Consider the following 115,343-nt stretch of genomic DNA (forward strand, 5'->3'; position numbering starts at 1 on the left):
AAATATTCAGGTCGTTTGGGACATCTGTCATTTTGGTTTTCCGGATGACCTCACTCCGCTCCATCCGATGTTTGCAAGAAGATTCAGCCGCTTATGCTGTGAATTTGTCATCAGATACCGAATAATGGTTACAGAACCGCTGGTCAGCATGTAACCAACAACGAACTTGATGTTACATCATTTTTTATTTGCTGAAGAAAAACATTTTGAGCAATTTCAGGTTCACGATATTCTTTCAGGAGCAATGTGTCCGGAACTTAGAGGATAGAGGAAAACCCGAATATCTGGATATTATCGGAGTCAATTACTATTACAATAACCAATGGATCAATGAAACCCATGAATTTTTACCTTGGGCAGAAGAGCCCCCTCATCCGTTGTTTCGTATCCAATTATTGACCGGCCGGATTGGGATGATTTAAATGACTGGCATCACAGTTGAATTTGGGATATTTTTGATCCGGTTTCGTTACATCGTGAAGCAGATCAGGAAAGTATACATGCAATTAATGACTTTAACAAACGGCTGAATAGAATTTTAATAGCTGATTAATCCCATCAATTTTTCGTTTAAAAGTAAAAGCCTTCATTTTCAGAAGGCTTTATTTATTATTTTAAATTCATTTATTCCTGATCTATTTTTTTAAGATCAGATAGAGCAGGACCATTTAATAACCCGCCATCAATACTGAAACGAGAACCATGACATGGGCAATCCCAGGTAACTTCAGAGGGATTCCAAACTACATTACAACCGGTATGCGGGCAAACCGGACTGAGCAGATGGAGCTCTGATTTTAGATCACGATAGGCAGCAATCGTCTCGCCATCGTGCTTGATGATTTTTCCTTCTCCTGCACCTATCATATCAAGATCTTTGATTTTTTCGGCTAAAAATTTATCTTTTACAAAATGAGTTGATGCATTAAAGATTTCTGATAATACATTTCGGGCACTAGCCATAGGCTTTATTCGTCCGGGGTCAAGCAGATTGGATAAGGGCGTTGTTTTCCCTTCCATTAATTCCGGAATTATAAGTGATGCCATAGATCCGAAAGTCATGCCGTTACCATTGTAACCCGTTGAGATGTAAATATTTCTTTCTCCTGGCATATGCCCAATATACGCTAATCCGTCAGCAGGTACATAATATTGAGAGGACCATTTTGCTGTGATATTTCTGTATTTAAAATTTTTATCGACATAGGATAAAAGATCTGTAAAATGTTTTTCGGTATCATCTTCATCACCTGTCATATGATCAAAACCTCCAACGACGATATAGTAATCATCATTGGATTTATGATATCTTACGTAATGATAAGGGTCATATAAATCTGCTGCCTGAGCCATTTGAGCTACAGGATTTTCTAATTTTGCTGTCAAAGCATAACTCCTGTAAGGTGCCAATAGTACACTGAAACGGTTGTTGCCCGGTGGAATATGGGTTGCCCAAACTAAATTATCTGCAGAGTAATAATCATCATCATTAACAAAGATTTTTACTTTTCCGTCATTGTTTTCGAAATCAGTGACTAGTGTATCAGTCACTAATGCTCCGCCTTCCTTTTCAAATTCCTTAATAAGCTTATTAATATATCGTAATGGATGAAATTGTGCTTGACCTTTTATTTCGACAGCATTTTCAAATGGTAGTGTGAAAGGAACGCTATGAACTTTTATAGTGTCAATTCCCACCTGCTGATGTGCTTCGAATATTTTTTCAAGTGCGGAATTTTGTTTTTCCTCGGCACTGAAAACAAAAGAACTGCACTCATTGTATTCGCAGGAAATATGGTATTTAAGTATGTTGGATTTGATATATTTTATAGTTTCTTTCGCTGCACTGGCAAGAGTTTTTGCACCGTATTCTCCAAAGTCGGAGATGATTTGGTCGTAAGAAGAGTCAAAAAAATTATTGATATGCGCCGTCGTTCCCCCCGTCGTTCCAAATCCGACGTTGGCCTTTTCTATGATTAGACATTTTTGCCCTCTATTTTGCAGTTCCTTAGCCAGCGTTATTCCTGTAAGCCCTGCCCCTACAATTATGGTATCATAATGTTGGGAATTATTTGCTTTTGCAGTTTGCTGCTGATTTACGTTAGTTGTAGATTGCCAAAAACTGATTGTGTTTCCGTCTCGATTCATAATAATTATTTTATGATTTGTTGGTGAATGTTACGATATTTCATATGGAAGTTTCTTTTGCTCCAACTGAAGCTTAAGTAAAAGTCATCCTTTCTCATTGATCATGTTGATGATTTCATTTTTAATCATCTTGAATTGGGAAATCATCCGATCATACTCAGCTTTGGTTTCAGAATATATTTCTCATACATTTCAAAAGCCTACGATTCGGTCATGTGTAATCTGAAGCAAATCATAAAGTACTGATACTATTTTATCATTTTCCATATTAATTTTTTACATACTGAAATTTTAGCTCTCAGTTCTTTTATAAAAATATACAGATTTTAATTCTGGTGCTATGACCTAAGTCATAATCTCCCTTCTCATACAGTAATAACTTTGAAATGATCCAAAAAAAAATATTATGAAATTACTAATCACAACGGCAATCACTTTAGCATTTACATTGATCAGTTGTAATAAAGAAGCTTCCACTAAAAATTCCAACAGTTCGGATTCTTCATCTGCAAATGATAATAACAATATGCCTACCAACAATTCCTCTGGAATGCCCACTGACAGTTTGAATACGGAATCACAAAATGCAGCGTTACAGAACAAACCGTCTCAGAATTCCTCTCAAAATGTGGAAAACGATTCTTCTAATGTTGGGGCTTATAAGAAATAAAGGCACTTCAAGGTAATATTTCGACTACATTGAACGGATGATTTTATTAGAAACCGAAAACGTATTCAAATAAATATTGCTGGTGTAAAGTAAGATTTACCTAAACTTAAGCAAATAATATGACTGATAATAATACTAAGTATGCAGTGGTTACTGGAGCTACGAGTGGAATAGGATTTGAGCTAGCAAAACTTTTAGCAAGTGATGGCTATAATTTAGCAATTGTAGGACGAAATCAGGAAACACTTAATAAAACAGCTGCTGAACTGAATATATACGGAATCAAAATTGCAACTTTCAATAAAAATTTATTTTATCAAGATGATATTTATTCGTTGTATGCTGAACTAAAAGTGAGCAATATTAGTCCTTGTATTCTGATCAATGCTGCCGGACAAGGTCTCTACGGAAGGTTTGACCAGACTGATCTTAAACGTGAAATTGATATCGTCAATTTAAATATAACCGCTGTTATGATATTAACAAAATTGTTTATAAAAGACAGGAAAGATAAAGGTCATGGGAAGATCTTGAATTTAGCATCAATTGCCAGTACTGCACCTGGTTCGTGGCATTCAGTTTATCATGCAACAAAATCTTTTATCTTATCATGGTCTGAAGCCATCCGCGAAGAATTGAAGGATTCCGATACTACGATTACCGCGTTACTTCCGGGGCCTACCTCAACAGATTTTTTCAATAAAGCATTGATGAATGACAGTAAGATTATGGAAGATTGGGAAAACTTTTCTTCGGCAGAAGAAGTAGCAAAAGATGGCTATATCGCCATGATGAATGGTGATGATAAAATTATTTCAGGCATCAGAAATAAATTGACAGTTACTATGAGTAATATTACTACAGATAGTATGGCTGCACATCGGATGGGCGAAATGCAAAAGCCAAAATCAAAAGAGGAATAAAATGAAGTCTTATTCTTTTTTATACAGAAATGGATTGAGCATTGTCTTGTTATTATTCATGTTTGTTTGTTGGGGCGGTCAGATCTTAACAGGGTGGCATACTCTTAACTCTGAATTAACAGAAAATGGAAAATCTGTTATCACTTTTACTCGATATCTGTCAAGTGGTCATTTTATTCAGGCAACCTTTGAAAACTGGGAAAGTGAGTTTTTGCAGATGATGTTGTATGTACTGCTTACAGTATCATTACGTCAAAAAGGATCCAGTGAATCCAAATCTTTAGAAGGCAAAGAGGCTGTTGATCGCTATCCGATGGCTCATAAGAATGCTCCATGGCCTGTGAGAAAGGGAGGTTTTATTTTAATCATCTACAAAAATTCTTTATCCATTGCTTTCGGTATTCTTTTTTTTACAAGCTTTATACTACATTTTTACGGAAGCTTAAAGGAATATAATAGCGAACAGCTGATGAAAAACAAACCCATAACCGATTGGTTATCTTACTCGCAAAACTCAAGATTTTGGTTTGAATCATTACAGAATTGGCAGAGTGAATTTTTGGCTGTAGCATCATTGGTGATCTTATCAATATGGCTCAGGCAAAAAGGATCACCGGAATCAAAACCGGTTGACATGCCGCATCATGAAAATCCATAGATAATAGAATATACAAAGGTCACTAACCTTTAACAATTTAAACCAATTACAAATTATTATGAAAAATGAACATTTAAATGAAAAAATTGATCAGCTTCAAAATGTCATCACTGACAATTCAGAGGAAGCGTTAACCACTAACCAAGGTTTAAAAATCAACAATAACCAAGATTCTTTAAAAGCAGGTGAGCGCGGCCCGTCTCTTCTGGAAGATTTTATCCTCAGAGAAAAAATAACCCATTTTGATCATGAAAGAATTCCGGAAAGAGTCGTTCATGCGAGGGGTTCTGGAGCGCATGGAGTTTTTAAGCTGAATAAAAGCCTTGCAGAATATACAAAGGCAAAATTTTTAAACAATGTTGATGAGGAAACACCTGTTTTCGTTAGATTTTCTACTGTAGCAGGAAGTAGAGGGAGTACTGACTTAGCGAGGGATGTAAGAGGTTTTTCTGTAAAGTTTTATACTCAAGAAGGAATTTATGATTTGGTAGCCAATAATATTCCTGTCTTTTTCATTCAGGATGCTATCAAATTTCCTGATCTTGTACATGCGGTAAAACCGGAACCTGATAATGAAATTCCACAGGCTTCGTCGGCTCACAATACTTTTTGGGATTTTATCTCATTAATGCCTGAAAGTACGCACATGATCATGTGGTTAATGAGCGACCGTGCCATCCCGAGAAGCTACCGTATGATGGAAGGGTTTGGAGTGCATTCGTTTAAGTTTGTCAACGAAGAAGGAAAGGTACATTTTGTAAAAATTCATTTAAAACCAAAACTGGGAGTGCATTCTGTGGCGTGGCCGGAAGCTCAGAAAATTTCAGGAAACGATCCTGATTTTCACAGACGTGACCTTTGGGAAGCGATTGAAAACGGAGCATTCCCAGAGTGGGATTTTGGTGTACAGCTTGTTCCCGAAGAAAATGAGCATGATTTTGATTTTGATCTACTGGATCCTACAAAACTTATTCCCGAAGAACTCGTTCCGGTTCAGTTGGTTGGGACTCTAACGTTAAACAGAAACCCTGATAACTTTTTTGCTGAAACTGAGCAGGTAGCCTTTCATCCAGGTCACATCGTTCCGGGAATCGACTTCAGTAATGATCCTCTTTTACAGGGAAGATTATTCTCTTATACCGATACTCAACTGACAAGACTGGGATCACCAAATTTCCATGAAATCCCAATCAACAGATCAATCACCACTATTCATAATAATCAGCGTGACGGTCATATGCGACAGCAGATTGCTACAGGTAAAGTGAGTTACGAGCCTAATTCTATGGGTGGCGGATGTCCTTTTCAGGCGATGATGAAAGATGGTGGTTTTGCTTCTCAGGAAGAAAGAGTTGAAGGCCATAAAGTAAGGGCAAGAAGCCAAAGTTTTGTAGATCATTATTCTCAGGCAAAATTATTCTACAACAGTCAGTCGGCATTTGAAAAGACCCATCTGCAGAATGCATTGGTATTTGAACTTTCAAAAGTAACGATTCGGGAAATCAGAGAAAGAATGGTGGGGCAACTTGCTTTTGTTGACAAAGATCTGGCGAATGAAGTAGCGTCCCGCTTAGGAGTTGAAGTGAAGATTCTGGATCAGCCCAATCAGAGTATTCCTGCGGATGCAGATCCTGCAAGCCTTCAGAGTGCAGAAATTGAGCCTACAACTAAGACTTCAAAAGCATTAAGTATGGCAGATACAGTAAAGGATACTATTGAAAGTCGTGTCATAGGTTTTATGATGACTGATGGTTTTGATACTGCTTCTACAGATCGTTTGATCGAAAAATTAGAAGGACAAGGTGCAGTAGTTCAGTATATCGCAGACTCTGTAGCACCGGTAAAATCAGCAGACGGACAGGCTTATATCCCGGATCATGCTTTGTCTACAACATCTAGTGTTTGTTTTGACGCATTGTACATCTGTGGTGGAGCAAAATCGGCAGAAGGATTTACCAGACCCGGAAATAAAAATGTGACAGTAGATTTCATTAATGAAGCATTCCGTCATTGTAAAGCGATCTATTTTGGTCCTGAAACCGACAAACTGAAAAATCTTACGGATGTGGCTTTAGTAAAACATGATGATCCGGGAGTGATTTCGGCTGACGATTCAGATGCTGATGATTTATTTGTAGATGCTATTGCCAATCACAGAGTTTGGGAATTCGAAAAAGAAAGAAACGGAATGGAAGCTTAAGCTTTTATAAATTTAATTTAACCAAACCAAAAATAAAAAATATGAAAGCAGCAGTTTTTCACGCTCTGGGTAAATCACCTGTGACATAGTAGATGATCCAATAATCAAGGATCCGAACGATATTATTTTAAAAGTAACTTCAACTGCAATTTGCGGAAGCGATTTGCACATTTATAGTGGTGGAATTCCGCAGGCTCGTCCAATGGTGATGGGACATGAATTTATGGGAATTATTGAAGAAGTTGGAGCCAATATTACCCATCTTAGAGTGAGTGATAGAGTTGTGGTACCTTTCCCGATTGCATGTGGTGGCTGTTATTTCTGTAAGCATAATTTACCTTCGGGTTGTAAACATTCTAATCCTCAAAACTACGGTCCAGAAGGGGGAATTCTGACTGAAAAAGGAGGTGGAATGTTTGGCTACACAGGTTTGTATAGTGGTTATGATGGCGGACAGGCAAAATATGTTCGTGTACCGTATGCCAATTTTGGTCCCAGAAAAGTTTCTGATTCTTTGACTGACGAACAGGTTTTATTTTTAACTGATATATTCCCGACTGGTTATACCGGCGTAATGTGGGCAGACCTTAAAGGGGGTGAAACTGTAGCTATATTTGGAGCAGGTCCCGTAGGTTCGATGGCAGCAAAGAGTGCTATTTTACATAATGCCAAAAAAGTGATCGTTATTGATACGCTGCAATACCGATTAGATCAGCTCGCAAAATTGACAGGTTGTGAAACGATACTGTGGAAAGATGCAGAAAAAACTGTAGAGCAAATTCGTGATATGACCGATGGTCGCAGTGCAGATGTTTGTATTGATGCCGTAGGGTTTGAGCCAGACAGAGATTTTATTGATAAAGCAAAAGCCGTAATCAATTTTGAAAAAGGTTCGGTAAAAGTGTTAGAAGCATGTATGAGCGGAGCCAAAAGAGGCGGATATGTTTCCATATTGGGAGTGTACCCAATGGATTATGATAATTTCAAAGTGGGACAATTATTCGATAAAGGATTAACAATCAAGGCAGGTCAGGCTCCTGTTCATCCAATCATTGATAAATTGTTGAATTATGTAGAAACAGGACAGGTTAAGCTGGATAATATTATTACCCATCGTTTAGCATTAGATGAAGTTGCAAAAGGATATGAAATATTCCACAAAAAAGAAGACAGCTGTGTAAAAGTGGTGTTGGATCCATGGAAATAATAGTTTAAATCAGATGATTAGATTTTAATAAGGTTTATATTCTTATTTGTCAATTGACCTCTCGTGAGAGAGGTTAATTTTTTAAAAAAACCAGTTGTTTAGTGATATTAATAACATGATTTTTAAAATATCAGCGAATTCTACTTTAAGGATACTTCTATTTGATTAAAAATAATACTATGACTTGGATGATAATGGTTTAATAGATTTCAAATACATCTACCGCTATAAGCACTTCAAGCGTTGCGATCACGATTGTTTTAAAAGCACATAATTCTTACTATTTCTATAAGAACTTATCCTAGTGCTGTAAGTCTGTCAGCTCGATTACTTTTTCAAGTTTTAAAAGAGGTTGAATTGCTTTGAACATAGGTGAAAATATTCCTCATCATTTCTTTAAAGTCGTGATTAAATATGTATTTACTAAAAAACATAAAATGAAGAAGTAATAGAACCATTGGAAGATAATACTGGTACAAAAAAGTCTAGATCTCAGAAATGAAATTTTGAAAACTATCTTTTCATTTAATAGTATAAACATATTTATTCAATAAAAATATGTGGTTATAATCTCTCTACTATTATAAAACAATATATAAAAGCAATATCCGTAACATTATAAAATATTTTTTCAGAGATAAATGAATATTAAAAAAAATTATGAAAAATAAAATGAAATTTAATTTAACGAAAATATTATTTTTAATTAATAACAAATTTTCGATTCTCACTGGTGATGAGGTTGAATTATTTCTAAATGATAACAAATCGCTGGAAATTAGAAGTGATGACATTACATATTATTTTAATGTGGCAAAACTTCAAAAGATCATGTATAGAAATAATTTTGATACATTAAATATAGGTGATAACGAAGATGCTGCAAACGAAATATTGAGTAAACATATTGTACAACGATTAATGATTTTATCAGGTAAAAGGGTTTATTCCCAGATAAAATCAACTGATTTGAGCTGACCAAACAATGCCCATAAAAATTAAATAGGTAGTATCTCATTAACCAGGTAAGTTAAAAAGTGGAGTTGCTAACTTTGTTAGAACACAAATTCTTATACTTTCTTAAAAGTAGAGAATAGCTTTATACTTTCAGTGAGGTATTGAGATTCTAAAAATTCTGAAAAATAAGCAATACTGATATCAAACAGATGATTGGATATAGAATGCTTGTTAAATACCCCACATTAAGTAGATTGAATATTCATATATTTGATACATTATGTAGGCTAGACCAGTTTATGGAGGAATTTTTAAGAATTGTAAAATTGTGAAAAGATGGACAGTGATAAAATAAACAGCGAAGACAACAATATCGATGAACAATATCTGATGTCTATCATGGCAGGAAATACAAAGAAGGAACCGCAGAGCGAGGTACGCGATTCTGAAAAGGAAAAGCCGATCACGAAACCAAAACTGAAGAACCGAAAAAGTCTTGAAAACACCTATGCTGAGCAGTTTCTGACTCATCATACGATGACCAAGCGTGGTGATAAAAGTATCTATATTCGTCCTGAATATCACGAACGACTTTCCCGGATCATCCAGATCATTGCCGAAGATCAGATCCCTTTATATGCTTATCTCGATAATATTTTGGCGTATCATTTCGAGATGTTTGAAGAAGAGATCACCGATGATTTCAACAGCAAATACCGTCCAATCTTTTAATCTATCATCTTATGGAACAATTAATCATCATAGGGCTATTATTAGTTATCATCCTACTACTTTGGGATAGGAAATTTACAAATCAGCATCCAAAGGAAAAAAGTATTGAAGCTCATCTAGCTGTGCCCTCTATTATGGGAGAAACAAAGAAAGAAGAAAGAAAACCAATGCCATCTGATGCCGATCAAGGCCAAGTCGAATCGATCGTACAAAAAGCAAATAATTTTGATTCAGAAACCAAGGAGGAGGCATTTGAAAATACGGCTTCAAAGAAAGAACTTGACGAGATACTGGTCAAAAATAATGATTGGGAAGACGAGGAAGAAGACTGGCAGTACCATGATGATTCTAAAATGGAAAGCGGGTTTGCCACAGGGGTTACCTTTCAGGAATTGAGTACTGCAGGACAGCTGCTTCAGCAAGATTTGCTGGAGCCTGACTTAGAACAGCAAGCGGTTCACATCATTCAGAAAATTCAGGGAACCGAGCTTTTTGATCTTTTAGAAAATTCGTTGGGTGATGCATCAAAGCGAGTTGCTGATTTACTGAGCCAGAGTATTTATAATGAAGTTGAGGGAATTTCTTTTAAGTGTAAAGATGATGCAGTTGGTTTCGATATTGGGGAGTTTGTTTAGGCAAATTCCCCTTTAATATTTGTACGAAATATGAGAAGGCCTGGTCAATTTACAAATGTACTGGAAAGAGAGTGAATTTTTTCTCAAAATTGTGCTAGTTCATTGCCTGACAGAATGCAAAGCTGGAGGTCTGAAGATAAAAAACCTACGTAAAAATGTGCTACAACGTACTACTTTTGTATCCATTCCTTATCATTTTAATTCCGAAATTTGTGCTGTAAATAAATAATATTGTCAACAATGAAACATTATAATGATATCAGTATTTTCAGCAAAGATGTTGGGGTAGACATTCCTGAACATCCGCTGTTTGGAATCACATTTGGGCACGATGATAACGAAAATATTGAGGATATTGTTTTCACAGCGGATTTTTATATCATTTCTTTTACGAAGTTTATTTCGGGCAACATCACGTATGGAAAGCAAGAATTTGACCACCAGCGGGGCAGGCTGATTTTCTTCAAACCAAATCATACCGTTACCTTTAAGAATGTAAAATTGGAGGATGATTGCTTTTTGATCACGATCAAGGAAGATTTTCTATCAGGCACAGCATTATTCAAAGAGATAAAAAATTACAGTTATTTTGATTATGAGACCAACGAAGCATTATATCTCTCACCCAGTGAAGAAGAAACAATCTGGAATCTGGTGCGTACAATGCATAAGGAAACTTGTAATAATACAGATGATTACAGCAAACCGATTCTCCTGTCTCATCTGGGAACTTTACTTACCTATTCGCAGCGTTTTTACAAAAGGCAGTTTATCAACCGCATTGAAACTACCGGCGCATATGCCAGCAGGTTCCAACAACTGCTGGATGCTTATTACAGCGAAAAAAAAGTTCATGAATCAGGACTTCCGACCGTTTCTTATATGGCGGACAAATTTAATGTATCTTCTCGTTATCTGAGTGATCTTCTAAAACAGGAAACAGGAAAAACTGCCCTTGAACTGATACATATCCACTTAATAAAAGAAGCTAAAAATCTTTTGACAGAAGGCAGGATGAATATTTCGGAAATCTCTTATTCGTTAGGATTTGAAAATCCCAATTATTTTGCAAGATTATTTAAGAAGGAGGTAGGGATTCCTCCGAATGTTTTCAGAGACAATCACTTAAATTAAAATTTTTATGAAATGATTTTTACCTGCAGGTCACTGGGGTTAGCTACGCTTTTGAAGTAAGATTGATGCAGCATACAAACTATCAACAAAATTAAAATATATAAATCAAATTATAATGAAGACAGAAACAAAACAATTATTTAAAACTTTTACATTTAAAAACGGGGTCGAAACGAAAAACAGGATTGCAATGGCGCCAATGACAACTTGGGCAAGCAATGATGATTATACCGTAGCGGATGATGAGATCAGGCATTATGAGGCTCGCAGCGGAAATGTAGGCATGGTAATTACAGGGTGTACCAGGGTAATGGCAAATGGAATCGGCTTCCCAAATGAGTATGCCTCGTATGATGATTCTTTTCTACCAGGTCTGCAAAAACTGGCTGCTGCAAGCAAGCGTGGAGGAAATCCCTCAATACTCCAAATCTATCATGCGGGAAACAAGGCTGTCCTGGATTTAATTCCCGGTGGAATCCCAGTGAGTGCAAGTGATGTGGCATTAGCACCATCAGCATTTTATCCTGGAGGAACAGTATCGCGTGAATTGACGCACGATGAAATTCTTGAAATGATCAAAGCATTCGGAGCGACGACAAGACGAGCTATAGAAGCGGGATTTGACGGAATAGAGTTGCATGGTGCGCACGGATTCCTGTTGCAGAATTTCTTTTCGCCATTCTACAACCAGCGAACCGACCATTGGGGTGGGTCTGAAGAAAAACGGATGAATTTTGCCTTAGCGGTCATCAAAGAGATTAAAGACGTTATTAAAACATATGCAAACAGGCCATTTCTGCTTGGATTTAGAATATCTGCTGAGGAGCCTGAAAGTTACAGGGTAAGAGATACATTCCCTTTTATTGACAAATTGATTGAATCGGGTATCGATTATCTTCATGTTTCATTGTTCAGTCTACTTCACCAAAAGCCAATGGATGAAGAAAACGGAGACGTTACTATTTTAGAGTTGATAATCAATCATGTAGATCAAAGAATTCCAGTAATCGCTGCCGGAGGTATCAAGCAAGCCAGTGATGCAGTTGAAGCAATTGATAAGGGATTATCATTGGTTGCTGTCGGACATGGTATTATCATCAATCCCGATTGGGTAGATCTTGTGTCTAAAGATGAAAAAACAAATGAAGTTCTAAGTATGTCCAAAGCAGATGAACTCGCAGTTCCTGAAAAATTGCAGGCATTCATAAAGGTTGCTACAGGATTTTTCCAAGTTACTGACTGATCAATTCAATATTTAATGATAAGATAACATCCACCATTGAGTGGATGTTTTTTTTAATCACAAGTTGATGGTAAATTCTATTTGAGAATATGGCATAACTTCAAGCTGATAAATAACGGATCACTTGTCCTTGTCTCTCCTATTTTTTAGAAGAATTAAGAAGGCATCTAAATTATTTTTATGATTAGGCATAAACAAAAAGTTCCTTAGTTTGATCATCTAAAACTATTTAATTTGTGCAAAGCTAAAAGACGTCGATTGCGCAGGCGATTACGCATAAATGTATGTGTTTTCAAGTAGTTGCAGGCACTTCCCAAATTCCCCAGCTTCACCTTGTATTGATTGCCCATAAAAAGGAAATCACTGCCTGTCCCAGAATGAAGTTTTTCTTCTTCTGCATCAGATCACTTAGAAGTGTTGAGACTTTTACAGATTTTACAAAATTGTTTCATTCTCCAAAGGTAATTATCCGAAAAACCTTTGATCTTAGGCTCATCGGCTTTATCAATTGTGACAACGTTTTGACCTAAGATAGTCCTATTCAACTAACGTGCATTGTTAGTTAAAAGCCAAAATATTCCCTTTACCGCCATTCTCTTAAAATGATTCCAAGACTCTGACATCTTTGTCCCATAGTTCCGCAAAGTGCGGCACACCATAACAAATTAATGTGTTTCAATTATGAGAAAACAAAGAAAAAAACTACTGCTATCAGGTCTAAGCTTTTTAGCAGTTACAGGTGCCTTTGCCCAGGGTAACGGTACCGCAGGGATCAATGAGGCCACACAAATGGTGACCTCCTATTTTGAACCGGCTACCCAGCTGATTTATGCGATCGGGGCAGTTGTCGGACTGATCGGTGGGGTCAAGGTATACAACAAGTTCAGCAGTGGTGATCCCGATACGAGCAAGACCGCTGCCAGCTGGTTTGGAGCTTGTATCTTCTTAATTGTAGCTGCAACGATCCTCCGTTCATTCTTCCTTTAAAATGATGATTATGAATACCTATCATATCAACAAAGGCATCGGAAGAACGGTAGAGTTCAAAGGATTAAAAGCACAGTATCTGTTCATTTTTGCAGGGGGATTATTGGGGATACTCGTATGTGTGATGGTCATGTACATGGCTGGCGTCAACACCTATCTCTGCCTTACGATTGGCGGAGGAAGCAGTGCGATTCTCATCTGGCAGACATTCTCACTCAACGGAAAATACGGCGAACACGGGCTGATGAAATTGGGTGCTCAAAAAAAGCATCCCAAATACATCATCAGTCGCAAATGCATCTACCGCTACCTGAGAAGCAACCGTCAAAAAGCTTCAGCATGAGAAATACCTCCAAAGCCGCAACCTTGGAGAGTAAATTTCCACTGCTTGCGATAGAGAACGACTGTATCATTTCAAAAGATGCTGATGTAACAGTTTGTTTCAAGGTCAGGCTACCTGAACTCTTTACGGTGGCATCGGCGGAATATGAAGCGATCCATTCAACCTGGTTTAAGGCCATCAAGACCATGCCTGATTTTACGGTCGTCCACAAACAGGACTGGTTTATCAAAGAAAACTACAATCCGGATCTGTCTAGAGAAGACCAAAGTTTTCTGTCAAAATCCTTTGAGCGCCATTTCAATGAGAGGCCTTTCTTAAACCACTACTGCTATCTCTTCGTTACGAAAACCAGTAGAGAGAGAATGCGGATGCAGAGCAACTTCTCATCCCTATGCAAAGGCAAACTGATCCCAAAAGAGATCAAAGACAAAGAAGTGATCAGCCGCTTTTTGGAAGCCGTCGATCAGTTTGAAAGGATCATGAATGACAGCGGCTATGTCCATCTGGAAAGACTGGCCGAAGATGAGATTTCAGGAACCGAAAACCAGTCAGGAATATTGGAGCAATACCTGACCCTGTCAAGAGATATCAATCCTTCATTGCAGGATATCAAGCTCGGATCAGAAGAAATGCGTATCGGAAACCATAGGATCAGCCTGCATACCTTATCTGATACCGATGATCTGCCCGGTACTGTCTCATCACACAGCCGGTATGAAAAACTGAGTACCGACCGCAGTGACTGCCTGTTATCATTTGCCTCGCCGGTAGGACTTCTGTTGAGCTGCAATCACATTTACAATCAGTATCTGTTTATTGATAACAGCGATGAGAACCTGACCAAATTTGAAAAGTCAGCCAGAAATATGCACTCATTGGCAAGATACAGCAGAGCGAACCAGATCAACAAGGAATGGATCGAGAAATACCTCAATGAAGCGCATTCTTACGGTCTGCAATCCATCCGTGCCCATTTCAATGTGATGTCTTGGTCGGATAATCCTTCAGAATTGAAACAACTGAAAAATGACACAGGAAGTGCATTGGCACTGATGGAATGCAAACCACGCCACAATACGACGGACACAGCAACCTTATATTGGGCAGGGATCCCGGGCAATGCAGGTGACTTTCCTAGTGAAGAAAGCTTCTACACCTTCATCGAACCAGCCTTGTGCTTTTTTACCGAAGAAACCAACTATCAGGATTCTCCATCGCCGTTTGGGATCAAGATGGCTGACCGGCTGACCGGAAAACCCATTCATCTGGATATCTCCGATCTGCCGATGAAGCAGGGGATCATTACCAATCGGAACAAATTTATTTTGGGACCTTCAGGAAGCGGTAAATCTTTTTTCACTAACCACATGGTGAGACAGTACTATGAGCAGGGTGCGCACGTACTGCTAGTCGATACCGGAAATTCCTATCAGGGACTGTGTGAACTTATCAAAGGTAAAACAAAAGGAGAGGACGGGGTATACTTTACGTACACTGAAGAAAATCCTATTGCTTTCAATCCATTCTATACCGATGATGGTGTCTTTGATATTGAAAAAAGAGAGAGTATCAAAACCTTGATCCTCACTTTATGGAAAAGGGATGATGAACCACCAAGCCGTTCAGAGGAAGTGGCCTTGTCCAATGCCGTGAGCGGCTATATTGAACAGATCATACATAGTGGTAAATTTCCCTCATTCAACGGATTCTATGATTATGTGAAAGCTGACTATCAGAAAGTCCTGGAACAAAAGAAGGTTAGGGAAAAGGACTTTGACATCGCCAACTTTCTCAATGTGCTGGAGCCTTATTACAAAGGAGGGGAATACGATTACCTGTTGAATTCAGAAAAGCAGCTTGACCTGTTGTCCAAACGTTTCATTGTGTTTGAGATCGATGCGATCAAAGACCATAAGATCCTGTTCCCGATCGTGACCATTATCATTATGGAGGTCTTCATCAATAAGATGCGAAGACTGAAGGGAATCAGAAAACTCATATTGATTGAAGAAGCGTGGAAGGCGATCGCCAAAGAAGGGATGGCTGAGTACATCAAATATCTTTTCAAGACAGTCAGGAAATTCTTCGGAGAAGCGATCGTGGTAACCCAGGAAGTGGATGACATCATCCAGTCTCCGATCGTCAAGGAGAGTATTATCAACAATTCAGACTGTAAGATCCTTTTGGACCAGCGCAAGTATATGAACAAGTTCGATGACATCCAGGCGATGCTTGGACTGACTGACAAAGAAAAATCTCAGGTACTCTCTATCAATATGAACAATGATCCGAGAAGATTGTACAAGGAAGTCTGGATCGGACTGGGCGGAACGCACTCTGCGGTCTATGCCACTGAAGTATCCACCGAGGAATATCTGGCTTACACGACAGAGGAAACTGAAAAAATGGAGGTGATGAATCTGGCCTCTGAACTTGACGGTAACGTTGAACATGCCATCAAGAGGATTTCTCTCAAGAGAATCAAATCAAACAAAGAAAATTAATTAATCCAATCATTTAAAATTTAAAAACAATGAAAAATCTGATCATTAAAACAGCAATGGTAGCAATTTTCGCTACTGCAACCTATGCCAAAGCACAATTCGTAGTAACCGACCCTGCCAACCTGGCGTCAGGCATTTTGAACTCTGCCAATGAGATCGTGCAGACCTCATCAACGGTTTCCAACGTTATCAAGAACTTCAACGAGGTCAAGAAGGTCTATGAACAGGGAAAGGAGTATTATGACAAGTTGAAGGCTGTCAACAACCTGGTCAAAGATGCACGCAAGGTACAGCAGACCGTTCTGCTTGTCGGCGATGTTTCAGAGATCTACGTCAATAATTTTGGCAAGATGCTCAACGACCCCAACTTCAATGCCCAAGAACTGACGGCAATTGCCAACGGTTATTCAGCCTTGCTGAACGAAAGTACGGAGCTACTAAAAGAGCTGAAAAAGATCATCACAGCCAATGGGCTTTCGCTCAATGATAAGGAAAGAATGGACGTTATCGAACGTGTATATAAGGAGGTCAAAGAATATCATAATCTGGTGCGCTACTACACGAACAAGAATATTTCTGTAAGCTACTTAAGATCAAAAAAACAGAACAATACCCAAAGAGTGTTGGATCTATATGGTACTGCAAACCAAAAATACTGGTAAGATGGAACCTACTAATCTACACGAAGTACTTCGTTCGGTCTTTGATGAGATGATGCCATTGTGTGCCGATATGGCTGCCGTGGCAAAGGGTGTAGCCGGATTGGGCGCATTGTTCTATGTCGCCATCAAGGTCTGGCAGTCACTGAGCCGTGCCGAACCGATCGATCTGTTTCCTATGCTCAGACCCTTTGCCATTGGTATCTGCATAATGTTCTTTTCAACATTGGTACTGGGAAGTATCAATGGTGTTTTAAGTCCGATCGTTCAGGGAAGTCATTCGATGCTGGAAGATCAGGTGCTGGACATGAATGACCTGCAACAGAAAAAAGACCTTCTGGAACGGGAAGCGATGCTCAGAAATCCTGAGATGGCCTATCTGATCTCGGATGAGGAATTTGATAAAAAGTTGGAAGAGCTTGGATGGTCTCCGTCAGACCTGGTGACCATGTCCGGGATGTATATTGAAAGGGAGATGTTCGATATCAAGAAGCAGATCAGGGATGGATTCCGTGAGTTTCTGGAGATCCTTTTCCAGTCAGCAGCTTTGGTCATTGATACGATCAGAACGTTCTTTCTCATTGTACTTTCGATATTGGGTCCTATAGCTTTTGCCATCTCTGTATGGGATGGTTTCCAGACCACACTGACCCAATGGCTGACGAGATATATCAGTGTTTATTTGTGGTTGCCGGTTGCAGATATTTTCAGTTCAATCCTTGCAAAAATACAGTCGCTCATCCTGGAGCGGGATATTGAGATGCTGGCCGATCCGAACTTCATTCCTGATACTTCAAACACGGTTTACATCATCTATATGATCATCGGGATCATCGGATATTTTACGGTTCCAACCGTTACCGGATGGGTCATTCAGGCAGGAGGTGCCGGTAACTTTATGCGCAATGTCAACCAGACCGCCACAAAATCAGGAAATATTGCTGGAGCAGCAGCAGGAAGTGCAACAGGTAATATCTCAGGCAGATTATTAAAATAAAAATACGATCCAATGGAATTTAAAACTTTAAGAAATATAGAGAGCAGTTTCAAGCAGATCCGCTTATTCACATTTGTTTTTGCGGCGCTCTGCTTTGCCGTGGTGGGCGTTGTCGTTTTGAAGTCCTACCAATTCGCAGAGCAGCAACGTCAGAAGATCTATGTGCTCGACAACGGTAAATCGCTGATGGTGGCTCTGTCTCAGGATATGTCGATCAACAGGCCTGTCGAGGCCAGGGAGCATGTAAGGCGTTTTCACGAGCTGTTCTTTACAGTAGCGCCGGATAAAAATGCCATTGAAAGCAATGTTAAAAGAGCTTTCAATCTGGCAGACCAGTCTGCATTCGATTACTACAAAGACCTGCAGGAGAAAGGATATTACAACCGGATTATCTCAGGGAATATCCAGCAGAGGATAGAGGTTGACAGTGTTGTGGCAGATTTCAATAACTATCCTTACGCCGTAAAGACCTTTGCAAGGCAGTTCATTATTCGATCCAGCAATCTGACTATACGAAGTCTGATCACCAATTGTTCATTAGTGAATTCGGTGAGGTCAGACAGCAATCCCCAGGGATTTACGATTGAAAAATTCAATGTCCTTGAAAATAAAGATGTTGAAACTGTTGAACGTTAAAATTCAGAACAATGAAAAAAATTAGAGATAAAATAGAGCAGCATATTTTGCTTGCAGACAGAAAATGGAAAGTACTCCCAGCGAAACGCCAGAGGTTTTTCACCAAGCTGTTTTTTGCCGGTTATGCCACAATTACCTTACTGGTTCTTATTAGCATTTTTATTTCAACCGGAAATAAAACCAATACGATGTCGATCAGTCATATTACGACCATTTCAGATCATACTGCTATGAAAAGATCAGCAAAGGATAACAAAGTTGGTTCAACCATTAAAAAGCAGACCGATGAAAGATTCAAATAAAATCAAGATCACTGAAAGTGATTCACCCCACTTGGAGCCGGAATCACAAGGCCTTCAAAATTTACAGTGGGAGAGAATAAAGAAACCACTGATTTATTTACTGATGGCCGCTGTATGTGCCGGTTGCTTCTACCTCATCTTTAAGCCAAAGGACGACAAAGTTACTGCGGAATCAGGTTTTAATGCGGGTATACCACAGGCAAAGGACGATCAGTTGCAATCTGATAAACAGAAGGCCTACGAACAGCAGCTGCTAGAGCAAAAAAATGAAGAGAAGAGAAATGCGGTGACCACCTTATCAGATTACTGGACTGACCAAAACAACCTAAACCAAAATTCTGATCAGACGTCATTGACTGCTAATCCGAATAGTTTGTCACAATCTAATCCGAGTGCAGTTAACAGCTATCGCAATGCGCAGCAGACATTAGGTTCCTTCTACAGCAGGGATGATCAGGAAGTGAATAATCTCAGGAAAGAAATATCCAGATTAAAGAATGAAGCTTTGCAGAACAATGCTGTTCCTGCAGGTCTTGGGGTCAATGACCAGTTGGAGCTGATGGAAAGATCCTACCAACTGGCTGCTAAATACCTTCCCCAAAGTAATAAGCAGGAAGAATCTGTATCAAGAGAAGAGGATGTGAAGCAGCCTTCTGGTAATAAAGTACTGCTCACCGCAGTAAGACCAGCTCACTTAAATGTAGTCTCTTATTTAAACAGGGAGCCGTCAGATAGTTCATTTTTAGCGGGTCTGAATGATCGCAGGATGTTCGGAATCCAGGATGATGTGAAAAATACCGCACGGTCGAAAAATGCCACCAATGCGGTAGTTCATCAGACTGCGACCATGACGAATGAAAGTGCATTAACCATCAGACTTTCTGAAAATATGATCCTAGGACATACAGAAATTCCCGCCGGAACATTACTTAAAGCGATAGGCAAATTTCAGGGTGGGAGACTGCAATTGAAAATTTCGTCGATAGAATATCAGGGCAGCATTTATCCTGTAGAGATCAATATTCATGACAATGATGGTCAGCTCGGCTTATATATTCCGTACTCACCGGAACAAAATGCTATGACCGACATTGTGGGAAGCATGGGGCGAACTTCAGAGACCAACATTATGATGACGCAGTCGACAGGTCAGCAGATCGCGGCGGATTTAAGCAGAGGCGTGGTGCAGGGCCTGTCAGGTTATTTCCAGAAGCGGGTCAGACAACAAAAAGTAAAGGTAAAAGCTGGCCATCAGGTTCTGTTGGTGCCAAAAAAATAAGCAATTAAAAAACAATAAAATGAATAAAATAAAAAGCCATTATCTTTTGATGATCGTATTTCTCCTTTTGACAGAAAGGGCACTGGCGCAGGATTCCATATCAGTATATCTACCATTGGAAGAGGCAAGGTTGGAACCCTATAAAATGCAGGTCGCGTACAATAAAACCTCGCACCTGCTTTTTCCTTCGCCAATCCGCTATGTCGACCTGGGGAGTGACCTGCTGGTCGCGAATAAGTCGGAAGCTGTTGGAAATGTTCTCAGGATCAAATCAGCAGTCAGGGATTTTGAAGAAGAAACCAATTTTTCGGTGATCACCGAAGACGGAAAGTTCTACAGTTTCGATGTGTTTTACAGCTCATATCCTGATGCACTCAGCTATGACCTTTTTAAGATGCAAAGAAGCCAAGAGCATCAGTATGCTACGGATGTACTTTTTGAAGATCTTAACGGAAGTTCTTCCTCCCTGACAGCGCTCATCATGGAAAACCTGTACGGAAAGAGCAGAAGAACCATCAAGCACATTGCTTCCAGAAGCTATGGGGTTCAGTTTTCAGTCCGGGCATTGCATGTGAATGAAAGCAAATTCTATTTCACATTAGAGGTTAAGAACAGCAGTAATATAGCATTTGATATTGACCTCATCAATTTTAGGATTGTAGATAAAAAGAATCTGAAGAGAACGGTTGTTCAGGACAAGCTTTTAAAAGCGCTTCGCATCCATTTTCCGGTGAGGACAGCTGCTCACGATTCTGAAATATCCGGGGTTTATCTAATGGATCAGTTTACGCTGTTAAAAGACCAGGTCTTGGAGATCGAAGTTCTGGAAAAGAATGGAGGAAGACACCAGAAAGTGCAGCTTGACAATGCAGATCTGATCCAGGCAAGGCTGATCAGCAGTTTAAGCATAAAAACGAAATAAGATGAAAAAGATATTTTTAACCATTGTCTTAATGGCAATACCAGTTACGAAAACATTTGCCCAGCAAATGATCCCTGGGCAAAAGGGTTTTGAGCTGACCTATTCTGTATTTCCGGAATCTTCCGAAAAACAAAATTATGCTTTGGGAGCAGGTGTTATCTCTTACGCCAGAAATGGTAATTATTTCTTTGGACTTGCTGAATACAGCAGAAAGTATTACGAGTATGACCATTATGATATTCCGATAGATACTTTCTTGTTCAATGGAGGTTATAGTCTCCGTGTGTGGGGTGATCTGATGCGGAATGTCAATATCAATTTTGGTCTCGCTGGTGTGATAGGCTATGAGCAGGTCAATAAAGGTACTGAAATGCTTTACGACGGGTCGATCCTCAATTCCACCGGGAACTTTATTTACGGTGCAGGTGGTAAATTGTCTATAGAAAGTTATCTCACAGAACATTTGGTCTTCCTTGTCAATGGTCAGATACGCTATTTGCGGAATAGCCAACTCGATCAGTTTCAAACTTTGTTCGGTTTCGGATTGCGCTTTAATTTTTAAAAACCTTATACAATGAAAAATGTAATCGACAAAAATATCTTGCAACTATGTAAGTATGCACTGGCCATTATCTTAATCAGTTTTGTATTTGACTCTTGTCAGGACAGTGATCTGGAAATTCAGCAAAATTTTCCTTTTGAAGTCCAGATAATGCCTGTTCCTGGAAAGATAGCTAAAAATGAAACGATAGAGATCCGTATTGATCTCTTGACCCCATCAGATTTCAATGGAACCCAATACAATATTCGATATTTTCAATACGAGGGAAATGGTCAACTACAATACTTCAATGACCCTCCTTACTTACCCAATGATCAATATCATCTGCCTCAAAAGCAATTCAGGCTATACTACACATCCCAAGCCTCTGAATCCCATCAGTTCAGTATCTGGATCAAAGACAGTTTCGGAAATGAAAGAAGGGTAGATTTTGAATTTGACAATGTATCTTAAAATTTGTCTTTGATGTCTAGCGGCTTGGTTTAAACCAAGCCGTTTTTTATTAGGACATTCAAAGCAAAATCACGTCAATACTGGACGAGATAAAGTCTCATCCCAGTTATAAAGGAGATTGCAAATAAAAAATGAATTATTTGGGATCTAAAATAAAACTTTCAAGTTTCATCTACAATGTCATTTCAAATTCTGTAGAACAAAAACTGGTTGATTGTAGCTTTTGCGATCTGTTTGCAGGAACAGGCGTAATAGGAAACTATTTCCATGACAAAGTTAAAAGTATCATTTACAACGATAGGGAATATTACAGCTTTGTTATTAACAGTGCATTTTACAGTAAAGTATCAGATGAGAAATACCGCACAGTCCTATCTGAACTAAATCAGTTAGAAGGTTCTGATGGCTTTATCTTCCAGCAATATTCGGAATTAGGAGCAGCAGGACGACTCTATTTCTCAGCCGAAAACGGTAAAAAAATAGATGACATAAGGATGGATATTGAACGACGATTTAGAAGTTCTGAGATAGATCAGGATTTTTATATCCTTTTATGGCTACCTTGTTAAAAGCGGTTGATAAAATTGCTAACACCGCCTCGGTGTATTGCGCTTACCTAAAGACATTAAAAATATCCGCCACTAAAAATTTACAGTTGCTTCCTGTCAAAAAAACGTCACTATCACATCTTGACTATCAAATATTTAATCAGGACAGCAATAAATTAATTACCCAGTTGAAAGGTGATATCTTGTATTTGGATCCTCCTTACAATGGCAGAGAATATGGTTCGTATTACCACTTGTTGAATACAATAGCTTTATATGAAAATGATTTTGAACCTAAAGGAAAGGCTGGCTTAAGACCGTATAAAACATCAAAATTCTGTTTAAAATCAGAGGCTGAAAATGTAATGTTTGATCTTTTACAAAAATGCGATTTTCAGCATGTTTTCTTAAGCTACAATAATAAAGGATTTCTATCGCATCATACCATTGCGGAGATGATGCAAAGTATGGGGACTTACAGATATTCCAAATTAGACTACCAGCGATTTAAAAGTCAAAGCGGCAGCAGTAAACCAAGAACTACAGAATATCTTCATCATTTAACTAAATTTTAAAAATCTAGCGTACTGGCAATTGGTTTTATTGAAGAAATAAATTATTAGATATTGATCTGAATTAATTTCTCCAGTTCTTCACGATGGTCTTCACCCCACTGTGCAGTAAATTTGATAGCCGGAATTAATGATTTACCTAATTCAGTTAACTCATATTCAACTTTTAATGGCCGTTCGTTATAAATGGTTTTAGTTAAAATTCCGTGATCGACCAATTGTTTCAATTGTGTGTCCAAAACTCGTCTGGATGCTTTTGGCATTTTGCGTTGCAGCTCTCCGGGACGTTTTATGCCAGAATAAATACACCATATCAGGCTGATCTTCCATTTTCCATTGATGATCTCCATAAAAAGGTGCAGCCCGCAATCCAGTAAAACGGGTATCTTTTTCTTATACATTATCCATTATTATGATTCAAATGTAAGTAATAAAAAAATAATTCTGATACGGGTAAATTCAGCCGTACTTGCACGTTTTAGCTGCTACCTTTAATTTTGTAGACCAATATCAGTCATATGAAATATAATTTATTTGGAACAAAAACAGGGTTGTACGCCAGCGAAATTATCCTTGGTGCTGCTAGTTTTGGAACCCGTAGCGGTTATGGAGCACAGCCTACAAATGCTAAAGAAATATTAACTGCTTATGCAGATGCCGGCGGTAATTTTATAGATACATCTGATGCTTATCAATTAGGTGAATCAGAAGAGATTATAGGAGAATTTTTAAAGGGTCAACGCAGCAACTTTATTATTTGTACAAAATATACAAGAAGTAATGAACTTAATCCTTCTAAAGCTAATTTTGGTAATCATCGCAAGTCAATGCGACAGGCAGTAGAAGCTAGTCTCAAAAGATTGAAAACCGATTATATTGATATCTATATGCCGCATTACGATGATGGTATCACACCGATTGATGAAGTTGCAAGAGGTCTGGAAGATCTTGTAACCAGTGGCAAAGTGCTTTATACAGGATTGACAAATTTTCCTGCCTGGAAGGCATCGGCTATTGCATCTTCAGTAAAATTATCGGCAATACAGATCGAGTATAATTTGCTGAAACGTACTGCCGACAGAGAGTTCACTGCAATGGCTGAACATTTTGGTTTAGGTACGATGATGTATTCTCCATTAGCAGGAGGACAACTTACAGGTAAATACCGAAAAGGTGAGAAAGGAAGAATAAATCTTAATTCGAATGAAGATTATCAGGAAAATGAAACTACAGAAAAAATTATTAATAAACTTTTCGTGATTGCCAGTGAGCTTGAAGTTACTCCAGGACAAGTTGCTTTTGCCTGGGTTTTATCAAAAGGTGGATTTCCATTGGTTGGAGCTCGTACTATTGAACATTTTAACGATGCTTTAAAATCAACTGAAATAAAATTGTCTAATGATCATGTAAATGAGTTGAATATGCTCAGTGCGGTTCCTTTAGGCTATCCTCACGACCTTCTTAAGAATGTTAGAGGATTTTAATTTTTAAAAAAATCATTATCTTGGACTGTTCAAGCAGCCTGTATGTACTTAGAAAATGGTTAGTATAATCTTGTAGTGACAGCAAGCGCAACAAACAATTGACTTAATTAATAATTTAATAAACACTGAATCTACAAAAGCTCACAACTTTTATGATGCAGTGTATTTGTTAGGACTATCATAAGAGTTGATCCATACTTTTTGCGAAAAGACGTTTCCGACCAACGGAAGGAATTGTCTTTTCGCCCGATTTTGAAAATACACGACAATTTAAATATTGCCGTGTATTTTGCTATTAATATAAATTCATTTATAAATGACCTTCGTCGGCAAATGATAAATGATCGGTTGATGTCAGAATACAGTGATCCAGTAATTTAATGTTTAGGAATTCGGATGCACTTTTAATGCTCTGCGTAATTTTCAGATCATCGGCAGAAGGTTTCAAATTTCCGGAAGGATGATTATGTGCCAATATCACAGCTGATGCGTTACAAAGTAGTGCCGCCTGCATAATGATACGGACATCGACCACCGTAGAAGAAATTCCCGATTCAGAAATTTTTCTTATCCCTAAAACCTTGTGAGACTGATTGAGGTACAGGGCAAAAAAAGATTCTCTGTAGTCCATTTCATCACGGTCAAAGTGCTGGCGGAATACATCCACTGCGTCCCGCGAACTACTAACTAATTTTTCAGGATTTCCTTTTCTGGAATAACTTAATTTTATCTCGTTGACAATATTGAATTTCATAGGTGTTGCTCTTGTACGGCAGAGACTTGAATTTCCCGTACTTAACTTTTAAAATTTGTAGTTAATTCATGATTAAAGTTTCTGCGCCAGATCGGGCAAAATTTTCACACAGATCAAAAGCCTTTTGAGCCTTTAAGTGTGCAGTTCCTCCCAAAACGATGGACTGTAGTTTGGCTTCATTATCCTTATAATTTCTGACATTCTGAAAATATCCTGTAACAGCATTGTAAACGCCAAACAAAGTTCCTTTGGTTGTATCCATTTGCTGGCTTTCGCTGATCATTGCGTAGGCAAATGCATCATCAACGGTGTTTTTAAAAACTGTTGAAACGTCATCGAAATTTCCTTTCTGCAAATGGTTTAAAGTTTCTTTGTTGGGGCAGAGTGCCAACAGTATCAGTCTTTTCATCTCATCATTACCGACCTTTATTTTTGCCCAATGATTAAACGTGCTTTCCAATTCATTACTCAATTTATTCGCTAATCCCATGACCTTGTGTGCATCGTCCAAACGCTGTTTTGCTCCTGCGGTATGTCTGATCCACACCACATTGCTCATATTTTTTTAATGAAGCGTTTAAAGTGTTTTGACAGACAATGCGAACAGGGGTAAATGCGGCGGTGATGCTTCCGCTCCCATCATGGGAGGTGGTTAGGAAAATATATTTTTCTGTAATGTCGTCACCGTTTCCAACACGGATATAATCGGGTAATTTAGCCGTGATAAAAATCCGCTCACCATTTCCCAAAGCTCCTGCAGTCTCGTATAAGATTCCTTTTCCACCGCCTACAATAGAATCAAAAAATGAAAAGGCTTCACGGTTTTGTACGATATGGTACTCTTTTCCGACTACGCCTAAAACGGTGTTATTATCGGTGCGGATATTGGCAAAGTAGTTGGGAACTTCCAACTCTGAATCGATCATTTCTATCCCATTTCTCTTTTCGATAATGCCTGCACCTTTTGTAAATAGGGGAGACTTTTCGACCTCGTAGTCTAGTCCTGCAAATTTGATGGCTTCTTCACTTGTCGGGTAATCCTGTACGATCTGTCCCAAGTTATGCCATGCTTTTTCCTTTACGCTGAAAAATGAATATTTTCCTGTTCTGTTGTTAAAATTTAAATTATGTGCCATGATGTTGATATTTGATTGTTAGAAAATGGTATTTGATGATTTTAAAATGGTAGGTCATCATCCTTGTCACTGTCGTTGGATTTAGAATTAGAAATTTCCTTCTTATCTGTTTTGTTCGACTCAGTAGAGATGTTTTCGGTTCTTTTACCATTGCCGTGAACCCTGATCTGTGACGTATGGAAATTTAAACCTGCATGAGGTTGTCCGTCTTTCCCCAGCCATGCAGAGGTATAGGCTCTTCCGCTTAATTCTACCAATAAAAAGTCTGCAACTTTTGGAGAGATCCAATAGGCGCATTCAAAATAGGTGGTCTGTTCGAGTCGTTCGCCCTGTTTGTTGCGATAATTGTCATTCGTAGCAATTGAAAAATTAACTACCTGTTTTTCATTTGGCAAGTTGCGCACTTCCGCCTCCCTTGTCAGTCTTCCGATAATGTTCATAACCGTAGGTTTTTAAAGATTGTACATTTTGATTTGTTCTCAATCTTTTCTCCGACCCATCCCCTAAAAGCCTTTCAGGCTTCGCTGAATATTTTTCAAAAGAAAAACCGGAAAAAAGAAAGCAGATAATCTTAGCTGGCAAAGGGAAAAGCCAAAAGGAAACGGAATAATTGGAGGGTACCTTCAGGGAGGAAACCGTTTATGCCGTAGTCTTTTGGCTGGGTGAAGAAATGGATGACCGCTATACCTTAGCTGCCTTTTTAGTGGTTTTTTATGAAAAAATTAATGAATTCATTAAATCCAAATTGAATTTGATTTACAATTAAATGCATAGGTTATTTTCTTGAGATCTATTTTTGATTCTCCAGAGCAGATGGCTGCCAAATGGAGCCATCCAATTTGTTATACGTCAAAATTATAATTCAGAGATTATCTTAGTGGTTTGTACTAAAGAAATAATGTTAAATTTGTAATTATGCATTCATTATCATCCAATCTTTACAGCTCTGTCAAGCATTTAATTGAAAATGCAAAAAGTAAGATCGTCCGAAATATTAATATGACGATGATAATGACCTATTTTCAAATAGGTGAAATTATTGTTGAGGATGAACAAAGCGGAAGAGATAGAGCCGAATATTCAAAAGAGACGCTTAAAAATCTCAGTAAACAGCTTAGAGAAGAATTCGGAAGAGGATACTCGGTTGACAATCTTCAGTGGATGAGGAAATTTTATTTAATGTTCCAAAAGAGAATTTCTGATGAAATAAGCGAAGATTCCGGAAAATACGAAACACCGTCTCGTATTTCTTTGGAGAATTCAAATTATGAAACACCGTCTCGTAATTCTGTATTTACATTGTCATGGTCTCATTACATTCAGTTGATGAAAATTGAAAACGAAAATGAGAGAAATTTTTACGAAATAGAGGCCACTCAAAACAATTGGAGCGTCAGAGAACTTACCAGACAGTACAACTCAGCGATCTACGAAAGACTGGCTCTCAGCAAAGATAAGGAGGGGATAAAACAACTGACACAAAAAGGTCAAATCGTGGAAAAGCCGACCGACCTGCTCAAGAGTCATTATGTTCTGGAGTTCCTGGATTTGAAGCAGGATCACCGCTACTCTGAAAGTGATCTGGAAACAGAGATCATTAATAAGCTTGAGCATTTTATGTTGGAATTGGGCAAAGGTTTCTTATTTGAGGGAAGGCAGCGCAGGTTCACTTTTGAAGGTGATAGTTTTTTTGTTGATCTGGTTTTTTATAACCGATTGCTAAAATGCTTTGTGTTGTTTGATCTGAAGATCGGTAAATTAACCCATCAGGATATTGGACAAATGCAAATGTATGTCAACTATTACGACAGGAAAGTGAAGATAGAAGGAGAAAATCCGACGATTGGAATCATTCTCTGTAAGGAAGAAAACAAAACTGTGATTGAATTTACACTTCCAGAAAACAACAATACCATTTTTGCTAAAGAGTATAAGGCTATTCTTCCAAGTAAAGAAGAACTAAAAAAACAAATCGGATAACCATCACAAAAATCATAGTAGAAGTGTTATCAAAAATGCTTTTTATCCTTCAGGAAAAAAACAATTGAATTTGGAAGAATTATTACACCCAACTAGATTTTACTACGCAAAAAAATTAAATGATAAAAATAACTTCTATAACATTGTAAGTTCCGCAATTTTCTTTAAATCCTCTACAAAAGTGTTCGATAATTCCACCTCTGGGGTCAGTGTAGTATCAAAGGTACATACCATCATGATTACACATAATAGTACGTGCTTTTTAAGCTTCTTTCTCATTAGTCCCATGAGATCACACTAAAAAAACAGAATCTACTAGTATTCCGATCATCCAAAAATTGCTTCTGTCCTTAATTGCATATAATTACGGGATAACAAATTTTAAATTTTAGTCTATATATACATTTAGCGCCAATAGATGACCGTTGAAGCAACTTATAAAAAATAATTATTCTGCTTTTTAAATTACAATTATTGAGAACAAGTCCTCAATTCAAGTTTTATGAAGAAAGGTAAAGTAAAGAAGCAAGCAACAGCAAGACCGAAAATCGATCAATACATCCCATCTATTGAATTAAAAAAGATCCCGCCTGAAAAGGCTTTGGCAATATTGAAAAAAGCGGGCTATGAAATCGACAAGAATCAGTCAGAAGAGATCATGGAGTTTCTATATATTATTGTGAAATTAACGCTCAAAGAATATTTTTCATCTTACTGATTATTTGTATATTAGTACCATATTAGAATGATGAATTTCTACCAACGCAACCTTCTCCATGTTGCAAGCATTAAACAACTTTTTAACGAAATCGTCATTACAATGATTATAGCAGATCTATACATAAGAGTTTCCACTGATGAGCAGGCCGAAAAAGGCTATTCCCAAAGAGATCAGGATGAGAGATTGCGCAGATATTGTACAAATAATAATATTTCTATCAATAAAGTGATATACGAAGACCACTCAGCTAAAAGCTTTGAACGTCCCGAATGGAAAAAGTACCTTATAGAGATAAAGAAGAGAAATCATAAAAGTACACTTGTCCTGTTTACAAAATGGGATCGGTTTAGCCGTAATACTGGAGATGCTTACCAGATGATCAGTCTTCTCCATAAAAACCACATTATTCCCCAGGCGATCGAACAGCCTTTGGATATGTCTGTTCCAGAAAACAAGCTTATGCTAGCCATATACCTTTCTACCCCAGAAGTCGAAAATGACAGGAGGGCTTTGAATACATTCCATGGTATGAGGCGAGCAAAAAAGGAGGGGAGATTGATGGGAATAGCTCCTTACGGATATATAAATAGGAGTCATGAAGATGGTAAGAAGTATATTGGCATTAAGGAGCCAGAGGCTTCAAATATTATCTGGGCATTCACTGAGATCGCAAAAGGACATATTCCTGCTGACCATGTACGATTACAGATGAATAAAAGGGAAGGTGTATCAATGTCAAGAAGCGCTTTCGCAAAGGCCATGAGAAATCCAGTTTACTGTGGTAAGATCTACATTGAAGACTATAAGCAAGAGGAAGCTTACTACATTGAAGGGAAGCATGAGGCATTGATTAGTGAAAGGTTGTTTTATCAGGTTCAAAGGATCATGGACAAAAAAAGAAAAGTAGAGGGTCCGGGAGGAAGAGTATTAGGTAATGAGCGTTTTCCACTACGAGGCCTTTTGACCTGCCCAAGGTGTGGGAAAAATCTCACAGCAAGTGGTGCGAAAGGAAAATCTAAAACCTATTACTATTATCATTGTCATTACAAATGCGGATTCAGATTTGACTCTGACAGACTGAATGAACTTTTTGAGATGGAAATTTCAAAGCTGGAGTATAATCCTATCATCAAAGATCTTATGAAGAAGATACTTTTGGATAACTATAAACAATTCACTTATGATATCGAGGCTAAAAGAAAATCGATCTCAAAAGAAATCAACCTGCTGAATGAAAAGGTTGCCAGCGCAAGAGATAAATATCTTTTCGATAAACTAGATGAAGAAGATTACAAAGAGATTAAAAGACTCACAAAATTGCAAATTGAACAGTTGGAACAGGAGCTTCAGCAGATCGTATCGGAAAGCAAAGAACTTGACATCAAAACAAAAATAGAAAATGCACTCGATTCCATGGAAAACCTTGTAAACCTATACCAACAAGGCGATCTGTCAACAAAAAGGACGATAGGGTGTTTGATATTTCCCCAAAAAGTCGAATTTGACGGAAAAAGTTTTCAAACACCTAAAATGAATATTGTTGCCCAATGTATCTATCAGTATAACAATGGATTAGGAAATAAAAAAAACCGACATAAGAGAGTAAAAACTTCAAATGTCGGTCTTGTGACCTCGACAGGATTCAAACCTGTAACCTTCTGAGCCGTAATCAGATGCGCTATTCAGTTGCGCCACGAGGCCTTTTTTAAAGGTTTGCAAATATAAGACTTTTTTGCTTTCTTTGAAAGATGAAACTGAAATTTTTATTAATTATTGCATTTTTATCGGTAATCTCCTGTAAACAAGAGCAAAAAAAATCACATGATAATGTTATTTCTTTATCTTCAAAACTAAATTACAAAGAAGAAGGAGAAAATTTTCATTTTGAATCAGGAAAATTTAAATATGATTTTAAAACAAACCAAATTCCTTTTAAAAAAGTTATCCTGCTGAACTCCAGTTTGCTGGGCTTCATTTCTGAAATTGGTGCAGAAAATACAGTTATCGGAGTTTCGAGTCCGGAATATATTTATTCAGAAAAAATTAATAATTTAATAACACAGGGGAAAATTCAAAACGTCGGAAACGAACAAAAATATGATGTTGAAAAGATTATTTCCTTAAAACCGGATGCGATTTTCACAAACTACATTGCAAGCTTCGAAAATACGTATGAACTCTTAAAAAATAATGGAATTCAGGTTATTTTTTTAGATGAATATATGGAACAGAAACCATTAGAGAAGACTGCTTATCTTAAACTTTTCGGAAAACTTTTTGGAAAAAAAGCAATTGCTGAAAAAAAATATTCAGAGATTGAAAAAAATTATAAAGAATTAATACAATTAGCTTTAAAATCAAAATCACAGCCCAAAGTATTGGCAAACGAAATGTACGGAGACGTTTGGTATCTGCCGGGCGGAAAAACATTTACAGCAAACTATATTTCAGACGCTTATGCTGATTACATTTTAAAAAATAATTCGGAAGAAAAAGCAGTTACGATGAGTTTTGAAGAAGTTTACGCAAAATCTGTTCAAACTCAATATTGGGTCAATGTAGGAAATCATCTTTCTAAACAGGAATTGCTGAATATCAATCCGTATTATGGAAAGCTTGAGGTTTTCAAAAAAGGAAAAATTTATGGACTCACTGCCAAAGAAAAACAAAAATCAAATGATTTTTTTGAAAGCGGAGTAGTGCGTTCAGATCTTGTCCTCAAAGATTATATAAAAATCTTTCATCCAGAGCTTTTGCCGGATTATCAGCTGACTTATATGAAAGAATTACAATAGATCGCCGGAATTTTTTATTTTTGCAGAAGTTTTTTAGCTTATGTGGAAAAAAATAAAACAGCTTATTTTTATCGTTCTTGTTCTGAACGTAGTATTCATCATCTGGGGAAGGTTTTTTAATCCACCCATCACCATTACGCAGATTGGCGGACTTTTCGAATACGGTAAACTCAATAGAGATTACATTTCTTATGATGAAATGGGAAGTAATGTGAAAAAAGCCGTGATCGCTTCAGAGGATCAGAAGTTTTTTAATCATAACGGATTTGATTATACGGCCATCGAAAAAGCAATGAAGAACAACGAAAAAGGAAAAAAACTGAGAGGAGGAAGCACTATTTCTCAGCAAACTGCAAAAAACGTTTTTCTTTGGCAAGGTAGAAGCTGGATCAGAAAAGGTCTTGAAGCGATGTATACTTTTATCATAGAAAAAGTATGGAGTAAAGACATCATTCTTGAAAGATATCTGAATTCTATTGAAATGGGACAGGGTGTTTTCGGAATTGAAGCTGCGTCACAATATTACTTTGGCAAGTCTTCAAAAGATCTCAATACCTCAGAAGCAGCCTGGATTGCAGCGGTTTTACCCAATCCCAAAAAATACGATCCCAAAAACCCGTCTTCTTATCTGAGAAAGAAACATAACTGGATTATGCGACAGATGAGAAATGTAAGTTTGAAATAGTATCTTTGTACTAATGAAATTTCTCAGTACAAGTACAAAAAATTTTGAAGCTGTTCTTAAAAAATATTTTTCTTTTAAGAATGAAACCCTTTCTCTGGAACCTTTTGCAGAGTTTCTGGAGAGCATAAAGAAAGCCGATTTTACCGACGTTCTTAACTGTTTTAAGGCAAATCCTAACTTGGCAGATAATTTCAGATATTACATTCATAATATTTTTGAGGGCAGACCTTTCAATTTATCGCTTACCGAAGCCAATATTTTATCAGAAAATGCTTTTTTTCCGGAACTAAAAAAACGGATTCTTAATAAAATCTTACCACCCGTGGAAAACGAAAAAACGGTTTGGTATATGGTCGATAATATCAGTTTCAGACCAAAAAAAGACCTGGAATATCTGCATAATCTTCCTGAAAATGAGATGAATGAATTTTTTCATATTCTTGGAGTTTCAGATTTTATTCAGAAAAAGAAAGTCAAAAGAGAACTTATATTTTCAATGAATATCCTTTCATGGCGCGTCACAGGAATGGCTTTGGAAGTTGAGGTGGTGAGAATGGCTCCCGAATACAGAAATTTCGACAATCCTTTTTTAGCCTTACAAAATGAGCTTGAAGCTTTGGCTGAAGAATTTAAAATTAATCCTGAGATTCAGTTACACTCAAAAGACAGCAGATACAAGCAGATTAAAATTTATATAGAGCAATGTCTCGACTTTGTGAACATTGCGTTCAAAAACTCTTCTAAATACGGTATTTCGGGGAAAATCAACCAGGCTCTTCTGAAAATTCGTCAGCAGACTCAGAGAATTTTTGAGATCGTGCAGTTGTTGGTTATTGATAATGATGAGGATGTTATTGTTAAATCTAAACAATTGATGTTTAATGTTTTAAGTTATAAATCTCACAAAAACAATATTTCAGAACTTTTCAACGACAGTACGAGGATGATTTCTCATCTGATTACCAACCACACCGCAGAAACGGGAAGTCATTATATCACTTCCAATCGCAGACAGTACATGAAAATGTTTATGAAAGCAAGTGGTGGTGGTATTATCGTAGGTGCTCTATGTGTACTGAAAATGTTGTACGGTTTCATGCCTGGAAGCGACTTTTTCCATGCGTTTTTATATTCTTTGAATTATGCGATGGGGTTTGTGATGATCTATCTCATGGGCTTTACTTTGGCAACAAAACAGCCAGCAATGACGGCTGCAACGATGACCAAAGTTCTTTCTGAGCAGGGAAATACAAAAAGAAACAATACCGAATTTGCAGATTTGGTTTCCAAATTATTCAGGAGTCAGTTTATCGCTTTTGTTGGAAATGTGTTGTTGGCTTTTCCGGTTGCGATGGCAATTATTTACGGTTTGGATGTGTTTTTCTCACAGAATTTAGCGGTGGAAAAATCAGAAAAATTGTTGAAAGATTTAGATCCTTTTAATTCTAAAGCGATTCTTCACGCAAGTATTGCCGGTTTTTATCTATTTATTTCGGGGATTATTTCCGGAAACATTGGCAACAATTCCATTTTCTTTCAGATTCCGGACAGAATTGCCAAAAACCAGTCTATTAAAAGGGTTTTTGGGGCTAAATTTGCCAAAAAACTATCCAACTATTATGCTAAAAACTGGGCAGGAATTATTTCCAATTTCTGGTTTGGCGTTTTCCTGGGTGCAACTGCACCGATTGGTTTATTTTTTGGGTTAGATCTCGACATTCGTCACATTACGTTTGCTGCAGGAAATTTTGCTCTAGGACTGTACGGAAAAGATTTTAACGTAGATTCTTACACATTCTGGATTGCACTTCTCACGGTTTTCATCATTGGGTTTTTCAACTTTTTGGTGAGTTTCAGCTTGTCGATGTTTTTGGCGTTCAGATCAAGAAAACTTAATTTTGGTGAGGTTGGTGAGATTTACCGGGAAATTTTCAGGTATTTTTTAAAAAATCCACTTAAATTTTTTATACCGTTACGTTCAAGTTTTGATTTTAAAACGAATGACATGGTACAAAAAACGATACCTACAAAATCTGAAGATCAGTAAATTTTTCTTCACCAAATTTATCCTGAAACTTTTTTAAATAAAAGCTTCTACGCATTTTAAAATCATTTTTCAATAATGGAGAATCGATTTTTATAATAATCGTTTTATTTTCAAGATTTACGCTTTCAATTTCATTGAACAAGCTTTCATCAAGATATTCTTCAAGGAAATCTTTAATTTCAAAAGCCAGTAATTTATCTTCAAAACCATATATTCTGGCAAATGATTTTACCAGTTCTGAGGATTGAAATTCGCGTTTTTTATTTTTTCTCATTACCTCAAATCTCAAAAATTATACTTTCTTCATTGATCTTTTTTACCACACTTTCTGTACGTTCTCGATGCGTATCTGTAATAAAAATCTGTCCGAAATTTTCCTGATTTACCAATTTTATCAGCTGAGCAACACGGTGATCATCCAGCTTATCAAAAATGTCATCCAGTAAAAGGATCGGAGTTTTTCCTGTAAGTTCTTTTACCAGACTCATTTGAGCTAGTTTTAATGAAATTAAAAATGATTTCTGCTGACCTTGTGACCCGATTCTTTTAATGAGTACAGAATCCATCTCAAAAAGTAAATCGTCTTTGTGGATTCCTTTTGAAGTGTAAGTCAGCATTCTGTCTTTTTCTAAACTTTCTTTTAGTAAATTTTCAAAAGAATCTTGAGATAAATGTGATTCGTAAATCACTGAAACTGTTTCTCTTCCACCTGAAATAATCTGATAGAAATTCTGAACGATCGGATTGAGCTTTTCAACAAATTCTTTTCTTTTTTCGAAAATTTTGGTTCCGGATTTTGTGATCGGATCATCATAAATTTCCAGAGAATCTTTGTCCCATACTCTGTTTTTGGCGAAATATTTCAACAAAGCATTTCTCTGCTGAATCGTTTTCTGATACTGAATCAGATCAAAAAGATAACCAGAATCAGTCTGGGAAATCATAGAATCAAGAAATTTCCTACGGCTTTCCCCGGAATCAGAAATCAGGTTTGAATCGTAAGGCGAAATCATCACACTTGGCAAATAACCGATGTGATCTGCCATTCGATCGTAGCTTTTATCATTTTTTTTAATGATTTTCTTGGCTTCTTTCGGTTGAGAGATTTTAATACTGTCTTCGCTGTCTTCGTTCTGAACTTCAGCATCAATGGTGAAAAAATCTTCGTCAGTTTTGATATTATTAATGTCGGTATTTCCCAAAAAGCTTTTCCCGACCGATAAATAGTGCAAAGCATCGAGAATATTGGTTTTTCCCGCACCGTTATTTCCTACAAAACAATTGATTTGCGGTGAAAACTCAAACTTTTTCTCAGAATGGTTTTTAAAATTGTAAAGCGTGAGTTTTTTGATGATCATTTATAAAGTGAATAGTTCTGGATTTTGTCTGGTGTCCAAAATTCTTAAAATTCGAATTGAATCTGGTTTTAAAGAATAATGAATGTAAAAATTTTCGACTAAAATAGCTTTTATATTTTGAATATTGGTAACTATCCCAGACTTTGGATTTTGTAAAATTTGTTGTAATTTTTGATCAATTAATCGATTTAATTTTTTTATTGTAGGTATTTGATTTGAATCAGTTTTAATTTCGTTTCATTAAAATTTTCCATCGCTCAAAATTTTAAGTAAAGATAAATAATCCAAAACAAAAAAGGTAAACCCGAACAAGATTCTACCCAAAAAGAAAAATAAGAATCGCTTCTTTTATTTTCTGAAAAATAAATCAGGATAAAAGCTAAGACTGTGGTTAAGAAAAAGTATACAGCAAACTGTATTTTCAGATAAAAAACAGATAAGATACACGAAACAAAAACCAATAAATAAGCAATATATTTTGTATTCTGAACTCCGATAAGCTTTGGGAAAGTTTCAACGGTATCACTTTTCATATCCCGAATATCAAAGGGCAGAACCAAAGCTGTAATAAAAAAGAAACTGATCAGAAAAATCGGAAGATTAAACTCCGGTAAAGTCAGCCAGCAATTGACTAAAGCCCAAACCAATCCTACATAAAATACTTTCAGAAACGGAATTTTCCGGATATAATTTTCAAGGAAAAAACTATTGTAAAGTAGTCCTAAAACTACAATTACAAACCATTTTATAAGACGTATTTCATTATGATTAAAAATAATTAAAACGGCAGAAGCAATTCCTGCTACAATATTTATAATAAAAATTTTGTAAAAATGTTTTGTGTTTTGATACTTCGTATAAAGATATCCGCTAAAATACGTTATGAATATAAGAAACATTGTAGGAAAACGGAATGTGTTTTGCTCCTCCATAAAAAATACTGCAAAAAGTGTCCCCATTAAGGATACGTAAAGTTGGCTGTCTATGACAAATTTTTTCAGTACTTTTAAGAAATTCATTGATCAAAATAATATTTATGGAAATCGCAGGATTCCATAGGACTATAAAAAAACAAATAAAAATTCAAATATGAAAAGATTTTCCAAGGTTTTGTTCCTGTTTGTGCTGTTGCTTAATTTTTCGGTGGCATTTTCACAAAATTACTACGACCAACAATGGAAGAAAATAGGAGAAAACAGTAAGAAAGGAACTTACAAATCCAATCTTCCTATTGTTCTGGATATACAAAACCAAGCCATGAAAGAAAATAATGCACTTCAGCTCATTCGTTCTCTCAAAGCAGAATTCAGCATTGTAAATCAGACATCTGATGATGATCAGAATAATTCAGCATCAAAGTTTTTTGTTAAACTGCAAAATGCTGAAAAAAAACTGAAAGGCGATGATCTTTTGGTTTATAAAGTCTTATTGTCGGGTTTTATGTTTGACTATTATAATGAGCATTCATGGGAAATAAACAGCAGAACTAACGTGAATTCTCAAGATGTTTCGCAGATTGAGACCTGGAGCAAGCTTGATTTTAAAAACTATTTAAACAAAAATTTTAAAGACCTGGATCTGCAAAATCAGGAGATGAAAAAGATTCCTTTTGCAAAATATAAAGATGTTTTTTCAAATACGAGTGACATCGCTTATTTCCCAACTTTGGCTGATTGGTATTCACTGAGAAAAGTGAGTTTTTTATCAGATAACGGATTATTCACAAAAAATGAACTGGCAGAAAACAGAATTTTTATCAATGGTATTTTTGATGAGTTAATTAGCCAGAATTCAGGAAATTCAAAGTTGTATTTTATGCATCAGAAATTATCTGAAAATTGCCAGTTTAGCCAATGTAAAGATAAACTGGAACAGTTTCAGAATTTAGTTCAATCGAATGTTGATGGTGATTATAAAGTTCTCGTGATGGAAGAAATCATGAATGAACTGGTTACAAAAAATAAGCAGAAGGAAGCTTTGGCAACTGCAAACCAGGCAAAAAGTCAATATCCGAAATCTGTTTTTTTAGAGAATATTAAAAATAGAGAAAATCAGATTCTTAATCCGTATTTAGCTATAAAATATGAAGAACAGACTCAGCCGGATTTACCAATTCATATGGTTGCAGAATTTAAAAATGTTTCACAGTTTTCATTAAATATTTATGAAGTAAAAGATGATTTTTTGTCTTTCCTTCAATATGTTAAAAATCCTTACAACAATGCTTTTTCAAAGGTGAAAAAAAGTTTGTTGAAAAAAGAAACTTTCAATTTATCTGATCTGAAAGATTATCAGCTTCATAAAACTTCGCTCGAAATAAAACCGCTTCCTTCAGGAATTTATGTTGCAGAATATTCCGTCGAGGGTTCAGATGAAAAAGATGCGGAATCCAGACAGAATTTTTATTTTTTAGTGTCAAACCACAAAATTATTTATCAGTCAAAGGATAATAGAAACCAACTTTCTAATGAATTGAAGTTGGTCAATGCAGAAAACGGAAAACCGATCAATAATGAAAATTTGACTTTCCACGAGTTCGTACAGAATAAAACTTTAAGTAAAGTTAACGGAAAAACCGATCAAAAGGGAGTTTTTAAATTTCCAGCAACTACAAATAACGATTATTACAGAACTTTTTTAATTCAGCAGCCAAAAACCAATAATTTCCAGATGATGGAAGTGTATGGTAATCGTGAAAATGTAGAAGATTACAATCCTAATAAACAAACCCGTGCGAAAGCTCAGATTTTCACCGATAGAGCGATTTACAGACCAGGACAAACGGTTTATTTTAAAGTAATCAATACAAGAATAGATAAAGAAATTGAAGGAGTTGTTTCTGGTTTAAAGCAGAAAATCACTTTGATAGATGCCAATAATGATATCGTTTCTATACAAGAATTTACGACCAACGAATTTGGTTCTTACCACGGAAGTTTTGTCTTGCCAAAAGGTAAATTAAATGGTCAATTTAATCTTATAACTAATGGCGAAAATGATGGTTACAAATATTTTCAGGTTGAAGAATACAAACGTCCCAAATTTGAAGTAACGTTTGATCCTGTGAAAGATGAATATAAATACGGACAAACCATTGAACTGAAAGGAAAAGCCATGATGTTTTCGGGAGTTGCCCTGAGTAATACCAACGTTAGTTACGAAATTAGAAAACAGAATATCAGATGGAGATATTTTCCTTGGTATCCTAATAATAATGATAACGAAAATTCGATCTTAGGCGAGGTGAAAACCAACGAGAAAGGAGAATTTATCATAAAATTAGATTTTAAAAAAGATGAAAAATTAGAAGGAATTCAGATTGATAATTATCAAATCAGTGCTTCAGCGACCGACATCAACGGAGAAACGCAGACTGCAAATACCAATCTTAAAGTAGCTTCAGTTTCTCATTACATCAAAGCGGATGACATTAAAAATACTTTTGCAGATGAAAATGTAAAACTGAAAGTTGAAACCAAAAATTATAACGAACAGAATCTTAAAAAATCATATTTAGTTAAGTTATCAAAACTGGAATCTCCGGACAGAATTTTCAGAAACAATTTTAAATCTGAAATTCAGAATTTGCCTAGGTTCTCCAAAGAAGAATTTATAAGCAAATTTCCTCATGATTTATATGATGAAAATGATGAATTAAAAAACTGGAAAGTTTCTTCTGTCATTCTCAATGGCACGAAACGAAGCGAAGAATCTCTTGATCTCGGAAAACTTGATGCGGGAGATTATCAGCTTGAACTGTACAATATCGAAGGTAAAGACACGATAAAATCTTCTCAAAATTTCAGTATTTGGGACAAAAAATCTTTGAAACCTAACCAGAAACCTTTCTTAACCGTTTTAGAACCTAAAAATGAATTTTTAAGAGGTGAAAAAGCAAAAATCTATGTATATTCTGCGATTCAGGATGCTTTGGTAAATGTTTTTGTTCAGGATGGTTCCGGAAAAACAGTTTCGGAAGTTCATCAATTTAAAAATGGGATTTTAGAATATTCAGTTGATATTCCAAAAGAAAAAAGTGTAAGCAATCTGAATATTCAGTTTCAGTTGATTGCATTCAATGATGTACAGACAGAAACTGTCAATCTGAAAATAAAAGATACAGAACAGCCTTTAAAAATCGAAACTACAACTTTCAGAGATAAATTAGAACCCAATTCTAAGGAAAAATGGTCGGTAAAAGTTTCAGGAAATGAAAAAGAAAAGGTCAACGCAGAAGTTTTGGCTAATATGTACGATATGTCTTTGGATCAGTTTGCTATGAATACTTTTAATTGGGAGAAATTATATATGCCTTATTCAATTGTAAATTCTTATGAAATTAATGGGAATTTAGAGCAAAAATATTATCAGAAGAGAGCACAATATTATGACGGGAAATTCGTAGTAGTTCCCCAATTTAATTGGTTTGACAGAAACTTTGGATTTATCTCTGATGGTGATGGTGATGGTGATGGTGTTTTAGATGGTGAAGATAGGTGTCCTACTGTTCCGGGATTTCCGGAATATAATGGTTGTCCTAAGGGAAAAAAAGTAACTGCAATGGAATTAGAATCTAGTGCTTCGCCTGCACCAATGGTACAAAAACAACTTGAAGAAGTAGTAGTTTTAGGATACAGCAAGACGATTACAAAAAAAAGAAGTGCTGTAGCTAGTAATACTGTAACAAATGCAGATTCATTGGTTGATATAGGATCTTCCAAAGAAGAATTAGATAAAATCCCAGTCCGTCAAAACCTGAATGAAACAGCCTTTTTCTATCCAGACTTAAAAACAGACTCCGAAGGAAACGTAAGCTTCGAATTCACCTCTCCGGAAGCCTTGACAAAATGGAAATTAATGTTTCTTGCTCATACAAAAGACGCAAGAGCAGCAACACTGGAAAAAGAAGTCATTACACAAAAAGAATTTTCAGTTACGCCAAATTATCCGAGATTTTTGAGAGAAGGTGACGAATTGAATCTACAATCAAAACTATCCAACTTAACGAGCAAGAAATTAAGCGGTTCGGCAAGTTTACAGATCTTAGATGCTTTTACCAATGAAGATATTTCATCAAAATTTGGATTGAATTCAAGCGTTCAGAATTTTGATTTAAATGAAAACGGAAACTCAGCATTAACATGGAAAGTGAAAGTTTCGAACAATGTTTCTTCAATTATCTTAAAAGTGGTTGCTAAAGCCGGTCAATATTCTGATGGCGAACAAAAAGCAATCGCAATTTTACCAAACAGAATGTTGGTGACAGATGCAATTCCTGTTTTTGTAAAAGAAGGTGAAACAAAAACGTTTGAATTAGAAAATCTTAAAAATGCAACTTCAACAACGATTTCAAATGTTTCAAATACATTGGAATTGACGACAAATCCGATTTGGGAAATTATGTTTGCGCTTCCAAGTCTGAAAAATGATCAGAACAATTCTGCGGATGTGATCTTTAATAAATGGTTTGCCGATGTTTTGGCTTCGGAAGTTTTCAAAGCGAATCCGAAACTGAAAACTGTTTTTGAAGAATATCAAAGCAAAGGATTATTAAATTCAAATCTTGAAAAAAATCAGGAACTGAAACAGCTTTTATTAGATGAAACTCCATGGGTTTTGGAAAGCAAAAATGAAGAAGAACAGATGCAGAAACTGGCGTTGTTGTTTGATGCAAATACAATGAAAAATTCGATCAATCAGGATTGGGACGATTTCAAAAAACTGCAAAATCCGGATGGTGGTTTTTCTTGGTATCAAGGTTACCCGAGTTCGTATTCAACGTCGCTTTATATACTTAAAAATTTAGGAAAAATAAATGTTTGGTTGAAAGATAATGTGAAAGATTATCAAAGTTCAGAACAGAAAGAATTGGTTGTGAAATTAGTTCAATATGTTGACAACGAAATCAATAAATATTACGACATTTCGACTTCGCTCAGTGCAAGGAAAGAAAATGTAATCAATAACTGGACATTAGATTATTTAGACACAAGAAATTATTGGGAGAAAAAATATCCGTTAAAAGAAAAAGGCGCAACTTTAAAATCTTTAGTCAAACAAAAAGCAAAAACCACAAAAATTACCGATTTCACATTCTTCGGTTTGCATCGCACCGCTTTATTGATGAGCGATTATGGTTTAAAAGATGTCTCGGATAAATTATTAAATTATTTAAAAGAAACTTCTGTAAATTCAAAAACTCAGGGTGTTTACTGGAAACAAAATCTTGATGATTGGGGTTGGTTCAGTTCAAAGGTAGTCAATCATGCAGGAGCTTTGGAAGCTTTCAACAAATTGAAACCAAATGATCAGAAATTCATCGAAGACGTGAAAATTTGGTTGATCACCCAAAAAGAAGTGAATTCCTGGGGAAGTTCGAGAGGAACTTCAGAAGTGATTTTTACCATTTTAAATTCAGGAAAATCCTGGACTACTTCAGAAAGTGATAAAGCAACAATTATCTGGGGCGGAAAAGAATTAAAACCTGAAAATCAGGCAACAGGTTATGTGAAATCTACTGTAAAATCAGATGTTGTAGATAAAAACTTAGCCACAGTTACAGTAACAAAACCCGGCGCAGGAATTGTTCAGGGAGGTTTATTCTGGCAATATTATGAGGATTTAGATAAAATAAAATCATCAGAAAATTACATTTCGATCACAAAAGAATTGTACAAAAAAATCAAGACGGTAAATGGCGAAGAATTGCAGAAAATCTCTTCAGAAACTCCTTTGAAAGTAGGCGATAAGGTAACGGTAAGAATGATTTTAAATACAGATCGTTCGATGGAATTTATCTACATCAAAGATATGAGAGCGGCCGGATTTGAGCCTTTAAGCGTTCTTTCCGGTTATGAATGGAAAAATAATCTTGGGTATTATCAATCTACAAAAGATGCTTCCACGAACTTCTACATCGAATATATGCCGAAAGGAAAATATGTGTTCGAATATGATTATGTAGCCAACGCATCCGGGAAATTCTCCAACGGAATTACAACCATTCAGAATTATTATGCGCCGCAGATGAATGCGCATACGAAAGGAACAAAGGTTGAAATTACAGAATAATTTAACATTAAAAAACGTCACAAATACAATGTGACGTTTTTTTTTATTTTCCTTTAAGAAATCCAGCTTGATACCACTCTTACACTCCAACCTTTTTTGGTTCGCGTAATTTCATATGTTCTGCCGCTGTACGATGCACTTTCTCTGAGAATATAGGTGTCTTTTTTTGTGTCACATTTAAAAAGTGGAGAAAAATTTTGTTTTATTATTTTTGATTTATTTTGTTTCTCATATTCTTTGTATTCCTCTGTCGTAAGAATAATTATTGTCTCGTTTGGTGGGGCAATTTGTTGAAGATTTTTATCATCGGTCACAATCATTTTTATGGTATTGATAATCTCTTTCATTACTGCAAAACCCGAATCTTCACCGGAATATAATTTTGGATTACTGATGTCAATATCAAATTCTTCAAAAAAGTCTTTTCCGCGAATTTCGTAATCACCATACATTAATCCTTCATATAGAATGGTAAACTCGTTATCGTCTTTTTTGAATCGTGGATTGGTATCTTTATGATCAGGAATCCCGTCATTATCGGTATCTTTGGAATTGGGATTTAAGAACAGTTTTTTCTCAGTAATATCATTGATTCCATCGCCATCACTGTCTTTCAGGATTTCAGTAATATCCATTATTACTAAGGCATTATCTTTCACGGTTTCATATTCCGGTGGTAACGGATGCCCCATTTCATCGGTCATTCTTACAATATCAGCTTCGATTTGAATATGATGATCATCTTTCCAAAGCGGAAGTTTTGAATTGGATTTGAATACATAGTTATTTTTTTCTGAAAGCCCTGTATAATTGTATTTCCAGTTTTTTCCGGAATCTTCAGAATAAGCAAGCCAGTATCCGGCTCCGAAAGTAAGCAGTTCATCATATTTGAAATCGTAATATAAAATTGCCCATTTATTGTTATTCTTTTCGCTTTTTATAACTTTCGGTTTACTTAGAGGACCAATTGATTTTTTTGCTTCAATACTTCTGATGGAATCTGAAATATTCATATACTTTTCAAAGCCATCCATATATGAAGTGTTACTTTTTTTCTTTTTATCATCTCTTTCTTCAGAGTAATCAGCATTCATCAGATAATCGTAGGCTTTTAATTTTATGTGTACAGAATCTATAATGTCTGAAATTTTTGCCGGATTATCCAGAAAATCAGTGGCTATATAATTAAAAGGAGCTTTTACTGCAGAATCTTTTGAAATGGGCTCAAATTTATATGTTTTCCATTTTTTTTGATTTTCCTGGTCATACTTTTCAAGTTCCGAACATTTACAGGAGTTTTTTTGCGCATTTAAAAGGTTTAATGATTGCAGGAAAATAAAAAAGAGAATGAGTTTTTTTATATTCATCATAATTTTTTGATTTAATAACGTAATTTTTTTACGATAAAATATGGTTTTCAAATTTAATATTTTTCATCGTTGTTTGAAAAAATAAAATTTTAGATCATGTTTATGTAAGACCTAATTTATTGATTTGGAATAATTTTTGACTTTAGGGAATTGATAATTTTTAAATACATTAATTATGAGATTTTTAAAGGCTATATCTGCAGTCTTAATGATGTTTTTCATCGGAAATATTTCGGCTCAGAAGAAAACAGAAAAATTTGAAAAACTTCAGATTGAGATGTTTCCAAAAGCTAAAGAAGGATTTAAACAGGTTTATATTCAATTACCGGTTGCAAAAAATGAAAATGATCTGAAAGTTGAATTCTTTGTAGGTGTTGAAAAAATGTTGGATTGTAACAAACATTTTCTGATGGGAAAAGTATCAACTCAGGATTTACAAGGTTGGGGGTACAATTATTATGAAGTGGAATCCAATGGTGAAACTGGCGGAACTTTAATGGCTTGTCCGGATCAGAAAAAAACCAGGAAATTTGTTTCTTTACAGCCGGAAATAGTGAGATACAACAGCAAATTGCCTTTGGTTTTTTATGTGCCTAAAGATTTGGAAGTGCGTTACAGAATTTTACGTCCGGATGCTGCAATGAAAAAAGCAGTTCAGAAATAATATAGAAAATCATTTCAAAAATAGTCGGCTCCTCACCAATTTTGTGGGGAGTCTTTTGTTGTAGTTTGAAGCAATGATTGTTCAATAATTCACAATTGAAGATTAAAAACAATTTTTAAAATCACCCGAAATAATATTATATTTGTTTCTATACAATTTGATAAACTATGGAAAACGTATTTGATGCGAAAGACGCTCAGAATTATATCAATAGAATAAATAATCTGGTAGAAGATACACACGGTTTGTGGGGCAGAATGACGGTAGATCAGATGTTGGCACACTGTTGCATCACTTACGAGATGGTGTACGAGCCGGAAAAACATAAAAAACCGGGAGCTATTGCAAAATTTATTTTAAAAAGATTCGTAAAACCTAAAGTGGTGGGAGAAAAAGCCTATCCCAGAGATTCTCCGACAGCACCTCAGTTTGTAATCACTGGAAGAAGAAATTTCGATGATGAAAAGAAACGATTGATTGGCTTTATTCAGAAAACACAGCAATTGGGAGCGTCAGCTTTTCATGAAAAAGAATCTCTTTCTTTTGGTAAATTAAAATCTGATGAGTGGAACAATATGTTTGCAAAACATTTGAATCATCATTTGGCACAATTTGGAGTTTAAACAGATGGGATGAAAATACTTTTATTGTTATTTTTTCCTTTCATTACTTTTTATGCACAAACCAATAATTTCCCATTGAAAGATCAGGATTTCAGTAAAATTTTATTAAATGAAAAATTGGGTTTTGACGGTAAAATTTCGGATGAAAAAATAGATGTGCGATTTATTTCTGTAGTTAAAGATGCTAAAAAACCGGAAAACTATTTGGTAAAAGGAATATATACATTGAATGGTAAAACATTAACGTGTGCAGGAAAACTGACCTTCAATTATGTATTTAATGTGAAAGCCCGTGCTGATGAAATGCTTGTTTTTGGAGATTTTCATTTAAATGGAACTCAGCCTGATATTGATGACGGGTTTTTCAAAGGCAAATTTCGTATTCAGACAAGAAAAGATACAAATGAGAGAGGAAATTATTCTACTACGACATTCAAAGGAATATATACAAATTTAGAGAGTGGAAAAGAATCTGATGTCTGGTTCAGCAACTTCTCTCACGATGATATTTCTAAAGTAATATTTAAATAAAAACAACAAGATGAAAAAACTTTTACTTCTCCTCGTTCTGATTTCCAATTTTGCGTGGGCTCAAATGCCAAACATTTCAACTGTCTGGACGAATAATTCAAAACCGTACATTGGTACAATAGGTACCGAAAATGAAGCCATCAAACTTAAAGTCGAACTTTCCGAACAGGATAGAAAAAACGATCAGGAATACTTTGTTTCAGGATATTCTGTAGTTGAAAATAATACATCAAAATACGAAGGGAAGATCAGAATAACCAAGTATAAAGACGGGAAAAAGAAAGGTACTGTATATGGTGACTATGAGTTTGCCGAAGAAAAAAGAGGAAAACATTCCGGCATTTTCACAGGCAAATTTATTTATACATTCAGCTGGAACAAAAAAACCGAGAAAATAGAAAATCCTTACATCGAATTCATCGGAAACTGGAAAAGTTATGACGGAACATTAGATTTTAAAACAAGACTAAAAAACTAATAGTTATGTTGAGAAAAATATTAGCAGTGATTGCAGGAATCATTTCCGGAGGAATAAGTGTCGGAATCGTTCAGACAGTTGGTCATAATCTTTATCCGATGCCCGAAGGAATGAAAAGTGACGATATGGAAGCAATGAAAAATTATGTAGAAACAGCACCGTTTATGGCTCTGTTCTTTGTGATAATTTCTTATGTTATTGCCGCAGTCGTTTCAGGATTTGTTTCTACTAAAATTGCCGATGACGGGAAGAAAATTTATGCTCTGATTTGCGGAATTATTTTCCTGATACAGTCAATTTACATGATGTCTGTACTGCCTACACCAATCTGGTTTTGGATTTTGGGAATTTTGTCATGGACATTGGTTTTGGTAGGATATAAATTAGCTTTAAATAAAAAATAAAATATACAGATGAAATTAGGAGCATTTTCTATCAGCTTAAGTGTGAAAGATTTACAAAGATCTAAAGATTTTTACGAAAAATTAGGTTTCAGCATGATGGGTGGAAGTATGGAAAACAATTATCTTATCATGAAAAACGGAAGCACATTGATCGGACTTTTTCAGGCAATGTTTGATGGGAATATGCTGACTTTTAATCCCGGCTGGGACGAAAATGCACAGAATCTTGAATCTTTTGATGATGTACGGGAAATTCAGAAACATTTAAAAGAAAATCAGGTAACATTAGAAAAAGAAGCCGACGAAACAACTTCCGGACCTGAACATATTTTCCTGAAAGATCCTGACGGAAATATGATTCTGATTGATCAACACAGATGATTTTAATAATCAGTTTAATATTAACTTTTAACTAAATAATAAACACAAAAATTTTAAACAAAAATTATGGCAACAGTAAACGTTTATTTAACATTCAATGGCGATTGCAGACCGGCATTCGAATTTTACAAATCAATTTTCGGAGGAGAATTTCCGTACATCGGAACTTTTGGCGAAATGCCTCCACAAGATGGAAAAGAAACTACTGAAGAAGACAAAGACAAAATCATGCACGTTTCTCTTCCAATCTCAAAAGAAACCATGTTGATGGGAAGTGATACAGGTGGAGAATGGTCTTCAAATCTAAAAGTAGGAAACAATTTTTCAGTTTCAATTAATGCTGATTCCAAAGAAGAAGCCGACAAATTGTTCAGTGGATTATCTGAAGGCGGACAAGTTACAATGCCACTTACAGATACTTTCTGGGGTGCGTATTTCGGGATGTTTACCGATAAATTTGGCATCAACTGGATGGTAAATTATGATGATCCTGCTAAAATGCAGCAACATCCTTAATTTTTCATTTTTAAAGATAAATAATATTAAAAAATAACCGGCAGATTAATTTGTCGGTTTTCATTTTTAAATATATAAGGGAAAAGTTCCTTCATAATTCAACCTCTTTTCTGCCTTAAATTTTTGAAACGTATAATTTATTTGTTATTATTGATTTAAAATATTAATTTTGTTATTTTCGATAGATAATACTAATAAAGAAATAAAAATGAAGATTTTCTGGCAGTTGACTTTTGTACTTTTTATAGCTTTTTCGGCAACGTCTTATGCTCAAAAAAGTGATCTCGGAGCGTGGTATATGTATTTTGGAAACAACAAAATCAGCAAAAAACTTAATTTTCATAACGAAATTCAATATCGTAATTTTGACGGAATCGGTGATCTTGAGCAGCTTCTTATCCGTACCGGAATAGGATATGATCTTACGGAAAACAATAATAATATTTTATTGGGTTATGGTTTTATTTTGAGTCAGCCTTATGCTAACGGAGAAAAATCTGAAAATATTGAACACCGTATTTTCCAGCAATATATCACAAAACAAAAGTTCGGGCGTTTCAATCTTCAGCATCGTTACCGTTTGGAAGAGCGTTTTCTTCAGGATGATTTCAGGATGAGGTTTCGTTACTTATTAGGTTTAAATATTCCTGTCAATAATAATGAATTGCTTCCGAAAACTTTATATATTTCAGCGTATAACGAAATTTTTCTGCATCTTGACAGTCCGGTTTTCGACAGAAACAGAGTTTACGGAGCTTTAGGTTTTGTCATCAACAAAAATATGAGAATCGAAGCGGGTTATATGAATCAGATTCAGGAAAACAGAAACCGTGGACAGGTACAAATAGGATTTTACAATAATATTCCGTTTACCAAAAATTAATTTCATTAAAAAAACTAAAAACTAAAAAAATGCATTCAGGAAAAAGATTCGGACCAATAGAATTTATCATGTGGACTAGGAGAAGTCTGTATGTTTTATTTATTTTAGCAGCAGTTCCTACCGTTCTCTATTATTTTGGCGTTACTTTTATTTCGTTTCCGTGGCAGCCGATTGCCATTATGGGAACAGCGGTTGCCTTCATTGTCGGGTTCAAAAATAATGCGAGTTACAGCAGACTTTGGGAAGCAAGACAGATTTACGGAGCAATCATCAATGACAGTCGAAGCTTTGGCTATATTTTGAGAGATTCTTTATCAGAAAAGAATTCAAGTAAAGTAAAACTGATGTTTAAACGTCATTATGCTTGGTTGACGGCACTTCGTTTTCAGCTTCGTGAATCCAGAAACTGGGAAAATATGAGTACTGCACAGTTTAAAGAATATGCTCAGAAATATGAAATTCCCGAAAGACTTTCAACTTTGGATGCTGAATTGGAAAATTATCTTTCTGCAGACGAACTTCAATATGTTTTAAGCAAAAAAAACCGTGCAACACAATTGATGGCGTTGCAAAGTAAAGATTTGTCTGAAGCTTATTCCAAAGGAGAAATCAATGATTTTCAATGGTCTCAGATCAATCAGCAGTTGGTGAAATTTACCGATGATCAGGGAAAAGCAGAAAGAATCAAAAACTTTCCCTATCCGAGAAATTTCTCTTCAATTACAACTTATCTTTTGCTTTTGTTTATTGTTTTTGTGCCTTTCGGATTGATCAAAGAATTTGATAAAATGGGAGAGGGAACTGTATTGGAAAATTACACTTTGTGGTTCAATATTCCGTTTTCTCTGTTGGTGACTTGGTGTTTTCATACTTTAGACAGTGTGGGTGAAGCTTCGGTAAATCCGTTTGAAGGAAGCCCGAATGACGTTCCGATCACTCAGATCAGCAGAACTATTGAAATTGATATGAGAGATATGTTGGATGAAACTGATCTCCCGGTAGCAATCACTCCGAAAAATAATATTGTACTTTAAAATTTTAAATACTAATCGAAAATAAGTAGCCACAATCTTTGTCATTCCGCAGGAATCTAGACAATTAATTTTAATAAGATAGTTGAAATTCCTGCAGAATGGCAAAGAGTGCTAGAATTGAAAATATTTTAATTGTTTTTAAACCTTTATCATTAACCAAAAAATAACACGAAAACAAAATAATATGATTCACACTTACGTCATTATATCTATCGCAGTTTTGCTGTCTGTCATGATATTGGTAATGATCGGTCAGAAGCTCAAAGTAGCTTATCCGATTTTTCTTGTGATTGCAGGACTGATCATCAGTCTGGTTCCGGGAATGCCACATATTGAGATTGAGCCGGATCTGGTTTTTCTGATCTTCCTTCCACCGATTTTATTTGAGGCTGCTTGGTTTACCTCATGGCAGGATTTCCACAAATGGAGAAAGCAGATTTTCTCAATGGCTTTTGGTTTGGTTTTTCTGACCTCGATTGTAGTTGCTTACCTTTCTTCATCAATAATTCCCGGACTTACCGTCGCAATGGGATTTTTATTGGGTGGAGTCAATTCTCCGCCGGATGCAGTTGCTGCAACTTCAGTTTTAAAGCACATGAAAATTCCTAAAAAAATTACAAGTATTCTGGAAGGAGAAAGTTTAATCAACGATGCTTCGAGTTTAATTGTATTTAAATTTGCTTTAGCAGCCGTGATTTCAGGGCAATTTATCTGGAGAGATGCAATCGGAGATTTTTTCAGCATGGCAGTTGGAGGAATCGCTATCGGAATTGCCGTTGGATTGCTTTTCGGGTTCTTTTTAAGACTGATTCCATCGAACTCAAATATTGATACCGTGATTACACTTATTGTTCCTTACATCTTGTATGTCGGAGCAGAACATTTTCACTTTTCTGGTGTGTTGGCTGTTGTTGCGGGTGGCTTGCTGATGTCTTATAATTCGCATTGCTATCTGAGTCACACTTCTAGAATTCAGTCCGGAAATGTTTGGAGTGTTCTTATTTTTGTGATGAATACAATTATTTTTATTTTAATCGGTTTAGAATTGCCAATTGTAGTTGCTGCAATGAAAGATTATACCATTTCAGAAGGTATTTTCTATAGTATTGTAATTGGCGGAGCGATTATTTTTACAAGATTATTGTATAGCTATTCCATCATGTATTTTCCATGGTTTTTGTCTAAAAAATTAAGGTCAGAAAATCCAAAACCTGACTGGCGAGAACCGTTTATTATAAGTTTTGCAGCAATGCGTGGAGTCGTTTCATTGGCTGCAGCACTTTCTATTCCTGCGTTTTTGCCGAATGGAGATGCGTTTCCGCACCGTAATATTATTTTGTTTGTTACTTTTGTGATTATTTTGATAACTTTAGTCGGACAGGGATTGATGCTGACTCCGATTTTGAAATTCTTAAAAGTTGATGATGCCGGAAGTGATTTGCCTGAAGAAAAGCAGGAAGTTATTTTGATGAGAAAACTGAAAGAAACTGCTTTGAATAAATTGGAATCTGATTTTGCTGAGCTTACAGTTACCAACAGTATGGTTCGCCATCAGAAACACAGACTCGAAAATGAAATGCTGATGATGGCAGATAAATCTCAATGTATGGCATCAACAGGAGATTATGTCACGGCGATGAATGAAAATAAAGATGTCATCCGACAACTGATACAGGCTCAGAGAAATGAGCTTCACCGAATGAAACGTGAGAAAATATTCGATGATCATGTAATGCGAACGATTGAGATGCAGCTCGATTTTGATGAAGCTAAAATTACAGGATTTGCTCACAGTTAATTTGATTTAAATTAAAAAAATACAAAAATGAAAACTCCGATTATTGTCACAAAAAAGATCAATGCGCCAACAGAAAAAGTCTGGAAAGCATTGACGGATAAAAACGAAATGCAGTTATGGTATTTTGATATTCCTGATTTTGAAGCAGAAATTGGAAAATCATTTGATTTCTATGAACCCGGAGAAGAAAAAAAATATCTTCACCGGATCGAAATTTTAGAAATTATCGAAAATCAAAAACTGAAGCATACTTGGTTTTATCCATCATTTTCAGATCTGAAAACAGCAGTAACCTGGGAACTTGAGGCTGATGGAGACGGAACAAAAGTTACATTGATACACGAAGGAACAGAAAATCTGAAAGATTTGGGAGAAGGCTTTTCCAACGAAAGTTTTACTCAGGGGTGGAATGAGATTATCGGTCAGAGTCTGAAACTTTATCTGGAAAACCAATGATTAAATTCAATTCATTTTTTCCGGTAATCTGGACTCAGAATTTTGAGGAAACTATTGGTTTTTATACTCATATTTTAAAATTTTCATTGGTTGATGCCAATTCCGGGATGCAATGGGTTTTTTTGGAAAAAAACAACGTCAGAATCATGATTTCAAAACCAAATAAACATGAAAAATTTGATAAAATCGGTTTTTCTGGCTCATTTTATTTTAACGTAAATGATGTGAACGATCTTTGGCAAGACCTTAAAACCATTACCAGAATCTGTTACAAAATTGAAACTTTCGAGTGGGGAATGAGAGAATTTGCTATCTACGATAACAATGGCTATATATTACAATTTGGTCAACCTGTAACCGAAATTAGTAAAGAGGAATAAATTTTGCTATTTTTGGGGAAATATTTTAGAAAATAATAATGAAAAATAAAATAATAACAGGTTTTGCAACACTTCTGTTGTTCGTGTCTTGTAATAATGACGAAAAAATACTGAATTCATTAGCTGATTACAACAATTCAATGGAAACCAAAGGTTATCATTTTGGTGATAAATTAGATCTTCCTAAAGATGTTCTCGATAATGCAGAAAGTATCTCAATAAGTTTTGGAGACAAAGAAACTTCAAATCTCATAGTAGATTCTAAATATTTTACCTTAGGAGATAATGCAGTTACTTTTAATATTAAAACAAAAGGTGGCGAAACATTATATCAAGATGCAACAATCAATGTTTTTACCAAAAATCCGGTACAGAATATCAATTATGAAGTCGTGGCAGAATATCCGCATAATCCTGCAAATTTTGTTCAGGGTTTTCAGATTGAAGGAAATACAATTTACGAAAGTGACGGTCAGAAAGGTTCTTCTCAGATCCTGAAATATAATTTGGGAGATACTACACCGATTGCTTCTACAAAGCAGCCTGAAGATATATTTTCTGAAGGAAGTGCGATTGTTGGCGATAAAATTTATCAGTTGACTTGGCAAAATAAAAAAGGATTCGTTTACGACAAAAATTCTTTAAGCTTATTATCTGAATTTCCTTATCCGGATGTGATGGGAGAAGGATGGGGATTGACTTATGACGGTAAAAACCTGATTGCTTCTGACGGTACAAAAAATCTTTATTTCCTGAATGCAAGTGATCCTTCTAAAGTAGTAAGATATATTTCTGTAGCCGGAAATTCTGAAATTTACGACCAGTTAAATGAGTTGGAATACTACAAAGGATTTATTTATGCAAATGTTTGGCAAAAACCAATTATCCTTAAAATTAATCCTGCAAACGGTGAAGTTGTTGGCAAATTTGACTTTACCAATATTGCAAAACAAAATACAAAAGGAAGTGATGATGTGTTAAACGGAATCGCCTTCAAAGGTGAAAATATGGTGATTACTGGTAAAAACTGGCCGAAAATATATGAAGTTGCCGTTAAATAATTTTAAGTTATTTAATTCTTTTAAACAAAATAAATGTAAATTGGTAGCGTTCCTCACGGAGCGCTATCATTCGTAAAATAGATTTTTTGAAATTAATACAAATCTTATTCATTCTTATTTTCTGTTCATTTTCTGCGCAGAGAGTCCTTCCTTTTGATACATTGAGAATCAAAGAGGTAAGAGATTTGTTTGCTGATGATTACGGAAGTATTTATCTCTATAAAAATAAAGATTTCAGCTTTACCAAATATGATTCGTTAGGGAAACAGCTTGGTAAACTGATGTTTACGGTTCCTTTCAAAGTTCAAGGAGTGCAAAACCCTTTAAGTATTGCGCTTTTTTCTGAAAATGCTCAGGAAATGAAATTTGTGGATCAGAATTTAAATGAAATCCAGAAATTAGACTTTAAGCAAAAATTTACCTACATCAAACATGCCTACGCAGAAGATTTGCAGCAGGTTTGGTTGTTGGATGAAAGTACAAAACGTCTTCTTCAATACAATTTCAGAAATGATACGACGATTAATTCTTATCCTTTTGATGCAAGTTTTGACGATTTGATTGATCTGTTGGTTTTTGAAAATAAGGTTTATATTTTAACGAAAAATCAATTCAGAATCTATAATCTGAAATTTGAAAAATTATATGAAGCTCCTGTTGAAAACGGAAAGAGACTGAGAAGGGAAAACGAATTTGTTTTAATTGTAGCTAAAAATTCTATTTTTAAATATATTCCCGAGAAAGAACTGATCAAAATTTTTGAAGATCCCGATGTACAAATTGTGGAAAAAAACTCGCTTGCATATTTTGAAATCAAAGGCAACAAACTTTATCTTTACAATCTCGAAAATCCCAGAGATTCTAAAAAAACGACAGTGATTGAAAGTCCGAAAAATGACACTGAAAAAACTGTAGAAGAACTGGAAAAAGAAAAATCTGAAAAGCCGGATATGCTGAAACTCTTAGACGAAATTCAGGATCTTGGTTTTTAGAATCAATCATTGTTTAAAAAATAATACAGAAGACGAAGTATGCACATTGCAGTTACCGGAAATATTGGAGCAGGAAAAACGACCTTAACGACGATGTTGGCAAAGCACTACGGTTGGGACGCACAATTCGAAGACGTAGATCACAACCCTTATCTGGAAGATTTTTATGCAGACATGAGTAAATGGAGTTTTGCACTGCAAATTTACTTTTTGGGAAGCAGATTCCGTCAGGTAAAAGAGATCAGAGACAGTGGCAAAAACATCATCCAGGATCGTACAATCTACGAAGATGCCCACATTTTTGCGGAAAATCTTAATGATATGAAGCTTCTTTCAGATCGTGATTTTAAAAATTATGCTTCTCTTTTTGATTTGATGAAAACTTTCGTTTCCGCTCCGGATTTGTTGATTTATCTTAAATCTGATGTTCCAAATCTGGTAAAGAAAATTTATAAAAGGGGCAGAGAATACGAAGCTTCTATCAGCATAGAATATTTGTCTAAACTGAATCAGAAATACGAAAAATGGATCTCAAATTATACGGAAGGGAAACTTTTGATCATTGAAGTTGATGATCTTGACTTTGTAGAAAAACCTGAAGATTTTGGTTTGATTTTAGAAAAAATTGAAACAGAACTGAACGGTTTGTTTTAGCAATTGTTTAGTAAAAATTAAACCCAGAACGAAGTTTTTTGGTTCTAAATTTGTTTACGAAAATTTAGATTTTCACTTAAAATAAAAATAAAATGTTGGTAAAAGTTCTGCATAACGGGAATTGCTCAAAATCAAATGCCGTGTTAGAGTATCTGGACGAAAACGGAGTGCCGTTTGAAATCATCAACATCATAGAAGATCCGTTGAGCGTTCTGGAACTGAAAACGGTTTTAAAAAAGCTTAATGAAGATGTTTCTCATATCATCAGAAAAGAAGAAAAACTCTATCAGGAAAAATATGCCGGAAAAGATTTTACAGAAGATGAATGGCTAAAGATTTTATCAGAAAATCCATCATTGATACAAAGGCCAATTCTCATTAAAGGTTCGGTAGCAATGCTCGGAAGACCAGTTGAAAATGTAAAGTTCTTTATTGAACATTAAGAAATTGAAAAACGAGAAATAAAAAAGTCAGCATAATTGCTGACTTTCCCTTTTTATAATAGAATGACATCTTCTATTTTTGCCACCTCTTTGTAAATTCTTACGACCTGATCTGCATCGAGTACAAAAGCATTGATATTGCATGCAGTGTATTTTCCGTTCTTGCTTTCGCGGTTACCTAATGTAAATTTGATGCCGTCAAAAACTTTGTATATTTCTGTAAGCTTTGCCTGATCCGTAGGAATGATAAATTTGAAAAGATAGTCTTCAGGAAAGTCGTGATGACCTTCAAGTTTTTCCTTTAGTGAAATATAAAAATCTTCAGGATTTGCATGCTGATTTCCTTGTAATATGTCCATTATTGCTACTTATTTATATAAATATAAGGAAAATTTAATTATTTTCCAAGTGGTCCTAGAAGTGAAGCCGAATTTTGCTTTTCGTGATCTTCAATAATATTGAATAATCCGTTGACAATCTGTTCAGAAGCCAGCATACTCAATCCGCCTGCGTTGACGTTGCTTCTGTTTCCACCTAATAAGCTGCCCAAAAGATTACTTCCTGACAAAGCAGTGTTGATGGTTTTTACAATGCCATATTTATTAAGCTCCTGCTCAACTCTTGGTGCAATTGCTGCAACGAGTTGTTGGGAAGTTTTTTCTTTTAAAATTAAAGTTGCGGTTCCCTTTTCACCCTGGATAATTCTGGTTACGTCCTGAGCATTTAAACTATTTACTGCACTTTCAAGAATCGGTCTAGAAATATTGACTGTATAAACCGCCGCATCAGCAATATATTCTCTTTCTTTTGCCACTAAAGACGGAGCTATTTTCTCTAAAGTTGTGTTGATGTCTCTTAATTCTTTTGGTAATGCTTTGTCAACCAGATTATTCTGAAGAAATGCTTCTTTGTTACCGTAGATGCTCATTCCTTTATTAATTCCGCCTAACAAAACTCTTTTAATAACTGCTAATCCTAAATCAGATGTAGCAAGTGTAGAACAAGATTGTAAAGTCGTGTTGATTACTACGCCCGTTCCGAAAACCAATGCAATGGCTATAATATATTTTTTCATTTCCAATTTTGTTATTATTGTCAAATACTGCACCAAAGGTAAAGACAAATGTATGTTTAACAAAAATTACACGTCAATATTTTCACTGGAAGGTTTATCGCAAGATTGTTTCCAGTTTTAATGATTAATGAAATTATAATATTGTTTAATTTTTTGAATTACGCCATTTTAGAGTCTCAATGTTAATTTTCGGTTAAATATTGACAGGTTTTTATCTTTGTTTCAATATGAAATATTCATTTATATTAAAATATTATGACTTTAGATTTATTAAATTTTAGAATATGTTAACATATTTTACAATATAAAGTGCTAATTTTAAAATATTTAAGTAAATTTAACATTATCTAATATTTTTTTTATTTTTGACCAACGTCTTCTTTTGAGAAAATAAAATGAGACAAAACTATTACACATTTGATTTGTACAAGATAAAATTAAACTATATGAAACAAACTAATTTAAAGTATTCTTGCCTGATTGCAGTTCTCTACTTCGGTATGAACGCCAACGGACAAACGACTCCACAAGATACGCTGCCAAAAGAGCAGAAGATTGAGGAGGTTGTAATGATTGGGTATGGTAGTAGAAAAGCTGTTGATAATACTACTTCTGTAAGTTCAATAAAAGCTGAAGAAGTTTCGAGAACAAAAGTTTTAAATGCCTCACAAGCAATTCAGGGTAAGGCAGCTGGTGTACAAGTAACAGCTTCAGATTTACCGGGATCAACACCTACAGTAATTATTAGAGGACTAGGAACTGCATTAAGTGGTAGAAATCCTTTATATGTAGTAGATGGTATGTTTGTAGATAATATTAACAACATTAATACAAATGATATTTTAACATACGATGTGTTAAAAGACGCTTCTGCTTTAGCAATTTATGGTAACAGAGCCGCCAACGGTGTAATTATTATTACGACTAAAAGTGGTAGAGGAAAAGGAATTACAGTTGAATATGACGGTTTTGTTGGTGTGAGAAATCCTTTGAAAAAAGTAAAAATGGCTGGAAGTAATTTATTTGCTTACTATACCAATACTGCCTTAGGTACAACAACATTTTCCCAAGATCAACCTGTAAATACTGACTGGTTTGATGAGATTACAAGAACTGGTGTTTATAATCAACATAATGTAAGTTTATCAGGAGCTTCGGAAAGTGCTAAATATTTTTTAAGCTTAAGTAACTATGACGAAAAATCAATTTTAAACGGTACAGATTATAACAGAACAACGATAAGAACAAATAACGAGTTTAAAATAGCTAAAGGAATTACTTTATCTCAAAATTTAAGCGTTGCATTTAATAATACAACTCCAAAGCCATTGGGTGCTTTTACTACAGCATATAAACAATCTCCTATAGTTCCTGTACGATATGCAAATGGTTTATTTGGAGTTCGTTTTGTTGGAGATAATGGTTTTGCATCTCCAACTGGCGAGGCATTTAATAATGTTGGAAATCCGGTATCTCAACTTTACTTTGATAATGAAAAGCAAAAAAGCTTTACTTTACAAGGAGGTCTTAAGTTAGATGTAAACATTATGAAAGAATTAAAATTCACTTCTCAATTTTCAGGAGAATATAACAATTTTAAGAGCTATAATTTTGTTGACTCAAAAGCGATCTGGTTAGCTGCCGATCCTACAAGAGTTCTCAATAACACACCTTATTTAGCAACAGATCCAATCAATTTGTTGACCAATACAAAAAATGATTATTATAACTGGATTTTAACAAATTATTTTACATATAATAAAAAATTCGCAGATATTCATGATGTAGAGGCTACAGTCGGTATGGAATCTTCTGTGAAAAATGGTACAGATCAATTGATTACAATCAGAAGAAACATGATTGCAAACAGCAATTATTGGAATTTAGATGGTGTAAATTATAAAGATCAGTTAGATGATCTTAAAAGTATAAATGGTAATAAAAATACTACCACTTCTTATTTTGCAAGAGCACAATATAAGTTGATGAACAAATATTTGTTAACTGCTACAATCCGTAGAGATGGATCTTCACAATTTGCAAATGGTCAAAAATGGGGTAATTTCCCGTCATTTGGAGCTGGTTGGGTTGTTTCAGAAGAAGATTTCTTGAAAGACGGTTTTTTCAACTTGCTTAAAATTAGAGGGGGTTGGGGAAAAATAGGAAATCAAAATGTTCCTCTTAATTATTTACCATTTAATACCGGTACATCTTATAATTACGCATTTGGTGGTAGTGTAATGAGTAATGGTATGACAGTAGACCAAGTATATGATCCTAATCTTTCATGGGAAATTACAGAAGAAACTTCTGTGGGTTTAGATTTTGAAGTTTTAAACAGAAGATTAAAAGGGTCTGTTGATTTATATGATAAGGTAACCACAAATATTATCTTAAAATCTATTCCTATTATTACTGAAGGAATATCAAATCCAGGTTATGCGCATTTAGGAGAAGTAACCAACAAAGGAGTAGAAGTTGCTTTGGGCTGGGATGATAAAATAGGTGAAGATTTTGGTTATTCAATCAGTGCAAACTATTCTTTTAATAAAAATGAATTAAGTAATATCGCTCAACAAAATGTAAATGATATTGTTGGAGGAGGTTTAGGTAACGGACAAGATACAAAACTTTTAAACGAACAGTCTATAGGGCAGCCATTAGGTAGTTTTTATCTTTATGAAGCAAACGGAATGGATGCAAACGGAAAATTAACTTATGTAGATCACAATGGAAATGGTACTATTGACGCTGGTGATAGAAAATACTTTGGATCATATATACCTAAATCTACTCTAGGAATAAATTTAAATTTAAGATACAAAAGCTGGGATTTTTCAGCTAATGGTTATGGAACTTTCGGTGCGAAAGTCTATAATGGCAAAAAAGCTCAAAGATTCTCAGGAGAAAATGTAGAGTATAGTGTTGCAAGCGATTTTTGGACTCCAACTAATACAGGATCTGCAAACCCAGCACCATTTAATGCCGTGCCACTTGCTTCTACTTACTATTTAGAATCTGGAGATTTCTTTAGAATAAACAATATTTCTTTAGGATATACAATAAATAAAGCTGTTACTTATATTTCATCAATGAGATTTTATGTTAGTGCTATTAACCCTGTAGTTTTCCAGAAATTCTCTGGTTTCTCACCAGAATTAAATGGTAACGGTGATCCTTACGGAAGTACGGGAATAGAGCTGGATGCTTATCCAACATTAAGATCTTTTGTATTTGGTGTTAATGTTAAATTTTAATTATTAAATTGAAAATCATGAACAAAAAAATAATATTACTCTCTGCTTTAGCAATATTTTCATTTTCTAACAATAGTTGTAGTGATGATTTTGTAGATGTAAAGCCAACAGAAGCTATTTCGGCACAAGATTTAACTTTATTCAACAATAATGAAGGAGCTGAAAGTTTTGTTACTGCTATTTATGCCAAATTTTTAGATTGGAATATGAGTACGTTTGCTTGGATAGGTGTTTCTAGTATTACTTCTGATGATGCGGATAAAGGTTCTACACCCGGCGATACTGGTGCAGATAAAGATGTTTTAGATGCTCTTAATTTTAATGCAACTACACCTTCTTTTAGAGATTTATTTGCTGCGCATTATCAAGGGATTAATAGATGCAATCAGGCATTAGCTTATTTGCCACAACTTAATAATGCAGATGCAGGTCTTCGTAATAGATTGGCTGGTGAAGCCCGTTTCCTGAGAGCTTTTATGTATTTTACATTAGTAAGAACATACGGTGGAGTTCCAATTGTAGACAGATTGTCTATCCCTGGAAATGCCGAGGACAGAACAATGCTGCTTACCAGAAAATCAAAAGAAGAAGTTTACGCTTTCATTGAGGCTGATCTGCAAGCTGCTATTGCAGCTTTACCAGATAAAAGTGCTTATACAGGTGCTAATGTAGGAAGAGCATCTAAAGGTGCAGCTTATGCTTTATTAGCAAAAGTTTCTTTGTATCAAAAAAAATGGCAAAAGGTTATTGATAATACTAATTTAGTTACGGGCTATTCTTTAACACCAGATTTTGCGGAAATTTATAAAATTAGTGGAGAAAATAATCAAGAATCTATTTTTGAAATTCAAGGAAAAGGAGAAGCACCTGCTAAAGGTATTCAACAATATTCTCAAGTACAAGGTGCTACCGGAGCTGGAGGTTGGGGTTGGGGCTTCAATGGTCCTTCTCAAGGATTAGTTGATGCTTTTAATGCGGAAGGCGATACTGAAAGGAGGAATGCAACAGTTATTTTCAGAAATTCGACATTGTACGATGGTAGAATAGTTCCAAGCACTGTAAATAATCCTTATTATAATTTTAAAGCTTATTCTTCTAATTATTCTGGTGCTGATAATTCGGATGTAAATATTCGTTATCTTAGATATGCTGAGGTACTTCTTATGAAGGCAGAAGCCCTTAATGAATTGGGACAAACACCACAAGCTATTTTATTACTTAATCAAATAAGAGATAGAGCTGGTATTTCCCCAACTACAGCAACAGGTCAGACAGATGTTAGAACAGCTATTTGGAAAGAAAGAAGACTCGAATTGGCATTCGAACATGACAGATGGTATGATATTGTAAGAACAGGACAAGCTCAGACTGCAATGGCTGCTGACGGAAAAACATTTGTAGTTGGAAAGCACGAATTATTTCCACTTCCGCAGAACTTTATTGATGAAGCTCAAGGACTTTCAATTCAAAATCCTGGTTATTAATCATTATACATTAAAAAACATGAAAAATAATACAATAATAAAATACTTCGCTGCTATGTTTATTTTAGGAGCACTTTTTACTAGTTGTGAAGACAGCATAGATAAAGATAATCCAGCGATTCCCTATGCTTCAATTGGAGGATATAATAATTCTGATGATATTGCTCCAGATAATCTTATAAGTAAGATCAGTTTTGATAATAATACTTTTATTGATGCTAAAAATGGTGTAAATACTTCTTCACCAACCAATGTAACTTTTGATTCAGGTATAAAAGGTACTGCTTACAAAGGTTCCTCAAGTGCTTTTATAAGTTATAATGATGTAAGCGATAAAATAAAAAACCTAAAAAGTATTACTCAATCTATGTGGATTAAAACTTCACAACATACTGGTGGTGCACAATGCATTTTTATGCTTCCTAAAACAACTGATTTTTGGGGAAATATTTTTGTTCTTATTGAAGGATCTACAGATGGAAAAATGCTTCTAAAATTCCATATTCAAAAAGATGTGACACCTGCAGTTACTTGGGCGGGGCAATTTATTGAAACAGGTGGAACCAATAAATTGGAAGGAATGTATGATAAATGGAAACATTTAGTATGGTCTTATGATGCAACGACTTCTACATTTGCATTGTATGTTGATGGTGCACTTGTACCACTACCAGATAGTATTACAAAAAGATTTACCAACGATCCTGCTCAGGGAGGTCTTCCTTTGGGGAATCTTGCAAACTCAAATGTTTCAAAATTCATAATTGGAGGTTTTCAGCAGCACTTAGGTACTCCTTGGTCAAACCCAGATGGTTGGATGCTTAAATATACTGGATTGATGGATGAATTTAGAATGTATGATAAAGCACTTTCTTCATCAGAAATTAATGCATTATACAAATTAGAAAAAGATAACCGATAATCTCAAAAGAGCCCTGTATCGGGCTCTTTTTTATTATATTTGAATATGAAAAAAGTTACAGCAGCAATTTTATTCTTAGGTTTAGTGTTTAATTCATGTTCTTCAGAAGATACAACACCAAGCACAGGTACACCAATAGGTGGTGGCGGTACTGAAACTCCCAACAATTATAGTGATGTACAGCTTGTGGAGATGGTTCAAAAAGATGCCTTAAAATATTTTTGGGACTATGCAGAAAGCAATTCAAAATTAGCCAGAGAAAGATATCATACCGATAATCCGGGACAAGATGCTCATGTTGTTTCAGCAGGAGGATCTGGTTTTGGATTAATGACAATTTTGGTAGGTATCAAAAATGGTTATGTATCAAAAGCAGAAGCAGTTTCAAGATTAGCTACGGCACTCAATTTTCTTCAGAATGCCGACAGGTTTCACGGAGCTTGGCCACATTGGATGAATGGAAATAATGGACAGGTCATACCTTTCAGTCCGCAGGATGATGGTGGAGATTTGGTGGAAACAGCTTTTCTTGCTCAGGGTTTAATTTGTGTAAGAGAATACTTTAAAAACTCTACAGACTCTTCAGAACTTGCACTCTCTCAAAAAGCAGATACGCTTTTCAAAGGAATTGAATGGAGCTGGTATACCAAAGGTGAAAATACATTGTATTGGCATTGGTCACCAAATTTCAATTTCCAGATGAATATGCAGTTGAAAGGTTTTGATGAAACTTTGATTACATATGTATTGGCAGCAGCTTCACCCACTTCTACAATTACAAAACCGGTTTATCAGCAGGGATGGGCGCGTAACGGTGCAATTTCAAATGCAGGATCACAATATGGTCTTCCATTAACTGTAAGTCATAACGGAGCAGCAAATACTGTTGGACCGATGTTTTGGTCGCACTATTCTTTCTTAGGGCTTGATCCAAGAGGTTTGACTGATGACTATGTAAATTATGGTAACGCAACGACCAATCATGCGAAAATCATGTACCAATATTCAATAACCAATCCGAAAGGATGGCAAGGATATAATTCTAAAAGTTGGGGATTGACAGCAAGTTACTCACGAAATACAGATGGTTCTACAGGATATTCTGCACATCAGCCAAATAATGATTTGGGGGTGATTAGCCCGACGGCAGCACTTTCAAGCATGCCTTATACACCTACAGAAAGTATGAATATGCTGAGGTTTTTATACAACGAAAATTACAGCAAATATATTGGAGTTGCAGGACCCTATGATGCTTATTCAGTGCATTATAATTGGGTAACTCCAAGATATTTGGCGATTGATCAGGGAACAATTGCACCAATGATCGAAAATTATAAGTCGCAGTTTCTTTGGCAGCTATTTATGAATGCTCCGGATGTAAAGCAGGGTCTTATTAAATTAGGATTTCATTCTACACAGTACGGATTTTAATCTATTACTTTGTTAAAGTTTAAAATCTTTGACAAAGCTTTTTACATATAAAATTTAAAAATGAAAAAAATTGCACTGACAGGATCTTTAGCATTAACGTTGCTTTCCTGCAAAACAAATCAAAATGCTCAAAATATTACCACAAACAATACAGTCAAAAGCAATATTACTGACGAGCAGTTGATGGATAAAGTTCAGAAAGATGCCTTAAAATATTTCTGGGATTACGCAGAGCCTAATTCAATGTTAGGAAGAGAACGCTATCACGAAGACAATATCTATCCGGATAATGATAAACATGTTATTACAACAGGTGGTTCAGGATTTGGATTGGCAACAATTTTAGTCGGAGTTGAAAGAGGTTTCGTTCCAAGAAAAGATGCAGTAAAACGACTGACTACAATGATGGACTTCTTAGCGAAAGCCGATCGCCATAAAGGAGCCTGGTCGCACTGGATCAATGGAGAAACAGGAAAAACCGTTCCCTTTGGCAAAAAAGATAATGGCGGAGATTTAGTGGAAACAGCATTTTTAACTTCAGGAATTTTAATGGTTCGCGAATATTTCAAAAACGGAAATGCAGAAGAAAAAGCTCTTGCCAAAAAATGTGATGAACTTTGGAAAGGAATTCAATGGGACTGGTACACAAAAGGAGGCGAGAAAGTTTTATATTGGCATTGGTCACCGGAATATCAATGGGAAATGAACTTTCCATTACAAGGCTATAATGAATGCTTGATTACTTATATTTTAGCTGCCTCTTCACCAACTCATGCAATTGATGCAGAAACATACTATAAAGGCTGGACAAGAAACGGAACTTATCTTTCAGACAAAGAAAAATACGGACTTCCTATGTATGTGAAACACAATGGAGCAGAAGAATATGGAGGACCTTTATTTTGGACACAATATTCTTATATAGGATTAGATCCGACTAATTTATCAGATAAATTAATTAAAAATTACTTTGATTTAAATAAAAATCAGGTTTTAATTGATTACAAATACTGCGTTGAAAATCCAAAAGGGTGGAAGGGATATGGACCGGATTATTGGGGATTAACGGCAGGTTACTCAAGAAATAAGGACGGAAGTGTAGGCTATGATGCCCATTTTCCGGAAAATGATCGAGGAGTGATCACTCCGACAGCGGCGTTGAGCAGCTTCCCGTATTCGCCAAAAGAATCAATGGATTTTTTAAGATTTATTTATACTCAAAAACCTGAATTTATTGGTTCAGCAGGACCTTACGATGCTAATTCGATCAATTATAATAATTGGACGACTCCAAGATATTTAGCGATCGACCAAGGTACAATTGCTCCGATGATTGAAAATTATAGAACAGGATTTTTATGGAAATTATTTATGAATGCTCCTGAAATCGAACAAGGATTAAAGAAATTAAGCTTCAAATCTAAAAAGTATAACATTAAATAATATTTTTTTAGGAGCTTAATCCCGCTTTCCGCACTCGCTATTTTTTGTGTTTTGGTGGGGGGGGGCATCCGCCGCCCCCAAAAAAAAAAAAAGATGAGCCAAAACTTTGACAAGGCTCATATAATAATCAATAGGAACGGGATTTGAATCCGTTTAAATAAAAAAGGATTAATTAAATTGGCTTTAGCCAAAACTTAAAAATTCTCATCATGAAATTAAGACTTAAAAATTTACCGCTTTTACTTTTGCCATTTTCTATAAGCCTAAACGCTCAGGAAATTAAAGCCGAATTAAATAAAGAAATACAAAGACAGGAAAAAATCTCTTACATTTTAGATTATCCCCAAAAAGCAAAAGGGGATGTTCCTTTGATTGTGTTTCTTCACGGTTCGGGCGAAAGGGGAACGAATTTAGAAATCGTGAAAGCGCATAGTCCGTTTACCTATAAAAATCTGATCAAAGAACCTGTCGCAATTTTGGCACCTCAATGTCCGGAAAATACATGGTGGGATACGGTGACGGTTTATCATTTAATTAAAGAAATTCAGTCAAAATATAAGATTGATGCTTCCAGAATTTACCTTACCGGACTGTCGATGGGAGGTTGGGGAACATTAAAACTGGCAATGGAGCATCCCGAAATTTTTGCAGCAGTGGTTTCAGTTTGTGCTCCGACGGACCGGGTGATGTATGCAAATATCGATCAGTACAAAAATTTAAACATGAAAATCTTTCATGGTGGAATGGACGATGTCGTTTTACCCGAAAATGCATTTAATTTTTATCAAAAACTTCATCCAGTAAATCCAACTGCAGAATTGACAATCTTCCCGAATGACAACCACAATTCCTGGGATTCTACCTATTCAAATCCTGCATTATACAAATGGATGTTGTCAAAGAGAAAAGAAAAATAAATAATAATACTATTTAAATGTGTGGTCTTGCTAAGTGAAAAGCCTTCGAATGAAAAATATTCGTAAGATTTGGAATAAAACTTAGCGATCTTTGCTTTAAATAAATTATTAATAAAAAATAGAACTATAATTTAAGAAGATAGATTTATGAAAAAGTTAATTGTAATTGCTACTTTAGCACTTGCTCCGATGTTCTCGGCGCAGGAAATGGTAACGAAGCCTGTTCAGTCTTACCAGACGGCTCAATATCAGGCGAAGAAAAAAGCTTTTGTAGATAATCTTTTGTCTAAAATGACTTTAGATGAAAAAATCGGACAGCTGAATTTACCAAGTTCAGGTGACTTTACTACAGGTTTAGCTAAAAGTTCCGATATAGGAAAAAAAGTTGAACAAGGTTTAGTCGGTGGACTGTTCAATATAAAAGGTGCTGACAAAATCAGAGCGGTGCAAAAAGTTGCCGTTGAAAACAGCCGTCTGAAAATTCCTTTGATCTTTGGGATGGACGTGATTCACGGTTACGAAACCACTTTTCCTATTCCATTAGGTTTGGCTGCTTCCTGGGACATGAATTTGATTCAGCAATCCGCAAGAGTAGCTGCAAAAGAAGCTGCTGCTGACGGAATCAACTGGACGTTCTCGCCAATGGTAGATATTTCCCGTGAACCAAGATGGGGAAGGGTTTCCGAAGGTTCCGGAGAAGATCCGTATTTAGGAAGTGAAATTTCAAAAAATATGGTTTACGGTTATCAAGGGAAAGATTTGGCAAACGGAACAAATATTTTAGCTTGTGTAAAACATTTTGCATTATACGGAGCGGGTGAAGCGGGGAGAGACTACAATACGGTTGACATGAGCCACGTAAGAATGTTTAACGAATATTTCCCGCCTTACAAAGCAGCTGTTGATGCAGGGGTAGCTTCTGTGATGGCTTCTTTCAATGAAGTTGACGGAGTTCCTGCAACCGGAAACAGATGGTTACAAACTGAAGTATTGAGAAATCAATGGAAATTCAAAGGTTTCGTCGTAACAGATTACACCGGAATCAACGAAATGGTCGATCACGGAATGGGAGATCTTCAACAGGTTTCAGCTTTGGCTTTGAAAGCTGGTATTGACATGGATATGGTAGGTGAAGGTTTTTTAACAACACTTAAAAAATCTTTATCAGAAGGAAAAGTGACTCAGGCTGAAATCGATACAGCGGCAAGAAGAATTCTTGAAGCAAAATACGATTTAGGATTGTTTGATAATCCGTACAAACATGGAGATGCAAAATTAGCAGCAAAAGAGGTTTACAGCATGGAAAACCGAAATATTGCAAGAAGTGCAGCAGCTCAATCGATGGTTTTGATGAAAAATGAAAACCAGATTCTGCCTTTGAAAAAAGCAGGTACTGTAGCAGTGATCGGACCCTTAGTAAACAACTCAATGAATATGCCAGGAACCTGGAGCGTTGCTTCAAAACATGCCAACGCAATCAATTTAATGCAGGGTCTTCAGGCAAATTACGGCAAAGAGGTTAAATTTCTTTCTGCTAAAGGCGCAAACATCGATTATGATGCAAAATTGGAAGATATTTACGCAGCTCACGGTAAGAAAACCGACAGAGATAATCGACCGAAAGAAGTTTTATTAAAAGAAGCTGTTGATATTGCTAATAAATCAGACGTTATTGTTTTGGCAATCGGAGAATCTGCAGAAATGAGTGGCGAATCTTCTTCAAGAACAGAAATTACAATTCCTCAGTCTCAAATTGATTTGTTAAATGAATTAAAGAAAACAGGAAAACCAATCGCAGTGGTACTTTTCACTGGTCGTCCGTTAGCTTTGACCAATATGAAAGATGTTCCTGATGCCATTCTTAATGTTTGGTTTCCAGGTTCAGAAGCAGGAAATGCGATTTCTGATGTTCTTTTCGGAAAAGTAAATCCTTCAGGAAAATTGCCAATGACGTTCCCGAGAAGTCTTGGGCAGGTTCCTATTTACTATAACGCTAAAAATACGGGTCGCCCATTAGATCAAAAACTGGTTGACAAATGCGAATACCAGAGATTCCGTTCAAACTACATGGATGAATGTAATACACCGTTGTATCCGTTCGGGTATGGTTTGAGCTATACAAAATTCAACTATTCTGATATTACGGTTTCCAATGCAAATCCGAAAGGAAATCAGTCAATTCAGGCTTCAGTTACAGTGACAAATTCTGGAAATTATGACGGAGCTGAGGTTGTTCAATTATACATAAGAGATTGGGTAGGAACCATCACAAGACCGGTGAAAGAGCTGAAAGGTTTCCAAAAAGTGATGTTGAAAAAAGGAGAATCTAAAAAAATTACCTTCAACATTACTCCTGAAAATTTGAAATTTTATAACGGAGATTTGAAATATGATTGGGAATCCGGAGAATTCGACATCATGATCGGAACCAATTCTGAGGATGTAAAACATTCAAAAATCGATTGGACAAAGTAAAAATCAATAAAAAGCCATTCGAAAGAGTGGCTTTTTTATTTTCGTATTCAGATTATTTCGGAGCTGTTTCCTGTTATCCACTCATACTCCTCGCTCCAAAGCTTAAGCCATCGCTTGCTGTGGGGTAACCGTTTCTACCGGGGCTAGGTTTGAAGCCTTCAAACTTCGTATGGTCAGCATAAGAAAAAGTTGTTTGTAAACAGAAATTTTTCTTTTACAATTCACTATTCATACTCCAATTCATTATTTTTGTTAAAATTAAATGTATGAGGAAAGCAATTTTACTCGCAACTGTCGGTTTGGGACTTTTGTTCTGCACCACTCAAAATATCAGAAAAAATATGGATTTACCTACAGAATGGAAACACACCACCAATATTTATGAAGTCAATCTAAGACAATATACTCAGGAAGGAACCTTCATGGCATTCGAAAAAGAAATGCCACGCCTAAAAAATATGGGAGTGAAAACGCTGTGGTTTATGCCCATCACTCCAATTGCCCAACTCAATAAAAAAGGAAGTTTGGGAAGTCAGTATGCTGCTTCAGATTATACATCGATCAATCCCGAATTTGGAACGATGGATGATTTTAAACATATGGTGAATGAAGCGCACCATTTAGGTTTTAAAGTAATTATTGATTGGGTTGCCAATCATACAGGTTGGGATCATGTGTGGACAAAAACTCATCCCGAATTTTATTTAAAAGATCCCGACGGAAGTTTTCATAAAGCATCAGGAATGGATGATATCATCGAATTGGACTATAAAAACAAAGAGATGAGAAAAGCCATGATCGATGCCATGAAATTCTGGGTGAAAGAGACCAATATCGACGGTTACCGATGTGATCTTGCATCTTGGGTTGAGGTAGATTTTTGGGAAGAAGCCAGACCTGAAGTTGAAAAATTAAAACCATTATTTTTTATAGGTGAATATGACGAACTAGAAAATCCCGATTACGGAAAAGTTTTTGACGCAAGTTATTCCTGGAAATGGATGCACCAATCTGCAGATTACTACAAGAAAAATGAACCATTGGCTGAACTGAAAGATTTACTCAAAAAATATTCTGCAATTGGAGATTCCTCAATGAGAGCATGGTTTACAACCAATCATGACGAAAACTCATGGAACGGAACAGAATTTGAAAAATATGGAGACATCACAAAACCGATGGCTGTATTTTCGGCAACCTGGAACGGAATTCCGCTTTTGTATTCCGGTCAGGAGCTTCCAAACATGAAGAGACTAGAATTTTTTGAAAAAGATGTCATCGAATGGAACGGAAAATATGAAATGGCAGATTTCTACAAAACCTTATTAAATTTAAAATCTTCAAATCCGGCGTTGAGAGGAGGAGATGCAAATGTAGCAACCTATCTTTTGAATACTTCAGCCAATGACAAAATTTTGGCATACATTAGAAAAAACGGAAAAGATGAGGTTTTAGTGGTATTAAATTTTTCAAAAGAACCAGTAAATTTTTCCATTCAGGATGAAAATTTAGATGGATTTTTTAAAAATATTTTTGATGAAACCAAACGAAATTTTACTGAAAGCAAAGATTTTAATTTTAAAGTCTCGGATTTTGCTGTTTTTGAGAAGTGAAGTTAAATACTTTTGTCTTACAGAACCCTGCCAGCGTTTTAAACGCTGGCAGGGTTAAAAGGGGCTAAATTAAATTGAATAATCAACTATAAATTATTGTTATGTTAATCGATAATATTGAAGAAGGTTACTTCTATCATATTTATAACAGAGGAAACAATGGTGGAGATATTTTTTTTGATGAAGAAAATTATGAATATTTTCTTAAACTGTTGGCAAAATATATAATTCCGGTTGCAGATATTTATTGCTATTGCCTTCTTAAAAACCATTTTCATTTACTGGTTAGAATTAAAGAAATTGCCGATGTTAGAAGTGATGAATTAAGTTATAGAACTACAAAAAAGCCTTTATCTGTTAATGCTTCAAAACAATTTGCTCATATGTTCAATGCTTATGCGCAGGCAATTAATAAAAGGTATTCTAGAACAGGAAGTCTTTTTGAAAAACCTTTTGAAAGAAAAAGAATTACTAATGAAGATTATCTAAGACAAGTAATTTTATATATTCATCATAATCCAATTCATCACAGTTTTTCAATCAGTATTGAAAACTATAAATGGAGTTCTTACAAGTCTATACTTTCTACTTCTGCGTCTAAAATAAAAAGAGAAGAAATTATTCAATTGTTCGACAGTCCCGAAAACTTTATTTATTGTCATGAAAATTATGATTTTATAAATTCTGAATTTTGAGATAGTAAATAAACAGAACCCTGCCAGCGTTTTAAACGCTGGCAGGGTTGAGGGTTGAAGATTTAATAATAAAAAGTTGAAGTAAAAAATCAAATGAGCAAAACAGAAATATTAAATATTTTAAAAGATAAAATAGCACATAAAATTCAGGTTTTTGAAAATCTGATTGCCGAAACACGTGCTTCAAGCAATGATACCAAAAGCTCGATGGGCGATAAATATGAAACCGGTCGCGAAATGTTGCAGCAGGAAATCAACAACGTACAGAGACAATTGAATGAAACTCTGAACCAGCAAAGTTTTCTTCAGAAATTAAGTACTGAAATCTGTTCAAAAGTTCAGAACGGAGCTTTGGTGAAAACCGACAAAGGCTTATTTTATATTTCAGCTTCGCTTGGTGAAATCACTTTTGAAAATCAGAAAATCATGACGATCTCAAGCGAATCTCCTTTGGCTAAAGAAATGTTCGGAAAAAAAGAATCTGAAACTTTTATCATGAATAAAGTAAGTCAGATTATTGAAAAAATTTGGTAAAATATGAAACATCTTAGAAATTTTTTTCCGGTTTTATTTTTAGTCGCTTATTCTTTGGTTCAGGGGCAAATCATTGCAAATGTTTCTGCAAAAAACTATGATTTACAATTTGTAGATATTACAATTGGGGATTTGATCGTACAACTTAATAATGTTGGTGAAATTTCAGGTTTTTATCCAGACAATTCTGATGGAGATGTCGATTATTATGATAATTCAAATTTTGATGCGTATAGATCTGGAAAATTGAAAACAATTGGGAACTTAAAAATTGATTATTGGGATATTTTAGACAAGAATGATAGAAGATTTGGTAAAATTAAGAATATTGGAAATATTTCAATAGAGTATTTCGACAATTTTGATATGGAAAAAACGGGCAAGGTAAAGAAAATTGGGAATATCCAGATTGATTATTGGGACAAAGATGTCATTGATAACAGCAGACTGGGGAAATTGAAATTGGTAGGGAATGCCTCAGTAGAATTTGGTTTGAAAGATAATATTGATTCGAGTAAATATAAAAAACTCATAAAGTTCGGAGCAGTGAATTTAGATTATTGGAATGACAAAATTTTTGATAAAGAAAAATTTGGAAAGTTGAAATCTATAAAAGGAAATACCCAAGACGTTTCAGTAAAACTGGTTTGGCAATAAAATTTAAGAAAAATTTATCATTGCTTCATATTGAATCTAAAATTGATTGTCGTAAATTTATTATATAATTAAAATGCACAAAAAATCTTATCAATATGGGAATTTTAGACAATAAAGTGGCTCTTGTTACAGGAGCAGGTTCAGGAATCGGATTGGCAATTGCTCAATCTTACGCAAAAGAAGGCGCAAAAGTAGTCGTATCAGATATTAATGAAGAACACGGCAATCAGGCTGTAGAAAAAATAAAATCTGAGGGTGGTGAAGCATCTTTCGTAAAAGCAGATACTTCAAAAGCTGAAGAAGTGGAAGCTTTGATCAAGTCGACCGTTGAAATCTACGGAAGATTGGATGTGGCTTGTAACAATGCCGGAATCGGAGGTGACCAGAAACTGACCGGAGAATACGATCTTGACAGCTGGAGAAAAGTTTTAAGTGTAAATTTAGACGGTGTTTTCTACGGTTGCAAATATCAATTGGAACAAATGGAAAAAAATGGTGGCGGAGTAATCGTTAATATCGCTTCAATCCACGGAACAGTTGCAGCCCCTCTTTCATCAGCTTACACAGCGGCGAAACATGCTGTTGTTGGTTTAACTAAAAATATCGGGGCAGAATACGGACAAAAAAATATCCGTTGTAATTCTGTAGGTCCGGCTTATATTGAAACTCCTTTGCTGGAAAGCATAAGTGGAGATATGAAGGAAGCTCTAATCGCAAAACATCCGATGGGAAGACTTGGGACAGCACAGGAAGTTGCAGAGTTGGTCCTGTTTTTAAGCTCTGACAAAGCATCATTCATGACAGGAGGTTATTATCTTGTTGATGGCGGTTATACTGCAGTTTAAATTTATAATAAATCTATTTTAATGGAATGGGCTTTAGCTCCGTTTTCGTTTTAAGAAATGAAAAGCTTTAGCCAAATGTAGTTTACAAATTAAAACACCTGCAATCACAGGTGTTTTGTTTTATCTCTCCATTGAATTATCTTTTTTAAAAGCTTCAATCATTTGATCTCGTCTTTCCTTTGTGAGATTCTTTCTTTGAGGATAAGGGTTACTTTTAAATTCTTCTTTCTTTTTAAGATATTGTTCTCTCGTTACAGGAATTCCTTTTTGTAAAGGTGAAATCTCGACCTGCTTTTTTTCAATTCCTATCGCTTTAAAAGCATGAAAATTGTTTTCATCATTGAGTTCTAAGATAAGACCTGTTAATCCTTTGAATCTATATGGTCCTTCAGATATTGGAATATCTTTCGTATACCAAGCAATATAAAGTCGCTTATTAAAAACTGTAGTCGCCTTATTGCACTTATATCCAAGAATAGTTTTGACATCATTATAATTCGTATTCCATTTTAAATAACTGTTCTCAAACGTAAAAGAATCACGATCTATATTTGCCGTAACAAAAACTTTTGAATTTTGTCTAAATACATAGTAATTAATATTATATTTTGGTAAATCTCCAGTATTTATATTTACTTGCTTGTTATTTTGTGCATCAATTGCCGCTTGTTTAAAAACATTACGGGCAACCATATATTGTTGACTATAAAATAGTGATGTATTAGAATTCAAATCTAATAACATCAATTCTTTTACCCGATGACTTTGATCTAGATCTGTAGTGTCTCGAACGAAGGAATATTCATACTGAATTTGAAGTTCGGAAATTTCCTTATCATTCTTTTCTTGAGAAAAAATAGAGACAAAAGAAAGCATTGAAGAAAATAAAAGGTATTTAAGCATCTTATAAAGTTTAATTATGCTGGTAATGGATTATAAAAAGGTGCGTCACAAAACTCTTCCATTTGTGCTGCATCTACTAGAAAACAGAATGGATCATCTTCTGGAGTAACTTCTACAATTTCTACATAACCACAAGAAGAAGTGAGCGTAATTGGATGATAGAAAACTTTTGCTTTAGAATCAATCTTACAATCAACTTTTGAAACATTTTCTTTTGTTTCTTTGACATCTGAGTTTTTAGCACTCACCAATCCAGCAACTCCCAAGGCTGCTAAAATAACTAATTTTTTCATTGTGTAAATTTTTAATTTGTTAGTGTTACAAATATATACAGTTAGAGATTAAGATAAAATTCATTTTTGAATAAATTGCATTCAAAACTGAATAAATCAATTAAATTTCAATGAATTTGTTTAATTAAGATATTAATAATCTTTTATTTTGCCATTCCGGAGGAATCTCAATAAAGCATTTAATGTAAAATTTTAGATTCCTCCGGAATGACAAATTGTAAGTAAATTTTGTGTTATTATTCAAAAAAGGGTAATCAACAAAATGAATGTCCGTAATTAGTAATGCCTTAGTTTTTAACGGTTTGTTTGTCATTCCGGAGGAATCTCAACAGAGCATTTAATATGAAAATTTTGGCTCTTCCGGAATGACAAATTGTGAGTAAATTCTGTTTTCGTATTTAAAAAAGGGTAATCAACGAAATGGATGTCCGTAATTAGTAAGAACTTAGTTTTTAACGGTTGTTTGTCATTCCGGAGGAATCTCAACAGAGCATTTAATGTAAAAATTTAGGCTCCTCCTGAATGACAAATTAAGAGTAAGTTTTGAATTATTATTCAAAAAAAGGAATTGACAAACATTACTTTTTAATAACATTTCCGAATAGAAATTTCTTATAGAAACTAAAAAAACTATATTTGTATTAAAAATTACAATGAAACTTTCAGATAAACTATTTACTACCCGTACTTCAAGAAAACTTTCTAAACAAGAGGTCGCAGATATGTTGGGCATGGATGTAACTACTTATGGCAGGGTAGAAGCGGGAAAGAGAAATCTCGAAATAGATAAACTGAAACTTTTACCGGAAATGTTGGGGATAAAAGCAGAAGAAATATTAGAGCTTTTAGAAATAGAAAAGGGAAATGTTTTTAATGTTGGAAATGGAGAACATGCGACTGGAAATGGAAGCGGAAATGGTTATGTAGAAAATTTATATACAGAAAATAAAGAAACCCTAAAAGAAGTCAAAAATTTATACTCTGAACTTCTCAATCAGAAAGATATAATGATCGAATTTTTGAAGCAGGAAAATGATACATTGAAAAATGCATTAAAAAAATAATTATGCAAAATTACTTAGACCTTTTAGCACATATAAAAAATAACGGAACAGATAAAACCGACCGCACAGGAACCGGAACGAGAAGCGTTTTCGGGTATCAGTTGAGGTATGACCTGTCAAAAGGCTTTCCTTTGGTAACAACCAAAAAAGTGCATTTAAAATCAATTATTTACGAATTGCTTTGGTTTTTGAAAGGCGATACCAACGTAAAATATCTGAATGATAACGGAGTAAGCATTTGGGATGAATGGGCGGATGAAAATGGTGATCTGGGTCCTGTTTACGGAGCGCAATGGAGAAGCTGGAACGGAGCAGATAACAAAGTGGTTGACCAGATTTCAGAGTTGATCGATCAGATCAAAAAAAATCCTGATTCCCGAAGATTAATTGTTTCTGCCTGGAATGTTGCAGAAATTCCGAATATGGCTTTGGCGCCTTGTCATGCACTGTTTCAGTTTTATGTTGCAGACGGAAAATTATCGTTGCAGTTGTATCAGCGAAGCGCAGATGTTTTTTTGGGGGTTCCGTTTAATATTGCAAGTTATGCCTTGCTATTGATGATGGTTGCTCAGGTTTGTGATCTTGAAGTGGGGGATTATGTACATAGTTTTGGCGATGTTCATATTTACAACAATCATTTTGAGCAGGTAGAAAGACAGCTTTCAAGAGAACCAAAACAGCTTCCTACAATGAAATTAAATCCCGAAATAAAAGATATTTTTAGTTTTAATTTTGAAGATTTTACTTTAGAAAACTACGATCCGCATCCTGGAATCAAAGCTCCGGTTGCTGTTTAGAATTTTAATAATTAAAGTCACCGTTTTTATACATCTGGTTTGTCATTCCGTAGGAATCTCGACAGTAATATTCAAAGATTAATTTCCTACGGAATGACACACTTTGAAATTATTTTAATTAAAATAAAACTTAACATAAGTATAAAGTGAAGCATGAAAACTTCACTTTTTTTGTAACTAATACTCACTTTTGACAACTTATCACAAAAAAACTGATATGATTAGAAAGTTTTGCTTTTTTGTTGCTCTAAGTATTTCATCAATTGCATTTTCTCAAAATAATACCAGAGAAAAACTAAGTAATTATCTTGATTCCCTGAATGTTCACCACAAAATCATGGGAAGCTTTGCCTTTGCAGATAACAATCAGACTTCTTTTATAAAAGTTGTAGGGTTTGCGGACGTAGAAAATAAGCAAAAAGCCAATATGAATACGCAATACCGTATTGGTTCGATTTCAAAGACTTTTACTGCGGTTTTGGTGATGAAAGCAGCTGAAGATAAAAAACTTTCACTAAGTACAAAATTATCTCAGTTTTATCCTGAAATAGAAAACGCAGACAAGATTACCATAGAAAATCTTTTACAGCACAGAAGCGGAATTCATAATTTAACAGACGAGGCTGAATTTTTTGATTATTATACAAAACCACAAACACAGAACCAGTTAATTTCTTTTATTAAAAAATATCCGAGTGATTTTTTACCCGGAACAAAGTATAATTACAGCAATTCGAACTATATTCTATTAGGGTTTATTCTTGAAAAAATTTATAAAAAGTCTTATGCAGATTTAGTTGAAGCCAAAATCTCAAAACCGTTAAAATTATCATTGACCAAAGTTGGAGGAAAAATAAATCCTTCTAACAATGAAGCGCAATCTTACCAATTTCTTGGAATTTATCAACCGCTGCCGGAAACAGATATGAGTATACCTGTCGGAGCAGGCAACATCATTTCTACACCCACAGAATTGTTAAAATTCATCATTGCCCTTGAAAACGGAAAACTAGTCACAAAAGAAAGTCTAAAGCAAATGAAAAACTTTAATGGCGAATACGGTTTTGGATTGGTGAAAGCTGATGTTGATGAAGTTTCAGGATACGGTCATGAAGGAGCAATTGATGGTTTCAATTCTACGCTCTATTATTTTCCTGAGTCTAAAATTGGAGTGAGTTTTATTACGAATCAGTCTGATTATGAAAGTCAGGATATTTTAATTAAAATGATGCAGGCTGCAACAGGAAAAGATTTTCAAATTCCGGATTTCAGATCGTTTTCTGTCTCCGAAGCCGAATTGCAGCAGTTTACAGGAATATATTCTTCACCGAAAATTCCTGTTAAATTTGATATTTTTATTAAAGATAAAAAGTTAATGGCTCAGGCAACAGGACAAAGTGCATTTCCATTAGAAGCTACATCAAAAAATAGCTTTAAATTTGATACAGCAGGAATTGTTGTTAACTTTGATCCTTCTAAAAAACAGTTTACAATAATTCAATCCGGAATAGAAACTGTTTTCACAAAAGAATAATCTTATGAAATATCTAAAAATAAACACCGAAGAAAATGTCGATCTCGGATTGCTTCAGAATGCAATTTTACAGTTGAAAGGTGTAAAGTCTGTTGAAATTATCGACGATGAAAATCCTGAAAGCGAGCTGAAAAAAGCTTTTGCCAAAACCAAAGAACAGCTCAAGAAAGGTGATTATGAAACTTTGGTCAACGATATTTTCGACATCATTACAAAAAATAATTCTAAAAAATAATAAAGGAAAGAAATGAAGAAAGTCATTTTATCTATTGCAATATTGGGAGCTTTGTTTTCCGGAAATATATCTGCACAAACCGAAACTTCGGGCAGGGAAAAAGTGTACCGGGCTACACCTTCAAAAATTACGGAGCTGAAACATACTAAACTTAAAGTCAGTTTCGATTATCAGAAAGAGCAGATGAACGGAGAAGAATGGTTGACTGCTTCACCTTATTTCTACGCAACAAACGAATTGATTTTGGATGCAAAAGGAATGCTGATTCATGAAGTTGCTTTAGACAATAATGGCAAAAAATCTCCTTTAAAATATGATTATAAAAATGATGTATTAAAGATTTCTTTAGACAAAACATATCAGAAAAATCAGGATTATACAGTTTACATTAAATATACAGCCCGTCCAAACGAAGTAAAACAGGAAGGCAGCATGGCAATCAGTGATGCAAAAGGTCTTTATTTTATTAATGCTCAAGGGAAAGATCCGGATAAGCCCACACAAATCTGGACGCAAGGTGAAACAGAATCTTCTTCGGCGTGGTTTCCTACAATTGATAAATCGATCCAGAAAACAACTCAGGAAATATTTATGACTGTTCCTGATAAATATGTTACGCTTTCAAATGGTCTTCTTAAAGATTCTCAAAAAGAAACCAACGGAATGAGAACCGATCATTGGGTAATGGATAAAAGACATTCCACCTATCTTTTCTTCATGGGAGTTGGTGAATATGCCATTGTAAAAGATAAATGGAAAAACATTGCTGTCGATTATTATATTGAAAAAGAATACGAGCCTTATGCAAAACAGATCTATGGAAATACTCCTGAAATGATCGAGTTTTTCTCTAAAAAATTAGGTTACGATTATCCGTGGGCAAAATATGCGCAGATTTCGGGAAGAGATTATGTAAGTGGAGCAATGGAAAATACGACTGCCACACTTCACGGAAGTGATATTTTACAAAAACCGGGACAATTGATCGACGAAAATAAGTGGGAAGACACCATTGCTCACGAATTATTCCACCATTGGTTTGGAGATTTGGTAACGGCGGAAAGCTGGAGCAATCTGACGGTAAACGAATCTTTTGCCAACTACTCAGAATACCTTTGGAACGAATACAAATACGGAAAAGATCAGGCAGACTATCATCAGATGGAAGATGTGAATCATTATATTCACAATCCTGCTGATTTCAAAAAAGATTTGGTGAGATTTGATTATGCTTCCCGTGAAGATGTTTTCGATTTGGTAACATATCAGAAAGGAGGTGGAATTCTTCATATGCTGAGAAATTACTTAGGTGATGAAGCATTTTTTGCCGGAATGAACGATTATTTGAAGACCTATGAATACAAAAATGCTGAAGCTCATCAATTAAGATTATCTTTTGAAAAAGTTTCCGGAAAAGATCTCAACTGGTTTTTCAACCAATGGTATTTCGGAAGCGGACATCCGAAATTAAATTATTCTTATACTTTCGAACCAGTTAAAAAACAGGTGACTGTTGTTATTAATCAATCGCAAGAATTGCCTTTCGAATTTCCTTTGACCATTGATGTGTATGATAACGGAAAACCAAAAAGACAGCAGGTTTGGGTGAATGCAACTGCAAAAAATACATTCAGTTTTGACGTTTCAAAAAATCCCGATTTAGTCAATATCAATGCAGACGGAATATTGGTTGCAGATGTTACGGAAACCAAAACTCCTGAGCAAAATCTGATGCAGTTTACGGGGTCAAAAGAATTCAAAAGCAGATACAATGCTTTAACTGCAATAAAAGATCAGGTAGGAAAAAATCCTGCGGTGACTAAATTATTATCTGCAGCATTGAAAGATCCCTATTTCAGAGTAAGACAGAAAGCCTTGGAATTAATGGATTTATCAAATACAGAACAACTGAAAGCTTTAGGAACAGACGTTGAAAAATTAGCATCAAACGATCCTAAAACTTTGGTTCAGGGTGCAGCAATTGCAGCTTTAGCAAAAACAAAAGATAAAAAATATCTTCCGGTTTTTGAAAAAGGTGTTAATGCAGTTTCAAATTCTGTAAAAGCAAACTCTGTGGCGGCAGTTTTGGCTGCAGATCCTTCAAAAGCAAATACTTTGGCAGATAAAATCGATTTGGAAGGTGCTTCTGATGAGTTATTGAGCCAAATGTTGCCAATCATTGTTAAAAATAAAGTGACATCTCAAATGTCGAATATTGTTCCGTTGGTTGCTTTTTATCCCTTCCTTAAATTCCAGAATCCTGAGTTAGGAAAATCTGCAGAAGAAGGGTATAATTGGATTATGACTTCTGATAATTTAAAAGCTACCGAAAGCATCACCAAAATTTTGGGACAGGCAAAAGGTCAGATGGGAGATAATCCTCAAGTGAAAATGATGATCTCGCAAATGTTAAAAGACGGTTTGACTAAAAAGATGGAACTTCTGAAACAAAATCCACAGAAAGCTTCAAGCATCAATCCGCAAATTGATGCGATTAACAAAGCAATTGAAAATTTTAAATAAGAATAGACTGAAAAAAATATCTATACAAATAAAATTTTAATGATAAAAACCGCTGTATCTACAGTGGTTTTGTTTTTTTGGTATATTGATTAATTATTCACTTGTGGTAACTTTTTTGTTGTATTTTGATTTATTTTCAAATAAAATTGTATATTTGATATTAAATATTATTAAAAACCAATTAAATATGAAAACAAAACTATTCTTGTTAAAAGAGAAATTATACTTTTCTTTTTTTGCAACACTGTTGTTAGTAACAGTTGCCAATGCTCAAATAACCACATTTCCATGGACGGAAAATTTTGAAGACAGTTCGCCAACAAGAGCAAGCTGGACTCAAATTTATGAAGTGAACAATATGTCATGGACATTTGCTACTTCTGCTTCAACAGGAAGTTCTGGCGTGACAGCTTATGACGGGACAAAATTTGCAAATTATCCCGGAACTTCACATAACTTTGATAAAACAAAACTCGTAAGTCCGGTTTTGAATCTATCTGGAGTGACAAGTCCAACGGTTAGTTTTTACTATATCAATCCTTTTTGGAGCCCTGATCAAAACTGGTTAAGAGTTTTTTTTAGAATTTCTGCTACAGATCCTTGGGTGCAGATTGCTGAATTCCATTCAAATATAACAGCTTGGACATCTACCGGAAACATGGGTATCCCTTCAAACACTTATCAGATTGCAATAGAATGCGAGACAGATTATGGATACTCCACATTAGTAGATGCCGTGGTTGTTACAGGGAGTAATTTAAGTGTCAATGATGCTGAAAAATCATCGAAAGTATCAATTAAATATTATCCGAATCCTGCTGATAATGTATTAAACTTTGAGAGTAAAGAAAAGATTTCTGAAATTTCTGTTTACAATAATGTAGGACAAAAAATGATGGATTATAAGGTTGATTCAGACAAAGGACAGATCAATGTTTCTGCCTTATTGCGAGGAACATATCTGGTTCGTGCTAAAACCGACTCGGGAACTAATACATTTAAAATGATTAAAAAATAATTATTGAATATTTTAACATCACAGATTTTAGCATCTCTTTTTTAGAGATGCTTTTTTTATTTAATAAATCCTCAAAAATTTAGACGATAATGAAGTTTTTTTTGCATTATCTTTTATAAATTCGTTTTAAAATTAGACGATTATGAGTTTTGGAATTGAAGCAGCAAGTTACTATGTGCCATCTTTGTATTTGGAAATTAAAGACTTAGCAGAAAAAAGAGGAATAGAACCCGCAAAATTAGAGAAAGGTTTAGGACTACATAAAATGGGATTTCCGGATGTTCATGAAGATGCTGCTACTTTTGCAGCAGAAGCTTTATTAAAATTAATCAAAGATTATCAGATCAATCCCAAAGAGATTTCAAGGATATATTTAGGTACAGAAAGCGCAATCGATGCCGCAAAACCCACCGCTTCCTATGCAATGCAAATGGTAGAAAAAGTTTTGGAAGCTGAGTTTGGTGAAAGATGTTTCAAAAACTGTGATGTAGTTGACATGACTTTTGCCTGCATTGGTGCAGTTGATGCACTTCACAATTCTTTAGATTTTGTAAGAGTAAATCCCGCGAAAAAAGCTGTTGTCATTGCAAGTGATTATGCAAAATATGAATTGGCTTCTTCCGGAGAATATACTCAAGGTGGCGGAGCGGTTTCTCTTTTGATTTCTGCAAAGCCCGATCTTCTGGAAATTGATAACGAATGGGGAGTTGCAACCGAAAGTGTTTTTGATTTCTTCAAACCGAGACGTCATTTCAAAAAAGAAGATTTAACAAATGCTTCAGAAAATTTTCCTGATAAGATTGAAATTTTTACCGATGAGCCGGTTTTTGACGGACAGTATTCTAACCAGTGTTATCAGGACAGAATCAGAGAAGCATACAACCATTACAAAGAAGTTTCCGGAAAAGAAAAACCTTATGAAAACTGGAAATATCTTATTTTTCATCTTCCGTATGCTTTTCATGGGAAAAGAGTTTTTACTGAAATTTACAGCTTAGAAAATGGTTTAAATTATTCAACTCCAGAAGAACAAAAAGCAGTTGCAAAATCTGAAGATTATCTGAAATTTATCACTGAGAAAATTGAGAAATCACAACGTGCGTCTTCGGAAATAGGAAATATGTATACAGCTTCAATTTTTATGGCATTACTTTCTGCATTACAGGTTTCATTTAATGAAAATCAAGAGTTAGGCGGAAAAGAAATCGGGTTTTTAGGCTATGGAAGTGGTTCAAAATCAAAAGTTTTTGCAGGGAAAATTTCTGAAAACTGGAAATCGGTTGTTAAAAAATGGAATTTATTTGAAAAACTAAATGATCGTTTAGCCATCGACTTTGATACCTACGAAAAACTACACAGAAAACAATTGGAACATTCTGTAAAATCAGATTACTCTGGCTTTGGATTACAATCTGTGGAATTGGAAAATCCAATTCTAGTGGGGGCAAGATATTACGGTTATAAAGATTAAAAAATTAGAAAGCATCTCATTTTTTGGATGCTTTTGTTTTCTAATTAATTTCTGCTACTTAAAATTAATAGGAATACTGTAATAATTACAAGCAAAATACACAAATTCAAAATCAAATTTCCTTTTTTAGTCATTTTAATTCCGAACAAAAACTCAATTATTTTTTCTGGAGGAACCATTGTGTAATAGATTAATAAGTAATAATCTTATTCTGATAACTCTTTGGTGTCACGCCAACCAATTGTTTAAAAACCCTCGTGAAATAATTCGTATCAGAAAATCCCGTCTGGAAAGCAGTTTCCTTGATGCTGTTGTTTAATGCTAAAAGTTCTTTGGCTCTGTTGATGCGTTCCTGAAGTATAAAATCGTTGGGTGAAGTTCCCAATTCATCTTTAAACATTTTAAAGAAATTAGATTTGCTTACATAAGCCAGTTTCGCAATACTGTCAATAGAAAGTTTTTGATGAAGATTCTTTTTGATGTAATCTACCACAAAACCGATTCTTGATTTATTTTTAGCTAAATTTTTCTCTACCATACTTCTTGCCTGTGTTTGCATGAGTCTTATTAAAAGTTCTTTTAAAGCGAAATCAGCCATGATATCTTTTTGGCAATTATCATCCATGGCGATTCTCATAATATTGTTCGTAGCCGAAGCCAGTGATTGGTTGTTAAAAAGGAAATATTCGTCAAGTTGCAGATTCCATGTTGAGGTTTCGTCTACTTTTGCGAAATTATAATTAAGGTGATTGAGAGAGTCTTCAATAAATTCCTGACTTAAACTTAAAGAAATGCATTGCGATGGAGTTTCATCAGCTTCCGGAAAGTCGATGATCATCGTTTCACCGGGTGCAACCAAAATACTTTCACCCGGAAGGTAATCGAAATAGTTGGTCTTGTTTTCTAGCTTCATGTATTTTCTGCCTTGAAGCATTGCGGTAAAAGCAATATTGTCGAAATGAAGCTTAACGTCAAAGGCTGCTTTATGAGTTTCGTAGATGCTGAATTCGCAGTTGTTAAGATTAAATTTAGTCTGATTTTCAACTAAGTTTAGAAGCTGACTTTCCTTCTTTAATTCAGGAGTATTCAATAAAAACTTATTATCATTCATTTCTAAACTTATTTAGTTTGGACTTCTATCAAATATAGAAATTAAATAGCGATAATTTTGTTAATAAAATTATAAAAATCATTCTTCTGCACGATTTTGCAGTTTTTTTGTAGGATTTTGCTATCTGATTGTTTCTGCTAAGTGTAATTTGGTTGAAGATAAAAATCAAACAAAAATAATATGAGCACAGCAACAGAACAACAATCAGGTACAGTTTTACAATGGCCTGAGTTCAAAAATCAGTATGATAATTTCATTAACGGCCATTTTACTGCACCCGTAAACGGAAACTATTTTGATGTCATTTCTCCGGTTGACGGAAGAGTTTTTACAAAAGCGGCACATTCGTCAAAAGAAGATTTGGAATTAGCTGTAAATGCAGCCGAAACAGCATTTCAGACTTGGAAAAATACTTCATCAACTGAAAGAAGTGTTATTTTAAATAAAATTGCCGACAGAATCGAGCAAAATCTGGAATATTTGGCAATTGTTGAAACAATCGATAACGGTAAAGCGGTAAGAGAAACTTTAGCGGCTGATTTGCCTTTGGCAATTGATCATTTCAGATATTTTGCTTCCGTGATCCGTGCAGATGAAGGTTCGCATAACGAATTGGATAAAGATACTGTTTCGTTGATCGTTCACGAACCACTTGGAGTGATTGCCCAAATCATCCCTTGGAATTTCCCGATTCTAATGGCAGTCTGGAAATTGGCTCCAGCTTTGGCAGCAGGAAACTGTGTGGTTTTAAAACCGGCAGAAAGTACACCGATTTCTATTTTGGTTTTAATGGAAATCATTCACGATCTTCTTCCTGCAGGAGTTGTAAACATTGTTAACGGTTTCGGAGCGGAACTTGGGAGAGCTTTGGTGACAAATCCAAAAGTGAATAAAGCTGCTTTTACAGGTTCTACTGTAACGGGTCGTTTGGTCATGCAATATGCAACAGAAAATATCATTCCGGTTACTTTAGAATTGGGTGGAAAATCTCCGAATGTTTTCTTCAGTTCCGTAATGGATGCAGATGATGCGTTTTTAGACAAAGCTATTGAAGGCGCTGTTCTTTTTGCTTTGAATCAGGGTGAAATTTGCACCTGTCCGTCAAGATTATTGGTGCAGGAAGATATTGCAGATGCTTTCATTGCAAAAGTAATTGAAAGGGTAAAAGCCATCAAGGTAGGAAATCCTTTAGATAAAACAGTGATGATGGGGGCTCAGGCTTCAAAAATTCAGAAAGATAAAATCCTTTCTTATATCAAATTGGGCAAAGAAGAGGGTGCTGAAGTTTTGGTAGGTGGAGACGTAAATCATGTAGGAGAAGGTTTAGATGAGGGATATTACATTCAGCCAACGATTTTTAAAGGAAATAACAGAATGAGAATCTTCCAGGAAGAAATTTTCGGACCTGTTTTAGCGTTCACAACATTTAAAGACGAAGAAGAAGGTATAAAAATCGCTAATGACACAATTTACGGACTGGGAGCCGGAGTTTGGACGAGAGATGCACATCAATTATATAATGTTCCGCGTCAGATTCAGGCGGGTAGAGTTTGGGTCAACCAATATCATTCTTATCCTGCAGGTGCGCCTTTTGGAGGTTACAAACAATCGGGTATCGGTAGAGAAAACCACAAAATGATGCTGGATCATTACCGTCAAACGAAAAATATGTTGATCTCATACAACAAAAACAAATTAGGTTTCTTTTAATTATTAAATATTTAGGGCGTGTCCGTTTGCCTCATTTGCAATGAGGCAAGACGGTCAGGCTATCCAGGGCTGCACTTCGTTTCGGTGCTTTGCACCGGCTCGTTCCTCGCCGCCCTTCCTATCCTTCACGCAAAAGCTGTGTCAAAAACACGTCAATATATTTGGTTTATGTGAAGCCTGACAATGCTTGTTTTGTCAGGCTTTTTTTAACTTTACAAAACAAATTTGTAAGGGGTCTGTAAAAGATTAAACAATGTGAACTCTAATTTTTCAATAGAAAGCCGTTGAAAATAAGATATAAGTTTGTCATTCCGGAGGAATCTCGACACGAATTATTTTTATTGAACCTCTGAATCTCGGTTCCTTCGGAATGACAAATATGATCTTTGTAAGATTATAAATCTTATTTAATTACAAAAAGAATATCATTATGGAAACAAAAAAAATATCAAGACTCTCAGTCACAGAAAAAGCTCTCGAACTCATTTGGGACCTCGAAAAAAAGCATGGTGAACTGATGTTTTATCAGGCTGGAGGATGTTGTGAAGGAACACAACCGCAATGTTTTGAAAAAGGAGGTTACTTTCCAAGAATGAATGATGCAATGATCGGAACCATCAACGGACACGAATTCTGGATCGACCGTGATCTTTTCGAATATTGGCAATATTCACATTTCACTTTAGATGTTCTGGAAGGTTTTGGTCCGGGAGGATTTTCTTTGGAAACGCCTATGGGGAAGACATTTAAAGTGCATTACAAACTTTTCACGGCAGATGAATTGAAGAATCTGGAAGATGTTAAGAGAAGTGAATAACTTACTGATAGCTTTTAAACTGATTGTTTTTCTGAACAATAAAATTTAATTCTCTTTCAAAATCGTATTTACATCTTTTTATATTTGTTTTTAAAATAAAATACTGGCCGATTATTATCAATATTGGAATGACAATTAAGAAATAATTTTCGCTGTTTTGAATTTCTTGTGATGCGATAAAAAGGAAAAGAAGAATTCCTATAATAGAAGCTATAAAAGGATAAATGAAGGGAGTAAATTCTATTTTAATGACTGTTTTATTCTTTTCTTCTAAAATATTTCCTTTTATAATAGAACGATAAATATTAATATCAAATAAATGTTTTCTTCTTTTTATAATAAAGTTGTCTGCATTGATTAATCCCCTGTATTCAAATCTTGTAGGGATTCCATGATCCGGAATTAAAGATATAAAACTGGTATTTGTTTCATAGGTGATTTTTTTTAAACTTTCAACAAATTCAGATCTATTCATCTCAATATTGAAACTCAAATGATCATACAGTCCTATGTTTTTAAAAAATGAATCCATATAATAAATAATCAAACCTTCACAAACCGATTCACAAACATCGCAGCTACAATATCTCCAACCGCATTCAAAACAGTAGCTAAAGGATCAACCAAAGTTCCGATGATGATCACAGCAGGAACAGCTTCCTGTGGCAACTGATATACTGAAATCATCAACATTTCACCAATATAACCACCATTCGGAATTCCGCCGGCAACGATACTGACAAAAACAGTAATTCCTAAAGCTAACAAAAGATTTGATGGTTCAAAAAAATCTCTTCCGATAATCTGAAAAGCCACATAAATTTTGATAATTGACGACATTGACGAACCATTCTTATGCAAAGTAGTTCCAATTGGGATTACAAGATTGGCAATCGAACTCGGAATACCAATTTTAGAAGCAGCAACTAAATTCGTGGGCATTGTTGCGAAGCTGCTGCAGGTACTCAAAGCGGTTAAAGTTGGCAAGATTGCATTCTTCCAGAAATCTTTAATTCCGTTTTTTCGGTCGGCAATAAATGCATAGAGTGAGAAAAATACAAAGAAATAAATAATTCCTGCGATATAATATAATCCTAAAGGTTTAGCGTAAAAACCGAAAAGCTGAGGTCCTAAAGTTGCCACCTGATACGCAAAATAGGCTCCTAAACCAATCGGAGCGATTTTCATAATCATTAAAAGCAGTTCCTTCATCACCTCATAACCTGATGCGATAAAAATTCTGAAAGGTTTTCCGCTGTCACCGGATTTTCTTGCTGCAAAACCCGTAAGGAAAGCAAAAATCAAAAGCGCCAACATATTTTTTCGTGAAAACAACTCCGTAAATTCTCCTACTGTGAAGAAACTAACAATCCGGTCACCCCAATTTTCTTCTTTACTTTGCTCGATCAGCATTTCCGAGTTTCCTGAAATTGATGAAACAGGAAATAAATAAACCATTCCGATTGTAAATATCGCAGCGATTAAAATGAAGAGTAAAAAGGTAAAAGACATGGTGAAAATGATCTTTCCAAACTTCGACTGCTGCTCTAGAGACGCTATGGAATTGGAAACCGCAAAAAATACCAACGGAACCACACTCACAAAAAGAAGATTCAGGAAAATGTCTCCCAAAGGTTTTATGTATTCCACAATCTGTGGCGAAACAATGCCGATAATGCTTCCGACAGTAATTCCTGCGAGCAAAAAAATGATTCCGGAATAGTTTTTTAAGACCTCTTTCATTCAGTGATTTTTATCAAAGATAGATTTATTTTTAACAATTTATTAGATTATTTTTTAGTCTAATTTCTTTAAATTTGAGTAAATATTCTTTTCTATGGCTTATATAGATTACTATAAAATTTTAGGTATAGATAAAAGCGCAACGCCGGACGATATCAAAAAAGCGTACCGTAAGCTCGCAAGGAAACTCCATCCCGATCTCAATCCGGGCGATAAAGAAGCTGAAAAGAAATTCAAAGAGCTCAATGAGGCCAATGAAGTTCTGAGCAATCCAGAAAATCGTGCTAAATATGACAAATATGGTGAAAACTGGAAGCATGGCGAACAATATGAAAGAGCTCAACAACAGCAAAGACAGCAATATCAGGGAGGGGATTCCGGAGGTGGATTTTCCGGTGCCGATTTTGGTGAAGGCGAAGATTTTTCAGATTTTTTCCAGAGTATGTTTGGCGGAGCAGGAGGTGGATTTGGAAGAAGCACAAGAGGAAGTGCTTCGGGGAAATTTAAAGGTCAGGATGTTCAGGCAGAATTGAATCTGAATTTGAGAGAAGCCGCAAAATCGCATCAGCAGACTTTTGATATCAATGGTAAGAAAGTAAGAATTACGATTCCTGCAGGAGTTTATGATGGTCAGCAGATTAAACTGAAAGGTCATGGAAATCCGGGTTTCAATGGCGGTCCGACCGGAGATTTGTATATCACGTTCAATATAATTCCTGATCCGAACTTTGAAAGAGCGGGAAATGATCTGAAAACCAAAGTCACAATTGATCTTTATACTGCAGTTTTAGGCGGAGATGTAAAAGTGGAAACATTGGAAGGAAGCGTTAACCTCAAAGTAAAACCCGAAACTCAAAACGGAGTGACCGTAAGACTGAAAGGTAAAGGTTTTCCCGTTTATAAAAAAGACGGCGAATTCGGTGATCTTTTTGTGACGTATGAAGTGAAGTTACCGACAAATCTTACGCAACGACAGAAAGAACTTTTTGAACAACTTAAAAATTCTTAAATCATGAGTGAAAGAATATCACGGGAAGAACTCGTAAAAATATACAATATAGAAATCACTTTTTTTGATGAACTGGTAGATAATGGTTTATTGAATGTAGAAACTGAAAATGAAATCCGGTATCTTTTATATCAGGATCTGCACGTTCTGGAAAGGTTTGTCAATTGGCACTATGATCTCGAAATCAATCTTCCGGGGTTGGAAGTCATTCACGATATGCTTCATAAAATGGAAGATCTCAGACAAAGAAATCGCGAACTGATGAATAAACTTTCAGCAATTAGTAATAAATATGCGGATAATTAATTTAGTTTTGTAAACTTTTAATATCCATACTATGTTTAAAATGAACGACGATAAAATCATCAATTTACACATCAACAGAAAAGATTTTGAAGAGGTGTATCTCCATGGAAATCAGGGAAGCCTGTTTTTCTCGCCTTCCGTAAAAGGAAAATTCATTACGACCGCAGTTGTTGCTTTCATTTTGGCGATATTATTTGTTTTTAAAGATGATTTGAGTAAAGAGAAATTTGGAATCTTATACTTTGTAAGCTTTCTCTTTCTGTTGTGTGCAGTGTACCTTTCTTTGGCGATCAACAAAGTTTCAAAATGGAAAAAAGAAGTGGTAAAATATCTGAAAACGCTTGAAAATGCTGAGATTTATCAAATTCAATTTAATGCGAAGGTTTTCAAAGTAAATCTTAATAACGAAAAAGAAACAAGCCTTTGGACAGAATTTTCGGCTGCTGAGATTGATGATAAATTTATCGCTTTAGAAGGAAAATTCAATTATATGTTTCCGAAAAAATCAATGCAACCTTCGGATTTTGATTTGCTGAAGCAGGCTGTGAAGAAGAATGTTCAGAAATAAACATTTACAGACAATAAAAAAAATCAGAGTGTTTTTACTCTGATTTTTTATTATTAAACTGATTACTAATTAATTTAAAAACTAATCTAACCAACCCATTTCTTTCATCCACTCATCGTTGTAGATTTTTCCTACATATCTTGAACCGTGATCGTGAAGTAAAACAACAATCACATCATCTTTTGTGAACTGATCTTTCATCTGAACCAAAGAAGCCATCGCACTTCCTGCAGAATATCCACAGAAAATTCCTTCTTCTTTTGCTAATTTTCTTGCATAGATTGCTCCATCTTTATCAGTCACTTTTTCGAAATGATCGATAACCGACATATCGTAGTTTTCCGGAAGAATATCTTCGCCAATACCTTCTGTAATGTAAGTGTAAGCATTTCCTAAATTGATCTCCCCAGTTTCGTGAATTTCTTTTAAGATAGAACCGTAAGTATCAACTCCGATTATTTTAATATTTGGATTTTTTTCTTTAAAGTACATTCCACATCCGGTAATTGTACCGCCTGTTCCTGCTCCAACTAAAAAGTGAGTCAGTTTTCCATCGGTTTGTTCCCAGATTTCAGGAGCGGTAGACTCGTAATGAGCTGCTCTGTTTGATAAATTATCATATTGGTTCACATACCAACCGTTTTCGGTCTCTTTAGCCAATCTTTTTGAAACTGAATAGTAAGAACGTGGATCGGTAGGTTTTACGTCAGTCGGACAAACGATAACTTCAGCACCCACTGCACGAAGAATGTCGCACTTTTCTTTAGATTGTTTTGCGTTAGTCACAAAAATACATTTGTAGCCTTTGATGATCGCTGCAAGAGCCAATCCCATCCCTGTATTTCCTGAAGTCCCTTCAATAATGGTTCCGCCTGGTTTTAATCTTCCGTCTTTTTCAGCATCTTCAATCATTTTCAGAGCCATTCTGTCCTTTACGGAATTTCCTGGGTTGAAAGTTTCTACTTTTGCAAGAACCAGTGCCGGGAAATCTTCTCCCAATACTTTATTAATCTTTACAAGAGGTGTATTTCCTATGGTTTCGAGAATATTTTCTGCGTATTTCATACTTGTTTTTTTTCTGCGGGGCAAAGATACGGCTTTCAATTGATTTTGAGGCAGAGGAGGTATTAAATGAATTACAAGGTTTAAATAACATATATAAAGATTCCAAATTATTTTTATTTAATTATGGTTAATAAATTTAATTAAGAATGATAAAAAAATGTGCTTCTTGTCGTCAAAATTCTGAGTAAATCTGCTAAACTCAAATATGAAAAAACGATTTTTCTCTCTCAATCAAAAACCGTATTTTTGCATATCTAAAAAGTAAAAGAAAGAATGAATTCCTACAAAAATCCATTGGAAGAGCGCTATTCGAGCGAAGAAATGTTATTTAACTTTTCACATAATAACAAATTCCAAAATTGGAGAAAACTTTGGATTGCCCTTGCTGAAATCGAAAAAGACTTAGGTCTTGACATCACAGACGAGCAAATCGCTGAGTTGAAAGCTAATGCTGAAAACATCGATTATGATAAAGCAGCAGAGTATGAGAAAAAATTCCGTCATGATGTAATGGCGCACGTTCACGCTTATGGTGACGTTGCACCTTCAGCGAAGGGAATTATTCACTTGGGAGCAACTTCAGCTTTTGTAGGAGATAATACAGATTTAATTCAAATCCGTGACGGACTTTTAATTTTAAAGAAAAAGTTGGTTAACGTAATGAAAAATCTGTCTGATTTTGCCATTCAATATAAAGATCTTCCAACGTTAGGATTTACTCACTTCCAGCCGGCTCAGTTAACTACTGTTGGAAAAAGAGCCACACTTTGGTTACAAAGTTTAGTTCTTGATATTGAGGAACTTGACTTCTTCCTTGAAACTCTACGTTTTAGAGGAGTAAAAGGAACTACAGGAACTGCTGCAAGTTTCTTGGAGCTTTTCAATGGTGATTATTCTAAAGTAAAACATTTAGATAAAGAACTTTCAAAAAGATTCGGTTTCGAAAAAGTTTTCGGAGTTTCTGGGCAGACCTACGATAGAAAAATTGATGCTAAAGTTGTTGCTTTATTAGGAAATATCGCTCAATCTGCACACAAATTCACTAATGATTTACGTCTTCTTCAAAATCTTAAAGAAATTGAAGAACCTTTCGAAAAAAATCAAATCGGTTCATCCGCAATGGCTTACAAACGTAATCCAATGAGAAGCGAAAGAATCGGAGCTCTAGCAAAATACGTAATGTCTTTGACGACAAGTTCTGCAATGGTGGCTTCAACTCAATGGTTCGAAAGAACTTTGGATGATTCTGCAAACAAGAGATTGACCATTCCACAGGCGTTTTTAGCGGTTGATGCGATTCTATTAATCTGGAACAACATCATGAATGGAATCGTGGTGTATCCGAACAGAATCAACAAACATATTATGGAAGAACTTCCTTTCATGGCGACAGAATATATTATCATGGAAGAAGTAAAAGCAGGAGGTGATCGTCAGGAAATCCACGAGGTAATCAGAGTTCACTCAATGGAAGCGTCTAAAAAAGTAAAAGAAGAAGGTAAAGAAAATGATCTGATCGAAAGAATCTTAAACGACCATTCTCTGAAATTAGATAAATCAAAATTAAAAGAGGTTTTAGATCCTAAAAACTTTATCGGTTTTGCACCAATTCAGACGGAAGAATTCATCGCCAATGAAGTTCAGCCGATCATTGATACCAACAAAGACCTGATAGGATTAGAAGCTGATCTTAAAGTATAAATCATATGCAGTCTTTTCGGCTGCATTTTTTACTTTGTTCAATCTGTGTGATTAGCAAAGTTTGTGATAAAATGAAATTTAATAATTAGGGCAGCTTTATCCGCTTGTAGTTTATCCTGAGCTTGTCGAAGGACCTCCGCTCAAGTCGGGCTGCGAAGGTTTGTCATTAATTAAATTTCAGTCAAAAAATTAAAAATAAATCTAATAAATATCTGACATCTAATGTCTAATAACAAAAGAATTTTCGTAGAAAAAAGAGGTATTTTCGATGTAGAAAGTCCAAAGATTTTTGATGAAGTAAAAGCGGTGGTTCCGTCTATCAAAAATGTAAAAGTGTACAATGTGTACGATATTTTCAATTTGAACGATGGCGAGTTCGGAAAAGTGGTTAATAGCACTTTCGTTGATCCTGTTACTGATATTTTACACGAAGAAAATCCTGCGCAAGGAATCCATTTTGCAATGGAATTTTTGCCGGGACAATACGATCAGCGTGCCGATTCTGCCCAACAATGTATCGCTTTACTAACTGAAAATGAGAAGTCTAAAGTGAGAAGCGGTAAGTTGATCGAGTTTGAAGGTGTTTCTGAAGATGATTTAGCTAAAATCAAAGACCTTTTGATCAATAAAGTGGAATCTCAGGAGAAAGATTTATCAACGCTGAATATTCCTGCAGAAGAAACTCCGTCAAAAGTTTTGATTCACGACAATTTCATCAATTTTGATGATGCTCAGTTGGAAGAATTCTTTAACAGTCACGGTTTTGCATTAGGTTTGGATGATTTGAAATTCATACAGGAATATTTTAAAACTGAAAAAAGAAATCCTACGGAAACTGAATTAAAAGTTCTAGACACCTATTGGAGCGACCACTGTCGTCACACAACATTTGAAACGGAATTGTCAAATATTGAATTCGAAGGACAGTTTAAACATACATTGGAAACTATTTTCAATGATTATATTGAAAAAAGAAAATTTTTAGGACGCGAATTAAAACCTATTTCTTTAATGGATCTGGCAACAGTTTGCGGAAGATATTTCCATAAAACAGGCAATTTGGAGAACTTGGTAGTTTCTGACGAGATCAATGCCTGTACGATCCAGATTGAAGCTGAATACGATGGTAAAAAAGAACCGTGGTATTTATTATTCAAAAACGAAACACACAATCACCCTACAGAAATTGAGCCTTTTGGAGGTGCTTCAACGTGTTTAGGTGGTGCGATCAGAGATCCTTTGTCCGGACGTTCTTTCGTTTTCCAGGCGATGAGATTGACGGGTGCTGCTGATGTTTTGGAGCCTGTAGATAAAACTTTACCGGGGAAATTATCTCAAAAAACAATCACAAAACAGGCTGCAAACGGATATTCTTCTTACGGTAACCAAATTGGTTTGGCGACTACAATGGTTTCTGAAATCTATGATGAAGGCTACAAAGCCAAAAGAATGGAAGTTGGTTTCGTTGCCGGAGCGGTTCCTGTGGATTGGGTAAGACGTGAAAAACCTGAAGCGGGTGATTCTATCATCATTTTAGGTGGTGCGACAGGTCGTGATGGTGTTGGTGGAGCGAGCGGAAGTTCGAAAGAACAGGACGAAACTTCGATTCACACGATGAGTTCTGAAGTGCAGAAAGGAAATGCCGTTGAAGAACGTAAAATCCAGAGATTATTCAGAAATCCTGAAGTAACGAGATTAATTAAAAAATCAAACGACTTCGGAGCGGGTGGAGTTTCTGTAGCCATTGGTGAAATCGCTGATTCTTTGGAAGTTAATTTAGATGTCCTACCTTTAAAATATGAAGGTTTGAACGGAACTGAACTTGCAATTTCTGAATCTCAGGAAAGAATGGCAGTTGTGGTTGAACCAAAAGATAAAGAGCAGTTCATTAAATTCTGTGAAGCTGAAAATATTGTTGCCGTTGAGGTTGCAAAAGTAACAGATTCAGGAAGAATGCAGATGTTCTGGAAAGGTGATAAAATTGTTGATCTTTCAAGAGCTTTTTTAGATACGAACGGGTGTTCAAAAAGCCAGGAGGTGAAAATTACTCACCTTAGTGAAGTAAAAGAAGAAACTCCATCATTCAATGAAGAGAATTTCTTAAAAATATTAAGCGATAAAAATGTTGCTTCTCAAAAAGGTTTGTTAGAAATGTTTGATTCATCGATTGGTGCGACTACGGTTGCGATGCCTTTAGGTGGAAAATATCAACAGACTTTGATGGAAGGAAGTGTTCAGACATTGCCAATCATCGGAGCAAAAAATATCGAAACGGTTTCTTTGGCGAGTTGGGGATTCGATGCGGAGATTTCTAAGCAGAATTCTTTACTGGGATCTTCTTACGCAGTTGTAGAAAGTGTTGCGAAAATCGTTGCAATGGGTGGCGATTACAAAAATATCAGATTCAGTTTCCAAGAATATTTTGAGAAATTAGGTCAGAATCCAGAAAAATGGGGCAAACCTTTGGCTTCTCTTTTAGGAGCTTATGATGCTCAGATTAATTTCGGATTGGCTGCCATTGGAGGTAAAGATTCGATGAGTGGAACGTATCAGGATCTGAATGTTCCGCCAACGTTGATTTCTTTCGCTTGTGCTAATGGGGAAAAGAAAAATATCATCTCTCCGGAATTTAAACAGGCAGGAAATAAACTGTGTTTCTTCAATCATATTCCACAGGAAAACGGGCTTCCAAACTATGAAAATTTGAAGGTGATTTTTGAATTGATTTTTGAAAATATTAAAGCCGGAAAAATAGTTTCTGTAAAAACAGTGAAAGAAGGTGGAGTTGCTGTTGCTTTAGCAAAAATGAGTTTCGGAAACAGATTAGGTGCTGAAATTAATATTGCAGATGATAATGTTTTACTTACTAAGAATATTGGAAGTTTAATCATAGAATCAACTGAAGAACTAAGTTCTGTTAATCTTCAATTAATCGGTGAGGTTCAAAATTTAAATGTTTTGAAAATCAATAATTTGAGTTTTGAAATTGAAAAATTACTTGAAGTTAATATAAGAACATTTGAAAATCTTTTCCCTACATTTGAAAAAGAAAAATTAACGGTTGAAATTGATGAAAAATTCAACTCAATCAATCCAAGAAACGTCATTATTAAAAAACACGGAATTGCACAGCCAAGAGTTTTCGCTCCGGTCTTTCCAGGAACAAACTGCGAGTATGACACACTGAATGCATTCCAAAAAGAAGGCGCAATTGTAAGCAGTTTGCCTTTGATTAATATCAATCATCAGTTGCTTGATGAAAGCATTGATGCATGGGTTGAAGAAATTAAACAGTCGCAAATTTTAGCATTCTCCGGAGGGTTTTCTGCGGGTGACGAACCGGATGGTTCTGCTAAGTTTATCGTGAATGTTTTGAAGAATGAAAAGATGCGAAATGCTGTTCACGAATTGCTCGACAGAGATGGAATGGTCATCGGAATCTGCAACGGTTTTCAGGCTCTGGTTAAATCCGGATTGCTGCCTTACGGAAGAATCAAAGATTTGGATGAAAACTCTCCAACGTTGGCTCACAATGCAATCAGAAGACATATTTCTCAAATGGTCAACGTGAAAGTTCTGAATGACGAATCGCCTTGGTTGAAAGGAATGAAAGATCAGGTTTTTACCATTCCGATTTCTCACGGTGAAGGTCGTTTTATGGCTTCGGAAGAGGAAATTCATAAGTTATATGAGAATGGACAGATTGCTACTCAATATTTAGATTTAGACGGAAATGTTGCTCACGGAATGCCATTCAATCCAAATAATTCATTATTTGGAATTGAAGGGATTACAAGTCCGGACGGAAAAATCTATGGTAGAATGGGACATCCTGAACGTTTTGCAGAAGGTTTGATGAAGAATATTCCAACTGCGAATTATCATAATATATTCAAAAACGGAGTTGAATACTTCAAATAACAATAAAAAGAAAATGGCTGTCATCAATGGCAGCCATTTTTCTAATTTGGAGGGTTTCTACGAAGAAGTTTCTAATGTCTTAATGAAAGATGTGGAATGGAAAGTAGGAACGCTGGATGGCTTTGATGATATTCTTTATGGAGGTTTTGGTGTATTTGAAAATAATGAAGAATTAGAAATTGTTTGGAAGGATTCTCAGAAGTCAAAAGAAGATTTAGGATTTGATTTAACTAAAGAATTTTACGTGAATAAAATCAGACAGGGAAAACCTTTTAATGTAAAATTAATTCAACAAAAACTGGATGAATTGATTGGCGGAAACGGACAAACCTTATTCGAAATTTTAATTGAAATTATAGAATCACATAAAAAAATTACAATAATTTTGAATTGATTATTTTCACCGGAATAAGCATTTAGTATTAGAGATGTCATAATGAGTCTGACGAAGCATTTCAATAATTATTAATTAGAATCTGAATGGTTCAAAATTATTTTATTTTTAAAACCAATTTTATCAATGCCAAACTTATTTTCCTACGGAACGCTACAAAAAGAACAAGTTCAAATTGAAACCTTCGGAAGAATTTTGCAAGGAGAAAAAGATATTCTAACAGGTTATAAAATTGAAATATTGGAAATCACTGATCCCGAAGTTTTGAGAAAAAGCAGTCAAAAATACCATCCGATTTTAGAGTTTTCAGGAGATGTTAAAGATGAAATTGGAGGAATTTTATTTGAAGTGACTGAAGAGGAAATTCTTCAGGCTGATGAATATGAAGTTGATGATTATAAAAGAATTGAAACGGCTTTTAAGTCTGGAAAAAAAGGTTTTATTTATGTCAGAAAATAATTTTAAACATGAATACAATTATTACATAAATGCCTCAAATCTGCGGTGAAAAGTAAACCTCTAATCAATAGGAATGAGCTTTAGTCTTTTTTCTGAAATCAATCAAGTGGCTTAACTAAAACTTAACATATCACTTTGTCGAGATTCCTACGGAATGACAAACATTGTGAATATTAAAAAATATACTTCCAGTAAACAAAAATTCCAACAATAACAGAAACGATTGTCATCAAAATAACCGCACCTGCCGAAATATCTTTAATAAAACCAATTCTTTTATCAAACTCAGGATGTATGATATCACAAATTTTTTCAATTGCTGTATTTAAAATTTCAGCACTTAAAACTCCAAAAGAAACAATTAAAATTAGAATCGTATCAATATTGGAAAGTTTTAAATAGAATATCAGAAAAAGATTAATTAAAAAAGCCAGAAACTCCAGCTGAAAATTTCTTTCAGATTTCAACATCATAAAAACGCCACGGAAAGCATTCATGAAACTTTTATAAATAGGCGGTTTTCTCATTTTTAAAATTGATACTAAGCAAAGATAGTTGATTAAATAATTTTACGAAAAATTAAATTCTTTTGATGGTTGTTAATAACTCGCAGTATTATTCTTTTCTATCTGTTTTGTATTTGTTATATTTGTAAAAACTTATTTTTAAATCTATGAAATTTATTATTTCAAGTGGTGAACTTCAGAAAGCATTGCAAACTGTAAGTGGCGTAATATCAAGCTCTCAATCGAGACCAATTTTAGAAAATTATCTTTTTGAGTTAAACGAAAATAACCTTACCATTACAGCGTCTGATGGCGAAACAACTTTGGTGACTTCTTTAGATGTAAAATCTGACGATGCAGGTAAATTTGCTGTCCCTGCTAAAATTTTTCAGGATTTTATCAAGACCTATGGTGAACAGCCATTAACTCTTGTTGTAAAAGACAATGCAGAAGGTACGGGAAGTCAACTTGAGATTTTAGATGAAAAAGATAATTTTGCTGTAGCATTAGACAATGCAGACGATTATCCTGAACTTCCGGAATTTGACGCTGCCCAAAGCGTGACGATGCCTGCAGGAGTTTTATCTGAAGCTTTGACAAATACTCTTTTTGCTACAAGTAACGACTCGCTTCGTCCTGTGATGACGGGAGTTTTATTCCAGTTTGGAGAAACGGAAACCAATTTTGTTTCTACCGATTCTCACAGATTGGTTGTTTATAAAAGAACAGATTTGATGAATGCCGAGCCAATGGAATTCATCATGCCTAAAAAACCTTTAAACATTTTCAAAAATATTTTAGCAAGTTCAAACGAAGACATCACCATCGACTTCAACGAAAATATGGCTAAATTTACTTTTGGTAAACATATCTGGATTTGTAGACTAATCGACGGAAAATATCCGAACTATACTGCGGTAATTCCTAAAGAGAACCCAAATGTTTTGACAATCAACAGAAACTTGTTGTTGGGAGCGATCAAAAGAGCTTCTATCATGTCGAATAAATCAACGAATCAGGTTAGATTTAAATTGTCTGCAAACATTCTTCATCTTCATGCGGAAGATACGGAATATGCAAACAAAGCAGATATGCAGATTCCTTGTGATTATAACGGTGAGGATATTAATATCGGATTCAGTTCTAAATTCTTAACAGAAATGTTGGGTATTCTGGGAGCAGATGACATTACTATGAAAATGTCTCAGCCAAACAGACCGGGAATCATTGAGCCGCTTGATGGTCTTGAAGAAAACGAAAACATCTTAATGTTATCAATGCCGGTAATCGGATTGTAATATTTAATGTTAATAAATATGAAAAGAGGTTGATTTTTCAGCCTCTTTTTTGTTTTTTAGGCTCAGTTGAAAGGTTAAAAATTTCTCTGTTTCTCAAAAAAACACGACATTTGTAACTTGAAAAAATTCAAAATAAATTTTCAAAATTAAAGGATGAAAATATCAAACAACTGGCTGAAAGACTATATTAAAACGGAATTGAAATCTGAAAGAATCGGTGAATTTCTTACGGATATAGGTCTTGAAGTAGAAGGGATAGAGAAATTTGAAAGCGTAAAAGGAAGTTTGGAAGGTGTGGTAGTAGGAAAAGTTTTGACCTGCGAAAAGCATCCGAATGCAGATAAATTAAAGAAAACAACAGTAGATGTAGGAAACGGAAAGATTTTGGAGATCGTTTGCGGTGCTCCGAATGTTGAAGCCGGGCAAACTGTTCCTGTAGCAGTTGTAGGAACTAAAATCTATGATAAAACCGGAAATTTTTTTGAAATTAAAGCCGCTAAAATCAGAGGTGAGGTTTCACAGGGAATGATCTGCGCTGAAGACGAATTGGGACTAAGCGACGATCACGGCGGAATCATGGTTTTAGATGAAGCAAAATATGAAGTAGGGAAAAATTTTGCGGATTATTTTGAATTGACAAATGATGAGGTTTTTGAAATTGGTTTAACGCCAAACAGAACCGATGCGATGTCTCATTATGGTGTTGCAAGAGATCTGTATGCGTTTCTTTCTACCAATCAGCAGAAAGGTGATTTTGAAAAAGTATCTTCAGTTGCTTTAAATAATGAAGGTTCGCATGAATTTACCTTAGAGATTGAAGATGCTGAATTGACACCAAGATACATCGGAGCCGTAATCGAAAACGTGAAAATTGCGGAATCTCCTTCTTGGCTGAAGGACAGATTAAAAGCAATCGGATTGAGTCCGATTAACAATATTGTAGACATTACCAACTATATTCTTCACGGTTTCGGACAGCCGCTTCACGCTTTTGATGCAGATAAAATTGCAGATAAGAAAGTGAAAGTAGGAACTGTTGCCGAAGGAACAAAATTTACGACTTTAGATGGTGTTGAAAGAACTTTAAATGGTTCTGAAATCATCATTAAAGACGGAAAAGATAATCCTATGTGTATTGCCGGAGTTTTTGGAGGTGCAAATTCGGGAGTTTCAAGTGAAACAAAAACAATCTTCTTGGAAAGTGCTTATTTCAATCCTATTGCGGTGAGAAAAGCAGCAAAAGCACACGGTTTGAATACTGATGCATCTTTCAGATTTGAAAGGGGAGTTGATCCTAATATCACAAGAACTGCGATCACTCACGCAATCAAAATGATTCAGGATTTGGCGGAAGGGAATCTGGTTGGAGATTTATTAGAAGAATATTCTAAGAAAATTGAAGACAACTATGTAATTATCAGATTTTCAAAAATCGAGCAAATTTTAGGTACAAAAATTCACAGAGAAAAAGTAAAAGAAATTCTAAAAGCACTTGAGATTCAGGTTTTAAATGAAATTCAGAACGGTTTTGAAATCTCTGTTCCTGCTTATAGAGCCGATGTTACAAGAGAAATCGATGTGATTGAAGAGATTTTGAGAATTTACGGTTACAATAAAATTGAAGCTCCTCAAAAGATTTCATTTACACCTGTGAAGTTGAGCGCAAACGATCAGGATGAGCTAGAAAATAATTGGGCGAGAACTTTACAAGGTTTAGGTTTCAACGAAGTGATGAACAATTCACTGACTTCTGTAAAAGATGAAACCGATGCTGTGAAATTATTAAATCCTTTAAGTAACGATTTGGCGTTTATGAGAAAGTCTTTATTGGAAGGACTTTTGCAGAATGCTGTTTACAATATCAACAGAAAAAACCAAGATCTTAAATTTTTCGAATTCGGAAAAATCTACCACAAGAAAGAAAAGTACGAAGAGAGAAAGCAACTGGCAATTTTAGTTACCGGAAGAAATGCTGCTGAAAACTGGTTGCAACCAAAATCTTCAACTGATTTCTATAATTTAAAAGCTTATGTGAAAGTTTTACTGGAAAAATTAGCGATTGATTATAAAGAAGTTGCTTTGTCCGACGAGAGATTTTCTGATGCTTTAGCTTACGAATCTGAAGGGAAAACTTTGGTAAGAATCGGAAAAGTTGCTCCACAGATGCTGAAAGATTTTGATATTGATCAGGACTGTTTCTATGCAGAAATCGAATTGGAATTTGCTCAGGAATTACGTTCTAAAAACGAACTTAAATTTAAAGATATTCCGAAATTTAATAAGATCAGAAGAGATTTAGCTTTACTGATTGATAAAAATATTACGTATCAGGAATTATATCAAACTGCGAAAAAGAATAAATCTCCTTTCATTAAAAACATTAATTTATTTGATGTTTACGAAGGGAAAAATCTTCCTGAAGGCAAAAAATCTTACGCAATGAGCTTTGAATTGTTAAATGAAGAAAAAACATTGGAAGAAAAAGAAATTTCAGAAGTAATGGATTCTTTGATCAAATCTTTCCAGAAAGAATTCAATGCTGAATTGAGATCGTAATGCTATTAATATAAAGCGGGCTTTTTTAAGTACACTTGATTTTCACAAAGTTTGTCATTCCGGAGGAATCTAAACTAATTAAATAATAAAGCTGAGATTCCTACGGAATGACAAACTATAAGTTTTAATCTTTAAACATTAGAGATTTGTATTTCACAAAACAATAAAATCCTCTGAAAGCTGTTTAGATAATATAATTTCCGTAAATTTGGTTTAAATCAAAAAAGAAAAAAATGAAAAATCTTTTTTTAAGTATATGCACAGTTGCTTTTCTGGCTTCTTGCGGAACAATGGCTAGTTCTTCGTCGTCAAAAGTAGGAAAATCTCAACCTTCAATTGCTGCGACCAAGTGGGTATTGGCAGATAATGTAAAAGGAAAAACACCAACGCTGAATATTGAAGGAACAAAGGTGAATGGAAATGCAGGATGTAACAGCTACTTTGGAACACTGGCTACAGATGCTGCTTCAGGAACTTTTACAGCTTCTCAATTAGGATCTACAAAAATGGCTTGTGATAATATGAGTGTAGAACAGAATTTTATGAGTATGATAGGAAAAGTAAATAAGTACGTTGTTTCCGGAAATACTTTGGAACTGTATCAGGATAATCTTTTATTATTGAAATTTAATAAAGCTGAATAAAAATAAAAAAGGAACTCAAATCTGAGTTCCTTTTTTTATGAGTAATAAAATTGATTATTCTTCCTCTTCTTCGTCGTATTTCGCCAACTCTTCATCACACCATTTGAATGCAGCTTCTACAACCTTTGTAGCCTCATCTGCCATAGTTTCTTCATCGTCGCCTTCTAGATCATCTAACCATTCAACTTCCTCTTCCTCAACATTCAATATGAATCTTGGATATTCTGTATGAACTACAAATAAATCTTCAGGAAATTCCGAATTGTCCGCTAATAAAAACTTTGGTAATTTCATTTTTTTAATGTTTAAACTTTCTCAAAGATAAATAAAATTATTGATATTTATTCTTGTCGATTTTAATTTTTTGTAAAACTTTGTAATACGTTAATGTCTTTCTTTTTAAGGTGTCGGAAGGTTTAAAAGTAAGATCAATATTAGGATTTACAGTGCTTATCAGTTCTGCGATTTGTATTTTTTCCAGATCTTCTTCGTTTTCCAGATAGTATAATAACGGAGTTTTTTCGAGCTTTTCATTTTTTAAAAATTGTGTTATTGCTCTTCGGTTTTCCAGATAATTACCTTTGGAAAGTATGGTAAACAAAAGCCCTGAACAAAGGCTAAGAAATCCTATTGCATACACTTTTGAGCCAAAATTTTCAAACATTTTTTTGAAATACAATAACCAGATCATGAAAGAAAATGGGGCAAGTAATCTGTAATCCAAAGGCGTTATTGCATAAAAATACTGAATAAAATAGGAACAGATAATCCCGAAAACTCCAATAGTTAATATGAATTTTTCTGATTCGTTTAATTTTTTGCTTAAAAATAAATACATCATCAACACAATATTAATGATTCCAATTCCGTAGATGGCATAATTAATCATTCCACCTGCAGGATTTGAGATATGAATAAATGGATTGAATGTGGTCGCCAATCCCTGACCAAATTCTGCAAGCAGTTTTGATGTTGGGTAAAGACCAATTTCTAAAAATGTATCCAGATAACTGGAGTTAAAATAATCTATGAACAGAAATTTATACCCAATAATAAAGCCTAATCCGACAATTGCGGAAACAATGAAGATCTTTGAGTATGCTTTTTTCCAAAATAATAATCCGAAAAACCCGGTTCCTCCGATAAAGAAAAGAGAGCTGTATCTTATATTATAAAGGGCAATTAAAGAGATTGAAAGATAAAAAACAGCTTTTTCTCCTGTCAATTTTGCGTTGATGATTTGATTTGAGCAATAAGTAAAAAGAAAGACAAAAGGTAAAATCAAGGCTTCACTCATTGTGAAAGCAAATATAGACAGAAAACTGAATAATGAACAGATAACAATCGTTTCCTTTAAGAAGAAATTTTTTCTCCATGCAAAACAAACGATGAACAAAAAAGAAAAAATTCCAACAATTTTACTCGACCAAAATTCATCGGTTCCGAAAAACGTAAAGAATTTAATAAAAAGCGGATACCCAAGAGGCGTTGTCGTATTATCTATTTCAGGAAAAACATGCGCAAATCTCATATAACGAATGGAATCCGGATTTGTTCTGCCTTTTTCATTGAGTAAAAAACGCAAAATGGTCATCACTAAAGTAATGATGACCAATGATATCTGAATGTATTTTTCTTTAAGTTTCATTGGTTGCACATAGATTGCAGCCAAATTTATAACTTATAATTCAAAATTTATCACTCGAGAAGCTATTTTGAAAACATTTTCGCCACTTTTTCTGCTTTTTTGCTTTCCGAATAATCGTAAAAACCTTCCCCTGATTTCACCCCTAATTTCCCTGCCATTACCATGTTGACTAATAACGGATTCGGAGCATATTTAGGATTTTTGAAACCATCGTACATTACATTTAAAATTGCTAAACAAACGTCAAGACCAATGAAATCTGCCAATTGAAGTGGTCCCATCGGGTGAGCCATTCCTAATTTCATTACGGTATCAATTTCTTCAACTCCGGCAACGCCATTATATAAAGTTTCGATTGATTCGTTGATCATCGGCATCAAAATTCTATTTGCCACGAAACCTGGATAATCGTTTACTTCTACAGGAACTTTTCCTAAAGTCTTGCTCATTTCATAGATCGAGTCAAAAGTTTCTTTAGAAGTAGAGTAGCCTTTGATGATCTCAACCAGTTTCATGATCGGAACAGGATTCATAAAATGCATGCCGATTACTTTATCTGCTCTTTTTGTCGCAGCCGCAATTTTAGTAATAGAAATTGATGAAGTATTGGTTGATAAAATACAATTTTCAGGAGCAAATTCGTCCATTTGAGCAAAGATTTTCAGTTTCAGATCCTGATTTTCTGTTGCAGCTTCTACCACAAGATCAGCGTTTGTCACTGCATCTTTAAGTTCTGTAAAAGTTTTAATGTTACCTAAAGTTTCTGATTTTTGTTCTTCTGTAAGGTTTCCCTTTGCAATTATTCTGTCAAGGTTGGTGGTGATGATTTTTATTCCTTTGTCTAATGCATCCTGAGATACATCAACCAAATTTACATTAAAACCGCTTTGTGCGAAGGTATGTGCAATACCGTTTCCCATGGTTCCGGCCCCGATAACTACAATGTTTTTGATCATTTTTCCTTATTTAGTTTTAAATTATTTTTATAGATAATTAAGTTTTTAATTTTTGTTAAATCAGCCTTCGTAACCATTTTAGATCCATCAAAATTGACAATTCCGTCACTGCTTTGATTTCTTTTGTCGTTTTGTGAAGAAATTGCAGACTGAAGACCTTTCAGAAAACGTGTCTTCTGAATTTTTGATAACTGATCGGTGCTGATGTAAAGATTAAATTCGCCCTCTCTTCCCAATCCTGGTTGTTGAAGGACTTCCAAAGCTTTGGTTTTATTTTTTTTCTGGAACTCATTAATGTAAGTCATTACCGGATTGGTTGACGGAGTACCGCAGCAGATACTTGAGTAACTTATCTCTATATAGTTGTTGCTTTTCTGTGCAAAAACAAACGCACTGCAGAATATAGAAAAGGTTATGATTAAATTTTTCATATCTAAATTTTTAAATTACCATTATCATTAAACTGAGTCAATGGCAATTTTCAAGCCTAAAAATAAGCTTTAAAATTTACTTATTAAAATGATCCCAAACTACTTTCGAAATATCAGAAATCATCTTGCAATTTGTAGCATCAGATTCCATGGAATTGCTTACAAATACGGCAATTGCGTAATGTTTTCCGTTTGGCAAAGTAACGATTGCGATTTCATTTTCTGCGCCTGTTAAGCCTGCATTGTTTTTTCCGGAAGCTCCCGTTTTTCTTGCAACGGGGGTGTTTTTGGGAAGTTGCTCGACCAGTTTATTCAGTCCGGTTGATGTTGAGAGCATCACTTTCATCAGATAATCTGTAGATTTTTTTGAAAGTAATTTTCCGTCATAAAATTTCTTTAAAACATCAACGGCAGATTGTGTCATGCTGTAATTTTCATACTGTACGTTCCAGTCTTTGTGCATGGCGGCTTCGTTATATTTGATCTGAAAACCTTTCACGCCTTTAGAATCCATAAATTTCTGAACGGTCTGTGTACCTCCCAAAAGTTTCAGCATAATGTCACACCCGTTATTATCACTTCTTGCAACAGTAAATTCAAGAATTTCACTTAGAGGAACTCCGGGATTTCCATTAGGATATTTATCCCGAAGTGGCGACCATGTATTTTCAAGTAAATTTGATTGATTTAAAACAACTTTCTGATCCAGAGAAAGCTTTCCTTTTTCAACAAAATCTAAGACTGCAGCAGCAATATGAAACTTAAAAACACTCTGCATCGGAAGTTTTTTTTCTGAATTTTTATTGTATTTAAAACCATTTTCAAGCCCAAGAACCGAAATTCCGACGGTTGCTTTTTTATCTTTTACAATTGAATTGATTTTCTGTTCTAATGCTGAGCTTTGCGCAAAAGTAAATGCGGAAATTAAAAGAAAAAGAAGTGCTGTTTTTTTCATAATATTTTGGTTAAAAAAATCCCTCTTAGAAACTAAAAGGGATTTGCAATTTAAGATTTTTTCCTATTTCAATTCAAAATAATTCAGATTGACTCCGTTGTTTTCAAAATAGATTCTGATTTTATTTTCTCCTTTTTTGAGGTTAATTCCTTTTGTGGAAGATGTTTTCCAGCTTTCATTTCCTCCTGTAGAAGTTAGCGAAACAGTTGTCAATTGTTTTCCGGAGGCATTTTCGATTCTGATTTTTCCATCATTTTCACTTGAATAGTTTATATCAAAAGTATAATTCTTTTCTGTTTTAGAATTGATGGTGTATTGCAGCCATTCTCCAGCTTCAGTTTTTCCCACATAATATTGATTATCTTTTGATTTATAAATGTCAACACCATCATTTCTCAGTTGATTTCCGGAATTCCATTCTGATCTTTTTGCTTCATCACTTACCCAAAGATTAATGAAATCCTTGTCTTCGTAAGCTGATCCCATTCTTCCCAAATCATACTCCGCAGCAGATATTTTTCCGGGAATCTGATGGTTTTTAAATGGTTTTGTAGAATTTTCCTTAGTTTGTCTGAACATTGCGTCGATCACATCGTTTTTGATTTCAACATTAGAAAATTTATAATTTTCGGCGATTGTCATTAATGTTTTTTTTGCAAATTCTTTTGAAGGTTTTTCGCCTCCGTTTTTCCAGTAATCTAAAAGCTTTTGATATTCAGGAGTGATTTTTACATTGGTGATTCCTGCGATATTGTCAATTTTTTTCATAGGCCAGAAAGCATAGCCAATATTGTGTTTGTCTAAAAGCTGGATCAGTTCTGTAAACCAAACGTTAGAATTTTCTCCGGTTTCACCCAGCCAAATTGGCATATTGTGCTTTTCTCGCAGATCTAAAGCAAATTTCAGTGTTTCATCGTTATTGTAATTCCAGTATTTATGAAAACTGAACGCCATATTTTTATCCCAAATCGGAATCAATCCATTATAATTATTTCCCCAACCATTCCCTTCAAGGAAAATAATATGTTTCTTATCAACCTGACGAATGGCTTCTGTGATTTCCTTTTGTAATTTCCAAAGAGGAGCATTTGACATTTCATCAGTTCCGTTAGGATTTTTTCCTGTGAAATTGATGTTGGGTTCGTTGATCAGATCATAACCTCCAATCCATACTTCATCTTTATATCTTTCTGCTAATTTTTTCCAAAGTGCAATGGTCTTTTTCTGATTTTCCTCGCTTTCCCAAAGTGAGGGTTTTGATTTGTCATTGTCTGAAATATTGGCATCATTTCCTTGCCCTCCCGGAGCGGCGTGAAGATCAAGAATCAAATAAATTTTGTTGTCTTTACACCATTTCAATAAATCATCAGTCATTTTAAAACCTTCTTCCAACCATGTGTTTTGTCCTTTTACAGATTCTTTTTCAATGGGTAAAGTGTAGAGATTATAATGCATCGGAAGTCGTACAGAATTAAATCCTGCCTTTGCTAAAAAATCAATATCCTGTTTTGCAATTCCATTTTTTAGGTAAGCTTTGTAAAATTCATTCATTCCGTCTTCACCAATTAATTCTGTAATTTTCTCTTTAATTTTAAATTGCGGTCCGGCAAAATCTGCAGTTTTCAGCATATAACCTTCCTGTAACATCCAGCCTCCTAAACCGAGGCCTCTCAACTGAATATTTTCACCTTTGTCGTTGACGATTTTCTGTCCATTTGTTTTTAATAACTGTGATGTCCCAAATTGAGACAATAAAAGGGCGGATAATAGGATGGCTCTTTTCATGGTTTTGATTATTTTAAATATTAAGGGATTTTTAAAATTGAATATTAAAGTGTAAACAAAGATATTTAAAATTTGTTGAATGAAAATTTAAAAATATTAATTGAAATGAAAATAATTGCGCTTGTAATTCTTTCTGTTCTTCCGTAGAAATCTAAACAAAGTCTTTGATCTTTCAACCGTTGAGATTCCTACGGAATGACAAAATTGGATGGTTAGGATTTTGTTAATCAGATTTTTGCTAATGAAAAAACGGACTTGACAGTCTGTTCTTATTGATATGTATTAGTAATTTTTTTGTGTATTTGTGAAAAATATTCTTATGATTTATGTTTAAAAAAAATCAAGAAATCAACTTCATAATTTCCAAAGCCACCTTCAAAGCTTCCGTTCCGTCCTCTAAGGAAACTTCTACATTTTTATCTTCCAAAATAGCGTCTGCAAAACTTTCCAGTTCATCCAAAATAGCATTATTCGGCTGAATGTTTGGGTATTCAAATAAAATCTGATTTTTTTCACCTTCCGCATTTTCAATAATCATATCAAATGGAGTAGGGTTTTCCGGAGCATCTTTCATTCGGATCACCTCTGCTTTTTTCTCTAAGAAATCGACCGATATATAAGCATCTTTCTGGAAAAATCTGCTTTTTCTCATTGCCTTCATTGATATTCTCGACGTTGTCAGGTTTGCGACGCATCCGTTTTCAAATTCTATTCTTGCATTTGTAATATCAGGAGTTTTGCTGACTACACAAACTCCGCTTGCGTGAATGTTTTTTACTTTTGATTTCACAACGCTCAATAAAATATCAAGATCATGAATCATTAAATCTAAAACCACCGAAACATCCGTTCCGCGAGGATTAAATTCCGCCAAACGGTGAATTTCAATAAACATCGGATTTTGAATGTAATCTTTTGCTCCGATAAATGCTGGATTGTATCTTTCTACGTGTCCAACCTGTGCTTTAATACCATGTTCGCGACATTTGTAAAGAATTTCTTCAGCCTGTTCAAGAGTTTGGGTAACGGGTTTTTCAATGAAAAAATGAAGGCCTTTTTCGATTGCTTTCAGTGCATAATCGTAATGATAAATGGTTGGGGTTACAATATCCAACATATCGATTTGCCCCAATAATTCTTCAAGATTTTCAAAATATTTGTAACCGAATTCAGCTTCGAGTTTTTTACCGTTTTCTGCATCTTTATCGTGAAAACCAATAAAATCATATTTATCTGACTGATTCAGAAGTTTCAAATGTATTTTTCCTAAATGTCCGGCGCCTACCAAACCTGCTTTTAACATAGCTTTTTAATTTTTGTAAATATAGCAATTTTAGGTATTAGGAAAGAGATGATAGGTTTTAGGTTGACAGGTACTGATTCTTTTGCTATTTTTGTGAAAACTCTATAAACGATTACCTAATACTACTGAAAAATAATGCAGGATTCATTCGTACACAAAGGAAAAAGAAAGATTTTGGTTGAGTATCTCCGTCAGAAGATCGGGATTTCCGATGAAAATGTACTTTCGGCGATGAATGAAGTTCCGAGACATCTTTTTATTGAAAGTATTTTCGAAGATTTCGCCTACGAAGACCGCGCTTTCCCTATTTTGTCGCATCAGACGATTTCTCATCCTTCAACGGTTGCGGAACAGTCGGAATTGCTGCAATTAAAAGCTGGAGAAAAAGTTCTTGAAATTGGAACTGGTTGTGGATATCAAACTGCAGTTTTATTGGCGATGAGAGGTTTGGTTTATACAGTTGAAAGACAGAAAGATCTGTTTGATTTTTCTAAGAAGAAGTTCAGAGAACTTCACTTGCATCCGAAATTTCAGAGTTTCGGTGACGGTTTTGCCGGACTTCCGACTTTTGCACCTTTTGATAAAATTATCGTAACGTGTGGTGCTGCAGTTTTACCGACAGAATTATTAAAACAGTTAAAGGTGGGCGGAAAAATGGTCATTCCTTTAGGTCAGACTGACGAACAGGTTTTGTATAGATTTACCAAAACTTCACCGACAGAATTTGAAAAAGAAGAATTCGGAGCGTATAAATTTGTCCCGATGTTAAATAATACCAATCAATAATTTTAGTTTGAATTTTTTTACAAATACTCTTTGGGAATCTCAGCAAAGTTTTTATAATTTAATTTTCACAAAATGAGCTTGAATTCCTAGGGAATATAAAATCCGCAATTTTTTTAAAAATTAAATTTAAAAACATGAATCCCGAAATCCAAAATTATAACGGCTCACAAACTGAATCTGATCAGGAAATCTGCTCAAAATTATCTGAATTGATTGGTGAAAATTTAAACAGTTTGGAGTCAAAAATCTGGCATGGTCATCCTGTCTGGTTTCTGGAAGGAAATCCAATTGTCGGTTACAGCAAACAGAAAAAAGGAATCCGACTCATGTTTTGGAGCGGAAAATCTTTTAACGAAACAAAGCTGAATATCGAAGGTGAAAAATTTCAGGATGCGTCAATCTTTTTTAATGATAAAGGTGAGATTAATGAAGATGATTTAAAAAAATGGATCGAAAAATCTAAAGAAATTCAATGGGATTATAAAAATATCGTGAAAAGAAAAGGGGAATTGGTCAGATTAAAATAATTAAACTGTAAATTCTAAAATAATAATTCTAAGTCATTTCGGTCTAAAAATTGAATTCATTTTTTAAACCCAATCACTTTATACTTATTATGGAATTAGGTAAAAGATTACCTGAATAATAAGAAGTCAGAATAAGGAAGTTACAAAACAAGGTTTTTTTCTCATGCTAATAAATATATATATGAAGTTTTGGAAAAAAAATAAGGATGATTCAGATTCAGATAAGGAAAAATAATATTAACAGAATTAGAACTTCACTTTTAAAAGGAGTGAGGTTTTTTTATTAATAAAATTTAATTAAATAAAGATGAAAGTATTCATAAACAAAAGAATTCCGGAAATTGGAATTAAAATGCTTGAGGAAGCCGGACTTGAAGTAGTAATTCCTGAAAACTCAAATCTTTCACAGGAAGAATGGCTGCAATACTGCAAAGATTCTGATATCATTCTTAATGTCGGACAAAATAAATATGGAAAAGAATTTTTTGATGAATGTCCAAATATAAAAGCGATTGCTTTGTATTCTGTCGGTTTTGATCATGTTGATATTAGAGAAGCCAACAAAAGAAATATTCCTGTTGGAAATACCCCCGATGTTTTAAGCAGAGCTACTTCTGATATCGCATTTTTACTGATGCAATCGGTTGCAAGAAGAGCCAGTTATTATTTTGAAAGAGTAAAATCTGATAATTGGGGAGATTTTGATCCGTTGCATGCTTTAGGACAGGAGCTGTATGGCAAAACTTTAGGTGTTTTCGGATTGGGAAGAATTGGTTTTGAGATGGCAGAAAAGTGTAAAAGAGCCTTTGATATGAATATTATTTATCATAACAGAAACCATAATGAAGAAGCTGAAAATGAACTTGGAGCAAAATATGTTTCGTTTGATGAATTGGTTGAGCAATCTGATGTTTTGAGTATTCATGCGAATTTTACAAAGGAGCATGCAGATCTTTTTAATGAATCCGTTTTCAAAAAAATGAAGTCGGATGCAATTTTCATCAATACTGCAAGAGGCGGTTTCCATAATCAGGTTGATCTTTACAATGCACTTACCAAAAAAGAGATTTGGGGAGCCGGTCTTGATGTGACCAATCCGGAGCCGATGCTGCACGATGATCCGATTTTGGGGCTTTCCAATGTTTGTATTTTACCACATATCGGTTCGGCAACAGTCGAAGCCAGAAACGGAATGGCAAAATTGGCCGCTGAAAATATTATTGCGTTTTCAAAAGGTGAAAAAATGCCGCATTGTGCAAATCCTGAAGTTTATAAGTAATAATGAAAATGTTGGAATCATTTTTGTCTTATAAAACGTAACATTAAATATAATTATTATGATATCAGAAGACAATACCAACGAACAGGATCGAAAATTAGAAGAAATGGATTATAATCCGGGTGAGGATATTTTCAATAAAGAAGAACATATTCCTCTGGACGGTGACGGAAATCCGATCATCAATCCGGAGAATGTGAATGACGGGATGCCTTATGGTTTAGATATTCCCGGTGCAGAAGATGACGATAATTTTGAACAGATTACCAATCAGCTTCCTGATGAGGAAAATGATTTCTACAGCAGAAGTGATAATGAAGATGATCACGAAGAAGAAAACGAAGATATCATTGAATAAAATTTCAACCTTACTTTTTGAGTAAGGTTTTTTTATGCAGTTTTTTGATGTCAGGAATTTTGAATGTTTTGTTGCAACATATTTTCTAATTTGAATATCTTTAAAACTTTGAAACATTGAATTTAAAACTCAGAACATTAAACCGAATATGACTTTCCAGGAACAGATACAACAGGGAATTCCAACAGAATTGCCTCAGCCAAAACCATACAAAACTAACATTAACCACGCTCCGAAACGTAAAGAAATCTTAACGGAAGAAGAGAAAATATTAGCCTTAAAGAATGCTTTACGTTATTTCGATCCAAAATTTCACGCAGAACTTTTGCCGGAATTTAAAGAGGAATTAGAAAAATACGGTAGAATTTATATGTACCGATTTCGTCCGGATTATGAGATGAAAGCTAGAGATATTGCAGAATATCCGGGAAAATCTGAACAGGCAAAAGCCATTATGCTGATGATTCAAAATAATCTGGATTATGCGGTGGCACAACATCCTCATGAATTGATTACTTACGGCGGAAATGGTGCGGTTTTCAGCAATTGGGCGCAGTATCTTTTGACGATGAAATATCTGTCGGAAATGACAGACGAACAGACTTTAACGATGTATTCCGGTCATCCGATGGGATTATTTCCTTCTCATAAAGATGCCCCGAGAGTCGTTGTGACCAACGGAATGGTGATTCCAAATTATTCTAAACCTGATGATTGGGAAAAATTTAATGCGCTGGGTGTTTCCCAGTACGGGCAAATGACTGCGGGAAGTTATATGTACATCGGTCCGCAAGGAATTGTTCACGGAACAACGATTACGGTTTTAAATGCTTTCAGAAAAATAAATAAAGAACCAAAAGGAGGACTTTTCGTGACCTCTGGTTTAGGCGGAATGAGTGGAGCTCAACCAAAAGCAGGAAATATTGCAGGTTGCGTTACGGTTATTGCTGAAGTTAATCCAAAGATCACAAAAATCCGTCATGATCAAGGATGGGTAAACGAAATCCATGAAAATCTTGATGAATTGGTAGAAAGAGTAAGAAAAGCTCAGGAAAATAAAGAAACTGTTTCCTTAGCCTATCTTGGAAATATCGTTGAGGTTTGGGAGAAATTTAATGAAGAAAATTTAAGAATTGATATTGGTTCAGACCAGACTTCGCTTCACAATCCTTGGGCAGGTGGTTATTATCCGGTTGATCAAACATTTGAGGAATCCAATACAATGATGGCAGAAAACCCTGAATTATTCAAAGAAAAAGTTCAGGAAACATTGAGAAGACATGCTGCAGCCATCACTAAACATACAGAAAAAGGAACGTATTTCTTCGATTACGGAAATGCCTTTTTACTCGAAGCTTCAAGAGCCGGAGCCGATGTCATGTCAGATAATCCAACAATTGGAAGGGAATTCAAATACCCATCTTATGTTCAGGATATTATGGGTCCGATGTGTTTTGATTATGGTTTCGGACCGTTCCGTTGGGTTTGTACAAGCGGAAAACCCGAAGATTTGCAGAAAACGGATGATATTGCTTGTCAGGTTTTAGAAGAAATGATTAAAACGTCACCTGAAGAAATCCAACAGCAAATGAAAGACAACATCACCTGGATCAAAGGTGCTCAGGAAAATAAATTGGTGGTCGGTTCACAGGCAAGAATTCTGTACGCCGATGCAGAAGGAAGAATGAAAATCGCTGAAGCCTTCAACAAAGCCATTAAAAAAGGAGAAATCGGAGCGGTAGTTTTGGGAAGAGATCATCACGATGTTTCGGGGACGGATTCGCCGTACAGAGAGACTTCCAATATTTATGACGGTTCGAGATTTACGGCAGATATGGCGATTCACAATGTGATAGGTGATAGTTTCCGTGGGGCAACGTGGGTTTCCATTCATAATGGAGGCGGTGTTGGTTGGGGAGAAGTGATCAACGGTGGTTTTGGGATGTTGCTCGATGGAAGTGATGATGCCGACAGAAGATTAAAATCGATGCTTTTCTGGGACGTGAACAACGGAATTTCAAGACGAAGCTGGGCTAGAAATGAAGGTGCTGTTTTCGCCATTAAAAGAGCGATGGAAGCCGAACCTAATTTGAAAGTGACGCTTCCGAATTTTGTGGATGAGAGTCTTTTTAGTTTGAAAATTTGAAAATGATTTAATTTGAAAATGTTTAATGATGCCGTCACTTCGAGTAGCTTTTGAAAAAAGCGTATCGAAAAGTTTTGATTCTTGACTGTCTTTGATTCACAAGTTTTCGATACATTTTTCTACGCTTTGCTCCGAAAACACTCGAACTGACGGAGCTGTAAACTTTATTCATTGATTTATAAATAAGATTTTCCAATTCGTC

The 115,343-nt window shown here is 35.1% G+C and carries 108 protein-coding genes, 1 tRNA gene and 1 pseudogene; 84 read left to right on the forward strand and 26 right to left on the reverse strand.

Going from position 1 to position 115,343, the window contains the following annotated elements; translation table 11 throughout:
* Nucleotides 1–624: 624 nt before the first annotated feature.
* Nucleotides 625–2,148 carry an FAD-dependent oxidoreductase gene (locus tag K0R77_RS07220; protein ID WP_300350474.1) on the reverse strand — a complete coding sequence of 508 codons (1,524 nt, stop codon included), beginning with the start codon at nt 2,146–2,148 and terminating at the stop codon, nt 625–627.
* Between the two features lie 406 nt (nt 2,149–2,554).
* On the opposite strand from K0R77_RS07220, the gene K0R77_RS07225 reads away from it, so the two are divergent.
* The 24 genes from K0R77_RS07225 to K0R77_RS07340 all read left to right on the forward strand — a co-directional run bounded on the left by K0R77_RS07225 (nt 2,555) and on the right by K0R77_RS07340 (nt 23,274).
* Nucleotides 2,555–2,818 (forward strand): hypothetical protein, encoded by a 264-nt coding sequence (locus K0R77_RS07225; protein WP_300350476.1) that lies wholly within the window; start codon nt 2,555–2,557, stop codon nt 2,816–2,818.
* A gap of 119 nt (nt 2,819–2,937) precedes the next feature.
* On the forward strand, nt 2,938–3,741 hold the full coding sequence (locus K0R77_RS07230; RefSeq protein WP_300350478.1) for an SDR family oxidoreductase: 804 nt from the start codon (nt 2,938–2,940) through the stop codon (nt 3,739–3,741).
* A gap of 1 nt (nt 3,742) precedes the next feature.
* Nucleotides 3,743–4,399, forward strand: coding sequence for a DUF6766 family protein (locus K0R77_RS07235; RefSeq protein ID WP_300350481.1), 657 nt, complete (start codon nt 3,743–3,745; stop codon nt 4,397–4,399).
* 58 nt (nt 4,400–4,457) lie between these two features.
* Entirely contained in the window at nt 4,458–6,599 is a 2,142-nt protein-coding gene (locus K0R77_RS07240) for a catalase (RefSeq protein WP_300350483.1), read from the forward strand.
* A gap of 163 nt (nt 6,600–6,762) precedes the next feature.
* Nucleotides 6,763–7,806 (forward strand): alcohol dehydrogenase catalytic domain-containing protein, encoded by a 1,044-nt coding sequence (locus K0R77_RS07245; protein ID WP_300350486.1) that lies wholly within the window; start codon nt 6,763–6,765, stop codon nt 7,804–7,806.
* A 660-nt stretch (nt 7,807–8,466) separates the two neighbouring features.
* Entirely contained in the window at nt 8,467–8,784 is a 318-nt protein-coding gene (locus K0R77_RS07250; RefSeq protein ID WP_300350489.1) for a hypothetical protein, read from the forward strand.
* Nucleotides 8,785–9,099: 315 nt separating this feature from the next.
* Nucleotides 9,100–9,495: a DUF3408 domain-containing protein gene (locus K0R77_RS07255; RefSeq protein ID WP_300350492.1), complete on the forward strand. Its 396-nt coding sequence runs from the start codon at nt 9,100–9,102 to the stop codon at nt 9,493–9,495.
* Between the two features lie 134 nt (nt 9,496–9,629).
* On the forward strand, nt 9,630–10,130 hold the full coding sequence (locus K0R77_RS07260) for a hypothetical protein (RefSeq protein WP_300350494.1): 501 nt from the start codon (nt 9,630–9,632) through the stop codon (nt 10,128–10,130).
* 240 nt (nt 10,131–10,370) lie between these two features.
* The gene (locus tag K0R77_RS07265) at nt 10,371–11,264 is read left to right on the forward strand and encodes an AraC family transcriptional regulator (RefSeq protein ID WP_300350497.1); all 894 of its coding nucleotides are present in this window, start codon (nt 10,371–10,373) and stop codon (nt 11,262–11,264) included.
* Nucleotides 11,265–11,379: 115 nt separating this feature from the next.
* Nucleotides 11,380–12,507, forward strand: a complete 1,128-nt coding sequence (locus K0R77_RS07270; RefSeq protein ID WP_300350499.1) for an NADH-dependent flavin oxidoreductase — start codon at nt 11,380–11,382, stop codon at nt 12,505–12,507.
* A 284-nt stretch (nt 12,508–12,791) separates the two neighbouring features.
* Nucleotides 12,792–13,037 carry a hypothetical protein gene (locus K0R77_RS07275; protein ID WP_300350502.1) on the forward strand — a complete coding sequence of 82 codons (246 nt, stop codon included), beginning with the start codon at nt 12,792–12,794 and terminating at the stop codon, nt 13,035–13,037.
* Between the two features lie 151 nt (nt 13,038–13,188).
* Nucleotides 13,189–13,494 carry a DUF4134 domain-containing protein gene (locus K0R77_RS07280; protein ID WP_300350504.1) on the forward strand — a complete coding sequence of 102 codons (306 nt, stop codon included), beginning with the start codon at nt 13,189–13,191 and terminating at the stop codon, nt 13,492–13,494.
* Between the two features lie 10 nt (nt 13,495–13,504).
* Complete coding sequence (locus K0R77_RS07285; protein ID WP_300350506.1) at nt 13,505–13,837, forward strand: DUF4133 domain-containing protein; 333 nt, start codon at nt 13,505–13,507, stop codon at nt 13,835–13,837.
* Nucleotides 13,834–16,341: a TraG family conjugative transposon ATPase gene (locus tag K0R77_RS07290; protein ID WP_300350508.1), complete on the forward strand. Its 2,508-nt coding sequence runs from the start codon at nt 13,834–13,836 to the stop codon at nt 16,339–16,341. The genes K0R77_RS07285 and K0R77_RS07290 overlap by 4 nt, the downstream gene beginning before the upstream one ends.
* Nucleotides 16,342–16,370: 29 nt before the next feature.
* The gene (locus K0R77_RS07295) at nt 16,371–17,003 is read left to right on the forward strand and encodes a DUF4141 domain-containing protein (RefSeq protein ID WP_300350511.1); all 633 of its coding nucleotides are present in this window, start codon (nt 16,371–16,373) and stop codon (nt 17,001–17,003) included.
* 1 nt (nt 17,004) lies between these two features.
* Nucleotides 17,005–17,997, forward strand: coding sequence for a conjugative transposon protein TraJ (traJ, locus tag K0R77_RS07300; RefSeq protein ID WP_300350514.1), 993 nt, complete (start codon nt 17,005–17,007; stop codon nt 17,995–17,997).
* 12 nt (nt 17,998–18,009) lie between these two features.
* Entirely contained in the window at nt 18,010–18,633 is a 624-nt protein-coding gene (traK, locus tag K0R77_RS07305) for a conjugative transposon protein TraK (RefSeq protein WP_300350517.1), read from the forward strand.
* A gap of 11 nt (nt 18,634–18,644) precedes the next feature.
* The gene (locus tag K0R77_RS07310; protein WP_300350520.1) at nt 18,645–18,935 is read left to right on the forward strand and encodes a hypothetical protein; all 291 of its coding nucleotides are present in this window, start codon (nt 18,645–18,647) and stop codon (nt 18,933–18,935) included.
* Complete coding sequence (traM, locus tag K0R77_RS07315; RefSeq protein ID WP_300350523.1) at nt 18,919–20,214, forward strand: conjugative transposon protein TraM; 1,296 nt, start codon at nt 18,919–18,921, stop codon at nt 20,212–20,214. Before K0R77_RS07310 ends, traM begins: the two co-directional genes overlap by 17 nt.
* 49 nt (nt 20,215–20,263) lie before the next feature.
* Entirely contained in the window at nt 20,264–21,136 is an 873-nt protein-coding gene (gene traN, locus K0R77_RS07320) for a conjugative transposon protein TraN (RefSeq protein WP_300350526.1), read from the forward strand.
* 1 nt (nt 21,137) lies between these two features.
* Entirely contained in the window at nt 21,138–21,698 is a 561-nt protein-coding gene (locus K0R77_RS07325; protein WP_300350529.1) for a conjugal transfer protein TraO, read from the forward strand.
* A 39-nt stretch (nt 21,699–21,737) separates the two neighbouring features.
* Nucleotides 21,738–22,151, forward strand: a complete 414-nt coding sequence (locus K0R77_RS07330) for a TraQ conjugal transfer family protein (RefSeq protein WP_300350532.1) — start codon at nt 21,738–21,740, stop codon at nt 22,149–22,151.
* A 131-nt stretch (nt 22,152–22,282) separates the two neighbouring features.
* Nucleotides 22,283–22,720: a DNA adenine methylase gene (locus K0R77_RS07335; RefSeq protein ID WP_300350535.1), complete on the forward strand. Its 438-nt coding sequence runs from the start codon at nt 22,283–22,285 to the stop codon at nt 22,718–22,720.
* Entirely contained in the window at nt 22,705–23,274 is a 570-nt protein-coding gene (locus K0R77_RS07340; RefSeq protein ID WP_300350537.1) for a DNA adenine methylase, read from the forward strand. The genes K0R77_RS07335 and K0R77_RS07340 overlap by 16 nt, the downstream gene beginning before the upstream one ends.
* A 44-nt stretch (nt 23,275–23,318) precedes the next feature.
* On the opposite strand, the gene K0R77_RS07345 is transcribed toward K0R77_RS07340, so the two are convergent.
* Complete coding sequence (locus K0R77_RS07345) at nt 23,319–23,672, reverse strand: helix-turn-helix domain-containing protein (RefSeq protein WP_300350540.1); 354 nt, start codon at nt 23,670–23,672, stop codon at nt 23,319–23,321.
* 150 nt (nt 23,673–23,822) lie between these two features.
* On the opposite strand from K0R77_RS07345, the gene K0R77_RS07350 reads away from it, so the two are divergent.
* Nucleotides 23,823–24,755 carry an aldo/keto reductase gene (locus K0R77_RS07350; RefSeq protein WP_300350543.1) on the forward strand — a complete coding sequence of 311 codons (933 nt, stop codon included), beginning with the start codon at nt 23,823–23,825 and terminating at the stop codon, nt 24,753–24,755.
* A 310-nt stretch (nt 24,756–25,065) separates the two neighbouring features.
* On the opposite strand, the gene K0R77_RS07355 is transcribed toward K0R77_RS07350, so the two are convergent.
* The 3 genes and pseudogenes from K0R77_RS07355 to K0R77_RS07365 form a co-directional block, all read right to left on the reverse strand.
* Nucleotides 25,066–25,509 (reverse strand): JAB domain-containing protein, encoded by a 444-nt coding sequence (locus K0R77_RS07355; protein WP_300350547.1) that lies wholly within the window; start codon nt 25,507–25,509, stop codon nt 25,066–25,068.
* A gap of 61 nt (nt 25,510–25,570) precedes the next feature.
* A pseudogene (locus K0R77_RS07360) lies at nt 25,571–26,645 on the reverse strand (DUF932 domain-containing protein).
* Nucleotides 26,646–26,686: 41 nt separating this feature from the next.
* Nucleotides 26,687–27,085 carry a single-stranded DNA-binding protein gene (locus K0R77_RS07365; RefSeq protein ID WP_300350549.1) on the reverse strand — a complete coding sequence of 133 codons (399 nt, stop codon included), beginning with the start codon at nt 27,083–27,085 and terminating at the stop codon, nt 26,687–26,689.
* A 475-nt stretch (nt 27,086–27,560) separates the two neighbouring features.
* On the opposite strand from K0R77_RS07365, the gene K0R77_RS07370 reads away from it, so the two are divergent.
* From K0R77_RS07370 to K0R77_RS07380, 3 genes are all read left to right on the forward strand, one after another.
* A complete protein-coding gene (locus tag K0R77_RS07370; RefSeq protein WP_300350551.1) occupies nt 27,561–28,625 on the forward strand; it encodes a PDDEXK nuclease domain-containing protein in 1,065 nt (354 codons plus the stop codon).
* A gap of 502 nt (nt 28,626–29,127) precedes the next feature.
* Nucleotides 29,128–29,343, forward strand: coding sequence for a hypothetical protein (locus tag K0R77_RS07375; RefSeq protein ID WP_300350553.1), 216 nt, complete (start codon nt 29,128–29,130; stop codon nt 29,341–29,343).
* Between the two features lie 102 nt (nt 29,344–29,445).
* Nucleotides 29,446–31,008, forward strand: coding sequence for a recombinase family protein (locus tag K0R77_RS07380; protein ID WP_300350556.1), 1,563 nt, complete (start codon nt 29,446–29,448; stop codon nt 31,006–31,008).
* Here the strand turns inward: K0R77_RS07380 and K0R77_RS07385 are convergent.
* A tRNA-Arg gene (locus tag K0R77_RS07385) sits at nt 30,974–31,047 on the reverse strand. The genes K0R77_RS07380 and K0R77_RS07385 overlap by 35 nt on opposite strands.
* A gap of 47 nt (nt 31,048–31,094) precedes the next feature.
* Between K0R77_RS07385 and K0R77_RS07390 the strand changes: the two genes are divergently transcribed.
* From K0R77_RS07390 to K0R77_RS07400, 3 genes are read left to right on the forward strand one after another with little or no spacing between them, the layout of a single operon-like run.
* Entirely contained in the window at nt 31,095–32,141 is a 1,047-nt protein-coding gene (locus tag K0R77_RS07390) for an ABC transporter substrate-binding protein (RefSeq protein WP_300350558.1), read from the forward strand.
* A 40-nt stretch (nt 32,142–32,181) separates the two neighbouring features.
* On the forward strand, nt 32,182–32,826 hold the full coding sequence (gene mtgA / locus K0R77_RS07395) for a monofunctional biosynthetic peptidoglycan transglycosylase (protein WP_300350560.1): 645 nt from the start codon (nt 32,182–32,184) through the stop codon (nt 32,824–32,826).
* A gap of 13 nt (nt 32,827–32,839) precedes the next feature.
* Nucleotides 32,840–34,873 (forward strand): recombinase, encoded by a 2,034-nt coding sequence (locus K0R77_RS07400; RefSeq protein ID WP_300350563.1) that lies wholly within the window; start codon nt 32,840–32,842, stop codon nt 34,871–34,873.
* Here K0R77_RS07400 and K0R77_RS07405 read toward each other — a convergent pair.
* The 3 genes from K0R77_RS07405 to K0R77_RS07415 all read right to left on the reverse strand — a co-directional run bounded on the left by K0R77_RS07405 (nt 34,851) and on the right by K0R77_RS07415 (nt 37,250).
* The gene (locus K0R77_RS07405; RefSeq protein WP_300350566.1) at nt 34,851–35,147 is read right to left on the reverse strand and encodes a hypothetical protein; all 297 of its coding nucleotides are present in this window, start codon (nt 35,145–35,147) and stop codon (nt 34,851–34,853) included. The two genes, K0R77_RS07400 and K0R77_RS07405, sit on opposite strands and share 23 nt — an antisense overlap.
* Before the next feature lie 4 nt (nt 35,148–35,151).
* Entirely contained in the window at nt 35,152–36,231 is a 1,080-nt protein-coding gene (locus K0R77_RS07410) for a DNA replication/repair protein RecF (protein WP_300350569.1), read from the reverse strand.
* A 257-nt stretch (nt 36,232–36,488) separates the two neighbouring features.
* Complete coding sequence (locus K0R77_RS07415) at nt 36,489–37,250, reverse strand: hypothetical protein (protein ID WP_300350572.1); 762 nt, start codon at nt 37,248–37,250, stop codon at nt 36,489–36,491.
* 70 nt (nt 37,251–37,320) lie between these two features.
* Between K0R77_RS07415 and K0R77_RS07420 the strand changes: the two genes are divergently transcribed.
* Nucleotides 37,321–43,302 carry an alpha-2-macroglobulin family protein gene (locus K0R77_RS07420; RefSeq protein ID WP_300350575.1) on the forward strand — a complete coding sequence of 1,994 codons (5,982 nt, stop codon included), beginning with the start codon at nt 37,321–37,323 and terminating at the stop codon, nt 43,300–43,302.
* Between the two features lie 53 nt (nt 43,303–43,355).
* On the opposite strand, the gene K0R77_RS07425 is transcribed toward K0R77_RS07420, so the two are convergent.
* Nucleotides 43,356–44,672 (reverse strand): thrombospondin type 3 repeat-containing protein, encoded by a 1,317-nt coding sequence (locus K0R77_RS07425; RefSeq protein WP_300350578.1) that lies wholly within the window; start codon nt 44,670–44,672, stop codon nt 43,356–43,358.
* A gap of 175 nt (nt 44,673–44,847) precedes the next feature.
* Between K0R77_RS07425 and eco the strand changes: the two genes are divergently transcribed.
* From eco to K0R77_RS07505, 16 genes are all read left to right on the forward strand, one after another.
* Nucleotides 44,848–45,336 (forward strand): serine protease inhibitor ecotin, encoded by a 489-nt coding sequence (gene eco / locus K0R77_RS07430; protein WP_300350581.1) that lies wholly within the window; start codon nt 44,848–44,850, stop codon nt 45,334–45,336.
* 167 nt (nt 45,337–45,503) lie between these two features.
* A complete protein-coding gene (locus K0R77_RS07435) occupies nt 45,504–45,959 on the forward strand; it encodes a DUF1569 domain-containing protein (protein WP_300350584.1) in 456 nt (151 codons plus the stop codon).
* A gap of 9 nt (nt 45,960–45,968) precedes the next feature.
* Nucleotides 45,969–46,490, forward strand: coding sequence for a hypothetical protein (locus tag K0R77_RS07440; RefSeq protein ID WP_300350587.1), 522 nt, complete (start codon nt 45,969–45,971; stop codon nt 46,488–46,490).
* Nucleotides 46,491–46,500: 10 nt separating this feature from the next.
* Complete coding sequence (locus tag K0R77_RS07445; RefSeq protein ID WP_300350590.1) at nt 46,501–46,968, forward strand: hypothetical protein; 468 nt, start codon at nt 46,501–46,503, stop codon at nt 46,966–46,968.
* Between the two features lie 5 nt (nt 46,969–46,973).
* Entirely contained in the window at nt 46,974–47,372 is a 399-nt protein-coding gene (locus K0R77_RS07450; RefSeq protein ID WP_300350593.1) for a hypothetical protein, read from the forward strand.
* 9 nt (nt 47,373–47,381) lie between these two features.
* Nucleotides 47,382–47,753 carry a VOC family protein gene (locus K0R77_RS07455; protein WP_300350595.1) on the forward strand — a complete coding sequence of 124 codons (372 nt, stop codon included), beginning with the start codon at nt 47,382–47,384 and terminating at the stop codon, nt 47,751–47,753.
* 66 nt (nt 47,754–47,819) lie between these two features.
* Nucleotides 47,820–48,269 carry a VOC family protein gene (locus K0R77_RS07460; protein ID WP_300350597.1) on the forward strand — a complete coding sequence of 150 codons (450 nt, stop codon included), beginning with the start codon at nt 47,820–47,822 and terminating at the stop codon, nt 48,267–48,269.
* Between the two features lie 208 nt (nt 48,270–48,477).
* Nucleotides 48,478–49,152 carry a DUF2490 domain-containing protein gene (locus tag K0R77_RS07465; RefSeq protein ID WP_300350599.1) on the forward strand — a complete coding sequence of 225 codons (675 nt, stop codon included), beginning with the start codon at nt 48,478–48,480 and terminating at the stop codon, nt 49,150–49,152.
* A gap of 29 nt (nt 49,153–49,181) precedes the next feature.
* Entirely contained in the window at nt 49,182–50,186 is a 1,005-nt protein-coding gene (locus tag K0R77_RS07470) for a bestrophin family protein (RefSeq protein WP_300350601.1), read from the forward strand.
* A 184-nt stretch (nt 50,187–50,370) separates the two neighbouring features.
* Complete coding sequence (locus K0R77_RS07475; RefSeq protein WP_300350604.1) at nt 50,371–51,984, forward strand: Na+/H+ antiporter; 1,614 nt, start codon at nt 50,371–50,373, stop codon at nt 51,982–51,984.
* 27 nt (nt 51,985–52,011) lie between these two features.
* Nucleotides 52,012–52,440 carry an SRPBCC domain-containing protein gene (locus K0R77_RS07480; RefSeq protein WP_300350606.1) on the forward strand — a complete coding sequence of 143 codons (429 nt, stop codon included), beginning with the start codon at nt 52,012–52,014 and terminating at the stop codon, nt 52,438–52,440.
* Nucleotides 52,437–52,820 carry a VOC family protein gene (locus tag K0R77_RS07485; protein ID WP_300350608.1) on the forward strand — a complete coding sequence of 128 codons (384 nt, stop codon included), beginning with the start codon at nt 52,437–52,439 and terminating at the stop codon, nt 52,818–52,820. Before K0R77_RS07480 ends, K0R77_RS07485 begins: the two co-directional genes overlap by 4 nt.
* Before the next feature lie 38 nt (nt 52,821–52,858).
* On the forward strand, nt 52,859–53,881 hold the full coding sequence (locus K0R77_RS07490; protein ID WP_300350610.1) for a glutaminyl-peptide cyclotransferase: 1,023 nt from the start codon (nt 52,859–52,861) through the stop codon (nt 53,879–53,881).
* Between the two features lie 86 nt (nt 53,882–53,967).
* A complete protein-coding gene (locus K0R77_RS07495) occupies nt 53,968–54,873 on the forward strand; it encodes a hypothetical protein (protein WP_300350613.1) in 906 nt (301 codons plus the stop codon).
* Nucleotides 54,874–54,912: 39 nt separating this feature from the next.
* Entirely contained in the window at nt 54,913–55,527 is a 615-nt protein-coding gene (locus K0R77_RS07500) for a deoxynucleoside kinase (RefSeq protein WP_300350616.1), read from the forward strand.
* A gap of 92 nt (nt 55,528–55,619) precedes the next feature.
* Entirely contained in the window at nt 55,620–55,970 is a 351-nt protein-coding gene (locus K0R77_RS07505; RefSeq protein ID WP_300350619.1) for an ArsC/Spx/MgsR family protein, read from the forward strand.
* Between the two features lie 53 nt (nt 55,971–56,023).
* Here K0R77_RS07505 and K0R77_RS07510 read toward each other — a convergent pair whose 3' ends face one another.
* Together K0R77_RS07510 and K0R77_RS07515 are read right to left on the reverse strand one after the other, a co-directional pair.
* A complete protein-coding gene (locus tag K0R77_RS07510) occupies nt 56,024–56,329 on the reverse strand; it encodes a DUF493 family protein (RefSeq protein WP_300350622.1) in 306 nt (101 codons plus the stop codon).
* A gap of 38 nt (nt 56,330–56,367) precedes the next feature.
* On the reverse strand, nt 56,368–57,045 hold the full coding sequence (locus K0R77_RS07515) for a DUF4197 family protein (RefSeq protein ID WP_300350625.1): 678 nt from the start codon (nt 57,043–57,045) through the stop codon (nt 56,368–56,370).
* 446 nt (nt 57,046–57,491) lie between these two features.
* Between K0R77_RS07515 and K0R77_RS07520 the strand changes: the two genes are divergently transcribed.
* The 12 genes from K0R77_RS07520 (at nt 57,492) to K0R77_RS07575 (ending at nt 73,321) form a co-directional block, all read left to right on the forward strand.
* Nucleotides 57,492–60,302 carry a SusC/RagA family TonB-linked outer membrane protein gene (locus K0R77_RS07520; protein ID WP_300350628.1) on the forward strand — a complete coding sequence of 937 codons (2,811 nt, stop codon included), beginning with the start codon at nt 57,492–57,494 and terminating at the stop codon, nt 60,300–60,302.
* Nucleotides 60,303–60,319: 17 nt separating this feature from the next.
* On the forward strand, nt 60,320–61,786 hold the full coding sequence (locus tag K0R77_RS07525; RefSeq protein WP_300350631.1) for a RagB/SusD family nutrient uptake outer membrane protein: 1,467 nt from the start codon (nt 60,320–60,322) through the stop codon (nt 61,784–61,786).
* 55 nt (nt 61,787–61,841) lie between these two features.
* A complete protein-coding gene (locus K0R77_RS07530; protein ID WP_300350634.1) occupies nt 61,842–62,708 on the forward strand; it encodes a LamG domain-containing protein in 867 nt (288 codons plus the stop codon).
* Between the two features lie 45 nt (nt 62,709–62,753).
* Entirely contained in the window at nt 62,754–64,142 is a 1,389-nt protein-coding gene (locus tag K0R77_RS07535; RefSeq protein WP_300350637.1) for a glucoamylase family protein, read from the forward strand.
* Nucleotides 64,143–64,202: 60 nt separating this feature from the next.
* The gene (locus K0R77_RS07540) at nt 64,203–65,585 is read left to right on the forward strand and encodes a glucoamylase family protein (protein WP_300350639.1); all 1,383 of its coding nucleotides are present in this window, start codon (nt 64,203–64,205) and stop codon (nt 65,583–65,585) included.
* Nucleotides 65,586–65,794: 209 nt separating this feature from the next.
* The gene (locus K0R77_RS07545) at nt 65,795–66,502 is read left to right on the forward strand and encodes a prolyl oligopeptidase family serine peptidase (RefSeq protein WP_300350641.1); all 708 of its coding nucleotides are present in this window, start codon (nt 65,795–65,797) and stop codon (nt 66,500–66,502) included.
* Between the two features lie 147 nt (nt 66,503–66,649).
* A complete protein-coding gene (gene bglX, locus K0R77_RS07550) occupies nt 66,650–68,977 on the forward strand; it encodes a beta-glucosidase BglX (RefSeq protein ID WP_300350643.1) in 2,328 nt (775 codons plus the stop codon).
* A 266-nt stretch (nt 68,978–69,243) separates the two neighbouring features.
* Complete coding sequence (locus K0R77_RS07555) at nt 69,244–70,590, forward strand: alpha-amylase family glycosyl hydrolase (RefSeq protein WP_300350646.1); 1,347 nt, start codon at nt 69,244–69,246, stop codon at nt 70,588–70,590.
* A gap of 101 nt (nt 70,591–70,691) precedes the next feature.
* Nucleotides 70,692–71,285 carry a hypothetical protein gene (locus K0R77_RS07560; protein WP_300350649.1) on the forward strand — a complete coding sequence of 198 codons (594 nt, stop codon included), beginning with the start codon at nt 70,692–70,694 and terminating at the stop codon, nt 71,283–71,285.
* Between the two features lie 93 nt (nt 71,286–71,378).
* Nucleotides 71,379–71,819, forward strand: coding sequence for a hypothetical protein (locus K0R77_RS07565; protein WP_300350652.1), 441 nt, complete (start codon nt 71,379–71,381; stop codon nt 71,817–71,819).
* Between the two features lie 3 nt (nt 71,820–71,822).
* Nucleotides 71,823–72,476 (forward strand): hypothetical protein, encoded by a 654-nt coding sequence (locus K0R77_RS07570; RefSeq protein WP_300350656.1) that lies wholly within the window; start codon nt 71,823–71,825, stop codon nt 72,474–72,476.
* Nucleotides 72,477–72,571: 95 nt separating this feature from the next.
* A complete protein-coding gene (locus K0R77_RS07575) occupies nt 72,572–73,321 on the forward strand; it encodes an SDR family NAD(P)-dependent oxidoreductase (RefSeq protein ID WP_300350659.1) in 750 nt (249 codons plus the stop codon).
* A 120-nt stretch (nt 73,322–73,441) separates the two neighbouring features.
* On the opposite strand, the gene K0R77_RS07580 is transcribed toward K0R77_RS07575, so the two are convergent.
* Both K0R77_RS07580 and K0R77_RS07585 read right to left on the reverse strand, forming a co-directional pair.
* Entirely contained in the window at nt 73,442–74,224 is a 783-nt protein-coding gene (locus tag K0R77_RS07580; RefSeq protein WP_300350662.1) for a GLPGLI family protein, read from the reverse strand.
* 14 nt (nt 74,225–74,238) lie between these two features.
* On the reverse strand, nt 74,239–74,517 hold the full coding sequence (locus K0R77_RS07585) for a hypothetical protein (protein ID WP_300350664.1): 279 nt from the start codon (nt 74,515–74,517) through the stop codon (nt 74,239–74,241).
* A gap of 653 nt (nt 74,518–75,170) precedes the next feature.
* Here K0R77_RS07585 and K0R77_RS07590 point away from each other — a divergent pair.
* The 7 genes from K0R77_RS07590 to K0R77_RS07620 all read left to right on the forward strand — a co-directional run bounded on the left by K0R77_RS07590 (nt 75,171) and on the right by K0R77_RS07620 (nt 83,159).
* Entirely contained in the window at nt 75,171–75,581 is a 411-nt protein-coding gene (locus K0R77_RS07590) for a helix-turn-helix transcriptional regulator (protein ID WP_300350667.1), read from the forward strand.
* A 2-nt stretch (nt 75,582–75,583) separates the two neighbouring features.
* A complete protein-coding gene (locus tag K0R77_RS07595) occupies nt 75,584–76,378 on the forward strand; it encodes a thymidylate synthase (RefSeq protein ID WP_300350670.1) in 795 nt (264 codons plus the stop codon).
* A gap of 217 nt (nt 76,379–76,595) precedes the next feature.
* Entirely contained in the window at nt 76,596–77,912 is a 1,317-nt protein-coding gene (locus K0R77_RS07600) for a serine hydrolase (protein ID WP_300350673.1), read from the forward strand.
* Between the two features lie 4 nt (nt 77,913–77,916).
* Entirely contained in the window at nt 77,917–78,147 is a 231-nt protein-coding gene (locus K0R77_RS07605) for a hypothetical protein (RefSeq protein WP_300350676.1), read from the forward strand.
* 12 nt (nt 78,148–78,159) lie between these two features.
* Complete coding sequence (locus K0R77_RS07610) at nt 78,160–80,670, forward strand: M1 family metallopeptidase (RefSeq protein ID WP_300350679.1); 2,511 nt, start codon at nt 78,160–78,162, stop codon at nt 80,668–80,670.
* Nucleotides 80,671–80,857: 187 nt separating this feature from the next.
* Complete coding sequence (locus K0R77_RS07615) at nt 80,858–81,688, forward strand: T9SS type A sorting domain-containing protein (protein ID WP_300350681.1); 831 nt, start codon at nt 80,858–80,860, stop codon at nt 81,686–81,688.
* Nucleotides 81,689–81,830: 142 nt separating this feature from the next.
* Nucleotides 81,831–83,159 (forward strand): hydroxymethylglutaryl-CoA synthase, encoded by a 1,329-nt coding sequence (locus K0R77_RS07620; protein WP_300350684.1) that lies wholly within the window; start codon nt 81,831–81,833, stop codon nt 83,157–83,159.
* 190 nt (nt 83,160–83,349) lie between these two features.
* Here the strand turns inward: K0R77_RS07620 and K0R77_RS07625 are convergent, their stop codons facing one another.
* Complete coding sequence (locus tag K0R77_RS07625; protein ID WP_300350687.1) at nt 83,350–84,270, reverse strand: AraC family transcriptional regulator; 921 nt, start codon at nt 84,268–84,270, stop codon at nt 83,350–83,352.
* 180 nt (nt 84,271–84,450) lie between these two features.
* Here K0R77_RS07625 and K0R77_RS07630 point away from each other — a divergent pair, with 180 nt between their 5' ends.
* Together K0R77_RS07630 and K0R77_RS07635 are read left to right on the forward strand one after the other, a co-directional pair.
* The gene (locus tag K0R77_RS07630; protein ID WP_300350689.1) at nt 84,451–85,980 is read left to right on the forward strand and encodes an aldehyde dehydrogenase family protein; all 1,530 of its coding nucleotides are present in this window, start codon (nt 84,451–84,453) and stop codon (nt 85,978–85,980) included.
* Nucleotides 85,981–86,410: 430 nt separating this feature from the next.
* Nucleotides 86,411–86,797: a DUF779 domain-containing protein gene (locus K0R77_RS07635; protein WP_300350692.1), complete on the forward strand. Its 387-nt coding sequence runs from the start codon at nt 86,411–86,413 to the stop codon at nt 86,795–86,797.
* Nucleotide 86,798: 1 nt separating this feature from the next.
* On the opposite strand, the gene K0R77_RS07640 is transcribed toward K0R77_RS07635, so the two are convergent.
* Both K0R77_RS07640 and K0R77_RS07645 read right to left on the reverse strand, forming a co-directional pair.
* Nucleotides 86,799–87,329, reverse strand: coding sequence for a hypothetical protein (locus tag K0R77_RS07640; protein WP_300350694.1), 531 nt, complete (start codon nt 87,327–87,329; stop codon nt 86,799–86,801).
* A gap of 11 nt (nt 87,330–87,340) precedes the next feature.
* Entirely contained in the window at nt 87,341–88,540 is a 1,200-nt protein-coding gene (locus tag K0R77_RS07645; protein WP_300350696.1) for a dicarboxylate/amino acid:cation symporter, read from the reverse strand.
* Between the two features lie 94 nt (nt 88,541–88,634).
* Here K0R77_RS07645 and K0R77_RS07650 point away from each other — a divergent pair, with 94 nt between their 5' ends.
* From K0R77_RS07650 to K0R77_RS07660, 3 genes are read left to right on the forward strand one after another with little or no spacing between them, the layout of a single operon-like run.
* Entirely contained in the window at nt 88,635–89,549 is a 915-nt protein-coding gene (locus K0R77_RS07650) for a J domain-containing protein (RefSeq protein ID WP_300350699.1), read from the forward strand.
* Between the two features lie 3 nt (nt 89,550–89,552).
* On the forward strand, nt 89,553–89,855 hold the full coding sequence (locus K0R77_RS07655; protein WP_300350701.1) for a chaperone modulator CbpM: 303 nt from the start codon (nt 89,553–89,555) through the stop codon (nt 89,853–89,855).
* A 40-nt stretch (nt 89,856–89,895) separates the two neighbouring features.
* Nucleotides 89,896–90,423 carry a hypothetical protein gene (locus tag K0R77_RS07660; protein ID WP_300350704.1) on the forward strand — a complete coding sequence of 176 codons (528 nt, stop codon included), beginning with the start codon at nt 89,896–89,898 and terminating at the stop codon, nt 90,421–90,423.
* Nucleotides 90,424–90,504: 81 nt separating this feature from the next.
* On the opposite strand, the gene K0R77_RS07665 is transcribed toward K0R77_RS07660, so the two are convergent.
* A complete protein-coding gene (locus K0R77_RS07665) occupies nt 90,505–91,488 on the reverse strand; it encodes a PLP-dependent cysteine synthase family protein (protein ID WP_300350706.1) in 984 nt (327 codons plus the stop codon).
* 273 nt (nt 91,489–91,761) lie between these two features.
* Here K0R77_RS07665 and purB point away from each other — a divergent pair, with 273 nt between their 5' ends.
* The 4 genes from purB (at nt 91,762) to K0R77_RS07685 (ending at nt 97,963) form a co-directional block, all read left to right on the forward strand.
* The gene (gene purB / locus K0R77_RS07670) at nt 91,762–93,189 is read left to right on the forward strand and encodes an adenylosuccinate lyase (protein ID WP_300350709.1); all 1,428 of its coding nucleotides are present in this window, start codon (nt 91,762–91,764) and stop codon (nt 93,187–93,189) included.
* 222 nt (nt 93,190–93,411) lie between these two features.
* Nucleotides 93,412–97,110 carry a phosphoribosylformylglycinamidine synthase gene (locus K0R77_RS07675; protein ID WP_300350711.1) on the forward strand — a complete coding sequence of 1,233 codons (3,699 nt, stop codon included), beginning with the start codon at nt 93,412–93,414 and terminating at the stop codon, nt 97,108–97,110.
* Nucleotides 97,094–97,504, forward strand: a complete 411-nt coding sequence (locus tag K0R77_RS07680; RefSeq protein ID WP_300350713.1) for a ribonuclease inhibitor — start codon at nt 97,094–97,096, stop codon at nt 97,502–97,504. The genes K0R77_RS07675 and K0R77_RS07680 overlap by 17 nt, the downstream gene beginning before the upstream one ends.
* Nucleotides 97,505–97,630: 126 nt before the next feature.
* Nucleotides 97,631–97,963, forward strand: coding sequence for a gamma-glutamylcyclotransferase family protein (locus K0R77_RS07685; RefSeq protein ID WP_300350716.1), 333 nt, complete (start codon nt 97,631–97,633; stop codon nt 97,961–97,963).
* Between the two features lie 173 nt (nt 97,964–98,136).
* Here the strand turns inward: K0R77_RS07685 and K0R77_RS07690 are convergent, their stop codons facing one another.
* The gene (locus K0R77_RS07690; RefSeq protein ID WP_300350718.1) at nt 98,137–98,490 is read right to left on the reverse strand and encodes a diacylglycerol kinase; all 354 of its coding nucleotides are present in this window, start codon (nt 98,488–98,490) and stop codon (nt 98,137–98,139) included.
* Between the two features lie 146 nt (nt 98,491–98,636).
* Between K0R77_RS07690 and dnaN the strand changes: the two genes are divergently transcribed.
* The 3 genes from dnaN (at nt 98,637) to K0R77_RS07705 (ending at nt 102,967) form a co-directional block, all read left to right on the forward strand.
* Nucleotides 98,637–99,767, forward strand: a complete 1,131-nt coding sequence (dnaN, locus tag K0R77_RS07695) for a DNA polymerase III subunit beta (RefSeq protein WP_300350720.1) — start codon at nt 98,637–98,639, stop codon at nt 99,765–99,767.
* Between the two features lie 153 nt (nt 99,768–99,920).
* Nucleotides 99,921–102,323, forward strand: coding sequence for a phenylalanine--tRNA ligase subunit beta (pheT, locus tag K0R77_RS07700; RefSeq protein WP_300350722.1), 2,403 nt, complete (start codon nt 99,921–99,923; stop codon nt 102,321–102,323).
* Nucleotides 102,324–102,556: 233 nt separating this feature from the next.
* Complete coding sequence (locus tag K0R77_RS07705) at nt 102,557–102,967, forward strand: META domain-containing protein (RefSeq protein WP_300350724.1); 411 nt, start codon at nt 102,557–102,559, stop codon at nt 102,965–102,967.
* Nucleotides 102,968–103,021: 54 nt separating this feature from the next.
* Here the strand turns inward: K0R77_RS07705 and K0R77_RS07710 are convergent, their stop codons facing one another.
* The 7 genes from K0R77_RS07710 to K0R77_RS07740 form a co-directional block, all read right to left on the reverse strand.
* Nucleotides 103,022–103,261: a hypothetical protein gene (locus K0R77_RS07710; protein ID WP_007845674.1), complete on the reverse strand. Its 240-nt coding sequence runs from the start codon at nt 103,259–103,261 to the stop codon at nt 103,022–103,024.
* 37 nt (nt 103,262–103,298) lie between these two features.
* Complete coding sequence (locus K0R77_RS07715; RefSeq protein WP_300350730.1) at nt 103,299–104,615, reverse strand: hypothetical protein; 1,317 nt, start codon at nt 104,613–104,615, stop codon at nt 103,299–103,301.
* Nucleotides 104,616–104,677: 62 nt separating this feature from the next.
* Entirely contained in the window at nt 104,678–105,568 is an 891-nt protein-coding gene (locus K0R77_RS07720) for a 3-hydroxybutyryl-CoA dehydrogenase (RefSeq protein WP_300351716.1), read from the reverse strand.
* Nucleotides 105,568–106,002: a hypothetical protein gene (locus tag K0R77_RS07725; RefSeq protein ID WP_300350732.1), complete on the reverse strand. Its 435-nt coding sequence runs from the start codon at nt 106,000–106,002 to the stop codon at nt 105,568–105,570. The genes K0R77_RS07720 and K0R77_RS07725 overlap by 1 nt, the downstream gene beginning before the upstream one ends.
* 76 nt (nt 106,003–106,078) lie before the next feature.
* Entirely contained in the window at nt 106,079–106,957 is an 879-nt protein-coding gene (gene bla-A / locus K0R77_RS07730; RefSeq protein ID WP_300350734.1) for a CGA/CIA family class A beta-lactamase, read from the reverse strand.
* A gap of 63 nt (nt 106,958–107,020) precedes the next feature.
* The gene (locus tag K0R77_RS07735) at nt 107,021–108,742 is read right to left on the reverse strand and encodes a cellulase family glycosylhydrolase (RefSeq protein WP_300350737.1); all 1,722 of its coding nucleotides are present in this window, start codon (nt 108,740–108,742) and stop codon (nt 107,021–107,023) included.
* 340 nt (nt 108,743–109,082) lie between these two features.
* Nucleotides 109,083–110,045 carry a Gfo/Idh/MocA family oxidoreductase gene (locus K0R77_RS07740; protein ID WP_300350739.1) on the reverse strand — a complete coding sequence of 321 codons (963 nt, stop codon included), beginning with the start codon at nt 110,043–110,045 and terminating at the stop codon, nt 109,083–109,085.
* A gap of 135 nt (nt 110,046–110,180) precedes the next feature.
* Here K0R77_RS07740 and K0R77_RS07745 point away from each other — a divergent pair, with 135 nt between their 5' ends.
* The 5 genes from K0R77_RS07745 to K0R77_RS07765 all read left to right on the forward strand — a co-directional run bounded on the left by K0R77_RS07745 (nt 110,181) and on the right by K0R77_RS07765 (nt 115,141).
* A complete protein-coding gene (locus K0R77_RS07745) occupies nt 110,181–110,831 on the forward strand; it encodes a protein-L-isoaspartate(D-aspartate) O-methyltransferase (RefSeq protein WP_300350741.1) in 651 nt (216 codons plus the stop codon).
* 134 nt (nt 110,832–110,965) lie between these two features.
* Entirely contained in the window at nt 110,966–111,358 is a 393-nt protein-coding gene (locus K0R77_RS07750) for a DUF1801 domain-containing protein (RefSeq protein WP_300350744.1), read from the forward strand.
* A 307-nt stretch (nt 111,359–111,665) separates the two neighbouring features.
* Nucleotides 111,666–112,637: a D-glycerate dehydrogenase gene (locus K0R77_RS07755; RefSeq protein WP_300350746.1), complete on the forward strand. Its 972-nt coding sequence runs from the start codon at nt 111,666–111,668 to the stop codon at nt 112,635–112,637.
* Between the two features lie 58 nt (nt 112,638–112,695).
* Nucleotides 112,696–112,995, forward strand: coding sequence for a hypothetical protein (locus tag K0R77_RS07760; protein ID WP_300350748.1), 300 nt, complete (start codon nt 112,696–112,698; stop codon nt 112,993–112,995).
* A gap of 148 nt (nt 112,996–113,143) precedes the next feature.
* The gene (locus tag K0R77_RS07765; RefSeq protein WP_300350750.1) at nt 113,144–115,141 is read left to right on the forward strand and encodes a urocanate hydratase; all 1,998 of its coding nucleotides are present in this window, start codon (nt 113,144–113,146) and stop codon (nt 115,139–115,141) included.
* Nucleotides 115,142–115,343: the final 202 nt, after the last annotated feature.

The sequence above is a fragment of the Chryseobacterium sp. genome (assembly GCF_029240215.1).
Classification (GTDB): Bacteria; Bacteroidota; Bacteroidia; order Flavobacteriales; family Weeksellaceae; genus Chryseobacterium.

Excerpts from the sequence above, each read along its gene's own strand:
- K0R77_RS07285 (WP_300350506.1), top strand. The coding sequence starts at position 13,505 with ATGAATACCTATCATATCAACAAAGGCATCGGAAGAACGGTAGAGTTC.
- K0R77_RS07615 (WP_300350681.1), top strand. The coding sequence starts at position 80,858 with ATGAAAACAAAACTATTCTTGTTAAAAGAGAAATTATACTTTTCTTTT.
- K0R77_RS07485 (WP_300350608.1), top strand. The coding sequence starts at position 52,437 with ATGATTAAATTCAATTCATTTTTTCCGGTAATCTGGACTCAGAATTTT.
- K0R77_RS07620 (WP_300350684.1), top strand. The coding sequence starts at position 81,831 with ATGAGTTTTGGAATTGAAGCAGCAAGTTACTATGTGCCATCTTTGTAT.
- K0R77_RS07435 (WP_300350584.1), top strand. The coding sequence starts at position 45,504 with ATGGAAAACGTATTTGATGCGAAAGACGCTCAGAATTATATCAATAGA.
- traM (WP_300350523.1), top strand. The coding sequence starts at position 18,919 with ATGAAAGATTCAAATAAAATCAAGATCACTGAAAGTGATTCACCCCAC.
- K0R77_RS07380 (WP_300350556.1), top strand. The coding sequence starts at position 29,446 with ATGATTATAGCAGATCTATACATAAGAGTTTCCACTGATGAGCAGGCC.
- K0R77_RS07520 (WP_300350628.1), top strand. The coding sequence starts at position 57,492 with ATGAAACAAACTAATTTAAAGTATTCTTGCCTGATTGCAGTTCTCTAC.
- K0R77_RS07390 (WP_300350558.1), top strand. The coding sequence starts at position 31,095 with ATGAAACTGAAATTTTTATTAATTATTGCATTTTTATCGGTAATCTCC.
- K0R77_RS07500 (WP_300350616.1), top strand. The coding sequence starts at position 54,913 with ATGCACATTGCAGTTACCGGAAATATTGGAGCAGGAAAAACGACCTTA.
- K0R77_RS07440 (WP_300350587.1), top strand. The coding sequence starts at position 45,969 with ATGAAAATACTTTTATTGTTATTTTTTCCTTTCATTACTTTTTATGCA.
- K0R77_RS07480 (WP_300350606.1), top strand. The coding sequence starts at position 52,012 with ATGAAAACTCCGATTATTGTCACAAAAAAGATCAATGCGCCAACAGAA.
- mtgA (WP_300350560.1), top strand. The coding sequence starts at position 32,182 with ATGTGGAAAAAAATAAAACAGCTTATTTTTATCGTTCTTGTTCTGAAC.
- K0R77_RS07735 (WP_300350737.1), bottom strand. The coding sequence starts at position 108,742 with ATGAAAAGAGCCATCCTATTATCCGCCCTTTTATTGTCTCAATTTGGG.
- K0R77_RS07220 (WP_300350474.1), bottom strand. The coding sequence starts at position 2,148 with ATGAATCGAGACGGAAACACAATCAGTTTTTGGCAATCTACAACTAAC.
- K0R77_RS07530 (WP_300350634.1), top strand. The coding sequence starts at position 61,842 with ATGTTTATTTTAGGAGCACTTTTTACTAGTTGTGAAGACAGCATAGAT.
- K0R77_RS07290 (WP_300350508.1), top strand. The coding sequence starts at position 13,834 with ATGAGAAATACCTCCAAAGCCGCAACCTTGGAGAGTAAATTTCCACTG.
- K0R77_RS07750 (WP_300350744.1), top strand. The coding sequence starts at position 110,966 with ATGAATCCCGAAATCCAAAATTATAACGGCTCACAAACTGAATCTGAT.
- K0R77_RS07325 (WP_300350529.1), top strand. The coding sequence starts at position 21,138 with ATGAAAAAGATATTTTTAACCATTGTCTTAATGGCAATACCAGTTACG.
- K0R77_RS07575 (WP_300350659.1), top strand. The coding sequence starts at position 72,572 with ATGGGAATTTTAGACAATAAAGTGGCTCTTGTTACAGGAGCAGGTTCA.
- K0R77_RS07355 (WP_300350547.1), bottom strand. The coding sequence starts at position 25,509 with ATGAAATTCAATATTGTCAACGAGATAAAATTAAGTTATTCCAGAAAA.
- K0R77_RS07610 (WP_300350679.1), top strand. The coding sequence starts at position 78,160 with ATGAAGAAAGTCATTTTATCTATTGCAATATTGGGAGCTTTGTTTTCC.
- K0R77_RS07250 (WP_300350489.1), top strand. The coding sequence starts at position 8,467 with ATGAAAAATAAAATGAAATTTAATTTAACGAAAATATTATTTTTAATT.
- K0R77_RS07570 (WP_300350656.1), top strand. The coding sequence starts at position 71,823 with ATGAAACATCTTAGAAATTTTTTTCCGGTTTTATTTTTAGTCGCTTAT.
- bglX (WP_300350643.1), top strand. The coding sequence starts at position 66,650 with ATGAAAAAGTTAATTGTAATTGCTACTTTAGCACTTGCTCCGATGTTC.
- K0R77_RS07400 (WP_300350563.1), top strand. The coding sequence starts at position 32,840 with ATGAAATTTCTCAGTACAAGTACAAAAAATTTTGAAGCTGTTCTTAAA.
- K0R77_RS07545 (WP_300350641.1), top strand. The coding sequence starts at position 65,795 with ATGAAATTAAGACTTAAAAATTTACCGCTTTTACTTTTGCCATTTTCT.
- K0R77_RS07255 (WP_300350492.1), top strand. The coding sequence starts at position 9,100 with ATGGACAGTGATAAAATAAACAGCGAAGACAACAATATCGATGAACAA.
- K0R77_RS07560 (WP_300350649.1), top strand. The coding sequence starts at position 70,692 with ATGTTAATCGATAATATTGAAGAAGGTTACTTCTATCATATTTATAAC.
- K0R77_RS07710 (WP_007845674.1), bottom strand. The coding sequence starts at position 103,261 with ATGAAATTACCAAAGTTTTTATTAGCGGACAATTCGGAATTTCCTGAA.
- K0R77_RS07225 (WP_300350476.1), top strand. The coding sequence starts at position 2,555 with ATGAAATTACTAATCACAACGGCAATCACTTTAGCATTTACATTGATC.
- K0R77_RS07415 (WP_300350572.1), bottom strand. The coding sequence starts at position 37,250 with ATGAATTTCTTAAAAGTACTGAAAAAATTTGTCATAGACAGCCAACTT.
- K0R77_RS07605 (WP_300350676.1), top strand. The coding sequence starts at position 77,917 with ATGAAATATCTAAAAATAAACACCGAAGAAAATGTCGATCTCGGATTG.
- K0R77_RS07310 (WP_300350520.1), top strand. The coding sequence starts at position 18,645 with ATGAAAAAAATTAGAGATAAAATAGAGCAGCATATTTTGCTTGCAGAC.
- K0R77_RS07475 (WP_300350604.1), top strand. The coding sequence starts at position 50,371 with ATGATTCACACTTACGTCATTATATCTATCGCAGTTTTGCTGTCTGTC.
- K0R77_RS07505 (WP_300350619.1), top strand. The coding sequence starts at position 55,620 with ATGTTGGTAAAAGTTCTGCATAACGGGAATTGCTCAAAATCAAATGCC.
- K0R77_RS07335 (WP_300350535.1), top strand. The coding sequence starts at position 22,283 with ATGAATTATTTGGGATCTAAAATAAAACTTTCAAGTTTCATCTACAAT.
- K0R77_RS07270 (WP_300350499.1), top strand. The coding sequence starts at position 11,380 with ATGAAGACAGAAACAAAACAATTATTTAAAACTTTTACATTTAAAAAC.
- pheT (WP_300350722.1), top strand. The coding sequence starts at position 99,921 with ATGAAAATATCAAACAACTGGCTGAAAGACTATATTAAAACGGAATTG.
- K0R77_RS07540 (WP_300350639.1), top strand. The coding sequence starts at position 64,203 with ATGAAAAAAATTGCACTGACAGGATCTTTAGCATTAACGTTGCTTTCC.
- K0R77_RS07515 (WP_300350625.1), bottom strand. The coding sequence starts at position 57,045 with ATGAAAAAATATATTATAGCCATTGCATTGGTTTTCGGAACGGGCGTA.
- purB (WP_300350709.1), top strand. The coding sequence starts at position 91,762 with ATGAATTCCTACAAAAATCCATTGGAAGAGCGCTATTCGAGCGAAGAA.
- K0R77_RS07655 (WP_300350701.1), top strand. The coding sequence starts at position 89,553 with ATGAGTGAAAGAATATCACGGGAAGAACTCGTAAAAATATACAATATA.
- K0R77_RS07510 (WP_300350622.1), bottom strand. The coding sequence starts at position 56,329 with ATGGACATATTACAAGGAAATCAGCATGCAAATCCTGAAGATTTTTAT.
- K0R77_RS07705 (WP_300350724.1), top strand. The coding sequence starts at position 102,557 with ATGAAAAATCTTTTTTTAAGTATATGCACAGTTGCTTTTCTGGCTTCT.
- K0R77_RS07235 (WP_300350481.1), top strand. The coding sequence starts at position 3,743 with ATGAAGTCTTATTCTTTTTTATACAGAAATGGATTGAGCATTGTCTTG.
- K0R77_RS07365 (WP_300350549.1), bottom strand. The coding sequence starts at position 27,085 with ATGAACATTATCGGAAGACTGACAAGGGAGGCGGAAGTGCGCAACTTG.
- traJ (WP_300350514.1), top strand. The coding sequence starts at position 17,005 with ATGGAACCTACTAATCTACACGAAGTACTTCGTTCGGTCTTTGATGAG.
- K0R77_RS07340 (WP_300350537.1), top strand. The coding sequence starts at position 22,705 with ATGGCTACCTTGTTAAAAGCGGTTGATAAAATTGCTAACACCGCCTCG.
- traN (WP_300350526.1), top strand. The coding sequence starts at position 20,264 with ATGATCGTATTTCTCCTTTTGACAGAAAGGGCACTGGCGCAGGATTCC.
- K0R77_RS07595 (WP_300350670.1), top strand. The coding sequence starts at position 75,584 with ATGCAAAATTACTTAGACCTTTTAGCACATATAAAAAATAACGGAACA.
- K0R77_RS07425 (WP_300350578.1), bottom strand. The coding sequence starts at position 44,672 with ATGATGAATATAAAAAAACTCATTCTCTTTTTTATTTTCCTGCAATCA.
- K0R77_RS07685 (WP_300350716.1), top strand. The coding sequence starts at position 97,631 with ATGCCAAACTTATTTTCCTACGGAACGCTACAAAAAGAACAAGTTCAA.
- K0R77_RS07755 (WP_300350746.1), top strand. The coding sequence starts at position 111,666 with ATGAAAGTATTCATAAACAAAAGAATTCCGGAAATTGGAATTAAAATG.
- K0R77_RS07690 (WP_300350718.1), bottom strand. The coding sequence starts at position 98,490 with ATGAGAAAACCGCCTATTTATAAAAGTTTCATGAATGCTTTCCGTGGC.
- K0R77_RS07420 (WP_300350575.1), top strand. The coding sequence starts at position 37,321 with ATGAAAAGATTTTCCAAGGTTTTGTTCCTGTTTGTGCTGTTGCTTAAT.
- K0R77_RS07460 (WP_300350597.1), top strand. The coding sequence starts at position 47,820 with ATGGCAACAGTAAACGTTTATTTAACATTCAATGGCGATTGCAGACCG.
- K0R77_RS07715 (WP_300350730.1), bottom strand. The coding sequence starts at position 104,615 with ATGAAACTTAAAGAAAAATACATTCAGATATCATTGGTCATCATTACT.
- K0R77_RS07445 (WP_300350590.1), top strand. The coding sequence starts at position 46,501 with ATGAAAAAACTTTTACTTCTCCTCGTTCTGATTTCCAATTTTGCGTGG.
- K0R77_RS07650 (WP_300350699.1), top strand. The coding sequence starts at position 88,635 with ATGGCTTATATAGATTACTATAAAATTTTAGGTATAGATAAAAGCGCA.
- K0R77_RS07580 (WP_300350662.1), bottom strand. The coding sequence starts at position 74,224 with ATGCTTAAATACCTTTTATTTTCTTCAATGCTTTCTTTTGTCTCTATT.
- K0R77_RS07630 (WP_300350689.1), top strand. The coding sequence starts at position 84,451 with ATGAGCACAGCAACAGAACAACAATCAGGTACAGTTTTACAATGGCCT.
- K0R77_RS07565 (WP_300350652.1), top strand. The coding sequence starts at position 71,379 with ATGAGCAAAACAGAAATATTAAATATTTTAAAAGATAAAATAGCACAT.
- K0R77_RS07295 (WP_300350511.1), top strand. The coding sequence starts at position 16,371 with ATGAAAAATCTGATCATTAAAACAGCAATGGTAGCAATTTTCGCTACT.
- traK (WP_300350517.1), top strand. The coding sequence starts at position 18,010 with ATGGAATTTAAAACTTTAAGAAATATAGAGAGCAGTTTCAAGCAGATC.
- K0R77_RS07455 (WP_300350595.1), top strand. The coding sequence starts at position 47,382 with ATGAAATTAGGAGCATTTTCTATCAGCTTAAGTGTGAAAGATTTACAA.
- K0R77_RS07740 (WP_300350739.1), bottom strand. The coding sequence starts at position 110,045 with ATGTTAAAAGCAGGTTTGGTAGGCGCCGGACATTTAGGAAAAATACAT.
- K0R77_RS07230 (WP_300350478.1), top strand. The coding sequence starts at position 2,938 with ATGACTGATAATAATACTAAGTATGCAGTGGTTACTGGAGCTACGAGT.
- K0R77_RS07260 (WP_300350494.1), top strand. The coding sequence starts at position 9,630 with ATGGGAGAAACAAAGAAAGAAGAAAGAAAACCAATGCCATCTGATGCC.
- K0R77_RS07275 (WP_300350502.1), top strand. The coding sequence starts at position 12,792 with ATGTGTTTTCAAGTAGTTGCAGGCACTTCCCAAATTCCCCAGCTTCAC.
- bla-A (WP_300350734.1), bottom strand. The coding sequence starts at position 106,957 with ATGAAAAAAACAGCACTTCTTTTTCTTTTAATTTCCGCATTTACTTTT.
- K0R77_RS07760 (WP_300350748.1), top strand. The coding sequence starts at position 112,696 with ATGATATCAGAAGACAATACCAACGAACAGGATCGAAAATTAGAAGAA.
- K0R77_RS07375 (WP_300350553.1), top strand. The coding sequence starts at position 29,128 with ATGAAGAAAGGTAAAGTAAAGAAGCAAGCAACAGCAAGACCGAAAATC.
- K0R77_RS07640 (WP_300350694.1), bottom strand. The coding sequence starts at position 87,329 with ATGGATTCATTTTTTAAAAACATAGGACTGTATGATCATTTGAGTTTC.
- dnaN (WP_300350720.1), top strand. The coding sequence starts at position 98,637 with ATGAAATTTATTATTTCAAGTGGTGAACTTCAGAAAGCATTGCAAACT.
- K0R77_RS07675 (WP_300350711.1), top strand. The coding sequence starts at position 93,412 with ATGTCTAATAACAAAAGAATTTTCGTAGAAAAAAGAGGTATTTTCGAT.
- K0R77_RS07725 (WP_300350732.1), bottom strand. The coding sequence starts at position 106,002 with ATGAAAAATTTAATCATAACCTTTTCTATATTCTGCAGTGCGTTTGTT.
- K0R77_RS07465 (WP_300350599.1), top strand. The coding sequence starts at position 48,478 with ATGAAGATTTTCTGGCAGTTGACTTTTGTACTTTTTATAGCTTTTTCG.
- K0R77_RS07240 (WP_300350483.1), top strand. The coding sequence starts at position 4,458 with ATGAAAAATGAACATTTAAATGAAAAAATTGATCAGCTTCAAAATGTC.
- K0R77_RS07410 (WP_300350569.1), bottom strand. The coding sequence starts at position 36,231 with ATGATCATCAAAAAACTCACGCTTTACAATTTTAAAAACCATTCTGAG.
- K0R77_RS07280 (WP_300350504.1), top strand. The coding sequence starts at position 13,189 with ATGAGAAAACAAAGAAAAAAACTACTGCTATCAGGTCTAAGCTTTTTA.
- K0R77_RS07450 (WP_300350593.1), top strand. The coding sequence starts at position 46,974 with ATGTTGAGAAAAATATTAGCAGTGATTGCAGGAATCATTTCCGGAGGA.
- K0R77_RS07265 (WP_300350497.1), top strand. The coding sequence starts at position 10,371 with ATGAAACATTATAATGATATCAGTATTTTCAGCAAAGATGTTGGGGTA.
- K0R77_RS07535 (WP_300350637.1), top strand. The coding sequence starts at position 62,754 with ATGAAAAAAGTTACAGCAGCAATTTTATTCTTAGGTTTAGTGTTTAAT.
- K0R77_RS07645 (WP_300350696.1), bottom strand. The coding sequence starts at position 88,540 with ATGAAAGAGGTCTTAAAAAACTATTCCGGAATCATTTTTTTGCTCGCA.
- K0R77_RS07590 (WP_300350667.1), top strand. The coding sequence starts at position 75,171 with ATGAAACTTTCAGATAAACTATTTACTACCCGTACTTCAAGAAAACTT.
- K0R77_RS07405 (WP_300350566.1), bottom strand. The coding sequence starts at position 35,147 with ATGAGAAAAAATAAAAAACGCGAATTTCAATCCTCAGAACTGGTAAAA.
- K0R77_RS07345 (WP_300350540.1), bottom strand. The coding sequence starts at position 23,672 with ATGTATAAGAAAAAGATACCCGTTTTACTGGATTGCGGGCTGCACCTT.
- K0R77_RS07625 (WP_300350687.1), bottom strand. The coding sequence starts at position 84,270 with ATGAATGATAATAAGTTTTTATTGAATACTCCTGAATTAAAGAAGGAA.
- K0R77_RS07635 (WP_300350692.1), top strand. The coding sequence starts at position 86,411 with ATGGAAACAAAAAAAATATCAAGACTCTCAGTCACAGAAAAAGCTCTC.
- K0R77_RS07600 (WP_300350673.1), top strand. The coding sequence starts at position 76,596 with ATGATTAGAAAGTTTTGCTTTTTTGTTGCTCTAAGTATTTCATCAATT.
- K0R77_RS07470 (WP_300350601.1), top strand. The coding sequence starts at position 49,182 with ATGCATTCAGGAAAAAGATTCGGACCAATAGAATTTATCATGTGGACT.
- K0R77_RS07555 (WP_300350646.1), top strand. The coding sequence starts at position 69,244 with ATGAGGAAAGCAATTTTACTCGCAACTGTCGGTTTGGGACTTTTGTTC.
- K0R77_RS07660 (WP_300350704.1), top strand. The coding sequence starts at position 89,896 with ATGAACGACGATAAAATCATCAATTTACACATCAACAGAAAAGATTTT.
- K0R77_RS07745 (WP_300350741.1), top strand. The coding sequence starts at position 110,181 with ATGCAGGATTCATTCGTACACAAAGGAAAAAGAAAGATTTTGGTTGAG.
- K0R77_RS07525 (WP_300350631.1), top strand. The coding sequence starts at position 60,320 with ATGAACAAAAAAATAATATTACTCTCTGCTTTAGCAATATTTTCATTT.
- K0R77_RS07370 (WP_300350551.1), top strand. The coding sequence starts at position 27,561 with ATGCATTCATTATCATCCAATCTTTACAGCTCTGTCAAGCATTTAATT.
- K0R77_RS07585 (WP_300350664.1), bottom strand. The coding sequence starts at position 74,517 with ATGAAAAAATTAGTTATTTTAGCAGCCTTGGGAGTTGCTGGATTGGTG.
- eco (WP_300350581.1), top strand. The coding sequence starts at position 44,848 with ATGAGATTTTTAAAGGCTATATCTGCAGTCTTAATGATGTTTTTCATC.
- K0R77_RS07665 (WP_300350706.1), bottom strand. The coding sequence starts at position 91,488 with ATGAAATACGCAGAAAATATTCTCGAAACCATAGGAAATACACCTCTT.
- K0R77_RS07490 (WP_300350610.1), top strand. The coding sequence starts at position 52,859 with ATGAAAAATAAAATAATAACAGGTTTTGCAACACTTCTGTTGTTCGTG.
- K0R77_RS07765 (WP_300350750.1), top strand. The coding sequence starts at position 113,144 with ATGACTTTCCAGGAACAGATACAACAGGGAATTCCAACAGAATTGCCT.